The organism is Lysinibacillus xylanilyticus (assembly GCF_001708185.1).
Taxonomy (GTDB): domain Bacteria; phylum Bacillota; class Bacilli; order Bacillales_A; family Planococcaceae; genus Lysinibacillus; species Lysinibacillus xylanilyticus_A.
This window is the reverse complement of sequence record NZ_MDDN01000012.1, coordinates 1-115,343: the sequence shown is the minus strand read 5'-3', so window position 1 is coordinate 115,343 and position 115,343 is coordinate 1. Positions and strand designations below refer to the sequence as shown.

Annotated in this window: 118 protein-coding genes, 1 tRNA gene and 1 pseudogene (1 of these 120 running past the window's edge); 86 read left to right on the top strand and 34 right to left on the bottom strand. The window is 37.4% G+C overall.

Going from position 1 to position 115,343, the window contains the following annotated elements; translation table 11 throughout:
- From BFJ97_RS18100 to BFJ97_RS18090, 3 genes are all read left to right on the top strand, one after another.
- Window positions 1-400, top strand: the 3' portion of a protein-coding gene (locus tag BFJ97_RS18100) for an ABC transporter ATP-binding protein (protein WP_068986064.1). Its footprint begins 287 nt before the window's first position; 400 of the gene's 687 nt are visible here — the last part of the coding sequence; the start codon falls outside the window, past its left edge; it ends in the stop codon at window positions 398-400.
- Window positions 401-577: 177 nt separating this feature from the next.
- Entirely contained in the window at window positions 578-859 is a 282-nt protein-coding gene (locus BFJ97_RS18095; RefSeq protein WP_068986063.1) for a hypothetical protein, read from the top strand.
- A 467-nt stretch (window positions 860-1,326) separates the two neighbouring features.
- Window positions 1,327-1,560 carry a hypothetical protein gene (locus BFJ97_RS18090; protein ID WP_068986062.1) on the top strand — a complete coding sequence of 78 codons (234 nt, stop codon included), beginning with the start codon at window positions 1,327-1,329 and terminating at the stop codon, window positions 1,558-1,560.
- 63 nt (window positions 1,561-1,623) lie between these two features.
- On the opposite strand, the gene BFJ97_RS18085 is transcribed toward BFJ97_RS18090, so the two are convergent.
- On the bottom strand, window positions 1,624-2,370 hold the full coding sequence (locus BFJ97_RS18085) for an arylamine N-acetyltransferase family protein (RefSeq protein WP_068986061.1): 747 nt from the start codon (window positions 2,368-2,370) through the stop codon (window positions 1,624-1,626).
- 200 nt (window positions 2,371-2,570) lie between these two features.
- Here BFJ97_RS18085 and nagB point away from each other — a divergent pair, with 200 nt between their 5' ends.
- From nagB to BFJ97_RS18070, 3 genes are all read left to right on the top strand, one after another.
- On the top strand, window positions 2,571-3,284 hold the full coding sequence (gene nagB / locus BFJ97_RS18080) for a glucosamine-6-phosphate deaminase (RefSeq protein ID WP_083227094.1): 714 nt from the start codon (window positions 2,571-2,573) through the stop codon (window positions 3,282-3,284).
- Between the two features lie 184 nt (window positions 3,285-3,468).
- On the top strand, window positions 3,469-3,858 hold the full coding sequence (locus tag BFJ97_RS25850; protein ID WP_068986059.1) for a DUF3659 domain-containing protein: 390 nt from the start codon (window positions 3,469-3,471) through the stop codon (window positions 3,856-3,858).
- 24 nt (window positions 3,859-3,882) lie between these two features.
- Window positions 3,883-4,785 carry a S66 peptidase family protein gene (locus BFJ97_RS18070; protein WP_068986058.1) on the top strand — a complete coding sequence of 301 codons (903 nt, stop codon included), beginning with the start codon at window positions 3,883-3,885 and terminating at the stop codon, window positions 4,783-4,785.
- A gap of 48 nt (window positions 4,786-4,833) precedes the next feature.
- Here BFJ97_RS18070 and BFJ97_RS18065 read toward each other — a convergent pair.
- Window positions 4,834-6,421: pseudogene (locus BFJ97_RS18065) on the bottom strand (catalase).
- A 673-nt stretch (window positions 6,422-7,094) separates the two neighbouring features.
- Here BFJ97_RS18065 and BFJ97_RS18060 point away from each other — a divergent pair.
- Both BFJ97_RS18060 and BFJ97_RS18055 read left to right on the top strand, forming a co-directional pair.
- The gene (locus BFJ97_RS18060; protein ID WP_068986057.1) at window positions 7,095-7,433 is read left to right on the top strand and encodes a hypothetical protein; all 339 of its coding nucleotides are present in this window, start codon (window positions 7,095-7,097) and stop codon (window positions 7,431-7,433) included.
- A 421-nt stretch (window positions 7,434-7,854) separates the two neighbouring features.
- A complete protein-coding gene (locus BFJ97_RS18055; RefSeq protein ID WP_068986056.1) occupies window positions 7,855-8,487 on the top strand; it encodes a hypothetical protein in 633 nt (210 codons plus the stop codon).
- Window positions 8,488-8,588: 101 nt separating this feature from the next.
- Here BFJ97_RS18055 and BFJ97_RS18050 read toward each other — a convergent pair whose 3' ends face one another.
- Both BFJ97_RS18050 and BFJ97_RS18045 read right to left on the bottom strand, forming a co-directional pair.
- Window positions 8,589-9,098, bottom strand: coding sequence for a hypothetical protein (locus BFJ97_RS18050; RefSeq protein WP_068986055.1), 510 nt, complete (start codon window positions 9,096-9,098; stop codon window positions 8,589-8,591).
- Window positions 9,099-9,112: 14 nt separating this feature from the next.
- A complete protein-coding gene (locus BFJ97_RS18045) occupies window positions 9,113-9,802 on the bottom strand; it encodes a B3/B4 domain-containing protein (RefSeq protein WP_068986054.1) in 690 nt (229 codons plus the stop codon).
- 59 nt (window positions 9,803-9,861) lie between these two features.
- On the opposite strand from BFJ97_RS18045, the gene queG reads away from it, so the two are divergent.
- From queG to BFJ97_RS24315, 3 genes are all read left to right on the top strand, one after another.
- Window positions 9,862-10,992: a tRNA epoxyqueuosine(34) reductase QueG gene (gene queG, locus BFJ97_RS18040; RefSeq protein WP_068986053.1), complete on the top strand. Its 1,131-nt coding sequence runs from the start codon at window positions 9,862-9,864 to the stop codon at window positions 10,990-10,992.
- Between the two features lie 14 nt (window positions 10,993-11,006).
- Window positions 11,007-11,480, top strand: a complete 474-nt coding sequence (gene trmL / locus BFJ97_RS18035; protein WP_068986052.1) for a tRNA (uridine(34)/cytosine(34)/5-carboxymethylaminomethyluridine(34)-2'-O)-methyltransferase TrmL — start codon at window positions 11,007-11,009, stop codon at window positions 11,478-11,480.
- A gap of 456 nt (window positions 11,481-11,936) precedes the next feature.
- The gene (locus BFJ97_RS24315; protein ID WP_139114478.1) at window positions 11,937-12,125 is read left to right on the top strand and encodes a hypothetical protein; all 189 of its coding nucleotides are present in this window, start codon (window positions 11,937-11,939) and stop codon (window positions 12,123-12,125) included.
- A 24-nt stretch (window positions 12,126-12,149) separates the two neighbouring features.
- Here the strand turns inward: BFJ97_RS24315 and BFJ97_RS18025 are convergent, their stop codons facing one another.
- The gene (locus tag BFJ97_RS18025) at window positions 12,150-12,995 is read right to left on the bottom strand and encodes a VOC family protein (protein ID WP_068986050.1); all 846 of its coding nucleotides are present in this window, start codon (window positions 12,993-12,995) and stop codon (window positions 12,150-12,152) included.
- A 424-nt stretch (window positions 12,996-13,419) separates the two neighbouring features.
- Between BFJ97_RS18025 and BFJ97_RS24865 the strand changes: the two genes are divergently transcribed.
- Both BFJ97_RS24865 and BFJ97_RS18020 read left to right on the top strand, forming a co-directional pair.
- Complete coding sequence (locus tag BFJ97_RS24865; RefSeq protein ID WP_175401801.1) at window positions 13,420-13,596, top strand: hypothetical protein; 177 nt, start codon at window positions 13,420-13,422, stop codon at window positions 13,594-13,596.
- 84 nt (window positions 13,597-13,680) lie between these two features.
- Window positions 13,681-14,511: an aldo/keto reductase gene (locus BFJ97_RS18020; RefSeq protein ID WP_068986049.1), complete on the top strand. Its 831-nt coding sequence runs from the start codon at window positions 13,681-13,683 to the stop codon at window positions 14,509-14,511.
- A 45-nt stretch (window positions 14,512-14,556) separates the two neighbouring features.
- On the opposite strand, the gene BFJ97_RS18015 is transcribed toward BFJ97_RS18020, so the two are convergent.
- Entirely contained in the window at window positions 14,557-16,731 is a 2,175-nt protein-coding gene (locus BFJ97_RS18015; protein ID WP_254660200.1) for a 5'-nucleotidase C-terminal domain-containing protein, read from the bottom strand.
- A 236-nt stretch (window positions 16,732-16,967) separates the two neighbouring features.
- Between BFJ97_RS18015 and BFJ97_RS18010 the strand changes: the two genes are divergently transcribed.
- On the top strand, window positions 16,968-17,237 hold the full coding sequence (locus BFJ97_RS18010) for a hypothetical protein (RefSeq protein ID WP_068986047.1): 270 nt from the start codon (window positions 16,968-16,970) through the stop codon (window positions 17,235-17,237).
- 85 nt (window positions 17,238-17,322) lie between these two features.
- Here BFJ97_RS18010 and BFJ97_RS18005 read toward each other — a convergent pair whose 3' ends face one another.
- Window positions 17,323-18,162, bottom strand: coding sequence for an RluA family pseudouridine synthase (locus BFJ97_RS18005; RefSeq protein WP_068986046.1), 840 nt, complete (start codon window positions 18,160-18,162; stop codon window positions 17,323-17,325).
- A gap of 54 nt (window positions 18,163-18,216) precedes the next feature.
- A complete protein-coding gene (locus tag BFJ97_RS18000) occupies window positions 18,217-18,642 on the bottom strand; it encodes a disulfide oxidoreductase (RefSeq protein ID WP_068986045.1) in 426 nt (141 codons plus the stop codon).
- Window positions 18,643-18,837: 195 nt separating this feature from the next.
- Between BFJ97_RS18000 and BFJ97_RS17995 the strand changes: the two genes are divergently transcribed.
- The 4 genes from BFJ97_RS17995 to BFJ97_RS17980 all read left to right on the top strand — a co-directional run bounded on the left by BFJ97_RS17995 (window position 18,838) and on the right by BFJ97_RS17980 (window position 22,518).
- A complete protein-coding gene (locus BFJ97_RS17995) occupies window positions 18,838-19,953 on the top strand; it encodes a GAF domain-containing sensor histidine kinase (RefSeq protein ID WP_068986044.1) in 1,116 nt (371 codons plus the stop codon).
- Between the two features lie 12 nt (window positions 19,954-19,965).
- Window positions 19,966-20,613, top strand: coding sequence for a response regulator (locus BFJ97_RS17990; protein ID WP_068986043.1), 648 nt, complete (start codon window positions 19,966-19,968; stop codon window positions 20,611-20,613).
- A gap of 164 nt (window positions 20,614-20,777) precedes the next feature.
- Window positions 20,778-21,698, top strand: a complete 921-nt coding sequence (locus BFJ97_RS17985; RefSeq protein WP_068986042.1) for a helix-turn-helix transcriptional regulator — start codon at window positions 20,778-20,780, stop codon at window positions 21,696-21,698.
- A gap of 79 nt (window positions 21,699-21,777) precedes the next feature.
- Window positions 21,778-22,518 (top strand): effector binding domain-containing protein, encoded by a 741-nt coding sequence (locus tag BFJ97_RS17980; RefSeq protein WP_068986041.1) that lies wholly within the window; start codon window positions 21,778-21,780, stop codon window positions 22,516-22,518.
- 19 nt (window positions 22,519-22,537) lie between these two features.
- Here the strand turns inward: BFJ97_RS17980 and BFJ97_RS17975 are convergent, their stop codons facing one another.
- The 4 genes from BFJ97_RS17975 to BFJ97_RS17960 all read right to left on the bottom strand — a co-directional run bounded on the left by BFJ97_RS17975 (window position 22,538) and on the right by BFJ97_RS17960 (window position 26,347).
- Window positions 22,538-23,446 (bottom strand): cation diffusion facilitator family transporter, encoded by a 909-nt coding sequence (locus tag BFJ97_RS17975; RefSeq protein WP_068986040.1) that lies wholly within the window; start codon window positions 23,444-23,446, stop codon window positions 22,538-22,540.
- A gap of 198 nt (window positions 23,447-23,644) precedes the next feature.
- Window positions 23,645-24,982, bottom strand: a complete 1,338-nt coding sequence (locus BFJ97_RS17970; protein ID WP_263297450.1) for a hemolysin family protein — start codon at window positions 24,980-24,982, stop codon at window positions 23,645-23,647.
- Between the two features lie 579 nt (window positions 24,983-25,561).
- Entirely contained in the window at window positions 25,562-25,978 is a 417-nt protein-coding gene (locus BFJ97_RS17965) for a hypothetical protein (RefSeq protein ID WP_068986038.1), read from the bottom strand.
- Window positions 25,979-26,143: 165 nt separating this feature from the next.
- A complete protein-coding gene (locus BFJ97_RS17960; protein ID WP_068986037.1) occupies window positions 26,144-26,347 on the bottom strand; it encodes a YheE family protein in 204 nt (67 codons plus the stop codon).
- Window positions 26,348-26,567: 220 nt separating this feature from the next.
- On the opposite strand from BFJ97_RS17960, the gene BFJ97_RS17955 reads away from it, so the two are divergent.
- The 3 genes from BFJ97_RS17955 (at window position 26,568) to BFJ97_RS17945 (ending at window position 29,053) form a co-directional block, all read left to right on the top strand.
- Window positions 26,568-27,710: a DUF445 domain-containing protein gene (locus BFJ97_RS17955; protein ID WP_068986036.1), complete on the top strand. Its 1,143-nt coding sequence runs from the start codon at window positions 26,568-26,570 to the stop codon at window positions 27,708-27,710.
- A 17-nt stretch (window positions 27,711-27,727) separates the two neighbouring features.
- Window positions 27,728-28,072 carry a YlbF family regulator gene (locus tag BFJ97_RS17950; RefSeq protein WP_068986035.1) on the top strand — a complete coding sequence of 115 codons (345 nt, stop codon included), beginning with the start codon at window positions 27,728-27,730 and terminating at the stop codon, window positions 28,070-28,072.
- Window positions 28,073-28,390: 318 nt separating this feature from the next.
- Window positions 28,391-29,053: a ribonuclease H family protein gene (locus tag BFJ97_RS17945; RefSeq protein ID WP_068986034.1), complete on the top strand. Its 663-nt coding sequence runs from the start codon at window positions 28,391-28,393 to the stop codon at window positions 29,051-29,053.
- Between the two features lie 68 nt (window positions 29,054-29,121).
- Here BFJ97_RS17945 and BFJ97_RS17940 read toward each other — a convergent pair whose 3' ends face one another.
- Window positions 29,122-30,198 carry a hypothetical protein gene (locus tag BFJ97_RS17940; protein ID WP_139114477.1) on the bottom strand — a complete coding sequence of 359 codons (1,077 nt, stop codon included), beginning with the start codon at window positions 30,196-30,198 and terminating at the stop codon, window positions 29,122-29,124.
- A gap of 394 nt (window positions 30,199-30,592) precedes the next feature.
- Here BFJ97_RS17940 and BFJ97_RS17935 point away from each other — a divergent pair, with 394 nt between their 5' ends.
- The 5 genes from BFJ97_RS17935 (at window position 30,593) to BFJ97_RS17915 (ending at window position 35,897) form a co-directional block, all read left to right on the top strand.
- On the top strand, window positions 30,593-31,507 hold the full coding sequence (locus tag BFJ97_RS17935) for a copper amine oxidase N-terminal domain-containing protein (RefSeq protein ID WP_068986032.1): 915 nt from the start codon (window positions 30,593-30,595) through the stop codon (window positions 31,505-31,507).
- A 174-nt stretch (window positions 31,508-31,681) separates the two neighbouring features.
- Window positions 31,682-33,187: a coproporphyrinogen III oxidase gene (locus BFJ97_RS17930; RefSeq protein ID WP_068986031.1), complete on the top strand. Its 1,506-nt coding sequence runs from the start codon at window positions 31,682-31,684 to the stop codon at window positions 33,185-33,187.
- Window positions 33,188-33,400: 213 nt separating this feature from the next.
- The gene (locus BFJ97_RS17925) at window positions 33,401-34,540 is read left to right on the top strand and encodes a glycerate kinase (protein ID WP_068986030.1); all 1,140 of its coding nucleotides are present in this window, start codon (window positions 33,401-33,403) and stop codon (window positions 34,538-34,540) included.
- A 183-nt stretch (window positions 34,541-34,723) separates the two neighbouring features.
- Window positions 34,724-34,972 carry a DUF3006 domain-containing protein gene (locus tag BFJ97_RS17920; RefSeq protein ID WP_068986029.1) on the top strand — a complete coding sequence of 83 codons (249 nt, stop codon included), beginning with the start codon at window positions 34,724-34,726 and terminating at the stop codon, window positions 34,970-34,972.
- Between the two features lie 136 nt (window positions 34,973-35,108).
- Window positions 35,109-35,897, top strand: coding sequence for an HAD family hydrolase (locus tag BFJ97_RS17915; protein ID WP_068986028.1), 789 nt, complete (start codon window positions 35,109-35,111; stop codon window positions 35,895-35,897).
- A gap of 275 nt (window positions 35,898-36,172) precedes the next feature.
- On the opposite strand, the gene serA is transcribed toward BFJ97_RS17915, so the two are convergent.
- Complete coding sequence (serA, locus tag BFJ97_RS17910; protein ID WP_139114480.1) at window positions 36,173-37,780, bottom strand: phosphoglycerate dehydrogenase; 1,608 nt, start codon at window positions 37,778-37,780, stop codon at window positions 36,173-36,175.
- An 878-nt stretch (window positions 37,781-38,658) separates the two neighbouring features.
- Between serA and BFJ97_RS17905 the strand changes: the two genes are divergently transcribed.
- Window positions 38,659-40,407 carry an FAD-binding dehydrogenase gene (locus BFJ97_RS17905; RefSeq protein ID WP_083227092.1) on the top strand — a complete coding sequence of 583 codons (1,749 nt, stop codon included), beginning with the start codon at window positions 38,659-38,661 and terminating at the stop codon, window positions 40,405-40,407.
- 62 nt (window positions 40,408-40,469) lie between these two features.
- Here BFJ97_RS17905 and trhO read toward each other — a convergent pair whose 3' ends face one another.
- Window positions 40,470-41,441 (bottom strand): oxygen-dependent tRNA uridine(34) hydroxylase TrhO, encoded by a 972-nt coding sequence (trhO, locus tag BFJ97_RS17900; protein ID WP_068986026.1) that lies wholly within the window; start codon window positions 41,439-41,441, stop codon window positions 40,470-40,472.
- Between the two features lie 138 nt (window positions 41,442-41,579).
- On the opposite strand from trhO, the gene BFJ97_RS17895 reads away from it, so the two are divergent.
- Window positions 41,580-42,362: an enoyl-CoA hydratase gene (locus BFJ97_RS17895; protein WP_068986025.1), complete on the top strand. Its 783-nt coding sequence runs from the start codon at window positions 41,580-41,582 to the stop codon at window positions 42,360-42,362.
- 138 nt (window positions 42,363-42,500) lie between these two features.
- On the opposite strand, the gene BFJ97_RS17890 is transcribed toward BFJ97_RS17895, so the two are convergent.
- On the bottom strand, window positions 42,501-42,686 hold the full coding sequence (locus BFJ97_RS17890; protein WP_068986024.1) for a YhzD family protein: 186 nt from the start codon (window positions 42,684-42,686) through the stop codon (window positions 42,501-42,503).
- 375 nt (window positions 42,687-43,061) lie between these two features.
- Between BFJ97_RS17890 and BFJ97_RS17885 the strand changes: the two genes are divergently transcribed.
- The 3 genes from BFJ97_RS17885 to yhaM are packed head-to-tail and all read left to right on the top strand — an operon-like array spanning window position 43,062 to window position 48,108.
- Window positions 43,062-44,276, top strand: a complete 1,215-nt coding sequence (locus tag BFJ97_RS17885; protein ID WP_068986023.1) for a metallophosphoesterase family protein — start codon at window positions 43,062-43,064, stop codon at window positions 44,274-44,276.
- Window positions 44,277-44,281: 5 nt separating this feature from the next.
- The gene (locus BFJ97_RS17880) at window positions 44,282-47,173 is read left to right on the top strand and encodes an ATP-binding protein (RefSeq protein ID WP_068986022.1); all 2,892 of its coding nucleotides are present in this window, start codon (window positions 44,282-44,284) and stop codon (window positions 47,171-47,173) included.
- Window positions 47,170-48,108, top strand: a complete 939-nt coding sequence (gene yhaM, locus BFJ97_RS17875; protein WP_068986021.1) for a 3'-5' exoribonuclease YhaM — start codon at window positions 47,170-47,172, stop codon at window positions 48,106-48,108. Before BFJ97_RS17880 ends, yhaM begins: the two co-directional genes overlap by 4 nt.
- 212 nt (window positions 48,109-48,320) lie before the next feature.
- Here yhaM and BFJ97_RS17870 read toward each other — a convergent pair whose 3' ends face one another.
- Window positions 48,321-49,307: a peptidylprolyl isomerase gene (locus tag BFJ97_RS17870; protein WP_068986020.1), complete on the bottom strand. Its 987-nt coding sequence runs from the start codon at window positions 49,305-49,307 to the stop codon at window positions 48,321-48,323.
- A 144-nt stretch (window positions 49,308-49,451) separates the two neighbouring features.
- Between BFJ97_RS17870 and BFJ97_RS23825 the strand changes: the two genes are divergently transcribed.
- Window positions 49,452-49,571, top strand: coding sequence for a YjcZ family sporulation protein (locus BFJ97_RS23825; protein ID WP_083227091.1), 120 nt, complete (start codon window positions 49,452-49,454; stop codon window positions 49,569-49,571).
- Between the two features lie 391 nt (window positions 49,572-49,962).
- On the opposite strand, the gene BFJ97_RS17865 is transcribed toward BFJ97_RS23825, so the two are convergent.
- The 6 genes from BFJ97_RS17865 to BFJ97_RS17840 form a co-directional block, all read right to left on the bottom strand.
- A complete protein-coding gene (locus tag BFJ97_RS17865; protein ID WP_068986019.1) occupies window positions 49,963-50,148 on the bottom strand; it encodes a hypothetical protein in 186 nt (61 codons plus the stop codon).
- 70 nt (window positions 50,149-50,218) lie between these two features.
- Complete coding sequence (locus BFJ97_RS17860) at window positions 50,219-50,764, bottom strand: DUF3267 domain-containing protein (protein ID WP_068986018.1); 546 nt, start codon at window positions 50,762-50,764, stop codon at window positions 50,219-50,221.
- A gap of 186 nt (window positions 50,765-50,950) precedes the next feature.
- Complete coding sequence (locus BFJ97_RS17855; RefSeq protein WP_068986017.1) at window positions 50,951-51,511, bottom strand: HTH-type transcriptional regulator Hpr; 561 nt, start codon at window positions 51,509-51,511, stop codon at window positions 50,951-50,953.
- Window positions 51,512-51,667: 156 nt separating this feature from the next.
- Window positions 51,668-52,063: a YtxH domain-containing protein gene (locus BFJ97_RS17850; protein WP_068986016.1), complete on the bottom strand. Its 396-nt coding sequence runs from the start codon at window positions 52,061-52,063 to the stop codon at window positions 51,668-51,670.
- 161 nt (window positions 52,064-52,224) lie between these two features.
- On the bottom strand, window positions 52,225-52,755 hold the full coding sequence (locus BFJ97_RS17845; RefSeq protein WP_068986015.1) for a tryptophan transporter: 531 nt from the start codon (window positions 52,753-52,755) through the stop codon (window positions 52,225-52,227).
- Window positions 52,756-52,897: 142 nt separating this feature from the next.
- Window positions 52,898-53,311 (bottom strand): HIT family protein, encoded by a 414-nt coding sequence (locus BFJ97_RS17840; RefSeq protein ID WP_068986014.1) that lies wholly within the window; start codon window positions 53,309-53,311, stop codon window positions 52,898-52,900.
- 104 nt (window positions 53,312-53,415) lie between these two features.
- On the opposite strand from BFJ97_RS17840, the gene BFJ97_RS17835 reads away from it, so the two are divergent.
- From BFJ97_RS17835 to BFJ97_RS17825, 3 genes are all read left to right on the top strand, one after another.
- Window positions 53,416-54,165: an ABC transporter ATP-binding protein gene (locus tag BFJ97_RS17835; RefSeq protein WP_068986013.1), complete on the top strand. Its 750-nt coding sequence runs from the start codon at window positions 53,416-53,418 to the stop codon at window positions 54,163-54,165.
- Window positions 54,149-55,333, top strand: coding sequence for an ABC transporter permease (locus BFJ97_RS17830; protein ID WP_068986012.1), 1,185 nt, complete (start codon window positions 54,149-54,151; stop codon window positions 55,331-55,333). Before BFJ97_RS17835 ends, BFJ97_RS17830 begins: the two co-directional genes overlap by 17 nt.
- A 242-nt stretch (window positions 55,334-55,575) precedes the next feature.
- The gene (locus BFJ97_RS17825; protein WP_139114476.1) at window positions 55,576-55,764 is read left to right on the top strand and encodes a hypothetical protein; all 189 of its coding nucleotides are present in this window, start codon (window positions 55,576-55,578) and stop codon (window positions 55,762-55,764) included.
- On the opposite strand, the gene BFJ97_RS17820 is transcribed toward BFJ97_RS17825, so the two are convergent.
- Both BFJ97_RS17820 and BFJ97_RS17815 read right to left on the bottom strand, forming a co-directional pair.
- A complete protein-coding gene (locus BFJ97_RS17820; RefSeq protein ID WP_068986010.1) occupies window positions 55,749-56,909 on the bottom strand; it encodes an amidohydrolase in 1,161 nt (386 codons plus the stop codon). The two genes, BFJ97_RS17825 and BFJ97_RS17820, sit on opposite strands and share 16 nt — an antisense overlap.
- A 375-nt stretch (window positions 56,910-57,284) precedes the next feature.
- Complete coding sequence (locus BFJ97_RS17815; protein ID WP_068986009.1) at window positions 57,285-57,803, bottom strand: antibiotic biosynthesis monooxygenase family protein; 519 nt, start codon at window positions 57,801-57,803, stop codon at window positions 57,285-57,287.
- Between the two features lie 233 nt (window positions 57,804-58,036).
- Between BFJ97_RS17815 and hemE the strand changes: the two genes are divergently transcribed.
- From hemE to BFJ97_RS17760, 11 genes are all read left to right on the top strand, one after another.
- On the top strand, window positions 58,037-59,086 hold the full coding sequence (hemE, locus tag BFJ97_RS17810; RefSeq protein ID WP_068986072.1) for a uroporphyrinogen decarboxylase: 1,050 nt from the start codon (window positions 58,037-58,039) through the stop codon (window positions 59,084-59,086).
- Window positions 59,087-59,250: 164 nt separating this feature from the next.
- Window positions 59,251-60,171 (top strand): ferrochelatase, encoded by a 921-nt coding sequence (gene hemH / locus BFJ97_RS17805; protein WP_068986008.1) that lies wholly within the window; start codon window positions 59,251-59,253, stop codon window positions 60,169-60,171.
- 14 nt (window positions 60,172-60,185) lie between these two features.
- Window positions 60,186-61,613, top strand: a complete 1,428-nt coding sequence (gene hemY / locus BFJ97_RS17800) for a protoporphyrinogen oxidase (RefSeq protein WP_068986007.1) — start codon at window positions 60,186-60,188, stop codon at window positions 61,611-61,613.
- A 428-nt stretch (window positions 61,614-62,041) separates the two neighbouring features.
- Window positions 62,042-62,443 carry a hypothetical protein gene (locus tag BFJ97_RS17795; RefSeq protein WP_068986006.1) on the top strand — a complete coding sequence of 134 codons (402 nt, stop codon included), beginning with the start codon at window positions 62,042-62,044 and terminating at the stop codon, window positions 62,441-62,443.
- 168 nt (window positions 62,444-62,611) lie between these two features.
- Entirely contained in the window at window positions 62,612-62,899 is a 288-nt protein-coding gene (locus BFJ97_RS17790; protein WP_068986005.1) for a hypothetical protein, read from the top strand.
- A 526-nt stretch (window positions 62,900-63,425) separates the two neighbouring features.
- Window positions 63,426-64,385, top strand: a complete 960-nt coding sequence (locus BFJ97_RS17785; protein WP_254660199.1) for a YncE family protein — start codon at window positions 63,426-63,428, stop codon at window positions 64,383-64,385.
- A gap of 2 nt (window positions 64,386-64,387) precedes the next feature.
- A complete protein-coding gene (locus BFJ97_RS17780) occupies window positions 64,388-65,071 on the top strand; it encodes a response regulator transcription factor (protein ID WP_083227090.1) in 684 nt (227 codons plus the stop codon).
- Window positions 65,068-66,456, top strand: coding sequence for a sensor histidine kinase (locus BFJ97_RS17775; RefSeq protein ID WP_068986004.1), 1,389 nt, complete (start codon window positions 65,068-65,070; stop codon window positions 66,454-66,456). The genes BFJ97_RS17780 and BFJ97_RS17775 overlap by 4 nt, the downstream gene beginning before the upstream one ends.
- Window positions 66,457-66,459: 3 nt before the next feature.
- Window positions 66,460-66,990 (top strand): FixH family protein, encoded by a 531-nt coding sequence (locus BFJ97_RS17770; RefSeq protein ID WP_068986003.1) that lies wholly within the window; start codon window positions 66,460-66,462, stop codon window positions 66,988-66,990.
- Window positions 66,991-67,114: 124 nt separating this feature from the next.
- A complete protein-coding gene (locus tag BFJ97_RS17765) occupies window positions 67,115-67,687 on the top strand; it encodes a TetR/AcrR family transcriptional regulator (RefSeq protein WP_068986002.1) in 573 nt (190 codons plus the stop codon).
- Window positions 67,688-67,834: 147 nt separating this feature from the next.
- Window positions 67,835-70,024 carry a YhgE/Pip domain-containing protein gene (locus BFJ97_RS17760; protein WP_068986001.1) on the top strand — a complete coding sequence of 730 codons (2,190 nt, stop codon included), beginning with the start codon at window positions 67,835-67,837 and terminating at the stop codon, window positions 70,022-70,024.
- A gap of 266 nt (window positions 70,025-70,290) precedes the next feature.
- Here BFJ97_RS17760 and yhfH read toward each other — a convergent pair whose 3' ends face one another.
- On the bottom strand, window positions 70,291-70,416 hold the full coding sequence (gene yhfH / locus BFJ97_RS17755) for a protein YhfH (RefSeq protein ID WP_004230455.1): 126 nt from the start codon (window positions 70,414-70,416) through the stop codon (window positions 70,291-70,293).
- A 143-nt stretch (window positions 70,417-70,559) separates the two neighbouring features.
- On the opposite strand from yhfH, the gene BFJ97_RS17750 reads away from it, so the two are divergent.
- From BFJ97_RS17750 to BFJ97_RS17720, 7 genes are all read left to right on the top strand, one after another.
- Window positions 70,560-71,552 (top strand): lipoate--protein ligase, encoded by a 993-nt coding sequence (locus BFJ97_RS17750; protein ID WP_068986000.1) that lies wholly within the window; start codon window positions 70,560-70,562, stop codon window positions 71,550-71,552.
- Window positions 71,553-71,680: 128 nt separating this feature from the next.
- On the top strand, window positions 71,681-72,385 hold the full coding sequence (locus BFJ97_RS17745; protein ID WP_068985999.1) for a response regulator transcription factor: 705 nt from the start codon (window positions 71,681-71,683) through the stop codon (window positions 72,383-72,385).
- On the top strand, window positions 72,385-73,368 hold the full coding sequence (locus BFJ97_RS17740) for a sensor histidine kinase (RefSeq protein ID WP_068985998.1): 984 nt from the start codon (window positions 72,385-72,387) through the stop codon (window positions 73,366-73,368). Before BFJ97_RS17745 ends, BFJ97_RS17740 begins: the two co-directional genes overlap by 1 nt.
- An 11-nt stretch (window positions 73,369-73,379) precedes the next feature.
- The gene (locus BFJ97_RS17735) at window positions 73,380-73,814 is read left to right on the top strand and encodes a hypothetical protein (protein ID WP_068985997.1); all 435 of its coding nucleotides are present in this window, start codon (window positions 73,380-73,382) and stop codon (window positions 73,812-73,814) included.
- A gap of 12 nt (window positions 73,815-73,826) precedes the next feature.
- Window positions 73,827-74,603, top strand: coding sequence for an ABC transporter ATP-binding protein (locus BFJ97_RS17730; protein ID WP_068985996.1), 777 nt, complete (start codon window positions 73,827-73,829; stop codon window positions 74,601-74,603).
- On the top strand, window positions 74,575-76,509 hold the full coding sequence (locus tag BFJ97_RS17725; protein WP_068985995.1) for an FtsX-like permease family protein: 1,935 nt from the start codon (window positions 74,575-74,577) through the stop codon (window positions 76,507-76,509). Before BFJ97_RS17730 ends, BFJ97_RS17725 begins: the two co-directional genes overlap by 29 nt.
- A gap of 141 nt (window positions 76,510-76,650) precedes the next feature.
- Window positions 76,651-78,213: a fatty acid--CoA ligase family protein gene (locus tag BFJ97_RS17720; RefSeq protein WP_068985994.1), complete on the top strand. Its 1,563-nt coding sequence runs from the start codon at window positions 76,651-76,653 to the stop codon at window positions 78,211-78,213.
- Window positions 78,214-78,308: 95 nt separating this feature from the next.
- Here BFJ97_RS17720 and BFJ97_RS17715 read toward each other — a convergent pair whose 3' ends face one another.
- Window positions 78,309-78,560 (bottom strand): hypothetical protein, encoded by a 252-nt coding sequence (locus BFJ97_RS17715; protein WP_068985993.1) that lies wholly within the window; start codon window positions 78,558-78,560, stop codon window positions 78,309-78,311.
- Window positions 78,561-78,863: 303 nt separating this feature from the next.
- Between BFJ97_RS17715 and BFJ97_RS17710 the strand changes: the two genes are divergently transcribed.
- The gene (locus BFJ97_RS17710; protein ID WP_223553937.1) at window positions 78,864-79,511 is read left to right on the top strand and encodes a VTT domain-containing protein; all 648 of its coding nucleotides are present in this window, start codon (window positions 78,864-78,866) and stop codon (window positions 79,509-79,511) included.
- A gap of 56 nt (window positions 79,512-79,567) precedes the next feature.
- Here BFJ97_RS17710 and BFJ97_RS17705 read toward each other — a convergent pair whose 3' ends face one another.
- Genes BFJ97_RS17705 through BFJ97_RS17690 form a run of 4 tightly spaced genes read right to left on the bottom strand, consistent with a single transcriptional unit; the run spans window position 79,568 to window position 82,230 of the window.
- Window positions 79,568-80,275, bottom strand: coding sequence for a hypothetical protein (locus tag BFJ97_RS17705; RefSeq protein WP_068985991.1), 708 nt, complete (start codon window positions 80,273-80,275; stop codon window positions 79,568-79,570).
- Entirely contained in the window at window positions 80,272-80,982 is a 711-nt protein-coding gene (locus BFJ97_RS17700) for a hypothetical protein (RefSeq protein ID WP_068985990.1), read from the bottom strand. Before BFJ97_RS17700 ends, BFJ97_RS17705 begins: the two co-directional genes overlap by 4 nt.
- Window positions 80,966-81,859 (bottom strand): ATP-binding cassette domain-containing protein, encoded by an 894-nt coding sequence (locus BFJ97_RS17695; RefSeq protein ID WP_083227089.1) that lies wholly within the window; start codon window positions 81,857-81,859, stop codon window positions 80,966-80,968. Before BFJ97_RS17695 ends, BFJ97_RS17700 begins: the two co-directional genes overlap by 17 nt.
- Entirely contained in the window at window positions 81,856-82,230 is a 375-nt protein-coding gene (locus BFJ97_RS17690; RefSeq protein ID WP_068985989.1) for a GntR family transcriptional regulator, read from the bottom strand. The genes BFJ97_RS17695 and BFJ97_RS17690 overlap by 4 nt, the downstream gene beginning before the upstream one ends.
- A 503-nt stretch (window positions 82,231-82,733) precedes the next feature.
- Between BFJ97_RS17690 and BFJ97_RS17685 the strand changes: the two genes are divergently transcribed.
- From BFJ97_RS17685 to BFJ97_RS17655, 7 genes are all read left to right on the top strand, one after another.
- Window positions 82,734-83,963, top strand: a complete 1,230-nt coding sequence (locus tag BFJ97_RS17685; RefSeq protein WP_068985988.1) for an EAL and HDOD domain-containing protein — start codon at window positions 82,734-82,736, stop codon at window positions 83,961-83,963.
- A 345-nt stretch (window positions 83,964-84,308) separates the two neighbouring features.
- On the top strand, window positions 84,309-85,124 hold the full coding sequence (locus tag BFJ97_RS17680) for a YitT family protein (protein WP_254660198.1): 816 nt from the start codon (window positions 84,309-84,311) through the stop codon (window positions 85,122-85,124).
- A gap of 53 nt (window positions 85,125-85,177) precedes the next feature.
- Entirely contained in the window at window positions 85,178-85,501 is a 324-nt protein-coding gene (gene cccB / locus BFJ97_RS17675) for a cytochrome c551 (protein ID WP_068985986.1), read from the top strand.
- A gap of 200 nt (window positions 85,502-85,701) precedes the next feature.
- Window positions 85,702-86,637 (top strand): HPr(Ser) kinase/phosphatase, encoded by a 936-nt coding sequence (gene hprK, locus BFJ97_RS17670; protein WP_068985985.1) that lies wholly within the window; start codon window positions 85,702-85,704, stop codon window positions 86,635-86,637.
- A gap of 58 nt (window positions 86,638-86,695) precedes the next feature.
- A complete protein-coding gene (gene lgt / locus BFJ97_RS17665) occupies window positions 86,696-87,514 on the top strand; it encodes a prolipoprotein diacylglyceryl transferase (protein ID WP_068985984.1) in 819 nt (272 codons plus the stop codon).
- 16 nt (window positions 87,515-87,530) lie between these two features.
- Complete coding sequence (gene ppaX, locus BFJ97_RS17660; RefSeq protein WP_068985983.1) at window positions 87,531-88,172, top strand: pyrophosphatase PpaX; 642 nt, start codon at window positions 87,531-87,533, stop codon at window positions 88,170-88,172.
- A gap of 3 nt (window positions 88,173-88,175) precedes the next feature.
- On the top strand, window positions 88,176-88,718 hold the full coding sequence (locus BFJ97_RS17655; protein WP_068985982.1) for an acyltransferase: 543 nt from the start codon (window positions 88,176-88,178) through the stop codon (window positions 88,716-88,718).
- A gap of 22 nt (window positions 88,719-88,740) precedes the next feature.
- Here BFJ97_RS17655 and BFJ97_RS17650 read toward each other — a convergent pair whose 3' ends face one another.
- On the bottom strand, window positions 88,741-89,295 hold the full coding sequence (locus tag BFJ97_RS17650; protein ID WP_068985981.1) for a hypothetical protein: 555 nt from the start codon (window positions 89,293-89,295) through the stop codon (window positions 88,741-88,743).
- Window positions 89,296-89,980: 685 nt separating this feature from the next.
- Between BFJ97_RS17650 and BFJ97_RS17645 the strand changes: the two genes are divergently transcribed.
- From BFJ97_RS17645 to BFJ97_RS17570, 16 genes are all read left to right on the top strand, one after another.
- Window positions 89,981-91,153 (top strand): ATP phosphoribosyltransferase regulatory subunit, encoded by a 1,173-nt coding sequence (locus tag BFJ97_RS17645; RefSeq protein WP_068985980.1) that lies wholly within the window; start codon window positions 89,981-89,983, stop codon window positions 91,151-91,153.
- Entirely contained in the window at window positions 91,146-91,769 is a 624-nt protein-coding gene (gene hisG / locus BFJ97_RS17640; RefSeq protein ID WP_068985979.1) for an ATP phosphoribosyltransferase, read from the top strand. Before BFJ97_RS17645 ends, hisG begins: the two co-directional genes overlap by 8 nt.
- Before the next feature lie 66 nt (window positions 91,770-91,835).
- Window positions 91,836-93,110 carry a histidinol dehydrogenase gene (gene hisD / locus BFJ97_RS17635; RefSeq protein ID WP_068985978.1) on the top strand — a complete coding sequence of 425 codons (1,275 nt, stop codon included), beginning with the start codon at window positions 91,836-91,838 and terminating at the stop codon, window positions 93,108-93,110.
- Between the two features lie 4 nt (window positions 93,111-93,114).
- Complete coding sequence (gene hisB, locus BFJ97_RS17630) at window positions 93,115-93,714, top strand: imidazoleglycerol-phosphate dehydratase HisB (RefSeq protein ID WP_068985977.1); 600 nt, start codon at window positions 93,115-93,117, stop codon at window positions 93,712-93,714.
- Window positions 93,711-94,343 carry an imidazole glycerol phosphate synthase subunit HisH gene (gene hisH / locus BFJ97_RS17625; protein ID WP_068985976.1) on the top strand — a complete coding sequence of 211 codons (633 nt, stop codon included), beginning with the start codon at window positions 93,711-93,713 and terminating at the stop codon, window positions 94,341-94,343. Before hisB ends, hisH begins: the two co-directional genes overlap by 4 nt.
- Window positions 94,337-95,098: an imidazole glycerol phosphate synthase subunit HisF gene (hisF, locus tag BFJ97_RS17620; protein WP_068985975.1), complete on the top strand. Its 762-nt coding sequence runs from the start codon at window positions 94,337-94,339 to the stop codon at window positions 95,096-95,098. The genes hisH and hisF overlap by 7 nt, the downstream gene beginning before the upstream one ends.
- Complete coding sequence (gene hisIE, locus BFJ97_RS17615; RefSeq protein ID WP_068985974.1) at window positions 95,095-95,712, top strand: bifunctional phosphoribosyl-AMP cyclohydrolase/phosphoribosyl-ATP diphosphatase HisIE; 618 nt, start codon at window positions 95,095-95,097, stop codon at window positions 95,710-95,712. The genes hisF and hisIE overlap by 4 nt, the downstream gene beginning before the upstream one ends.
- A gap of 90 nt (window positions 95,713-95,802) precedes the next feature.
- Window positions 95,803-97,326: a tetratricopeptide repeat protein gene (locus BFJ97_RS17610; RefSeq protein ID WP_068985973.1), complete on the top strand. Its 1,524-nt coding sequence runs from the start codon at window positions 95,803-95,805 to the stop codon at window positions 97,324-97,326.
- An 87-nt stretch (window positions 97,327-97,413) separates the two neighbouring features.
- A complete protein-coding gene (trxB, locus tag BFJ97_RS17605; RefSeq protein ID WP_068985972.1) occupies window positions 97,414-98,358 on the top strand; it encodes a thioredoxin-disulfide reductase in 945 nt (314 codons plus the stop codon).
- 475 nt (window positions 98,359-98,833) lie between these two features.
- Entirely contained in the window at window positions 98,834-99,301 is a 468-nt protein-coding gene (locus BFJ97_RS17600) for an NUDIX domain-containing protein (RefSeq protein ID WP_068985971.1), read from the top strand.
- Window positions 99,302-99,310: 9 nt separating this feature from the next.
- Window positions 99,311-100,204: an RNase adapter RapZ gene (rapZ, locus tag BFJ97_RS17595; RefSeq protein ID WP_068985970.1), complete on the top strand. Its 894-nt coding sequence runs from the start codon at window positions 99,311-99,313 to the stop codon at window positions 100,202-100,204.
- A gap of 4 nt (window positions 100,205-100,208) precedes the next feature.
- Window positions 100,209-101,204, top strand: coding sequence for a gluconeogenesis factor YvcK family protein (locus BFJ97_RS17590; protein WP_068985969.1), 996 nt, complete (start codon window positions 100,209-100,211; stop codon window positions 101,202-101,204).
- A gap of 70 nt (window positions 101,205-101,274) precedes the next feature.
- Entirely contained in the window at window positions 101,275-102,222 is a 948-nt protein-coding gene (gene whiA / locus BFJ97_RS17585; protein ID WP_068985968.1) for a DNA-binding protein WhiA, read from the top strand.
- Between the two features lie 114 nt (window positions 102,223-102,336).
- Complete coding sequence (locus tag BFJ97_RS17580) at window positions 102,337-102,594, top strand: HPr family phosphocarrier protein (protein ID WP_068985967.1); 258 nt, start codon at window positions 102,337-102,339, stop codon at window positions 102,592-102,594.
- A gap of 91 nt (window positions 102,595-102,685) precedes the next feature.
- Window positions 102,686-102,886 (top strand): hypothetical protein, encoded by a 201-nt coding sequence (locus BFJ97_RS17575; protein WP_068985966.1) that lies wholly within the window; start codon window positions 102,686-102,688, stop codon window positions 102,884-102,886.
- Window positions 102,887-102,890: 4 nt separating this feature from the next.
- On the top strand, window positions 102,891-103,151 hold the full coding sequence (locus tag BFJ97_RS17570; RefSeq protein ID WP_068985965.1) for a hypothetical protein: 261 nt from the start codon (window positions 102,891-102,893) through the stop codon (window positions 103,149-103,151).
- A 181-nt stretch (window positions 103,152-103,332) separates the two neighbouring features.
- On the opposite strand, the gene clpP is transcribed toward BFJ97_RS17570, so the two are convergent.
- A complete protein-coding gene (gene clpP / locus BFJ97_RS17565; RefSeq protein WP_068985964.1) occupies window positions 103,333-103,914 on the bottom strand; it encodes an ATP-dependent Clp endopeptidase proteolytic subunit ClpP in 582 nt (193 codons plus the stop codon).
- A 459-nt stretch (window positions 103,915-104,373) separates the two neighbouring features.
- On the opposite strand from clpP, the gene BFJ97_RS17560 reads away from it, so the two are divergent.
- From BFJ97_RS17560 to BFJ97_RS17545, 4 genes are all read left to right on the top strand, one after another.
- Window positions 104,374-104,448: transfer RNA gene (locus BFJ97_RS17560), tRNA-Arg, on the top strand.
- 503 nt (window positions 104,449-104,951) lie between these two features.
- Entirely contained in the window at window positions 104,952-105,752 is an 801-nt protein-coding gene (locus BFJ97_RS17555) for a basic amino acid ABC transporter substrate-binding protein (protein WP_068985963.1), read from the top strand.
- 250 nt (window positions 105,753-106,002) lie between these two features.
- Window positions 106,003-106,707, top strand: a complete 705-nt coding sequence (locus BFJ97_RS17550) for an amino acid ABC transporter permease (protein ID WP_068985962.1) — start codon at window positions 106,003-106,005, stop codon at window positions 106,705-106,707.
- The gene (locus tag BFJ97_RS17545) at window positions 106,704-107,426 is read left to right on the top strand and encodes an amino acid ABC transporter ATP-binding protein (RefSeq protein WP_068985961.1); all 723 of its coding nucleotides are present in this window, start codon (window positions 106,704-106,706) and stop codon (window positions 107,424-107,426) included. Before BFJ97_RS17550 ends, BFJ97_RS17545 begins: the two co-directional genes overlap by 4 nt.
- Window positions 107,427-107,484: 58 nt before the next feature.
- Here the strand turns inward: BFJ97_RS17545 and BFJ97_RS17540 are convergent, their stop codons facing one another.
- Entirely contained in the window at window positions 107,485-108,099 is a 615-nt protein-coding gene (locus BFJ97_RS17540) for a spore coat protein (protein WP_068985960.1), read from the bottom strand.
- Window positions 108,100-108,315: 216 nt separating this feature from the next.
- Here BFJ97_RS17540 and BFJ97_RS17535 point away from each other — a divergent pair, with 216 nt between their 5' ends.
- The 5 genes from BFJ97_RS17535 to BFJ97_RS17520 all read left to right on the top strand — a co-directional run bounded on the left by BFJ97_RS17535 (window position 108,316) and on the right by BFJ97_RS17520 (window position 115,059).
- Window positions 108,316-110,589: a S9 family peptidase gene (locus BFJ97_RS17535; RefSeq protein ID WP_068985959.1), complete on the top strand. Its 2,274-nt coding sequence runs from the start codon at window positions 108,316-108,318 to the stop codon at window positions 110,587-110,589.
- A 561-nt stretch (window positions 110,590-111,150) separates the two neighbouring features.
- A complete protein-coding gene (locus BFJ97_RS17530; RefSeq protein ID WP_068985958.1) occupies window positions 111,151-113,424 on the top strand; it encodes a S9 family peptidase in 2,274 nt (757 codons plus the stop codon).
- Between the two features lie 170 nt (window positions 113,425-113,594).
- Window positions 113,595-113,831 carry a glutaredoxin family protein gene (locus BFJ97_RS17525; protein ID WP_068985957.1) on the top strand — a complete coding sequence of 79 codons (237 nt, stop codon included), beginning with the start codon at window positions 113,595-113,597 and terminating at the stop codon, window positions 113,829-113,831.
- Between the two features lie 451 nt (window positions 113,832-114,282).
- Window positions 114,283-114,405 (top strand): hypothetical protein, encoded by a 123-nt coding sequence (locus BFJ97_RS25525; protein WP_263297453.1) that lies wholly within the window; start codon window positions 114,283-114,285, stop codon window positions 114,403-114,405.
- 294 nt (window positions 114,406-114,699) lie between these two features.
- Window positions 114,700-115,059, top strand: a complete 360-nt coding sequence (locus BFJ97_RS17520; RefSeq protein WP_068985956.1) for a winged helix-turn-helix transcriptional regulator — start codon at window positions 114,700-114,702, stop codon at window positions 115,057-115,059.
- Window positions 115,060-115,343: the final 284 nt, after the last annotated feature.

Here is a 115,343-nt window from a genome sequence, read left to right as displayed (position 1 = left end):
TGTACCTTTTCTTACAGTTGAGGAACAATTACTGTTAATGCTAGATGTTTCTGAATCCAAGTTAAAGAAGTCTGAACAAAAAAATGAAGTCGATCGAATACTAAAATTAGTAGGGATGGACCATCGGAAAGATTCTTATCCTTCTTCATTATCAGGTGGAGAAAAGCAACGTGTAGCCATTGCCCGGGCAATTATTCATAAACCGAAAGTTCTGTTCGCAGATGAACCAACGGCAAGTTTGGATTCTAAAAGATCAAAAGAGGTTATGTTATTAATTAGAGAATTGACTAAAACCTTAAACATTACTACTTTAATGGTGACACATGATGAAGAGATGCTTGCATATACGGATCGTATTATTAAAATGAGCGATGGTGTCATTTTGCAAGATGCCCTTTAGTTCGGGAACATAAAATTTTAGAGAGCCACAACCATAATTATGATGGTTGTGGTATTTTTTTTGATTAAATAACGGCATTAGATGAATGACAGGGATATTTTTAAGAAGCTTAGTGTTAAAGTTACCAAACCATTTAACGAATACAGCATATTGTAGAAGAAAAGGGGATGTGATTTTATGGCGTTTGTCATTGCATTAATAATTGTATTAGTAGGATTAATAGCGGCATTCCAATTAAGCGAAGAAAAGACGGAGAAAGGCAAATATATTATTTGGGGTACCATCACGATGATTGCATTTGCCCCATCTTTATCTTTTTTAATTGGCGTAACGTATGCAATGACGGTTAGAAATGGTTGGGCAACATCGATTATGATGCTTTTATTCCCAATGATTTTTGTCATAGGGCTTATTATATTACTCTTAGGAATTTATAAGAAGCATGAAGAAGATCGCTAACTGTCACTTAAGGAGTTAATTAATTTTGTGTTTTAGTTATCTTTTATATAAAGGTAAAAAGCCGCGAGACTCCTGCGAATTGTATTTACGAGGAAGTGTATATGAAAAATGAAGGAAGGAGCAACACGCCTTGTTGGCTGACGCTTCGCTTTCGCACATAAAAACCCTTGTTGCTGACGCTTCGCTTTCGCACAAAACACATATATTGCCCTGATCGGGTAGAATGCATAGCGGTTTTTTACCACTTAGGAAGACGGCCTTTCTGAAATGTTATGTTAATCGAGCTTTTCGGCTTACTTTACAGTCCATTCTCATTAATGCCCTATGTAAAGAAGGAGATAACATCCATTGTTTTACGTATTGGCATTGAACAAAATAAGGCTTATTTTTGTATATGCCTGCAATAGTGATTTTTACATATAGGAGATGGCTCCAGCCTCGCCGTCGAGGAGTTTCAAAAACAGTCGGTGCTTACATTAATAAAAGGCGGGGTAATTTCAGGAGTCCAAAATACTGTTAAAGCAACAGATGGCACTGTCCAAGCAGGTGGTGTTAATTATAATAATGTTATTGTTTTAGCAGAAACGTCCGTTTACAGTGATGGAGTATGGACATATTACTTTGTAGATGGTATCGGTCTAGTTAAGGAGCTTTACAACGATGTTGTTATCTTTGAACTGGTTGATCGTACAGCCAATTAAATGTTAGCCATAGGAAAAGCAAGTCTCCTGTAACGAGGAGGCTTGCTTTTTGTCATGAAGTATCTAATCTAACGAAATATGAAAAAAACGCTGAAGTGCTTGTAGCCATTCCTTTTCGTTATGTGTTGTATAGGTTGTTAGGGAGTGTCCCTCGTATATTCGGAATTCGCCGTTAAGCATTGTATGTCGACCACGAGGGGTACGAATCATAGCGATTTTATTTTGTTGTTTAGAAAGTCTTGGAGCAAACTTTGCATCGTTAGCCTCATCAAAAAAACTATAGAGTAAACGCCAATTGTGTTGTGTTTGTTCGTACAGCATCCAGCCGTTCGCATCATCTCGTTCAATTTTATAAAGTTCATTGCCTTCACGGTGGAAATGCCCAGCAATGAGTGGAACTGGCTTACAAGGAGCTAATGCACCTACACCAACATCGGAAATATAGGATTGGTCAGCAAAATTAACAAGCAAGAGCTGATGCATTGGGACATCTTTGGTAGGAGTATCTGCTTCAATGTTGCGCCAAAACTGTGCGTAGCGATTGGTCACAGAAAATCCGAGTTCACGAAGTAGCCAGCTAAATAAAATATTTAGCTCAAAGCAATTGCCTCCACGTTTGTGAACAATTATTTTTTGAAAAATATCAGGAATTGAGAAGGAGATGTCTTGTTTCAAGGCAACATCCAAGTTTTCATACGGGATGGTGTATAAATGTCTTGTTTGTAATTGACCAAGTAGTTTAATAGACGGCTCAGTTAAAGGTCCTTGAAAAAGAAGGTGTTTCAAATATTGCTGTATTTGTGAATTCATTAAATCGCCTCACTTCCTTATTAAATAACATAACCGAAATGGCTTGGGAATACACGTATAATATTCAAAAAGAAAATAATAGAAAAATAGGTGGATAACTAGTAAAATTAAAGTGTTAGCTACTATTTAGTGAACTATTTACCAATTTAGTTAATAATAAAGATTACAAGGTAGGTATATATATGACTATGACAACTAAAATGACATGGATAGAAGTAAATTCTTACGATGAAATGAGCGAAGTAGCAGCGGATATTTTCACTAAGCAATTACAAGTGAAGTCGGCAAGTATTTTAGGATTAGCAACGGGTGGTTCTCCTGTTGGGATGTATAAGGAATTAGTGAAACGCCAACAAGCTGGAACTATATCTTTTAGCGACGTTATTACTTTTAACTTAGACGAATATGTTGGTCTCGATCAATCAAGTCCAGCAAGCTATTGGACATTCATGCATGAGAATTTATTCAATCATGTGGATATTAAGGAAGAAAATATACATTTACCAAATGGTAAGGCTGAGGAGTTAGATACTGAGTGTGTAGCATACGATGCTCGCATCAAGGAAGCGGGAGGAATTGATTTACAGCTTCTGGGTATTGGCGTAAACGGACATATTGGCTTTAATGAACCGGGCACACCTTTTGATTCACTAACTAATATTGTAGAGCTAACTGAATCTACACGCACTGAAAATGCAATTTATTTTGATGACTTTAAAGATGTACCAACACATGCTATTACAATGGGCATTCACTCTATTATGAATGCGAAAGAAATCGTGTTGATTGCATTTGGTGAGAAGAAACTAGAAGCTATCGAAAAATTAAAAAGTGGTATTGTGACGGAAGATTTCCCAGCAAGTCAATTATTAAACCATCCAAATGTAACAGTTATATACGGCGGAACAAAATAAAAAATAAGCGTAGACTTTATATTATTTAAAGTCTACGCTTATTTATTTTGTATTTGAAGAGGCGGATAGAGTGACGGATAGGGGGCGAAAGCGTCTAGTAGAAGAGCTCTAGTGATGGATTGAAGTCAGGGCGACGGATAGAAGTATCGGAGCGACGGATAGGACCAGCGAAGTGACGGATAGAATGGCCAAAGCGACGGAAGGAATCCTCAAAGCGACGGATAGGACAGTCAAAGTTGTGGATAGGACAGGCAAAATCGTGGATAGAACAGGCAAAATCATGGATAGGGCAGGCAAAGTCGTGGATAGGACAGGCAAAGTCGTGGATAGGACAGGCAAAGTCGTGGATAGGACAGGCAAAGTCGTGGATAGGACAGGCAAAGTCGTGGATAGGACAGGCAAAATCGTGGATAGGGCAGGCAAAGTCGTGGATAGGACAGGCAAAATCATGGATAGAGCAGCTAAAGTTGTGAATAGCCCGCCAAAGAAGGAGCATTCACCCAGGAATTTAGCTGTCATAGATATTAGCTTCGCCATTAATCAATGCTACAATAGTTTCTATATGCTAGAATAAGAAAAACTTATAGGAGGGGTTAAGGTGAAAAGCACCGTACCACATTTACAAAGGGGCGACACAGTAGGTCTTGTGGCTTTATCTAGTCCAGCACAGCCTGAAAAGCTAGGAGATGCTATAGCCTTTCTTGAAGAATTAGGGCTAAACTATATAATTGGGGATACCATTCAGGCAAAGCATGATTATCTAGCAGGTAGCGACGAAGAACGTCTAGCTGATTTTCATGAAATGGTGAGAAATCCAGAGGTGAAGGCAATTTTTTGTGTTAAGGGGGGCTATGGCTCTGCACGCATTGCGGAAAAGATTGACTACGGACTACTTGAGGAAAATCCAAAAGTCTTCTGGGGCTTTTCTGATCTTACATATTTACATTGCGCGATTAACGAATATGCTAATTTAGTGACGTTTCATGGACCGTTACTTATGTCTGTGGGAAGAATAGATGATTTATCAAAGAAAATGTTTTTACAGCTATTTTCTCCAATGGAATTACAGTATACGGAGGATATTTCCCCATTAACAACGATTGTACCTGGTGTAGCTCGCGGTGAGATTATTGGTGGAAATTTACGTCGCCTCCTTAACACATTAGGTACAAAATTTGAAGTTAGTACGGAAGGTCGAATTTTATTGATTGAGGAGCTTGGAGAAACTATTCCAACTATCGATGCGATGCTGCAGCAATTAAAGCAGGCGAGAAAGCTTGAGCAGTTAGCCGGTGTTGTTATTGGTTCCTTTACGCAAACAGGAGCGGATGAAGCGGCATTACTTGCTTTAATGAAGGATTATTTTACGGATTTAGGAGTTCCGGTTGTAGCTGGCTTTAAAATTGGCCATGATTCAACGAATATTGCAATTCCATTAGGCGTAGATGCAATTTTAGATGCACAGGAAAAGGTACTGAAGATTCTGCCGGGTGTGCATTAAAAGAAGCGCTCAGCACGTAATATTGTGCTGAGCGTTTTATTTTGAATATTAATACGGCTCTGCGCCATGGCCTTTATCTATAGCTTCTTTAGGGGCTTCATCACCATCAATATTACCAAGCGGCTTAGATGAAGATGAATCATTTCGGGCTTTTTGTACTCCTTCTTTTAACAAACGACCGTATTCTTCATCTGCTTCTTCCGCTAATGCAATCATTGCTTCTTGGATGGCTATATTACAAACTGATAAATCACGAATTAAATTTTCAAGCAACTCATCTCGCTCCCACTGTTCAAAATTGCGATATGTTTCTCCAGCTTGCTTCGTATTACTTTGACGATCAATGGATTCCCGAACGAGATTGCCTTCCACTAGTGGTGTATATTCCTTAGCTGTTTGAGTAGCTTCCTTTAAACCATTTAACATCGACGGCTCATAGTTAATATGAGGATTTTGCCCTGGAGCCAAATCACGCTTGTACATCATTTGACCACCGTTTTGATTGGTTGCTACTCGTTTTTTAGGAGCATTGATAGGAAGCTGTAAATAGTTCGCACCTACACGATGACGCTGTGTATCAGAGTAAGAGAAGGTACGACCCTGTAACATTTTATCATCCGAGAAATCCAATCCGTCCACAAGCACACCTGTACCGAAAGCAGCCTGTTCAACCTCAGCAAAATAATCTTCTGGATTTTTATTTAACACCATCTTACCAACTGGATACCATGGGAATTGATCATTAGGCCAAAGCTTCGTATCATCTAGTGGATCAAAATCGAGCTCGGGATGTGGCCCATCCTCCATAATTTGTACGTTTAATTCCCATTCAGGATAATCACCGTTTTTAATCGCGTCGTATAAATCCTGTGTGGCATGATTGAAGTTTTTCTTTTGGATTTCTTCCGCTTCTTTTTGTGTTAAGTTTTTAATGCCCTGTAGTGGCTCCCAATGGTATTTTACTAATACCGCTTTACCTTCACTATTAACCCATTTATACGTATTAACACCAGAACCTTGCATCATTCGATAGTTAGCTGGAATACCCCAAGGCGAATAAACGAATGTCACCATATGGAAGGTTTCTGGAGAGCTTGCACAGAAATCAAAAAAACGTTCGACGTCTTGAATATTTGTAATGGGATCAGGCTTAAAAGCGTGAATCATATCAGGGAATTTCATGGCATCACGGATAAAGAAGGTTTTTAAATTATTGCCGACTAAATCCCAGTTACCATCCTCAGTATAGAACTTTACAGCAAAGCCTCGTGGATCACGTAATGTTTCCGGTGAATGGCCGCCGTGAATAACTGTTGAGAAGCGCACAAAAACTGGCGTCTGCTTCCCCTTATCCTGAAATACTTTTGCTCTTGTATACTTAGAAATAGGCTCATCCCCAACAACACCGTATGTCTCAAAGTAGCCATGTGCCCCCTGCACCTCGGGCATGTACAACACGCTCAGGAACTCTTTCACGGTCAAAGTGACTTATTTTCTCTATAAAATCATAGTTTTCAAGTGTTGCAGGTCCACGATTACTGACAGTTCGTATATTCTGATTGTTAGTAATAGGGTGCCCTTGTCGATTTGTCAAAGTCATGTCATGCTCGTTTGTTGAATCATGTTGTTTTGTCATTGTTTAACCCCTTTCTTTACATATATCCATTGTGTACATGTTAGTGAACAAATAGACATGAAAAAACTCTCCTTCACATGAGGTGGAAGAGAGTTAAAGAATGCTTTTATTAGGGGTTTTCATACCATAAACAATGGTCTAATAAATTGATTTTATTTTAAATTTAGTCTTTCTACCGCACCTTTTAAAAAGCTCTCCTACACACAAGATGTAAGAGAGCTATTTGGATGGCGTTTTCAAATAATTGTAAGTTGTTTGAGTATGGCCATTGCTTATAGTTGGTTATTAGTCATTGGTCATACAGTAACAGGTAACTTGTCATTGGTTTAGTTAAGTTAGCACCAAAAGCTAGTTTTGAAAACAGCACATCCAATTCAATATGAAGTCTCATCGACCCCATAAATCTATTGTATACAGTTTCAAGTGATATGAAAAGCCTTCATTTACCCCGTATTAACGGGCAATAATTTATCTGTACCGAAAGCAAAGCGTCAAGTACAAGACTCCCACCTTAAAATTTCAGCAAAAGCAAATCTTGAATTTAAACGACTAGCAAAATATTTGCTGGAAATTTCAAAAAAGAACTGGCTAATTTAGTAAAAGATGGAACTTTGATTCAACTCGATCGTATACATAGTAAGGAACATTAAATCTGAAGAGTAGGAGGGATTATATGAGTAGGAAAAATATAACTGTGATGATAGTGACATTTATTCTAGAAGTTATTATTACGTATTTTATTGCCTCATTTTTCTCTGTAAGATTCATCGAAGTAATGTTTTTTACTGGTATGGCTTTTGCTGGAGGAACGTTTTACTTTTCAAGTAGTGGTGGAGCAATGTCTAGGTTATTTGCTTCACAAGTTAGTGGGAGAACAGGTATTATTCAGAAAAGAGAACGCTTCACTTATACAATAGGTCCAGTATTTACTGCTTCATTTATCTTCTTTTTAATTGGATTAGTATTCTTTGTTCTACTTGTTTGGGGAATAATTCCGCCAAGCGAAACTTAAATTATAAACTAAAACAGGAGCTTTAATTGAATAAATCCTATAGAGACCTCTTCGTGATGAACTACACCTCAATTGTTTGACACTAACTAATGATTGGAGATGCTGTTAATGATGGGGGGTTTTTGTCTATTTGTAAAAGTAATTTTTTTGTATTACTTCGATAGCATATAAATGCTAATTTAATTATAATAGCATTTGGACTTTTAAAAAATACCAGTGTTAGTTAGTTCAATAAGCAACATAAATCCCTTAATTTTATAAAATGACGAATGATTATGGTAGTAATAAACACCTTAATTTGTAAGAATTGTAATAAGGTTATACGAAATGTTAATTTAGGGATTTTCGCGCTATAATTCTGTTTCGTTAAATCTAATAACGTACAATTATAAAGGATATGCATTTGGAGGGAATTAAGGTAATGAAGAAAGTTTTATTATTACTACTAGCCGTTATGCTAGTTGGATGTTCTGGAGAAGGAACAGAGAAGAAAAAAGAAGAAAATGTAAAAAAAGAAGAGGTCGTAAAGGAAGAGAAAGTCGTTTCTGTAAAATTTGAAGAAGTTGATTCTGAAACAAAAGCTACAGTTGAAAAGTTTGCTAAAGAATACAATGCTAGCGTTGATGCATTTAAACAGGTTCAAGAAGTAGAATTAGTGAAGATTACAGAACCAATAACTAGTGAACTAAATAAAGAGAAAGATATTTTCTCACAAATCCTATTTGATGCTGATTTTAAAAAATATGAAGGCCATTACAAATTAGTTGCTAAATATAATAAGGATAAAAAAATAATTGGCTATAATGTTTCTGTAGAAGGACTTCCAGCAAAAGAAAGAAGCGAAGAGGGAAATCAATGGGAGGAAGGAATAACTTCTGCTGTATTAGTTACTCAAGTACTAGGATTAGATTTAGATAAATTCAGTGAATCAATTAATTTAGCTGAGCAGAAGAAAAGCACTCATTCATATACGGATTCTAATTATAAGGTAACTAGTCTATTTACTGATATCGATTCAGGAAAATTTGAATTTAATTATGATTTAACAAAGTAATACAAAAAGCATCACTAAATGAGCTACATCCCCAATTGTTAAACACAATTGGGGTACAGTTCAAAAAGGATGCTTTTTTATTGCAGTATTTTACGACCTGATTAGAAGTAACGTGAATCATCGAAATTGATTTCAACACTATAATTCTTTGCATTGATAAGATTCGATAATTTATGTGCATCTTTTTCAAGTGTAATCGCACGTTCACGGTACTCATCTGGTTCATACATAGCAATTTCATAAAGCATTGTATTTTCACCATAACCCATGCGTACACTCTCTTTTTCGTGCATACTAAAATGTTTGCAAAGTTCGGCATCTGCACGAAGTTGAGTTGCGAGCTCAATCGCTTCAACTAAAGCTAGTTTTCCGCCTTTAAAGTCTACTGAGTTTTTTATATTTGCTTCATATACTAAACGATCCAATGTACGAACATCGAGACGTACTTGAGCTAATTCAGCTTCAATTACGTTCATTGCACGATTACTTGTTTTGGGTGCTTGTCCTTTTTCAATAGTTACGAAAGCGCTACGATGTAATTCGCTAACAAGCTCCTGAACTTTTTTTGATAAAATACTTTTTAGCTTAACGGCTTCTGCAAGATTAATCATGAAAACACGTCCTTTTACAATGTAGTAGATGATGCTGCGTTTGATAATAAGGCTATTTTATAATCGCCGCCATGAATTTGGTTAAACATTTTGCCAGCAGATGCAAGAAGTTCTTCCGCATTTTCTTCTGACAGTGATGGGCGAAGGTAGAAAATATGTAGAGCCTCAGTCGTTTCTTCTGAAACAGACGTACGTTTAGAATCGACAAATGGTGACCCAAATGCTCCTTCAGCATCACCGCTATAGAGGATATTTTTTAATGAATTAAAACGCCCATTTAAGCCCTCATAGCCAGTTTCCTCGTTGCCAAGTGCAATGTCTATATTCCCTTTTAGTTTAGCTGTATCATATAAGCCTACCGGAATTTCATATTGCAAGGAGAAGAAGTTATTTAAATCAACACCAGAGTGAAGCGGTGTTAAATAATTTTGCTTACTAATTCTGCGCATTAAGCTTTCTGCTGAGTGACGATAACGATTAGGATCAGCGCCAAGTTTTTTCCATAATTGTCGCCATTCTGCGATACCGTCACGTTGTGTTACAGGATTATCTTGCATTTCTAAATAGAGATTTTCCTGATACAATTGCATGCGGCCTTTAATCATTTGAGGCGATTCTGCAACGACAATTTTGGTATAATGAATAATGCCGATTTTTAGCTCGGGATGTTGTGTCAATAGAGATTGATTAATTGAAATTTCCATAAAACATCACCTACTTTGTTTATTTCAATTATTGTACCATGTAAGGAGTTGGAAATAAAATGAACATACATGACCTACAACGTGAATTTGTGGCGTATGCAATGTCCATTGGTGTAGATAAAATTGGCTTTACAACAGCAGCTCCATTTACAGAATTAAAAAATCGACTGCGCCGCCAACAAGAGCTTGGCTATCAGTCGGGCTTTGAAGAAAGCGATATTGAAAAACGTACCGAACCCCTACAATTGTTGGAGGGAGCAGAAAGTATTGTGGCGATAGCTGTAGCCTATCCGTCGCGTATGCAAAATGCACCTGTTGGCAAGAAGGGAGCAAGGCGTGGGATTTTTTGCCGCGCTTCATGGGGTGTCGATTATCATACAGCATTACGTGAGCGACTAAAATTATTATCTGCTTGGCTTGAAGCGCGAATAGAAGGTGTACGCATTGAATCAATGGTGGATACAGGTGCACTTGTGGATAGGGCAGTAGCGGAACGCGCAGGAATAGGCTGGGGCGGGAAAAACTGCTCGATTATTACGCCTGAGTTTGGTTCCTATGTCTATTTGGGAGAGCTTATTACGAATATACCCTTCGCACCTGATAAGCCTATGGAGGATGAATGTGGAGATTGCCGTTTATGTTTAGATGTTTGTCCAACAGGTGCGTTAATCGAAGGGGGACAGCTAAATTCTCAACGTTGTATAGCCTTTTTAACGCAAACGAAAGGAACATTGCCTGATGAGTTTCGTAGTCATATTGGTAATCGTTTGTATGGCTGTGATACGTGCCAGACCGTATGTCCAAAAAATAAAGGAAAGATTAACTGGATACACGAGGAATTTAAGCCTGATCCAGAGCTAGCAAAGCCACTACTAGTGCCACTTTTAACGATTTCAAATCGTGACTTTAAAGAAAAGTTTGGACATGTCTCAGGTTCATGGCGGGGGAAGAAGCCTATTCAACGCAATGCTATTTTGGCACTTGCACATTTTAAAGAGGAAGCGGCTGTACCAGATTTAGTAGCACTTCTTAAAAAGGACGAACGACCTGTTATTCGAGGAACGGCAGCGTGGGCTTTAGGTAAAATCGGCGGGGAGCAGGCACAATCTGCATTACTTGAAGCAAAAGTAAAAGAACAAGACGAGGAAGTACTCGTTGAGATTAACAAAGGTTTACAATTTTTCAGTTAAGGAAGTGTATCGTTATGCCATTGCATATCGTTTTATATCAACCAGAAATTCCAGCGAATACAGGAAATATTGCACGCACATGTGCTGGAACAAATACCTCATTACATTTAATCCGCCCTCTAGGCTTTTCTACAGACGATAAAATGCTAAAGCGTGCGGGCTTGGATTATTGGCATAGTGTTAATGTCGTGTATCATGATTCACTAGAAGATTTTTTAGAGGCATCAAAAAATGGCGACGTTTATTTAATTGAGACATATAGTGAAGAGCCATTTACGACACATGATTTTAGTGATAAAGATCGTGATATTTACTTTATGTTTGGAAAAGAAACGACTGGCCTGCCAAAGGATTTTGCGTATGAGCGTCGAGAAATGTGCTTACGCATTCCACAGAGTGACCATGTACGTTCACTTAATTTATCGAATACAGCAGCAATTGTTATTTATGAAGCGTTGCGTCAACAGGGATACCCAGGGTTAAATTAAAAAGAGGCTGAGACATAACTGGTCAAAACCTCAAAAGCGCGGGAAATCAATTTAGAAACATTGATTTCTCGCGCTTTTCTGATGTGAAATTTTTAAATTTTATTTCTACATGCGACGGAAAGAACATCGCAAGCGACGGAAAGAACCCGTCAAGTGACGGAAAGCCCGTCAAGCGACGGAAAGCACGTCAAGCGACGGAAAGAACTCCGCAAGCGACAGAAAGAACCCGTCAAGCGACGGAAAGAACATCGCAAGTGACGGAAAGAACATCGCAAGTGACGGAAAGAACTCCGCAAGCGACGGAAAGCCCGTCAAGCGGCGGAAAGAACATCGCAAGCGACGGAAAGCCCGTCAAGCGACGGAAAGCCCGTCAAGCGACGGAAAGAACTTCGCAAGTGACGGAAAGAACATCGCAAGTGACGGAAAGCCCGTCAAGCGACGGAAAGAACATCGCAAGTGACGGAAAGAACTCCGCAAGCGACGGAAAGAACTCCGCAAGCGACGGAAACCCGTCAAGCAACGGAAAGAACCCGTCAAGCGACGGAAGGAAACCCGTCAAGCGACGGAAAGAACCCATCAAGTGACGGAAAGAACTCCGCAAGCGACGGAAAGCACGTCAAGCGACGGATACAATCCTCAAACTGACTGACGGAAAGACCCGCACCACTTTTAAAATTTCAATAAAACAACATTACCTGCTGGATCCTCTGTTGGGAATCCTCCATCTATATTAGTAACCGGTGCACCAATTGCACGAAGATTTTCTTTCATTGTTGCTGCTTGTTCTTCATTGTCTAGACGCAGTGAAAATGTTTTTAAGCCAACCATATTTTCACCAAGCTTTGATGCGTTTTCAGAGTGCCAAGTGTTTAAACCGATATGATGGTGATAGCGGCCAGTTGAGATAAATAATGCTTGTGCACCGTAGCGAGTGACAACCTCAAATCCTAATCCCTTTGTATAAAATTCCTCTGCGGCAGCTAAATTAGATACTGATAAATGAATATGCCCCATAACCGTATTAGTAGGCAGACCATTCCATCTACCATCACCTTCCTCTAATATAGAGTAAATTTTAAGAGGTTCAGTAACCATATGAACTTGGTCGAAATGCCAAGTCCATTCACTTTCAGGGCGATCAACATAAACCTCGATGCCGTTTTTATCAGGATCATTTAAATATAATGCTTCACTTACATCATGGTCGGATGCTCCGAAGTACACGCCGTTGTTATGGAAATGAGAAATGATATTGGCTAAATCACGACGAGTAGGCAATAAAATTGCAAAGTGATAGAGTCCAGTTGTTAAGCTCGTTTTTTCTTCCACTGTTTCGGGTTGGACGATTGTTAGTAAAGCCGTTTTGCCATCTGCTGTTAAAGTTGCTTTATGAGATTCCTGATGTAAAACTTTAAAGCCAATTACCTTCTGATAATAAGTTAATGAACGTTGTAAATCACTCACTTTAATTTCAACATTTGTAACATATGTGTTAGGTTTTTCATGAAAATGCATAGTAGATTACCTCCAAATATAAGTTGTATTTAATTATTAAGTTACTTTATGTAAGTAAGTTTATTTTATAAAGTGTTGAAAGTCAAGTAATTATATTGTTCCAAAAAAAGAGAAGTAACTGACGAGATCCTTCTCAAAAAAAAGAAAATCACTAAGCATATGCATGCTTAGTGATTTCTTGAGGTATTATTTGTCTGCTCTGTAGTCGCCTTCGTAACCAGCAGTGAAAATAGCAGCTAAGAACGCTACAGTTACACCAATAATTAATAGTAAACTCATGGAAGAACCCTCCTCATGTTTATAAAGACATCTCCACTTAGTATAGCCTATCTACTATAAAAATGAAACGACATAGCGGAATAAAATATGTCAGAAATGGTTCAGAAATAACTATTTCGGGAAAACTATAAGAGAGGTGATGATAATGGAAAAAAAGGTTCCGAATATCGAAAACGGTACAATGGCTAGAAACTTTCAAGATTTAAAGGATTTAGGAAAGCAAATGGAGCATTTACGTGATGGTCTGGAGCTTGCGGAAGACGATCGAATTCCAGATCCTATCCAAGTAGATGATCTTGAAGAGAAAGCAAAAAAACAATAAGAAATTGCCCCGAAAATTTTCCTTATATTTCTTAAAACCAATTTTTTGTATAATGGAACTAGGAAAAGAAAGGGGTTGTTATTTTTGAATTTACATTCAACAAAAACGTTAGCAAATGGTGTGGAAATGCCTCGCTTTGGCTTAGGTGTCTATAAAATGACAGAGCGTGATGAAACTTTGAATGCCATTGATATAGCTCTTAAATTTGGCTACCGAGCTATTGATACGGCTTCTCTTTATGGTAATGAGGCTGAGGTGGGCGAAGCTATTCGTCATTCAGGCGTTAAACGTGAGGATATTTTTGTGACGACAAAGGTCTGGAATAATGACCAAGGCTATGATGAAACATTACGAGCATTTGAAGTCTCATTGAAAAAGTTAAATATGGATTATTTAGATTTATATTTAACTCATTGGGCAGTACCAGAAACATTTGAAGAAACGTATAGAGCAATTGAACGTTTATATGATGAAAAATTAATTCGTGCAACAGGTGTCTCAAATCACCATGAGCATCATTTGCAAAAGTTATTAGCCAAAGCAAATATTGCACCAATGGTTAACCAAGTAGAGGTGCATCCATATCTACAGCAAGACGCATTAAGAGCATATTGTAGCGAGCATGGAATTGCTGTTACGGCATGGTCTCCATTAGGTCGTGGTGGTGTCCTTGATCATCCAACGATTATGGAAATTGGGCGCGAAATAGGGAAGACAGCTGCACAGGTAGTGCTTCGCTGGCATTTACAAAATGATACACTTGTTATTCCGAAATCTGTTACACCTAGTCGTATTGAGGAAAACGCACAGGTTTTCGATTTCGAATTAACAGTAGCGCAAATGGATAAAATGGCTGCGTTAAATCGCAATGAACGATTTGGGCAGGACCCAGATCATTTTAAATTTAATTTCTAATAGAAATCCCGCTCTCTAATTAGAGAAACGGGATTCTTAATAATATTATTTAGATTCTTTTACATAAGGAATGTAGTTAGAAAGCATTTTTGCCATATGTGCACGTGTAGCGTTGTTACCAGGCATAAATTTGCCGTTTGCGCCGCTAACAATCTTTAAGTCTTTCATAAGTGCGATAGCATTTTGTGTTTCAGCGTCGTATTTAGAAATATCACTGAAATCAGCTTTTAAACCAGTTTTTGCATCATGTTGTAGGTCGTATGCACGAGCAAACATTAATGCAAGTTGAGCACGAGTTACTTTTGCATCAGGATTGAATTTACCATTTACACCTTGTACAATTCCAGCCTCAGCAAGTGCTGTAATTTCTTTTTGTGTTGCAGGATTTAATTTAGCAATATCCGTGAATGTTGCTTGACCTTTAGCTTCAAGATGTAATGCACGTGAGATAAATGATGCAGCTTGAGCACGAGTTAAGTTTGCGTTTGGTGAATATGTTGTTGCAGAAGTACCTTTTGTTAAATCACGGTAATAAAGATCACGAACATAGCCTTCTGTTTCCGAGCCTTTTGCAATATCCGTAAATGGAATTGTGGCAATAATACGACCTTCTACTTTTGGATCAACTTTTTTCAGTGTATCTAAGTGTTGGATAAACATTTCATAGTCAATTGTACCAGGTTCACTTACACGACCATCAGCATATACTTTTGCAAGTGTTTCGTAGCCGTCTCCACCTTTAGCAGTAAATGTATTTGTTGCAGCTTTATAGTATGCTGCTTTATCTAGCTCTTTACCATTTAATTTAATAGATTTTACACGTTTACCAGCTGGTGCTTTGCCATCAAACTCTACTTGTAAACCTGAGAAGTGTAGGAAGCCACCGAATTCTTTCGGGAACTCTTTTACACTATGTTCTACAATTTCGTAGATTTCGGCACCCGTTAATTTTACGATACCAAGCGCATTACCGAATGGCATAACTGTCATGACTTCACCAACAGTGATATCTCCTGTGTCAATACTTGCACGGATACCACCGCCATTTTGGAATGCAAATTGTACTTCTGGATCAATTTTCTTTGCACCCGCAAGCATACCATCAGTAATTAAGTTACCAAGATTAGTTTCGCCAGCACGTACGCCCCAAAGACCACGTTTGCCATCTAGTGTCGACACAGCAGTATTGCCTGTTGATTGTTGTTTAACTGCAGTAATTTTTTCAGAATATGGAGCTAAAAGTTTAGCTGCCTCTGGATCTGCTGCTACTGGTTTTTCTTTATCATTTAAAGCATGTAATTGACCAAAATAGTCAACAACTGCACCGTTATCGTTGAATGTTAAATCTAGTTCACCTAAATTTTCGCTATATTGACCTGTTTGAACGATAATTGTAGGATCCTTGAATGATGTTTCTGCTTTCACAGGCTTGTCTAATTTTGTATGTGTATGACCACCTACGATTACATCAATACCTTCTACAGTTGAAGCTAGTAATTGATCGTTATCGAAATCTTTTGAATCATCAAAGCCTAAATGTGTTAGTGCGATAATTTTGTTCACACCTTGTTTTTCAAATTCTGCTACTGTTTTTTTCGCAGAGTCAATATAGTTTGCAAATTGAACATTAGCAACGCTTGAAATGGAAGGTGTTTCTTCAGTTGTTAAACCGAAAATACCTACTTTTTCACCATCGACTTCTTTAATAATACCGTTATAAATTTTACCTTTTTCAAAGTCTTTTGTAACTGTTTGGAATTGTAACCCGTCAAATAAAGAATCTTTTGAGAAATCTAAGTTAGCCCCTAGTAATGGGAAATCTGCTCCCTTAACAAATTTCGCAAGTGCAGCATGTCCTTCTGGGCTTGAGCCTAAATCGAACTCATGGTTACCAAATACCATTGCATCGTAGCCCATAGAGTTCATTAACTTCATATCAACTTCTCCAGAAAATTGATTGAAGTAGAGAGTACCAGAGAAAACATCACCAGCATCTAAAAGAAGTGAGTTTGGATTTGCAGCACGAAGTTCTTTTACTTTTGTTGCACGCTGTGGAGCAGCTTCAACGTGTGCATGCGTATCATTAGAGTGTAGAATTGTTAACTTGAAATCATCCTTCTTAGCTGTTGGTGTTGTTTCTGCAGCGTGTGCAGCAAAACCGGGTGTAGCTAGTAAACTCGCAGCTAGAGTTGTTGCAGCAATGCTTTTAACCCATTTCATCAATAAATTCCTCCTCATAATATGTCAGATGACTGACAATTTACTCTATTCTATCATGAAAGAAATCCATCGTCATTACCAATAATGGAAATGCATATTAAATTTACTGTAAAAAATAAACGAAGAAATGGTAAATGATATATTTATACTTTTATAGAATTATTAGGCTCTTTACCAAAAGTATTAAGATATATGCCTTGTATATAAGTTGATTGGAGTGGAGGCTGGGCGACTCCTTGGGGATCGAAAGCGAAGTGTCAGCGGCAAATATTTTATCTGTGCGAAAGCGAAGCGGCAGCGGCAAATGTTTTATCTGTGCGAAAGCGAAGCGACAGCAACAAATGTTTTATCTGCGCGAAAGCGAAGCGGCAGCAACAAATGTTTTATCTGCGCGAAAGCGAAGCGGTAGCGGCAAATGTTTTGTCTGTGCGAAAGCGAAGCGACAGCACCAAAGCGCCCAGTCGGAACGGAAATCAACCACACGTTATGTGATGAGCCGATTTTAAGTAAAAAGACTTTAACTAAAGGCATAAAAAAACTGCACGTCCCATTGTTAGCTAATGTCTAACAATGGGACGTGCAGTGCGGTAATTACTTCTGATCTTTTACAACGATTTGTTTATTTAAAAATGGATGCTCGAATTCCAATTGAATGGCATGGAGTTCATAGTCACCACTTGCAGTTTCTCTTGCGCCATACATCGTATCACCAATAATCGGATGACCGATATGTGCTAAATGTACACGGATTTGATGTGTTCTACCTGTTTCTAGAATTAAATGGACAACACAAGAATTTTTATAGCGAGCGACAACCTCATAGTGTGTTACTGCATGCTGTCCAGTTTTTGAAACAACACGTCTTGTTGCATGGTGTCGGTCTTTTCCGATTGATTCGGCGATTGTGCCTGATGAAGAACGTAGATTTCCTTGTACCTCTGCTGCGTAAGTTCGAATTATAGATTTTTCTTCGATCATACGATCAAAAATTGACTTAGCCAGTGGATGCTTTGCAACAAGTAACAAACCCTGTGTCCCTCTATCTAATCGATGCACATGCTCTGCATAAGTACCACCTTGCTCTTTAATGTGTGCCATAACATGATTCATACAAGTATGGGTATCACGTGCATCATTTGGATGGGTCGACATACCTTTTGGTTTAGAAACGATCAAGCAGTGATCATCCTCATAGACGACATCTATAGCACAAACCGGTGTCGGTTGATAATTAGATGGTGGAATAGGAAATGTAAATTTTATAATAGTTCCTGCCTGTAGTGGATCTTTCCATTGAATAGGCTCTCCGTCAACTGTTGTGATAGCCTTTGCCATTCGCAATTCATGGACCAGTTTTTTACCGAGTCGCCAATGATTGCGTAATAGGTCCTCGACTGTCAAATTATTAGTATTTATTTCATAATGAAACATATATCTTCCTCCGTAGAAAAGACCGTATTCCTAACTTAGAACACGGCCCCTTAATTAATTTGTTGTTTTACTAGCTTTCATTAAATAGAAGCTTGCCCCTGCAATTAAAATAAAAGCAGTTAACGCTAAAAATGGTATTGTAATAAAACCTAGCCAATTAATATATTGTCCTGTGCATGAAACAGCGCCACAAGCAGGTGCAGATTCAGCTAAGAAACTAAGCTTTTGAATTCCATAATGGTATAGTGATACACTGCCGCCCATAATGGCAAAAACAGCAGTTGTTACAGCAATACGTGCATTTTTTTGAATAAAGGCAATAGTAGTCATAATGACAATTGGATACATGAAAATCCGTTGGACCCAACACATTTTACAAGGTTCATAATGACGAATTTCAGAAAAGTATAAGGAACCTAGTGTAGCAACGACAGAGACAATCCAAATAAATAATAAGCCATTTTCCACTTTTTTAGACATATAAATTCTCCCCTTATTATAACCATGTACTTGTTCGATTATAGTTGTTCTAGTTTTAGAAGTAAATTACCTTAACAAAGATAAGCTAAATACTTTTCTTATGAATTTCAGACTAAAGTATGAATGGCTGAGGCAGACGTTCCAGACTTTGAAATGTTATCATAAAATTAGTAATGCCGAAGAAGAGGTGTTTTTGTGAGGGAAAATGAGCATTCCAATATTAGTATTTTAAAAGAAATTGCAGAGTTATTAAATGAAGAAACTGAAATAGTGACGATGTTAAAGGGAGCACTTGTGAAGTTTTTAAATGGCACAAATTTTGAAACAGGCTGGATTTTTTTTATCGATGAAAAAGGGCGGTCAGAGCTTGTTGTCCATGAAAATTTACCGGAGGCATTGGCGTATAAAGGTTGCCATTATTTAGAAAAAGGAGGCTGCTGGTGTGTTTCTCGTTATCGTAATGAGGAATTAAAAAAAGCTTCTAATATTATTGAGTGTCAACGAATTGAAAGCGCAATATCAGCAAATGTAGGTGATCACGAGGGCATTACACATCACGCAACAGTGCCACTTCAATCTGGACAAGAGCGTTTTGGTGTCTTAAATGTTGCAACAAAGGATACCGTGCGTTTTTCAGAGGAAGAGCTAGCATTACTTGAATCGGTTGCATTTCAGATGGGGTCAGCTATTAAGCGAATTTTACTGACAAAACAGGAGCAAGAGATGGCACTTGTAAAGGAGCGTAACCGTCTAGCTAGAGATTTACATGATTCTGTAAACCAGTTACTTTTCTCAGTTACTTTAACTGCGAGAGCTGGTATTGAGATGACAAATGATTGTGATGTTAAGGAAACATTTAAAGAAATTCAGCATTTAACACAGGATGCCTTAACAGAAATGCGTGCTCTTATTTGGCAGCTTCGTCCAAAAGGATTAGAAAATGGTTTGCTTGAAGCGATAAAAGTGTATGCTGAAATGCTTGGCTTGAAGCTTCATGTAACAGTCTCAGGTGTACTGCAATTTCCATCACGGATCGAAGAAACATTATTTCGAGTAGCTCAAGAAGCACTTAATAATGTTCGTCGTCATGCTGGTGTGCTGGAAGTGGCACTTTATATTACGGTCACTTCTACGGATATTTTACTTGTTATTCGTGATGAGGGACGAGGCTTCGTCATCGATAACAACACGAAGCTACTTTCAATGGGCTTGCAATCTATAAAGGATCGTGCAAAATCAGTTGGTGGTACAGCTGACTGGGTAAGTGAACTTGGAAGAGGAACAGAGCTGTTAATCCGCTTACCATATTAAGGGGGGGAAAGAATGATACGTGTATTAATCGCAGACGACCATCATGTTGTGCGTCGTGGATTATTATTTTTCTTAAAAACACAAAAAGATATTGAAGTTGTAGGAGAAGCGAAAAATGGACTGGAGGCAGTAGCTTTAGCAGAAAGTATACAGCCAGATATTATACTCATGGACTTAGTAATGCCTGAAATGGATGGTATTCAGGCAACGAAGCGCATTAAAGCTAAGTTTCCACAAATAGAAATTTTAATGCTTACAAGCTTTTCAGACCGTGATCATGTGGTGCCAGCTATGGAGGCTGGAGCAGCAGGGTATCAGTTAAAAGATATTGAGCCTGATGAATTGGTATTGTCTATTCGTCGTATTATGCGAGGTGAAAATACATTACATCCAGAAGCAACAACGACTCTTGAAATGGACCGTCAAGAATCTAAAAATGCGCCTCATGTGTTAAATCCACTAACGCCTCGTGAACAGGATGTACTTGCAGAGCTTACAAAAGGGAAAAGTAATCGAGAAATTGCGTCCTCCTTATTCGTTACAGAAAAAACAGTGAAAACCCATATTTCTAATATTTTCACGAAGCTACATGTACAGGATCGAACTCAGGCGGCTCTTTATGCTGTGAAGCACGGGCTGACGGAGGGTAGTGGTGTATAAAGGTTAATGAATAGTACGGATCTTGAAAAATATGTAAACGGCGAGTTCCTACACATTGTAGTAGCCCGTCGTTTTTTAATGAATAAAACTATAAAAATACTTAAAATAGATAGAGGATTAGTAATTAAAATGCGGTTAATATAGAAAAATAGAGGAGTACAAATATGAAATTAGAGCGTCTTTTAACGATGACGATGATTTTAATCAATCGAAAAAAGGTGAAGGCCCAGGAGCTAGCCGATTTATTTAACGTGTCAGTCCGTACTATTTACCGTGATATTGAAACGCTGAGCTGTGCTGGGGTTCCTGTTATGAGCCAACAGGGTGTTAATGGTGGTATAAGTTTAATTGATGGCTATCGTGTCGATAAGCAAGTGCTGACGAAGGAGGAGCTCGCGTCACTTTCTATTGCTATCAAAAGTGCACTAACAACATATGAAGATTCACATGCCGAAGCAGTGCTGGAAAAGTTAACAGGCATTGCTGATGAGAAAATGAAACAATCGATTGATCAACTATTTATTGACCTGAGCCCTTGGGGACCGAATGTCATTTTTAAGGATCAAATTACATTATTAAAAAAGGCAATTGAACACACGCATTGTGTAAGTTTCTCTTATTCTACTACACATGGTCGCATAACAAATCGCTTATTGGAGCCACACACGTTAGTCCAAAAAGGGAAGGTTTGGTATGTTTATGGTTATTGCACATGGAGAGAAGATTTTCGCTTCTTTAAAATTTCGAGAATGAAAAATTTAAAAGAAGAGGTGACGACCTTCCAGCGTAAAGAAGTCAACTTATCCGAACTCCCATGGGATAAAAAGTGGCATGACCCTCAAAATGTAGTAAACCTTAAGTTGTCCTTCGATGTGGCAATAACAACATTAGTAGAAGAATCATTTGGCGCTGAACATGTAGATCATGAGAGTTCAACTATTAATATTTCACTGCCTGAGGATGAATGGTTATATGGTTTTCTTCTTAGCTTTGGTCATCGCGTAAAAGTGTTAGAACCATCTCATATAAGTGAGATAGTGCAAAAACGAGCACTAGAAATTGTGCAGTTGTATAAAGAAAAATAATCCATGCAATTAATGACATACAGATGTCAGGTTTCCTTTGTTATAGTCATAACAAATAGAACGAAGGGTGGATTTAATTATGCAAAGTTATTGTCAAAGCTGTGGAATGCCATTAGTGGATGAGGCGTTACTTGGTACAGAAAAAGAAGGACACAAAAGTCAGGAATATTGCACATATTGTTATGAATTAGGAGCGTTTAAACAGCCAAATCTGACAGTTGAAGAAATGATCGAAATTAGTGTGCCACACTTAAAGGAAGATGGAATGGCGGAAGAAGAAGCACGCCAAATGTTGGCATCTTTTTTACCAAGCTTAAAAAGATGGCGAACACATGAAATAAAAGAACCGGTTGTGATGCATAAAGAATCATTTCAAATCGTAGGAATCTCAGCGCGAACAAGCAATGCGAATGAAATAACTTCTCAAGCAAAAATCCCACAATTATGGACAGACTTTTATCAGCAAGATGTAGTAGGGCAAATATCTAATCCAGTAAACCAAGTAACATACGGTCTATATTCTGATTATGAAACGGATGTTAATGGAGAGTATTCAAACACACTTGGAATGGAAGTATTAGCTGCAGATGAAGCTCCAGAAGGGATGGTTGTAAAAACAGTGCCAGCTGCCAACTATTTAGTATTTACTTCTGACAAAGGTCCATTTGTAGAAGTTGTCGTGAAAGCTTGGCAGGATGTCTGGGCTTGGTTCGCGAACTCAGGGGTAGAACGAACGTACACTGGTGACTTTGAACTGTACGATGAACGCTGTGCCAACCCACAAGAAGCGCAGGTCGATCTTTATATTGCGATTAAATAAAAAACAAGTCTCTTACCAATCATTTGGTAGGAGACTTGTTGTCATTTGCTGGGGGATTTACTTCAACATGAGGTTCAATATGCACAAGAACCTCACAGAAGGAACATTCTCTCATGACAGTTTTTTCAATTTCTTCAGTGATGCGGTGGCTTTCTAAAACATTTAAATAAGGATCAACTGAAACGGTCACGTCTATAAAATACATATTGCCATGTGAGCGGCCTTTAAAATCCAAAAGCTCGATTACATCGTCGACATTACGTATTAATACAGATAATGTTTCGACTTCTTCAATATCAAAGGCATCTGTGAGACTCTGAACAGCCTCCCAAAAAATTTCTACGGCTGTTTTAATAATAAGAAGAGCGACAAGCAGTGCTGTTAGTGTATCGATAATAGGAAAACCAAAAATTGCACCAAAAATCCCGATTGCTGTACCTATACTTACAAGGGCATCCGAACGATTATCGTAAGCTGCCGCTTTAACAGCAGCACTTTTTATTTTTTTGGATAATGCCAAATTATAGCGGTAGACAAGATACATCACTACCGCACTTCCGATTGCCACATAGGCCGTTAATAGCGATGGTTCTGTACCAGTTGGCTCCCAAAGGCTTTTGATCGAATTAACAAGTACCTGTAAGCCAACAACTAGCATAATAAACGATGCAACAAGCGACGCAACGGTTTCTGCACGTAAATGCCCGTATTGGTGATTAGAGTCAGGTGGTATTTGGGCAATTCGCAATCCAATGAGTACAGCAATAGAGGCGATAATATCAGTTGTATTGTTAAGTCCATCTGCTTTTAGTGCTTCCGATGTTCCGATATAGCCAATCGTTAGCTTAATCGAGCTCAGTATTATATATGTACCGATTGATAACCAAGCACCTTTTTCCCCTTGCCGTAAATTTGTATAGAGCTCCATTTTGTTTCCTCCTTGCAAAATTTTCGGGCATTATAAAACGACCCCCTTCTCGTGTAAGGGAGTCGTTTTTTACGTAAATATTAACTTTATATCAGTAGAAGCCCCCACCATTATAGGTTGTGAGCTAAAAACCATTTTTATAGCCTGAATCATACAAGCATGATTTTAATCGTACCACAGCAAATACGACAAGGCAATTTAATTATAGTCTTCATCGTTTTCATTTGATAAATCACGTTCAGGTAATTTCAGAACTTCTAAGTATAAAATATGGTGTGTATCTAATTCTTTTGCGATAAATTCATAACCTTGTTCTTCAATACTGTCTCCTTCGACCGCATCAAAGCGCTTTGTCATGAACCAACCACCAATTGTATCAATATCATCATCTTCTATGTCAGTACCTAGCATATCATTAACATTTTCTAGTAGCATCTTTGCATCTAAAATAAAATGATTTTCTGCAATTTCCTGAACCTCTGGAATTTCATCTTCATCGAATTCATCTTGAATGTCGCCGACAATTTCCTCGATAATATCTTCAATTGTAACTAGACCAGATGTTCCGCCATATTCATCCATTAAAATGGCCATATGAATACGTTCACGCTGTATTTTAAGTAGCAAATCATTAATTTGCGTGGTTTCCATAACGCGAATAATCGGCTGCATATAGTCAATCACTAGTTTATCGCCATTTGCTGGATCTTTAATGTACGCGGTTAACAAGTGCTTCATATTGACTAAGCCGATAATATGGTCCTTGTCACCATCGATAATTGGGTAACGCGTATATTGCTCAACACCCATTAGATCGAAAACTTCTTTAATCGTAAGTTCTTTTTCAATTCCGACGATTTCAGTACGTGGGACCATGATTTCTTTCGCAAGGCGATCAGAGAACTCAAAAATACTGTTAACATATTCATATTCTGCGTTATTAATTTCTCCACCCTTTAAACTATCCGACAAAATCATACGTAACTCTTCTTCAGTGTGGGCTACTTCTGACTCTGACATCATTTTTAAGCCGAAAAGACCAGTTAAAGCACGTGCAGATCCGTTCAACAGCTTAATGATTGGATAAGTAATATTGTGGAATAAAATTAATGGGCCAGAAAGATTTAATGTGACAAATTCTGCTTTTTGGATGGCTAATGTTTTTGGCGCCAATTCCCCCATAACTACATGCATAAACGTTACAATTGAGAATGCAAGAATAAATGAAAGGACAGATGTAAAACTATCACTCAGATTTAGAAATTCAAACACTGGATTCAAGATGATCTTAAATGTAGGCTCACCAAGCCAACCTAGAAATAAAGCAGTGATGGTAATACCTAACTGACATGCAGATAAGTATTCATCTAAATCTGAAACAACACGTTTTGCATTCTTTGCTTTTTTATTTCCTTCTGCAAGCAATTGATCAATTCGTGTAGTCCTTACTTTAACAATTGCAAATTCAGTTGCAACGAAAAATCCTGTCATTATTATTAGTAGGGCGAATGCCGCCAACCTTATGGTTATTTCCAATATGTCTCCGTCCAAATAATTCCTTTGCCCCCGCCCAAATGAGGGAAGTAAACAAAGTGTACACCTCCTATGATTTAAAAAATTGTTGGATGATTTAATCATAAAATATTTACAGGCAAAACACAAATATTGACATCAATTTTTTTACTTGAATTTCAATACGTAAATTGGAAAAAAATAATATTTTCAAGTATCAAATGATTGAAAATAAAAATCCGTTATGCTAACTTTAAATGGAGCAAAGAAGATAGTTTGTTTAGAGAAAGAAGCATATGCATCTCATATATAACGACACGTCAAAAATCTCAAGAGAGCTTTACTTGCAGATTTTTTTAAATGAATTATTTTAACTTCTTTCAGCAGAAGTCTCCTACCTCTATAGGTGGTGGGATGAATACGGTTTTAAATCATTTTTCAGCGGGTGTCCAAACACCCGCTGAAAGAAGTTAAAGCCTCCGGCGGATGTCATGGAATCGGCTTTGTACTTGCACAAAGCCGAATTATGCCGAGGCATAATTGATTAGCAACCAAAAAGGAGCCATCTCATTCATATGAGGTGGCTCCTTCTGTTTGAATTATTTATTCTTGTTGAAAACGTAATTTCAAGCACGCTTTTTCCACATCGTGCACCGTTTCTTTTAAAGGTATTTCACCTGAATAAAGTGAAATGGTAACAGGTGCTTTTTCTGTGATACCTTGCTGTGTAAAAATATAATTTTTGCCGTTATACGTTAAATAGATATTCTTAACAGGTCTTTTACCTAAAGTGCTAGAAGATGAATTGAACAAGGCTCTTAATTGACTACAGTATTCATTGTAAAAATCACTTTTAAAGCCAGAAAGAGCCTCAAATTTTTTACTATCAATAGTGTCAGCTTCATTCGCTAACTCGAAAATTTTAGCGGAAAATTCGGAAAAAACTTCTTTTACTTTTGCACGAATTAATGCTTTTGAATTATAACCGTTTAAGTCATCCAAAAGAGTGACTTTACTCATTGAAATTGCTCCTTCATAAAAAACATTTGATACTTAATAACATAAATGTATAAAAATAAAAAGGGAATTTCAATATACTTAAACAATTTTAAGATAATAGCAGTGTTTAAAATAGTAAAAAAGATGTGTATTAATACAGTGTGGGTACAGGAAAATATACTTTTGTTAGTCGTAAATATGGTACAACATGAGCTCATGAATCATTTTTTTTACATCCTCTTCGTTTGGAGGGATAGCTCCACTCCATTGGATAACGCCATCTTTTAAGTACTCCGCTGTATAACGTTCACGTTGATAAAAGAATGAAATAGACCATCCCGGGAGCTGAGAATTTTCAAATAAAGGCTTAAAGCTGAAATGCTGAATCATAACCAAACCCCATTTCTTATATATGTAGTTTTATTATTCAAGGATAGTGGTAATTTTGCAACTATCACATTAAAGAATTGGAATGTGTGTAGAGATGTGTATGATTAGATATAATTAAATAGAGATATTTCTTTCGTCGAAAATCATTGCTCTGCTATAATGAGTGCATTAGGCGACAAAATACGCCAATTGTGAATACAATTGAAATGAGAGGATACTAATGGATAATTTTCTAGTGACATTATTATTTATGGCAGTCATTGGAGCTGCAATCGGTGGTGTAACGAATCATCTAGCCATTAAAATGCTTTTTCGACCACATGAAGCTATTTATATTAAAAATTGGCGAGTACCATTTACACCTGGCCTTATTCCAAAGAGACGTGACGAATTAGCAAAACAACTTGGACTGACAGTTGTGAATTATTTATTAACACCTGAAACCTTTAGAAAGAAATTTTTCTCAAAAGATATTCAAGATAAGGTGGAACAATTTGTTCAAACAAAGGTAGAGGAAACGATTTTTACAAATGATAAAACGATTCAGGATTGGCTAACATTAGCTGGATTTTCCAATATGCCAGCAACAATTGAACAAAAGGTTGAAGCAATTGTTGAGGGACAATTTGAAGCAGTTAAGAATACACTATCAACGAAATCAATTCGTACACTACTATCAGCAGATATTCAAAATGCAATTGATGCAAAGATTCCAGTAGCGGTGGGTCATATTTTAGAAAAAGGTGAGGATTATTTTTTATCACCTGAGGGCGAGATGACGATTAAGGCGATGATTGATGACTTCTTATCGTCAAAAGGATCGCTTGGCGGAATGATTAATATGTTTTTAGGTGATTCTTCTTCGCTCGTAGCAAAGGTCCAGCGTGAGCTTGTGAAATTTATGCAAGCACCAGGAACATCAGCGTTATTAACGAAAATTTTTACGCAGGAATGGGAGAAATTAAAAGAGCGCCCAGCGATGGATTTCATGCAGGATATTCATTTTGAACCAATATTATCAAAATTACAAACTTATGTAAAAGAGCAATTAGCAGTTGAAGAGCGCTTAAATCATCCAATTTCGCATTACTGGCCAGAAGGTAATTCATGGATGAAGGAAACAATAATTCCACAAGTTATCGAAAAAGCTTTTGTAAAAGCTGAAGACAAATTAGAGGATGTTTTGGAACGTTTAAATCTACAAGAAGTAGTACGAGAGCAGGTTGATTCTTTCCCAGTATCGAAATTAGAGGAACTTGTACTAGGTATTTCAAAGCGTGAATTTAAAATGATTACAGTACTTGGTGCAGTTCTTGGTGGATTGATTGGGATTGTGCAAGGGTTAATAGTCTACTTTATTTAAAAAGGGGAAATGTGTTTATGATTAATATTTATAATGAAATTAATGCGTTAGAGGCGACTTTCCGTAAAACACCGGAATTTCAAGCGTTGAAAGAAGCAGTTACAGTTGTTAAGGAAGATGAAGAGGCATTTAATCTATTTAAAAATTTCCGTAAGATTCAAATGGACTTACAGCAAAAACAATTAGCTGGCGAGGATTTACTGGAAGATGAGCTGATCTATGCCCAAAAAACGGCACAGCTTGCCCAACAAAATGAAAAAATTACTAAAATGATTGAAGCAGAAATGCAGTTAAGTAAGCTAATTGAAGAGGTAAACCGCATTTTAGTAAAACCTATACAAGCATTGTATGAAGAATTTTAACAGTAGGATTCTAGCGGCTAAATAGCGAGTCCAAGCGACGGAAAAGCAGGATTTAGCGGCGCAATCGAGCATCCAAGCGGCGGAAAAGCAGGATTTAGCGGCGCAATCGAGCATTCAAGCGGCGGAAAAGCAGGATTTAGCGGCGCAACGAGCATCCAAGCAGCGCAAAAGCAGAATCTCCCAGCGCAAGTAATAGCTCTCTTAGGAATAAATATACTATTAGTTGCACATATAACAAGTAAGAAGAAAAACGTGTTTCCGCAAGTCGGAGCACGTTTTCACTTTATGCGCTCAATATCATTGGAGGTTATATATACGATGCATGTAATCATTGAATGGATTTATAAAACGCCAAAAGGTGCAGAAACAGTATTACGTTCAGAAGAAATGCCGGCAGCTCAAGCATTACTACTAGCAGAGGACATGGAGCGAACAGGGAGAGTAAAGTCACTGCAGTGTATCGATCGACAGGATACAAATTGGTCCCTAAAGGAACTAAAGGCATATTTAAAGGAAATTGACACTGAGCCACACAATATTACAGTCTATTTCGATGGCGGCTTCGATCGTGCAACAAAACAATCGGGGTTAGGTTGTGCCATTTATTATGAGCAAAATGGCAAGCCATATCGATTAAGAAGAAATGCCTTTTCGTCAGAGCTTAAATCGAATAATGAGGCCGAATACGCTGCACTTTATTTAGGGTTAGTGGAGCTTGAACTATTGAACGTTCACCATTTGCCTGTTTGTTTCACTGGTGATTCCCAAGTAGTTATCAATCAGTTGAGTGGGGAATGGCCAGCTCTAGAAAAGGATCTATCTAGCTGGGCTGATAAAATTGATGCAAAGCTAGAGGAGCTCAGTATCCAGCCGGAGTACAAGCTCATATCACGTAAAGAAAATACCGAAGCAGATCGCCTGGCAACTCAAGCATTAAACGGAATAGATATCACAGGATTAAAGGAAATTGTAAAGGACTAAGCATGAACAAGAGACAATCAACATGAAACCACCAGTTCATTTTTTTACTGGTGGTTTTAACTTCTAAACTATTCTGAAGCATTGATTCCCAATGTAAGACTAGTTAACTCAGCGTTACTTTGGTCATGATTAAATTCAGCTTGGAAATAAACATTCTCAAATTCAAAATTTGCATAGTAAACGATATCATCAGGATTTTCGTATCTCTCATAAGAAGAGATATGAATAGTTTGATTGATAACTTCCTCCAAAGATTCTTTTGTCACATTTTTGAAATTTGAAAGATAATAATGACTAACAGGTATCTCATCCTCGGCTAGACAGAAAAAGTAATCATTATAGAAAGAACAGAGCCCGCCCTCGTAATAATCTTCTGTTTTTGGCAAACCGTATTTTTCCTTAGCAACAGGATAAGTATCTCCAAAAATAATATTAGTTTTAAAGAAATCGTGGTTTAATAATTTTAGCAGTTTTGGATTTTGGATGATGGGTAACCCGGAATACAAGTTTGTAGTTCTATATTCACTAGTTACAGCATGGTCACGAAGTGTAAAATGCTCTAAATAATCTCCTGTTTGAATGGTAAAGACATTTTTAGAGGTATCTACTTTTAAATCACTATCGGCATAGAGTCTATAAGATTGACCACTAATAATGTCATTACCGTCGTCTGCTACTTTTAGTAAATGGAGAACTTCCAAATTGTCTGAAGCACCAGCAGTAAATTTCGTTATTAATGCAATATCTTTTTTGTCTTTTTCTTTGAAAAGACCTTTAAAACGGATATCTCCATGAATTGTCGTTTCATATTGTTGGAAAACCCATTGTTCCCAAGCTTTGCTTTCACTATTATATTGCCCGATTATATAACCGTAATTAGTTCCGTTATAACCAATGAAGAGCTCCGGTACTTCATCTCCTTCGAAGTCGATCATTTCTACATAAGATTCTTCACTTGGGATCGTTACATTTTGGTACCATGTACTTTCCAAGGCGTGCTGCTTCCACTCTTCCATCGTATAAGACAATTTGTCATCCTTTGTTGACTCGTTATGATCTAAAACATCAGTTGTATTTGCTTGTTGATCCTCACAAGCAAATAACAAACAACTTAGAAACAAGAGTGAGATTATCCGTTTGTTCAACTCTACATCTCCTTACTTCTCGATAAAATTTTTAGTACAGACTATATTATATAAAATCAAGTTATGAAATGTTATCCAATTATTCTGTTTGTTGTTAAGTTTGGATATACATTGATTGTTCAGAATTGCTCTTCCCCCCAGAAAGCTCTGCTCTGCGCGAAAGCGACAAATGTTTTATCTGTGTGAAAGCGAAGCGACAGCAACAAATGTTTTATCTGTGCGAAAGCGAAGCGTCAGCAACAAAACCCCCAGTCGGAACGGAAATCAACCACACGTTATGGTGATGAACCTTCAGAATGACTTTTATTATAAATTTTCCTATTTAGGATGAAACTTTTTCCATCCTAAAACTACTAATCCTATGAACCCAATAATAAGGAGAGATAATACGAATATGAAAAAATTCGCACCTGCAGCTATGACAGCATTATTATTTGGAAGTGTAGTAGTACCAGTCGCTTCAGCAAATGAAAAACCTACAGAGACGGAGCAACAAAGTTCACAAATTCAAATTGATCCTGTTCACATTTTCAACAATACACATGGAACAGTTGAGAAAGTCGATGCTGGTGAAAACATTACATATTTCACAGTAAAAGATGGCGAACAAACAAATATTTTAGAGATAACAAAAGATACACTTGTTTTCGATAACACAGGTAAAAAAGTGGAACTTAAAGAGGGCGATAAAGTAGTAGCTTATACATTTGCAAATAAGCCACAAAAACTAATTTATCCACCACAATTTAACCCTGATGTTGTCATTGTTGAAACGGAGGAAGTTGGCTTTGTTGAAGTTGACTACTTCTTTGAAAACTTAACAAACACTTATGATGTTTTAAAACTAAACATTGGTGAAAATACTGAGCTTTTAAATGAGAAGGGGGAGAAAGTTGAAGCTAAAGATTTAGCGGAGAAGCACTTAGTTGTTTTCTATACAGCTTCAACAAGAAGTATCCCAGCTCAAACAACACCTTCGAAAGTAATTGTCCTTGATAATGAGTCTGAAATTTCATCTGAAAATACTGTAGAAGAGGAAATAGCAGCAATAATCGCGAAGGATTCTTATGAGGTAGATGGAACAAAAATGGTTCCGTTACGTTTGATTGCGGAAAAACTCGGCTATACAGTAGAGTCAACGGGGAAAGGTGCAATTGTATCAAAAGGGAATGTATCTTACACACTTACTCGTGGGGAAAAAATGTTTGGTTTTAACAAAGCATTACGCCCACTTAATGCGGCACCCGCTTTGTTAGAAGCAAATAAAACATATGTACCAGTTGAGTTTGTAGAGGAATATTTAAAATAATTATAGAACTCGTCAATAGTATGCTAGAAGATTATTTCTGGCATACTATTTTTTTAAGATCTAGAAATAAACGGAATATTCCGTCATTGAAACTTCTACTTGTAGCTTTGCTTAAAGTTATAAAAATTTGTTAAACTATTGATACTGTAATTTTGAGAGAAGAGAGCGAAGAAAATGAAAATTATTCACATAGATCAAAAATATCCTGAGGATTGGATTCGCGTATTAAATCATATTGCGAATTTATTTTTTGAGGATTCCAAGTTAAAAGTAGAGCATGAAGGAACAGATATGTCAGTGTCTTTCGAATATAACGTTGGCGATGATTTCTCATTGTCGACAAAAGCGGTACTAGAGGTAGATGGTAAAAGTTATACGAATGATTACCGTATTCAGTATGATACTGGGGCTGAAGGTCGTGAGCTAAATATTCGTATGAAACGTGCCTTATCTCACGTTTTTTTAGATGTGCTCGAGCAGCATACTGGGATGCATCAACAATGGGGGATTTTAACGGGTGTACGTCCAACAAAGCTCTATCATAAATTCCGCAAGGCTGGTAAGAGCGAGGAAGAAATTGCAGATATTCTTATTCGTGATTTCCGTCTGTCAGAGGAAAAGGTGGCACTACTAAAAGAAATAGTTGCTCGTCAGTTAGTGACGATTCCTGATATTGATGATATCGGAAAAGAAATAAGTATTTATATCGGTATTCCTTTTTGTCCGACTAAATGTGCTTATTGCACATTCCCGGCCTATGCGATTGGAAGCAACCGAAAGCAAGGACGTGTCACTACATTTTTAGATGGGTTGCATATTGAATTACGTGAAATGGGGAAATGGCTGAAGGAAAATGACATGAAAATCACGTCCATTTATTGGGGTGGTGGTACGCCGACATCTATAGAAGCGGATGAAATGGATGCGTTGTATCAAACGATGTATGAGTCATTCCCTCATCCTGAAACAATCCGTGAAGTGACAGTTGAAGCAGGTCGACCGGATACGATTACTCCTGAAAAATTGGACGTGTTAAAAAAATGGGGCATTGATCGAATAAGTGTTAATCCGCAATCCTATACAGATGAAACGCTTAAAGCAATTGGTCGTCATCATACGGTACAGGAAACGATTGATAAGTTTTGGTTAGCACGTGAATCTGGTATGAATAATATTAATATGGATTTAATTATTGGCTTACCGAACGAAGGGATTGAGGAGTTCCAGCATTCCTTAGATGAATCTGCAAAAATGCAACCAGAATCGCTTACGGTACACACATTGTCATTTAAGCGTGCTTCGGAAATGACGCGTAACAAGGATAAATATAAGGTAGCGGACCGTGATACTGTTGCACAAATGATGCATATGGCACAAGTATGGACGAAGGAAAATGATTATGTACCTTACTATTTATATCGTCAAAAAAATATTTTAGGTAATTTAGAAAATGTTGGATACAGTAAAGCTGGCGAAGAAAGCATCTATAATATTGTTATAATGGAAGAAGTACAGACAATTTTAGGGATTGGTTGTGGAGCCTCTTCGAAATTTGTTCATCCCGAAACAGGGAAAATTACGCAGTTCCATAATCCTAAGGACCCTGCTGCTTATATCATGACATTTGAAGATGCAATCGGTAAAAAACTCGAGTTTTTAGATGAATTATATAAGTTGTAAAAATGAAGGCAATCTGACGTGATGTTCAGATTGCCTCTTTTATTCCGATAAATCGCGATAATGTTCCGATAAAACTGGAAAACATTCCGATAAAACCATAAAATGTTCCGATAAATTTAAAAAACATTCCGATAAAATCTCAGGAAATATTTTAAGCAGAATTTTATAATGAGTGTAAGCGCCTAACTTACATGAACTGAGTGGAGGTATAACATGAAAGTCATTATTAGTCCAGATTCCTATAAGGGGACTTTGTCGGCCATCGAGGTGGCTAATGCAATGCAGGCGGGAATCGTGGATGTTGATCCATCGATTGAAACAGTTATTTTACCAGTAGCAGATGGTGGAGAAGGTACACTAGAATCTCTTATTGCTTCAACAGATGGTCAATATATGTCGCAGCCTGTACTTGATCCAATGGGAAGAGCAATAGAAGCGAGATATGGTGTGCTTGGTGATAACGAAACATGTGTTATTGAAATGGCTCAGGCATCCGGTATTATGCTATTACAGGACAATGAAAAAAATCCTGAGCTTGCATCGTCGTATGGGACAGGACAGCTTATAAAAGCTGCTCTTGATAAAGGTTTTCGGAAGTTTATGATCGCAATTGGTGGGAGTGCTACGAATGATGCAGGGGTTGGCATGTTAAAAGCACTTGGACTGCAATTGAAAAAAGAAGACGGAACATTAATTGCTAATGGAGTGTCAGGACTGTTAGATTTAGCTTCAATTGATATTGGTCAGTTAGATCCTCGATTGTCTAAAGCACAATTTATTATTGCCTGTGATGTTGATAATCCATTAATTGGAGAGCAAGGGGCAACAGCCATTTTTGGGCCTCAAAAAGGTGTGAAGAAGCATCAAATTGCTTATTTTGATAGTTGTTTAAAGCACTTTGCCGATATTGTTGAAAAGCAATTTGGCATTCGACTACACGACTACAAAGGCGCAGGCGCTGCAGGTGGAATGGGAGGTGCCTTAATAGCTTTTTTAAACGGCAGTTTTCATGCAGGGATTGATATTGTGCTCGATGCCGTACAGCTAAAAAAGCATTTAGAAGGTGCTAGGTTTATTATTACAGGTGAAGGTAAATCAGATTGTCAAACATTACATGGGAAGGCGCCAATAGGGGTGGCGAAAGCTGCAAAATTAGCGAATGCACAGACCATCTTATTGTCTGGGATTATAGATGAAAATGATAAACCTGCATTGATAGACTATTTTACTGTTGTTGAATCATTAGTAGATGGGAATACTACTGTTCAGCAAGCGATGGAAAAGCCCTATGATTGTATTCGTCTGAAAACAAAAAGAATCTTTGAGTATTACGTACAAATGGAAGATGATTGATGCCGGAGTAATGACAGGTAGCAATAGATATAGAGAGCAGTCCGTGGTTAGCTCTCTTTTTTTGTATAATAGAGAACTAGAAAGGAAGTTAGTCGATAAAAAAATTAATAGTAGTACTCCTTTGTATTTTTTTATTAGCAGGCTGTAAGGAGCCATTACGTAATGCGAAAGGGGAAATGATTAGTGAGCTTGACTAAATACACCTTAGACCGTATTGAAGATGGCTATGCAGTTTTCTTAAAGTACCAAGAGGAAGAGGAGCAAATTATTATTTTACAGTCCGCCATGAATAAGCCGGTTCAGGTGGGCGATCGTGTACAAATTGAAGAAACTGACGGCATCTATCATATTGAAATTTTGAAAGAAGAAACAGAGCAGAAAAAGGCTGAAATACAAAGTTTAATGGATAGATTGCGTAGAAAAAATCAATAGTACTTTGCAAGCTGTGAGTAAATTACTTTTATTCACAGCTTGTTTAATATAGAAGGAATATGCATAAAATGCTATGCTAAATATTTTGAATATATGCTAAAATAATTATATTAATAGGAAGCTAGGAGCTGACACAATGTCAATTAACACAATTATTTTTGATTTAGATGATACGCTATTATGGGATAAAAAATCTGTTAAAACAGCATTTGAAAAAACATGTGAATATGCAGCGACAATACATAATGTGAATCCAGCTGAACTAGAGGAAGCTGTGCGTAAGGAAGCACGTGCGCTTTACGAAGGCTATGAAACATATGATTATACGGTGTTAATTGGTATTAATCCATTCGAAGGACTTTGGGGAACATTCGATGACCTAACAGATTCTTTCCAAAAAATGAAAAATATTGTGCCGGGCTATCGTACAGAAGCTTGGACAAAAGGTTTAGCAGCTCTTGGGATAAATGATACGAAGCTAGGAGCGGAACTAGGGGAGCGTTTTGTGGCGGAACGTAAAGTGTCTCCATTCTTATATGAAGATACTTTTGCTGTACTAGATAAGCTGAAAGGGAAGTATCAGCTTGTATTACTGACAAATGGTGCGCCGAGTCTCCAAAATTTAAAATTAGAAATTACACCAGAAATCGCGCCATATTTTGACCATATTATTATTTCTGGGGACTTTGGTAAAGGGAAACCAGATGCCTCTATTTTCGAGTATGTCATGGAGAAAGCGGGTATTACAGCGGATGATGCGATCATGGTTGGAGATAACTTAAATACTGATATCTTAGGCTCATCCCGTGTTGGTATGCGTAATGTATGGATAAATCGTGAAAACAATGTACCAAATGGTGTTGTGACGCCAACATATGAGGTCGACTCTTTAACAGCGTTATTCGAGTTAATTAATAAACTATAGGCAAATAGATGTACTGATTCATCAAAGGATCAGTACATTTTTTGTTTCTTGAAGTTTATTGAAACAGTTTGATGAAATATCGAAACTTTTTAGCGAAATATCGAAACAAATTGAAGCTTTATCGAAACTTTCACTAAAAATGCGCATTAAATGCAAGATATAGCTATGTAAAGGCAATTGCAATACATAGTTGAACAACGGCATTAACGAGGGTGATAATGAGCAATAAAAAAAGCAGAGAGTATTTGCACTCCCTGCTTAAGAAACCAATTATATTATAGGTTAATCGCTTTTACTTCATCAATATTTTCAAGCTGTGCAACAAATGTTAAATCTTCGTCTGTTACAACATTGTCGATTGTTAGCATCATGACAGCTGTACCACCAACTTGTGCACGACCAACTTGCATCGTTGCGATGTTGATATCTTTTTCTGCTAGCCTTGTTGCTACGCGGCCGATTGCTCCTGGTTTGTCAGTATTTTTAATGTAAAGAAGGTGACCTTGTGGAATAACGTCTACAACATAGTCTTCAACTTTGACAATACGGGCACCTAGACCATTTAATAATGTACCTGCTACTGTGTGTGTTTCATTGGCTGTTTTAATTTCAATCGTAATTAAGCTAGTGAAGCCTTTAGCAGTTGTTGTTTTATGTTCATTTATTTTCATGCCGATACGTTCAGATAAGTAACGAGCATTTACGTCATTAACATGGTTACCGTGGTTTTTAGATAATAAGCCTTTTAACGCGTTTGACGTTAATGGACGTACATCATAATTTGCTACTTCACCAGCATAAGATAAGTTGATTTCTTTTATAGGCTCAATTGTAATTTGAGATAAGAATGAACCAAGCTTTTCAGCTAATTCGAAGAAAGGTTCAACTTGTGCAAGTAGCTCTTTTGGAATAGATGGCATGTTTACTGGGTTAGTTACAGTACCTGTTTTATAGAACTTAATGATGTCATTTGATACGTCAACAGCTACAGACTCTTGTGCTTCAATTGTAGATGCACCTAAGTGAGGTGTTGCGATTACTTGTGGTAAAGTAAGTAGCTTGTGATCTGTTGCTGGCTCAGATACGAATACGTCAAGAGCAGCGCCCGCTACTTTACCTTCTACGATAGCATCATATAAATCATCCTCGTTGATAATACCGCCACGCGCACAGTTAATGATACGCACGCCATCTTTCATCATAGCGAATTTCTCTTTGTTAATAAGATTACGTGTTTCAGGAAGCAGTGGTGTGTGTACTGTAATGAAATCTGCTGCTGCACAAATTTCTTCAACTGTCGATTTTGTTACGCCTAACTCTTTAGCGCGTTCATCCGTTAGGAATGGATCGTATGCCATAACGTTCATGCGTTGACCTTTTGCACGATAAGCTACTTCCACACCGATACGACCAAAGCCAACGACACCTAACGTTTTATTTTTTAGCTCAACCCCAACATAAGATTTGCGATCCCATTTACCATTTTTAAGTGTATTGAATGCTTGTGGGATGTGACGAGCAAGAGAAGTCATCATCGCAATAGTGTGCTCAGCAGCTGAGTTAGTGTTACCGTCTGGTGCATTCACAACGATAATACCATGTTCAGTTGCAGCAGTTAGATCAATATTGTCCACACCTACACCAGCACGTCCGATAAGCTTTAAGTTTTTAGCCGCTTCAATTACTTCGCGTGTCACAGTTGTTTGAGAACGAACTAGTAAAACATCTACATCCGCAATTTTTGCGATTAATTCTTCTGGTGCAAGACCAGTGTCTACAATGATATTTAAGTCTAAATCTTGTTCTTGTCGAAGTGGGAAAATACCATCTTCACTTAGTGGGTCAGCGATAAATACGTTAATTACTTTTGTTGCAGTAGTCATTTGTAATGTAGTCATTTGTAATTAGCTCCTTTTAATTAAAAAATGTTAGTGTTCTTTATATACGAAACAGTCTGAATTTTGTAGAGATAGTACATCTTACAGCATACAAACAATCTCCTTTTCGCCTTGGCGTAAATCCGTGACATCCGCCAGAGGCTTTATCTTGATTTTGTAAGTGTTACAAAATCAAGATAAAAAAAGCCTTCCGCGCCTTACAAACACAGTTATTGTGTTGTAAGGGGCGAAAGGCTGAAAAAACATTGGTTCGCGGTACCACCCTTAATCACTGCTTGAAAGAAATCTTGCAGTCTTAGCTATATGCGTAACGTGCATGTGACGGATAGGCTTACTTTGGAGATGTTCGGCTTATCTATTCAGGAGTGGAACTATTATCGTAGAAATCACTGATTTACACCAACCATCAGCTCTCTTTAGATTTTCTTGCGACTAGCGTGTCTCCGTCGTTATATTTTCGTTGATTAAATTTGTTAACATCATAAACCTTATTGTTCACCTTTGTCAACGATATTTCTAAAAAAGATTAAAAAACTTCACTTTAAAAGTCTGAAAAATAACCAAAAGCGAACTTTATTTTGGTTTCGTCGCTTTAATGTTCGTCTTTTTAGAAAGGACAATGAAAGCGCTAACGTTATGTGTTAAGTCAGATTACATGGGCGTTTAGTAAATTTTAAAGGTCTAAAATTATATGGGAAATAATTGGGATTAAATAGTTTATTTGAGTAAAACTTTCATTGTTTTGAGGAGGAAAGCGAACATTTTTTCCTTGTCACATTTTTGTCAAAAATACGATGTGTAGAAGGTAAACTATTAATTGGAGAAGAATGTAAGTAATGTAAGATTGATTTTTGGGGGGGAGAATGATGTATGATGTAGCAATTGTCGGTGCAGGACTGGCAGGTTTAGTCGCTGCCTGTGAGTTAGCGGATGCAAAGAAAAAAATTTTATTAGTAGATCAAGAACCTGAAAATTCATTAGGGGGACAGGCATTTTGGTCTTTTGGCGGTATATTTTTAGTGAATTCACCCGAGCAAAGAAGGCTTGGTATTAAAGATAGTAAAGAGCTTGCATGGCAGGATTGGCAAGGAACGGCTGGCTTTGATCGCTTAGAAGATGAGGATTCGTGGGCGCATAAATGGGCCAGATCTTATGTAGATTTTGCAGCTGGTGAAAAATATGAATGGTTAAAGTCTGTAGGAATTAAGTTTTTTCCTGTCGTTGGTTGGGCAGAACGTGGGGGCTCATTAGCAGGTGGACACGGAAATTCGGTACCTAGATTTCATATTGTTTGGGGAACTGGGCCAGGCATCGTAAAGCCTTTTGCTGAAAAAGTGAAAAAGGCCATTAAGGATGGTTATATAGATTTTAAAGCAAGACATCGTGTAGATGAGTTTATTCAACACGATGGAGGAATAGCAGGGATTAGTGGAACTGTTTTGGCTCAAAGTTATGCAAATCGCGGTGAGAAAAGCTCTAGGCTTGGTATTGGCGAATTTTCTTATGAAGCGGATGCCGTTATTGTGGCTAGCGGTGGAATAGGTGCAAATTTTGATTTGGTCAGAAAAAATTGGCCAGCGCGACTTGGCACACCACCAGAAAACATGGTCAGTGGTGTACCTGCTTTTGTTGATGGCAGAATGCTAGAAATTACTGAGCATGCGGGAGGGCGTATCGTTAATCGAGACCGCATGTGGCATTACACGGAAGGCTTGAAAAATTGGGATCCTATTTGGCCAAATCACGGTATTCGAATTTTGCCTGGACCTTCATCATTATGGTTTGATGCGGAGGGCAATCGATTTGGCGCTCCGAATTTTCCAGGCTTTGATACGTTAAGTACGTTAGAAGCAATTCAAAAAACAGGCTATGATTACTCGTGGTTTATTTTAACTGAAAAAATTATTGAAAAAGAGTTTGCATTATCAGGCTCTGAGCAAAATCCTGATTTAACAAATAAAAGCATTAGTGATGTTTTAAAACGTGTTTTGCCAGGTCCACCTGCTCCGATTCAGGCATTTAAAAATCATGGTGAGGATTTTGTTATTGCGAATGATTTAAAGGAGCTAGTTGACGGGATGAACAAATTGGTGGGCAATGAGCTTCTTGATTTTATGAAAATAAAGGAGCAAATTTTAGCAAGGGATCGTGAAATGGACAATAAGTTTACAAAGGACTTACAGGTTAATGCTATTCACGGCGCAAGAAACTATATTGGTGATAAAATTGTGCGCGTTGCCAAGCCACATAAAATATTAGAACCAAAAAATTGGCCACTTATTGCGGTGCGATTAAACATTTTAACACGTAAAACATTAGGAGGCTTACAGACAAATTTGGATGGTGCTGTGTTGGGCATGGACGGTCAGCCTATACCGGGTTTATTTGCTGCTGGGGAAGTGAGTGGTTTCGGTGGTGGTGGTGTACATGGTTACCGTGCTTTAGAAGGGACATTTGTTGGTGGTTGTTTATTTAGTGGACGGCAAGTAGGGCGTTACTTGGCAAAGGGAAATTTAGAAAGCTCCGGTGAGAGAAGAAGCTGCTCTGATACATGGGAGAATTACTCGGGTGAAAAGAGTAACCCTCACATGCATGGAAGTGAAAAGCTGTAAAAGTGATACGAATTTTAGAATATGAAAGAGCATCTCCCACAAGTGGACGATGCTCTTTTTTATTATAATGAAGAATTTTGAACCTCAGCGATTTTAGCGATTTGTTCCTCAATCTGCTCTTTTGTCCAACCATTTTCTTCAACGAAGAAGTTACGTTCTGCGCGACGGCAATCGTCTGAACAGCTGCGCATATAAAAGGCCTCGTGCTTTTCCTCGCACAGCATTAATTTATGGCATTCTGGATTTGCGCAGTTTGTATAACGTTCTGTCGGTTCTCCAGTGAAGAAATCCTTGCCGACAATCACATGCTCAACCTGATTAATCGGTACACTACGACGTCTATCGAAGACAAACATTTGTCCATCCCATAGTTGACCTTTTACCTCAGGGTCTTTAGCATACGTGGCAATTCCACCGTGTAACTGACCAACACTTTCTCCATAGCCTTCACGTTTTAACCAACCAGAGAATTTTTCACAGCGAATACCGCCTGTACAGTAAGTTAAAATCTTTTTACCATCAAACTCTTCCTTATGAGCCTCCATCCAAGCAGGTAGGTCACGGAAATTTTCAATATCTGGACGTATGGCACCGCGGAAGTGTCCAAGGTCAAACTCATAATCATTACGTGCATCAATAATTACTGTATGATCTTCCTGCATACGTTCCATAAATTCTTTTGGTGATAAATAATCTCCAGTTATTTCTAAAGGATTAATATCATCGTTCAAACCAAGGTGTACAATCTCTCTACGAGGGCGCACATGCATTTTTTTAAAGGCATGCCCTTCAACTTCATCAATTTTCCACATAATATCGCTAAAACGAGGGTCTGCCTTCATATGATTCATGTAGGCATCAGTTTGCTCGACTGTACCTGAAACCGTTCCATTAATCCCCTCATATCCAACTAAAATACGACCAAGAAGCCCGATTTCTTTACAAACTGCTAAATGTTCTTCTGCAAATGCCACAGGGTCTTCAATAGCTATATATTTATAATAAAGTAATACACGATAGTCTTTCTGTGTCACAATTATTTACCACCTTTAAATCAATATTCCTCCTTAAATATAGCATATCAAGTACTATTTTGCGTAGGATAGAAGGAGTTTTCTAAAAAAACACGAATAGTACATAGTGAATGACTATTCATATTTGGGGGTGTTGGGATGGAATTTTCAACGATTACATTAGAGAAATTAGAACGACGTGCAACATTAACATTAAATCGACCACATGCCATGAACGCCATGGACGATGTGATGATGCGTGAACTAGCAGAATGCTTTGAAGCACTACAGCAAGAGCAAGAAATACAAGTTCTCGTTATTCGCGGGGAAGGAAAAGTCTTTTCAGCAGGTGGCGATATTAAAGCAATGCTAGATCCAAATAAGCCACTAAATATTAATGAGGCAATGGTTTATTTAACACGTATTGTCAAAGCATATTACCAGCTACCTATGATCGTCATTGCGGCAGTTCATGGAGCATCAGCTGGATTAGGCTTTAGTCTAGCGTTAGGGGCTGACATAGTTGTGGCATGTGAAAATAGTAAACTCGCTATGAATTTCATAGGTATAGGGCTCATACCTGATGGTGGCGGTCATTTCTTTATGAAGGAACGTGTGGGTACTGTCAAAGCTAAACAAATGATTTGGGAAGGCAAGGTATTGACTGCATCGGAAGCACAGGATGAAGGGTTAATTGACTACGTTGCACCAGATGGGACTGTTTTTGCGATTACGGACCAACTAGTTGGAAAAATGCTTGCGTCTCCAATTGCATCGATGATTACGACTAAAAAAATTCTACATGCTCAAAATTTACCTCAATTAGAGAGTATTTTATCGATGGAAGCAGTGGGACAAGCAGCAATGCGTAAAACGGCTGATCATTTAGAAGGAATTCATTCATTTGTAGAGAAAAGAGCGCCTGTTTTTGTAGGAAAATAAAGTGAAACTTTAATCAGTAGGGGGTTCTGCATCCGCACTGATTATTAGTCTTCGCCAATGGTGGCATTTACGGGCAGTCAATTCAAAGTAGTAAAAGGCGCGTAGTAAAGTTTACTACGTGCCTTTTACTAGCCACTATTAGACATGAAATAAGATTAATTTACCCGAGGCATTAACAAGACGATGAGTTTTGTCGGCAACACCTTTTTCCATGATTTGCTGTTGACCGTTAATTTTTGCAGCCTCATCGTTTTCGAATGTCCAAGTTTCATCAAATAATGTTTCCCCAGTTTGTTCGAAAGCCGTAAAACGATAATTCTTCATACAAACCCCACCTTTTACTTAAATATATTTCCATTATACATAGAAGGTTTATAAACTTCACGGTAAAACTAGCGAATATTTTGATAAATTACGAAAGTTGTGGAAAAAATAAGGCAATACTATTGATGTGATGAATATTCTATGAATACATTTCTCATCAAGCGAGAAGTGTGATAAAATAGAACAAATATTCGGTTTTGGCGTGATTCACGGATGTTTCAGCATAAAAAAGAGACAGAGAGCGATTGTAAAATGATTTAGTAGCAACTTTGATGTACTAAATACTACTTTGCGAATGATAAAAGATTGCACTAGTAAAAAAAGCTGGACATTGTGACGTCAAGGTATAAATTATCTATTACTTGAGGTGATTGGATGTCAGAAATTCGTTTTTTCCATATGGCAGATTTACATTTAGATAGTCCATTTAAGGGCTTATTTGGTTTACCTGATTATAATTTTAAAAAAATTCGAACAAGTACTTTTGAAGCCTTTGATAAAATTATTCAGAAAGCCATTCAGGAGAAACCTGATTTTTTACTGATTGTCGGTGATATATATGATGGTGAAAATCGTAGTTTACAGGCACAAAGAAGATTTCAAGAGGCGATGGAAAAACTCTTTCAGCATAATATTCCTGTCATTTTAAGCTATGGTAATCACGATCATTTAAATGGTGCTTGGACGCGCTTTGCCTTACCTAGCAATGTTTATGAGTTACCGGCTGAGACGAGTGTTGTACAGTTAAACATACGTGGTCAACAAGTCAATATTTATGGCTTCAGTTATGGTGAACGCCATATAAAGACAGCAAAGATTGATAGTTATCCTGTTGCGCAGGACCAGCATGTTATTCATATTGGTATGCTTCATGGTAGTGAGGCTAGCGATACTACACATGATGTTTATGCCCCTTTCACAAAAGATCAACTTCTTGAAAAAAACTATCATTACTGGGCTTTAGGACATATTCATAAACGACAACTTTTACACCAAAATCCACCGATTGTTTATCCTGGCAATATTCAAAGCCGACATCGGAAAGAGCAGGGAGTAAAAGGCTTCTATGATGTAACCTTGTCTCAAAACACTACTGACATGGAATTCGTTCCGACATCTGCTGTTGTTTATAACACGGTAGAGGTGGATTGTACGAATGTGTTTCATGCCAATGAACTACTAAGAAAATGTGAAGAAGCACTAACGAACAATCGTTTAGAGTATGGGGCATCTGTTGTTGAGCTCCACTTAAAAAATATAGATGAACAATCACAATCTTTATTTGAATATGCCACAGTAGATACATGGCTAGAAACTATTCGAGAAGCAGCGGATGGGATTGAACCGATGTGCTGGGTGCAAAAGCTCATGTTACATCAATCGTCAGCATCGTATGAGCATACTGCCGCAACTGAATCTGTAATGAACTTAATGGAGCAATGGGATCTTTCAGAATGGAAGGATATTTTAAAGGATCTGTATCAACATGCTGGTGGTGCAAGACTAATTGAGCCTTTAACAGAGCAGGATATAAAAAAATTAATGCACAACGCACAAGAGTTATTAGCAGAAGAAATTCAAAGGGTGTGAATAACATGCTAAAGATACAAAAGATCCGAATTTATGGCTTTGGTAAGCATGAAAACATCACAATCTCCTTACATGAAGGTGTTACCATTTTTTATGGTATGAATGAGGCGGGCAAAACCACTATTCAACAGTTTATTTTACAAATGCTTTTTGGTTTTCCTACGAGGCAACAGGTGCAACGTAAATATGAGCCAAAGACATCTACTAAATTTGGTGGTCAGCTTACGATTTGGCATCCGTCCTATGGGCAATGCACCATAGAACGTGTTAAAGGGAAGGCAGTGGGCGATGTTACAGTTTATCTCGAAGACGGGACAACAGGGCATGAAGAGCTTCTAGCAAAACTATTATATGGCTATTCAAGAGCATCCTTTGAGTCAATTTTTTCCTTCTCATTACATGAGCTACAGGGCATTGAAAAAATGTCAGAGGAAGAGTTGACGCATTTATTACTTGCTTCTGGGACAACAGGGATTCAGCAGTTATCGTCTCTAGAAAAGAAATTGGACAAAGATGCTAGTGAGCTTTTTAAAAAATCAGGTAAGGTGCCACTGATTAATCAAAAATTAGAACATTTAAAAAAGCTGGAACGCACAATTAAACAAGAACAAGACAATATTCAGACCTTTGAGGATAAATTATTGCAATTACAACAACTCGCTCAAAGGCTAGAAGGTTTATATAGTCAGCAAAAAACGCAGCAGCAAAATTGGCAACAGCTAACAATTCTCAAGCAGGCAATGCCACTTATGAAACAGCAAAAGGCTTTTGAGCAGATGCTGAAAAGCTATGAACATGTGCAATTTCCACCAGAAGGGATCCGGCGTTATGAGCAATTAAAGGATCGGCTTGTACATGAAACACTACAAATCGAACAATTGAAGGAGCAGTATCAGGCATTACAAAATAAACTGCAGTTAATAGTGGACGAGCAAACTATTTCTGAAATGTCTCGACTTCTGAATAAAGAAGCAACATGGAATCAGGTAGTTGTGAAGGAACAGAACTTAATGGACGAGCTGTATTTACTTGAACAAGAAATAGAAGCACAGTTTCGTTTATTAGGTGTACAGGAAAAAACAGCTCAGGATATTTTGCTTGAGGAAACCGTATCATTACAGCAAGAGGAACAATTTCAACGGCAGTTAAGCCTATTAGAAGAAGCGGAAGAAGAGCTAAAATTTCATCTGCGTTCGTTAGAACAAATACATGCAGAATTAGATACAATCGCTCAACAGCAACAACAGCTTAAACAGGAGTCATTATCCACTGAGGAAGAACATATTTTAGCACAGTGGCCCCAGCGTAAGCGAAAGCTCGAACAGTTGCGTTTGGGAAGGTCACAACGCTCGAAACAGCAACAACCAAGTGTTTTGATATTCATAATGTTAGCAATAAGTGTACTTGCGTTTATTTATGGTGTTTTGGAAAAAAATATGGCTGTAATTGTCATAGGTGTGGTTATGTCACTGTTCATTACCTTATATTTAAAATTTGCTAGACAAGCACATGAAACGCCGAGTAAACAACATAGTCAGCAAATACGTGAGTTAGAGCAGGAGGAGAATGTTGCTCAGACCATACTGCTAAAAAAACAAAGACTTGAGGATCGATGGTTACATGTAAATGAGCAACAGCAAGAAAAAGAACGACAATATGTAAAACTTGAATATAAAATTCAGCAGGCTGAGCTGGTAATTGAAGAAGCCACTCTGTCGCTTCAACAATTTTTAGGGCGCTATAAGCTAGAGGGGAATGTACCAAAAACACTATTACCAGAGCTGTTTATGCGCATACGTGGTGTTCAAGAGTTGGTAGCGAAGAAGAAGAGTACATGTACCCTTCTACAAATGATACAGGCAGAGAAAAATGAGCTAGTAGAACAAGCACAGCGAGTGTTAAAGGTGGAATATAGTGAGCAGGAAATCTTTATGCATTTACGCACCGCACTCCTTACTTTGCAACAGGAGCAGCAAGTGTCCCAACAAACAAAAGAGCAGTTGGCTAGCCTTCAAACAAAAATTCAAAGTGTACAATCTCATATAGAGAACTATGAGTCTGAAGTTACTCAGTTATTTAATGCTGCGAATGTTCAATCAGAGAAGGTTTATTATGAAATTCATGAACAATTTGAGCAACAGCAAAAAATAAAGACAGAACTTCAAGCAATTCAGAGTCAGCTAGTCTCACTGGATGTAGACAACAAACAATCATTAATCGACGAAGAACAGCTTCATGAACAACTCCTTGCTTTAGAGGAGGAACGAGGCGCAATGCAGTTAGCAATAGATCATTGCTTGGAACAACGAGCGACACTACAAATTCAGAAGGAGAATCTTCTGAATGACGAGAAATATGGTCAATTGCTTCAACAGTTTGAACAAGAGAAATCAGTGTTGCAGCAGCTGATTGGGCAATGGGCTGCAAAAAAAGCATTGACTACTGCCATACACGAAACATTATTCCGCTTAAGAGAAGAAAAATTACCTCATGTTTTGACAGAAGTTAATGCAATGTTTAATTTGTTAACAGGTGGACGTTACGATCAGCTTCTAATTAATGATGAAGGCTATTTTGTTGCACACGATGTTTCAGGATTACGTTATCAAATGGCAGAATTATCACAGGCAACGAAGGAGCAAGCTTATATTTCATTGCGCATGGCACTGGCCAAAACGCTTACAGCTTCTGCCCCATTTCCATTTATTATGGATGATCCTTTTGTCCATTTTGATCGAAACCGTACAGACAAAATGGTACAATTAATGAAAGAAGTAGGATATGAACGTCAAATTCTATATTTTACTTGCCATGACGCGATGCTCGAACATTGGCAGAAAGACCAAATTGTCGATGTAGGAGCACTAGCAAATGAAAGGGGAGTGGCGTCAACATGAAGGGTATTACGACGCTCCAGGTTGGAGAATCGGTTGATCAATTTTTATTAATTAAACAAGCGACAAAAGGGGTTACCACAGTTGGAAAGCCATTTATGTCACTGTTATTACAAGATAAAAGTGGAGATATTGAGGCGAAGCTATGGGATACAAATGAAGAGCACGAAAAAATGTACCAAGCTGAGGCAATTGTACGTGTGGGTGGAGAAATTCATGACTACCGTGGCAAAAGTCAATTGCGTATAAAAGCGATCCGTGTAGCAAAACCAGAGGAGGGAATTGCTATTAATGATTTAGTTCCTTCCTCAGCAACTCCAAAAGAACAATTATATGAAGAGTTGACACAATTTTTCTTTGATATTAAAAATCCGAATATATCACGAATTACCAGAGCAGCTATTAAAAAACATCAGGATGCTATTTTAGTTTATCCAGCTGCAACAAAGAATCATCATGATTATGCATCAGGCTTACTGGATCATATGGTATCAATGTTGAAACTCGGTAAAGCCATTGCTGATCTATATCCTACATTAAATCGAGATTTGTTATATGCAGGAATTATTTTGCACGATATTGGCAAAGTTGTTGAGTTATCAGGACCGGTTGCAACAGTGTACACGGTTGAGGGGAATTTACTTGGCCATATCACTATTATGGTTAATGAAATTGCCAAAATTGCTAGTGAACTAGAGATCGAGGGCGAAGAAGTAATGCTATTGCAACATATGGTGCTATCTCACCATGGTAAAGAAGAATGGGGCAGCCCGAAAAAACCAATGATTCAAGAAGCGGAAATCTTGCATTACATTGATAATATTGATGCAAAGATGAATATGCTAACACGAGCACTTGGCAAAACTGCGCCAGGTGAATTTACTGAGAGACTTTTCCCGCTAGATAATCGATCATTTTATAAGCCGGCTATTAAGTAATGTAGATTTGAGTCTCATCACAGTTGGGGAATGATTGTAAAAGAGATGTGATGCTTTATCTCTTCAATCAAAAAATGAAATAGCATTCACAATGAATCCTTTTCATATGCTTCAACAGATGTATTCACAAGAAAACTTATTTCAAAGAAACAGCATATAAAAAGGGTTACGCCTGTATCAGCGTAACCCTTTTTCATATAGTACAGTAATAACTATTTAGATTCTTTTTCAGTATCTTCAGCGTTATCTTTTTCTTCTTTACTTTCTTTAGCAGCTTTTTCTTCAGCTTTTTTAGCTTCTTCTTCAGCTTTTTTAGCTTGTTCTTCACTTGTTGTTGAAAGATCCTCTATAGCTGCTTTGAAATCTTTATCAGATGTTTTTACATCAGCTTCCTTAGCTAAATTTGCAACGATATCTTTAAGGATCTGCTTATCTTCACCTGAATTCGTTAATTTAGCTAGCATTTGTGAACTAATATTATCTTTTTCTTCTTTATATGAGCCAACACCTTTTACATCACGCTTGTCCGTAATTTCAATAACGTGGTAACCGAAGCTTGTTTTTACAGGCTTACTTAATGTATTTAACTCTAGGGCATAAGCAGCATCATTAAATTCATCTACCATTGTGCCAACAGAGAACCAGCCTAGCTCTCCGCCTTTTTGAGCAGAGCCAGTATCAGTTGAGTATTCCTTTGCTACATCCGCAAAAGCAGCGCCGCCTTTAATTTTGGCAATGACTTCGTTAGCTGTTTTTTCATCTGCCACTAAAATATGACGACCATTTAACTCAGTTTTCATTTGTTCATAATATTTTTTTACATCTTCTTCTTTAATAGCTTTATCTTTTAAAGCCTTTTCTTGAAGAAGTTGGAATCGTAAAGTTTCTTTAAAGCTTTCTTCAGTTAAGCCACTTTGTTGCAGAACTTGGTCAAAGTTACCTCCAAATTGTGTAGCCATATTGTCATAAGCCTTTTGGATTTCTTTATCTGTTACTTCATATTTATCAGCTAATAATTTCTCAGACACCATTTGTTGTATTACAATTGAGCCTGTTAAAGTTTTTGCTGTTTCATTAAAGTCAGCAACTGAAATGTCGCCTGCCTTTGAAGTAACAACTGTTTCTTTGTCTCCTCCGCTACAAGCACCAAGTGCTAATACCGAAGCAGCTAATGTTACAGATAAAACTGTCTTTTTCATAGTAGATATTCTCTCCTAACGTGGTTTCGTCCATTGCTTACTATAACATAAACGTATTAAAAACAAAATGGTTCCCCCCTTGAGTATAGCCTATATTTCAAATTTTGAAGCGCATAGGATATAGAAAAGAAAGGGGGTGAAGTTATGGGCAGCGGAGGATACGGCGGCGGTGGCGGCGGCGGCTATGGTTCAGGCTCAAGCTTTGCTTTAATAGTTGTGTTATTTATTTTATTAATTATTGTTGGTGCAGCGTTCCTATACTAATTGATAAAGTAAAACTTCATTCTGAGAGGGCTTCATTTCCCTCTCCCTAAAGGATAGAGGAACACAAGCGTTTTCACATCCTTTGAAAACGCTTGTGTGACCAACATCCTGGTGGCCCGAACCAATCGGGCATTTACTGGCAGTCGCTTCCCAACTTAACTAATCTCGTTTACCCCTATCAGTTTGAAGTCTCGTCTTACTGCCAGCTATATGTGGGGGAAAAAGAAAAAAAGCTAAGGGTATCTCCTTAGCTTTTTTTACATTATAAGACTTTCACGCCGTACGCTTGAGGTCACGTCCAGAAAATAAGATTGGTCAGAACGAGTTGCTATATGTGGTATCAAACTTACTCCATGCAAGCGGACGGGCGTAGATATACTTTTCTTTCTAACTATACTGCATATAAAATTTCAATATAGAATGAGACAAGTAAAATTGTAATAAGTATATTTATAGTTCGGAATATTTTTGGATGTTTCTCTTCGGGAATTTCACGTCGCATGCACAGTGCATATGTCATGCGGTTGATTTGAAATAAATAGAATACCGAGAATAGAACTACAATCATTAATAGCAAGTCTATTCCTCCCCTCTTTCAGTATTAATAGCATATCAAAAAACGTCAATAAAACACAAGTACAAGCAATTTAGTGAATAGTGGGTGGCACTAAAATTTCATAGCCCTTCGGTGTTTCTTCAATTTGGGAGTCTTTAGGTGAATTAAATAAATATTTCACATACAGAATATCAATTAAACATAAACTACAATGGTAAGCTAAAAGCAATGTACCATAATGGGTATACACAGGGAATAGCAGTGTCCCTATTAAAATGCCTGTATTTATAACAATAAATGGCGTGAGTAAAGCTAAAATATAACGATTTTTCGATAAAGGTTCCTGAATACGCATGTGTAGAACAGGAATAACATAAAATTGGGTACGCACACGCAATTTTAAATGCTGACGTAAATCATACAATGCTAGAAAGTGAAAGAATTTATGAATTGGATAGAGTGCTAATATAGCAATAACAAATAGCCAAAACAAATGATCTGTATAGTGCTCGTCATTAAATAAATTAAATGTTACATAGGAAAGAGCAAAGACGGTTAAAAAAACAAATACAGACATTATTATAATACGTGTTGCTCCGTAATGATGTTCTAGGTTTAAAATTTTCCAACAATGCATAGTTTATCAACTCCTAAATAGGAAGGGTCCTATTTAATGTAAATTGATTTATGTTAGAATGCAAGAAAAAGGAGGTATCTCAGAAATTTCTGAAATACCTCTTTTTACATGTATTTTAACTGCTTTCAACGGAAGTCAGTACATTTGACGAGTAACTGCCCGTAAAAGCACGCTTGGTTCTCACTTTCATCCCTTTACAGTTGAACGTTCTTCCATTGTGTCAAAGGAATCACGGAAGTGTTGGAAGGAACGCTCAAAGATGTCGATGAAGTCCTCTCCATATATATTACGAATAACAGCCATAACATCTAAAAATTCTGGGAAGCGACCATATAGGTCTTTTAAAGCTAACGAGCCTTCGAGCACAGAATGATAAGTATTATGATAATTACTGTTCATTTCAACAATAAGTTCTGTACCTGCTTCTGTTAACTCAACATACGTATTACGTTTGTCGTCATCCCGCTTTGAAAACTTTAGGAATCCACGCTCTTCTAACTTCTTTGAAAAATTAAATGCTGTCGAAACGTGCATAACCCCAAATTTTGCTACATCGGAAATTGAAGCCCCTTTTAAATGATACGAAATCCATAAAATGTGATGTTCGTTAATATTTAAATCGTAGGGTTTAATCCATTGCTGCCAATCTTTTTCAACCGCTTTCCATAAGGCTTTTGATAATTGCGCAATTCTTTGACTATAAAGCATCGCTTCTTTTTGAGTATATAATTCCTCTGACAAAGCCATCACCTACTGCTTTCTTTAACATTTTAAAAATATTATAGCAATAAAGAAAATAAGTTTAAAGTTAGAAAAATTAAAAAATTGAAAAGTGGTTAAAAAATGATATTATAGCAATTGTTTTTAATAAAAATATAGATTTTTTGGTTGTTAAGAAGGACTTTAGTCTACAACTTTTTCTTTTGATTTTTTCCCATTTTCTGTGATTTGTGCGACATTCTTCTCGATTTCGTTTAATGAATTCTGTAATGCTTCTATTTCTTGTTGTAAGTTATTCTTTGATGGTTCGATTTCTTCTGTAAATGTAGTAATTGTTTGTTTTAAATCGTTTACTATTTGTGGTATATTATTTTTCACTTCATTTGTTAGTGAATTAACGGATTGTTTCACTGTATCTACTTGCTGCTTTACATCTAAAAGTTTGTCCTTTGTACTTTCAGCATTTGCTCGCAAATTAGCACGTAATTGCTGTCCTGATTGAGGAGTTGAAAAAAGTACTGCGATTGTCCCGCCAACGATCCCAGCTGCTAGTCCAAATAAAAATGGTTTTGCTTTCATATCGAATACCTCATTTCTGTAATTGTCATGTGTTATCTACTATTAAACCATGAAATGCCCATATACAAAAAGAAAAAAGAAACTAAACGAGTGATTTTGTATCACGGTTTAGCTTCCTTTGTTAGATTAAAGTGCATTTTCTAGCCTTATGCATCTTTTTATTACACTGAAATAGCTGTATTGAATTTAGAACGTTTCACTAATTTTGTAACTATAGGATAAATAATCGTAAAAGCAATGACATTAAATGCCACAGCAGGTAATACAACACCTACAAATAGAACAGTGAATGTTGCACCAACATTTGCGTTGAACACAAAAAGTGCTACTGCTAAAAAGACAGTTCCAGATAAAATTGTTCCTAAACCAACTAAGCCAGCCGATACTATGAAATTGTTTACCAATTTTTTTAGGACAATTAAGGCAATTAAAAAGACAAAACCTGTAACTGCTTTATCGATAACATTGGGAACAAGACCGGCAGGAAACGTTGTAAACAATCCTGAAAGTACACCTGTTACTAAAGAAAGTAAAAACGTTTCTTTAACAGTAGGGAACAATAAAATGCCAATAAACATCATTGTTAGCATGAAATCAGGCTTCATGCCGTTTACCATACCTGGTGTAACTACATAAAGGGCAGCACCGACACCAACTAAAAGTGCCATTAAAACTAAATTCTTTGTATTCATTTCTAATCTCTCCTCGTCTAAGCTAATCTATTTGTCTCCTAACGTGTCCTCATGACCGTTAGCGAAACTTATTTGTGATTGTACGATAAATACATTTAAATTGCAATATACTATTCTGATAATTTAAGTATATGCCATTTAATTAAAGATTGGCTTTAATGCTTTCCGCAACGGCACTTAATTGCTCTGGTGTATATTTTTGTGTTTGCCAATTTAAGTCCAAGCCTTCTTTTTCATCGTAACGCGGAATAAAATGTAAATGGTAGTGGAAAACAGTTTGACCAGCTGCAGCACCATTATTATTAATTGTATTCAGTCCAATTGGATTAAAAGCAGCTTTAATAGCATTTGCAACTTTCGGTGCTACTGCATATAAATTGCTAGCCACAGCCTCAGGCATTTCGAATAGATCCTTGCAGTGATGTTTTGGAATTAATAGTGTATGACCTTTTGCTACAGGTGAAATGTCCGTAAATGCATAGACATGTTCGTCTTCATAAATTTTTGTACTTGGAATAGATCCATCAATGATTTTGCAAAATAGGCAATCGCTCATTCGAAAATTCCCCCTTATTTTATATGTAAATACATTCTATCACACTCATAACTGTATCATTTGCTAATTTTTGATAAAATATAAACAAGAAGAGGAGTGAGGGCATGACGGTATTAGAGGTACAACATGTGACAGGTGGTTATACAAGAAAGCCTGTAATTAAAGATTTATCATTTACGATTGAAAAAGGAGAGCTTGTTGGCTTAATTGGTTTGAACGGTGCTGGTAAAAGTACGACGATTAAGCATATTATCGGAACGATGCTTCCAAAAGAAGGAGACATTCGTTTAAATGGTGTGACGTTAAAGGAAAATACGGACAAGTATCGTACAGCATTTTCCTATATTCCTGAAACACCTGTATTATATGATGAGTTAACATTACGTGAACATTTAGAATTAACCGCAATGGCTTACGGGCTAGATGAAGCAACACTTGCAGCTCGTTCACAATTATTATTAAAGGAATTTCGAATGGAAAAACGACTGAATTGGTTCCCATCTCATTTCTCAAAAGGGATGCGTCAAAAGGTTATGATTATGTGCGCCTTTTTAGTCAATCCAAGTCTTTACATTATTGATGAGCCTTTTGTGGGACTCGACCCGCTAGGCATTCAATCATTGCTTGATCAAATGGATGAAAAGAAAAAAGAGGGCGCTTCTATATTAATGTCCACACATATTTTATCGACCGCTGAAAAGCATTGTGACCGCATAATTTTATTGCACGAAGGGCGTGTGCGAGCACAAGGGACAATGGAGGATCTACGTAAGGCATTTGCGATGCCACATGCGACATTAGATGACTTATATATTGCAATGACAAAGGAGCGCGACCATGAAGAACTTGCGTGATGTATGGTCCTCTCGCTTCATGCATTATATAGGTGAAGTGCAAAAATATATGCGATTTATTTTTACGGGGCATATAGCGATTGTAATAGTATTTCTTATTGGAGCAGGGGGCTATCAATATAGTGAATGGCTGAAAATTGTTCAGCCTGATTTTCCGGCAGAGGTAATAATTGCAGTGGTAGTTGGGATTTTGCTAGCATTTAGTCGTCCAACTTCACTTTTGAGAGAGCCTGACCAAGTGTATTTATTACCTTTAGAATCAAAAATGGCACAGTATTTTAAAAAGGCATTAGCGTGGACGTTTTGGTCACAGGTTTGGGTTGTGGCAATTGTTTATATCGTTAGTATTCCTTTATTAAAAGCTGTTACTGAATTAACAACATTTGAAGTTTGGGCAGTGTTCTTCCTTATTATTATATTGAAGTATTTGAGCGTTCAGGGTGAATATAGCTATCGTTATAGTGAACGTGGTCAAATGATTTGGGTGGACAGGCTAATTCGAGCTGTTATCTTTGGTGTTGCTGTTTACATGGGGCTTCATATGCAACTTCTTTTAGCGATTGTTGCAGTGGCTATTATGTGTGTGTATATTGTTATATTTAGAAAAAAATGTGCTGGCGAGCCTGTGCCGTACGAGCATTTTGTGAAGCTAGAACAAAATCGCATGATGAGTTTCTATCGTTTTGCTAATTATTTCACAGACGTTCCACATTTACGTGGCAGCATCCGTCGTCGTGGTTGGCTTGACTGGCTTTATAAATTTGTGCCATACAAGAAGGACAATGCTCAAAAGTACTTGGTGTTCCGGACATTTGTGCGTACAGACGATCATTTTTATTTATGGCTACGCTTAACAGTAATTTCAGCTGTTATTGCAGCTTTTGTAGATATTCCTGTAGTTACGTGGATTGTTGCAGGTGCATTGAGTTTTGCTACAACGATACAGCTAAAGCAGGCATTATTATCAAGTGGTGAATTCCGCATGGACATGCTTTATCCATTACCGGATGAAGCGCGAAAGGTTGCAGTCAAACAAATTGTACGTCTCGCAATGATTGTTCAAGCTATTATTGTCGGTCTATGTGGGGTTACACAGCCAATGTTTTATGTAACCTTCATTATCATTTTGGTTATAAGTGAATTGACTGCTAAGATCTCAAAACCTTAATAGGGTTAATTTCGGCTTATCACCAAAGGTAGAAGACATTTTGCTAAAACGTATGCCATGTGAATAAGTTGATTGGAATGAAGACTGGGCGACTCCTCGGGGATCAGCGATAGAGGAACGAAGGCTAAAACCATCACGTCCTGTGATAACGCCTTCGTGACCAACATCCTGCTGCTGTCGCTTCGCTTTCGCGCAAAAAACATCTGTTGCCCCGAGACCCTGCAGAGAAGCGGATGTTTCCTGTGCGAAAGCGTAGTGCTAACGTAGCGGCAGCAATGTTTTATATGTGCGAAAGTGCAACGACAGCAACAACAAAGCGCCCAGTCGGAACGGAAATCAACCCAAGTTATGGTGATCAGCAAATTATAAAAGCTCATTTCTCCAATTCTTTGATTGGAAAAATGAGTTTTATTTTTTATTCTACAAATTGATAGTCTAGTGCGGCTGTTAATAGTACTTTTGCCGCTACGAGCATACCTTTTTCATCTATATCGAATTTTGGATGATGATGTGGGGCATATTCAGCTGGTTCGGCTCCTGTAAAGAAGAATGTACCTGGCTTTTCTTCTAAGTAGTAAGCAAAATCTTCGGCCCCCATAGTTGCTTCAATCTCTGCCACATCGCATATATCCTGTGCAATATTACGCACGAATAGTGTTTCCTTTTCATGATTTACAACTGCAGGGTAGCCACGACGATAATCAACTTCAATTGTACAATCATGGGCAATTTCTGTACCTTGGATAACCCGTTTAAACTCACGCTCCATCGTTTCACGAACATCCTTATTAAACGTTCTAATTGTTCCATTTAAATAGGCTGTATCGGCAATAATATTGTCGGCATTAGATGCTACGAATGAACCAACTGATAAAACAGCCGATTCCGTCGGATCAACTCTACGGGCGACAAGTTGTTGTAAATTCATAACAAGTTGAGAGCCAATAACGATAGCATCCTTTGTTTGATGCGGATGAGCACCGTGACCACCCTTACCTTGAATTTTTATTTCAAAACTATCAACAGCGGCCATCGCCGGACCTACGCGGTAACCAATCATACCTGTTGGATGGCTGGAAGATAGATGTGTACCAAAAATAGCATCGACTCCGTCCAAAGCTCCAGCCTGTACCATACCAATCGCACCACCTGGATCAGCCTCTTCGGCATGCTGATGAATTAAAACATATTCTCCAGCTAATTCATCGCGCATTTCCCACAAAAGCTTACCGATAATTAATAAAGTAGCTGTATGACCATCATGCCCGCAAGCATGCATTACGCCAGGCACAGTTGATTTGTAAGGTACATCTTTTTCATCTTGTATAGGAAGTGCATCAAAGTCTGCTCGTAAAGCAATCGTTTTACCAGACTTGCTTCCTTTAATCCGTGCAATCAGACCATAACCACTGACATTAGCTTCCACCGGCACGCCTAACTGTTTATAAAATTGAATAATGTAGTTTGCAGTTTCTTGCTCCTGAAAGCTTAGCTCTGGATGCATATGTAGATGACGGCGAATAGCCACCATTTCATCAAAATGAGCATCAACCTTTTCACGTAGATGTTGGTTCATAGGAAACCTCCTTAAACAAAATGTATTAACTAGTATAGAAGTGAATATTCGCGCGTGCTGGGAGAATATCCGCGCTCTGTGAGAATATCCGCGGAAGAGAAGCAAATATCCGCGCTCTCCGTGAGAATACCCGCGGAAGAGAAGCGAATACCCGCGCTCTCCGTGAGAATATCTGCGGAAGAGAAGCAAATATCCGCGCTCCCCGTGAGAATATCCGCGGAAGAGAAGCAAATATCCGCGCTCCGTAAGAATATCCGCGGAAGAGAAGCAAATATCCGCGCTCTCCGTGAGAATACCCGCGGAAGAGAAGCGAATACCCGCGCTCTCCGTGAGAATATCCGCGGAAGAGAAGTGAATACCCTCAAGCTTAAAAAACTAAGCTTCGTCTTCTTCCTTCGGGGCAACATTATAGGTTGTGACATAGGAAGCTGCTGAGAAAATATTTTGCTGATTCACACCTGTTGGCTCTTTACGTTCTGCGTGCGCTGATGTAAAGGCCTTAGAGCTTTTCCATGCTTCGAACGAATGAGGACCGTTCCATTGTGTCATTACAATGTATGTTTCACTATTTATTGGACGTAGTAGTCGAAATGCTACAAAGCCTGGCTCATCTTCTATAGCACGTGCTCGATTTAAAAAGCGATGTTCAAAAACGGGTCGACCTTCATCGGTAACGGGAATATTGTTGAAGACAAAGAAGCCGCGTTCTTCTAAATTATTTACTGAATCTAGTACTTCAAACTTCCGTGGTGTCGTAAAGACAGATTTCCCTTCTGTTTCATGTATAAGCACAGAGTTTCCTTCTCCGTGTATTAAAATCATCTCCTCGTTTGGATATTTATTTTTTAACTGTTCTAAAAAATCACCTGTACCAGAAGTTAAATAAATATACATAAATTTGCCCTCCTTATGAATGTTCAAAATATAATGTGATTATCTCCATTTAAGTGTAAGTCTAAAGCTCTGTCAAAAAAGAATGCTCATAGAAAGAACAATTTTATGACATTTCACTAGGAAAACTATACAATAACAGAGGAAGCGTTTACTATTGAAAACGGATATCAATAATAACGGAATAAACAAGAGAATTTTACGATATGAATTTTATCGAGGGGAAGGAACTATTCATGACAACTTTTAATGATTCACTTCTACGTGCTGCACGAGGGGAAAGAACGGAACATACACCAGTTTGGTATATGCGACAAGCAGGACGCTCTCAGCCAGAATATCGTGCAATTAAAGAAAAGTACTCCTTAGAGGAAATTACACATCAACCTGAGCTTTGCGCGTATGTAACGCGTTTACCAGTTGAAAATTACAATGTTGATGCAGCAATTTTATACAAAGATATTGTAACGCCTCTTCCGGGTATTGGTGTAGATGTAGAAATCAAAGCAGGCGTAGGTCCTGTCATTTCAAACCCTATTCGATCAGTCGCTGATATAGAAAAATTAGGTGAATTCAATGCGAAAGAACATACACCATTCGTGTTAGAAACGATAAAATTGTTAACAGAAGAGCAGCTGAATGTACCACTAATTGGTTTTGCTGGGGCACCATTCACACTTGCAAGTTATATGATTGAAGGAGGTCCTTCAAGAAACTACAATAAAACAAAGTCATTTATGGTATCAGAGCCTCAAGCTTGGTTTGCATTAATGGACAAGTTAGCTGACATGATTATTTCTGATGTTTCTGCCCAAGTCGAAGCGGGAGCAAAAGCTATCCAAATATTTGACTCTTGGGTCGGTGCTTTAAATGTTGAAGACTATCGTGTATTCATTAAGCCGATTATGACACGTATTTTTGCTGAGCTGAAAAAAGAAAATGTACCACTTATTCAGTTTGGTGTCGGTGCAAGTCATTTAGCGAAAGAGTGGAATGATTTACCGATCGATGTTGTTGGCCTAGATTGGCGTTTACCAATTAAAGAAGCATGCATAAACGGGATTACAAAACCAGTTCAAGGTAACTTAGATCCATCGCTATTACTTGCTGATTGGTCTGTTATTGAGAAACGTACGAAAGATATTATCGATCAAGGTTTAGAAATGCCTGGACATATCTTTAACTTAGGTCATGGTGTATTCCCAGAGGTAGACCCAGCAGTGTTAAAACGTTTAACGGCACTTATTCATGAATATAGTGCTCAACAAATCCAAGCACGTTCTTAAATAATGTAGAAGTGACCAAGGTTTTATCCTTTTCTATGAATGATGTTCAGATTTCATCATAAGAAAGGGTGCTGTCCAATCTGATGAATTGGACAGCTTCTTTTTGTCACATTAATATATGAGAAAAAATTTAATTTTAACTATTTTTAGAGGTGAAAAAGTTAATGAAAGAAATTAAAGGCTTATTAGTAATGGCATACGGAACACCCTATAAAGAAGAAGACATTGAACCTTACTATACACATATCCGACACGGTCGCAAACCATCAGAAGAGCATTTAGAAGATTTACGTAGTCGTTATGAAGCAATCGGTGGTTTATCGCCACTTGCTGCGGCTACAAAAGCACAAGCTGAAGCTTTATGTGCACGCTTGAATGAAGTACAAGATGATGTGGAATACAAATTATTTATCGGTTTAAAGCATATCCACCCATTCATTGAGGATGCTGTCGAAGGAATGGTAGCAGAGGGGATTAAAGAAGCGGTTTCTATCGTATTAGCACCTCATTTCTCAACGTTCTCTATTAAATCATATAATGGCCGTGCAGCAGAAGCAGCTGGAGGTCGTTTAACAATTACGCCTGTGGAATCTTGGTATGATGAACCAAATTTCATTGAGTATTGGAAAATTAAAGTGAATGAAACATTTCATGCAATGTCTGAGGAAGAACGCGAAAAAGCATGTTTAATTGTGTCCGCACATTCACTTCCAGAAAAAATTAAAGAGTTAGGCGATCCATATGAAGATCAATTAATTGAGACAGCGCGACTAATCCAAGAAGCGACTGGTATAAAAAATGTAGAAGTTGGCTGGCAATCAGCAGGACAAACACCAGAACCTTGGATCGGTCCAGATGTTCAAGACTTAACGCGTGAACTTTACGAGCAGAAAGGCTTCCGTTCGTTCGTTTACACGCCAGTGGGCTTTGTAACGGAACATTTAGAAGTTTTATATGACAACGATTTTGAATGTAAAGTTGTTTGTGATGAACTTGGCGCGAACTATTATCGTCCAGCAATGCCAAATACACACCCATTATTTATTGATGCAATGGTTGATGCCATTCATAAAAAATTAAGCTAAGCGAAAAGAAAGTGATGATGTTGGTGACTCAGAAAAGACGTAAGGTAGTTGTGGTAGGCGGTGGCATTACTGGCCTCACAGCTGCATTCTATTTGCAAAAAGAAGCACGCGCAAAAGAATTGCCGTTAGATATCGTACTTGTCGAGTCGTCATTACGTCTTGGCGGAAAAATACAAACACTGCGAAAAGATGGCTTTATTATTGAGCGCGGGCCAGAATCTTTTTTTGATCGTGAGAACTATGTATATGCTCTAGCAAAAGATTTAGGAATTGAACAGGAATTGATTACAAGCAATGCAGGACCGAATTATATTGCTGTTGGTAGTAAATTATATCCAATTCCGAGTAATCTTTTGTCTGGGGCAACACCGCTTATCTCGTCATTTATTACATCAGGTTTGTTTTCACTCAGCGGTAAAGTCCGTGCAGCGGGTGATTTTTTCATCGCCCGTTCTGCACAAGATGATGATCAACCATTAGGGCAATTTTTTAGAAGAAGATTCGGTGCTGAAGTTGTGGAAAATCTAGTAGAACCATTACTTGCAGGAACATTTGCTGGTGATATTGAGCAGTTAAGTATGCGTTTAACATTCCCGCAGCTCTACGGATTAGAACAAAAATATCGTAGCCTACTGATTGGTATGAAAAAGTCTGGTACGAATTTTTTAAGTAACCATCGCATCTCGAAAGATAAGGGGATTTTTCAAACATTTAATAATGGTCTTGAGACACTTATCGAAAAGCTTGAAGAATCACTACTTCCTGGGACAGTTATGAAGGGTGTTAAAGTTGAAGAAATAGAACATGGTAAAGATGGTACTGTCCAAGTTGTGTTAAATAATTTTACACAATTAAAAGCAGATGCTGTTCTTATTGCTACACCATTTAATGTGGCAGAAAAAATGTTCAACAAACACCAGCTATTAAGTGAATTGAGTACGATGAAGGCTGCAACTATTGCAACTGTGACAATGGCCTTTAAAAAAGACCAGTTAGGTGATTTAGATGCATTATCATTTTTTGTCTCTCGAAATAGTGATTTTTCAATAACTTCTTGCACTTGGATTAATCGAAAGTGGCCTGGCACAACACCAAATGATTACGTGCTATTACGTAGTTATATTGGACGAGTGGGTGACGAGGCAATTGTAGCGTTATCTGATACTGAAATTGAAAAGACCGTCTTGCAGGATTTAACGAAAACAATTGGTGTAGATGGAGCACCGTTGATGACAGTAGTTTCTCGCTGGAAAAATGCTATGCCGCAGTATACGGTAGGTCATGAGGCGATGATAGAGCGTGTAAAGAAAGAATTGCAAGAACATTTTCCAACTGTTAAGCTCTCAGGAAGTTCCTTCGAAGGAATATCTATACCAGAGTGCGTTGAGCAAGGTAAGAACGTTGCTAATGAAATATTAATGGAAATGTTTAAGCAGCAATAAAGCTAAAGAGATGGATAGTCGCACAAAGAAGATGCGAAATATCACTGAACAACAAGCCAGGGAAGGTTAAATGAAACTTCCCTGGCTTGTTTCACTTTAAGTTACCTAGAATCTACTATTAGAAAATCCGATGACATGACCATAATATCCCGTCAGAATTAGCACCCCCTAGCATGAGTTCTATATCTAATCCATCAGCTTCATAGAATAAATCAATCGCATCAAAAAAATCCTTTTATCAGAAAAGGGAAATATAAAGGTGCCAAGAAGAAATATCATGTAGCTGCAAAGGAAAAGATAAAATCGTATATGATGGAGTGGTCAGGTTATTGGCTGCTGGTGAAAGCGTGATGAATATTTATTGATAACACGGTCTTTCCAGAAACACCATTACAAAAAACGAGTTTGAATGGGAAGGAAGAAAAAGTGTGTCCCCAAATACAATTTTTTTTATCGTACTTATTCTAATTATTTTTATGCTAAGGAAACATATTAAATTTATAACAGTTATTAAATGGGGCTATACTGATAATAATTTTGGCAAAACGTTAAACGTTTCCTATAAAAGGTTTGCCGGCTTGGATAATTATAATTTTTTTTTCAGAAAGGGAAATATCGTTACGATCTCATATGATGTAAAAGTGGAGGAAGGAGAGCTAACCTTAGAATGGACTGATCGCAAGAAAATAATCTGGCAAGAAACATTTAAAGAAGACAGCCAAGGTACTTTTACTACCCTTGCAGACCATCGCCTGCATTATGTCCATATTGAAGGAAAGAATACTAAAGGTGGATATCATATAAAATTCACAGAAAAGGGTAATGAATAAGGGATTTTCTGCCGTAAACTTATCCTTATAACTATGAAGATATTAAGCGACCATCTGATGCTGTCGGTTTGAAACAAAGATGCAGCCCACTGAAAGCAATTATGCCGAGGTATCATTAATTGATTTGGATATTTGTGGTGAAACAGCTGAAGAATAGGGGGGGGAAGTTTGGAAATTGGATTAGGTATTTTGGGGTTAGCATTGGCACTAGGCGTAGCTTTTATGATAAGTCATGGTAAATCGAACAAAGAGAAATATATAATTTGGGGAATAACTATGATGTTAGTAATTGCTCCTTTATTCTCATGGGTTGTTTCTATTCTGTATGGGGTATATGAAGGTGAGGGTTTTGCGGCAGTCGCACTAATGATGGTAATGTTTCCGCTTCTGTTTTTAATCGGGCTTGTCCTTCTTCTTATGGGAATTTTTAAAAAAGGGAAAGCAAAATCTATTTAGCCAGCGTGTGCGTAACATCCTGTATTGTTTTTTATCCGATTTTCACTTGTTATGAATTCCCTAATTATATAAAATAAAAAACCCGGAAATAATATCCGGGTTTGAATTCCACTTACATTTATTTCTCCATGACACACTGCCTCGCTTCCGCATAGAATCTTAAGATATCCCTAAGATACTGTACTTTAGCTTTATTCAGTAAGAGCTATCGATCAACCTTACTCATCGGGTTAACCCTCCTAGTCATTGGATTTGAAGTGAAATCTTTAATAGTATAGATCAATTATTATTTTTTATACGCATTATTTTTTATTAAATTAGCAGGTGTGTTGATTAACCATTTTTGGGCGACTCGCTTTGTTGTTATGTGCATTCGCTATCAATAATTTTTGGTTGGATAAATGCTTGTTGATGAAGCGTTACATAATAATAGCGAAAATTACTTTATTTGTTTGTCATAAATTTACCTCTCAAGTTTCACTTGGATTTCACAATTGTGAAGTATAGTTAAGAAACAGAGGTGATGATGTTGAAAAAATGGGCATTCTTCATTTTTTCTTTAGTACAGATTGTATGGTTAGCAGGATGTACGGAGAAGTCGCTTGAGTCTATTGAACGCGATCAGAACTTTATTGCGTCCTTAAATATACAAGAACCTTCATTAGATTTTATAGATGAACAAGGTAATGTCATAGCAACATGGTTATTTGACAAAGCTTACTCAGGGGCAATATTGCTCGGACAGGATCATGTATTATTGTATGGTCATCAATTGAATGAAATTGACGTCTATACATTATCAACCGGGAAGAAGCTCTACTCTAAAAAAGTACAGGTTGGTACAACGAATGCGTATTATGTTGAAAATAAAAAACAGTTTTTTATTACGAATAGCAAAACAAATACTGTGACAAGCTTTGATGAGAAAGGCAATGAGCTTGCAACACAGAAGCTTGGTAATTATCCTATGTCGATGGCTGCCAATAAAGATAAGCTATATGTAATAAATTATAAAGACACGAAATTATCGGTGTTAAACATTGATAATCTAAAGGTTGAGCAAGAGTGGCCGATTCAAAAATCATCTCATGGGATAGCAATTCTTGAAGAGACGAATGAACTTTGGATAGGTGGTCATGGAGAAGGAAGCAAACCGAATAGTACTGTGAAAAAATATGATCTTACGACAGGTGAGGAACATGGAGAGATAGAAATGCCTTTAATGCCTGTTGGATTAACCAAAACAAAGGATTCTGTCCTCGTTGTTAGTCATGGCCATAATAAATTATATGTGGCTGACTTTGATGGAAATGTGAAATGGCAGCTAGAGGTAGGCGCTAATCCATTTGTCGTAAATCAGTTTAAAGATTATATTGTTGTCGCTGGCTATGATGACCATACTTTGTATTTTATAAAAGAAGGTCAGGTGAAGAAAACAGTTGATGTGGGGAACGGTGCATTTCAACTGTTAGTGAGGGAGGAATAAATGTGACAACTGTATTAATTGTTGATGATGAACAAGATATGCGTAATTTAATAGAAATGATGCTCAATAATTCAAAAATTGAGACCTTTACAGCAGCGAGTGGTACAGAAGCATATGATATTATTATGCGCGAAAAAATTGATTTAGTTTTACTCGATGTAATGATGCCACATGAAGATGGCTTTGTAGTTTGTCAAAGCATACGTGTGATGTCGAATGTACCAATTATCTTCCTAACAGCACGTGATGCAAATGAGGATAAAGTAAAAGGCCTAACACTTGGCGGAGATGATTATCTTGTAAAACCTTTTACAAACGATGAACTAGTTGCGCGAATCCATGCTGTATTAAGAAGAAGCGGTACTAATATTGTAGATTTGCAGCAAAAATATGTGATGATTGGACCTATTAAGTTAGATGAGATTGCACGTAAGGTATCTGTAGATGGAAAAAGTGTTCCGCTAACTTTAAAGGAATTTGAACTATTGCATTTATTTATGAATAATCCTGGGAATGCATATACAAGGGAGCAACTACTAGAACGCATTTGGGACATTGATTATGTAGGGGGAACAAGAACGGTTGACACGCATATAAAAACCTTGCGTATAAAGCTTGGAAAGGAAGCCGCGGGGCATATTCAAACCGTCTGGGGAGTGGGCTACCGTTTTGATCCTGGCGAATGAGAAAGATTTCAACACGCATTTTGTTATTAATCTTTGCATTTTTAATGATTACCGTTTTCTTTATGTATGTCCTGACGGATTATTTATATGAACGACTTTATGTAGAAGACACGAGAGAGATGATGGTAGAGGTTGGAACAAAGCTCCAAACTATGTATACCAGTGGTAAGGTAACGGATGAATTTATTGCAGATATTGAACATTATGCCAATTATTCGAATTTGAATATTTTTGCAGTAAGAAATCCACGTGAACTAAGTGCTTGTGTACCCTTTGATATTGATTACGAAACATTAATTGGCCCTGAGGAGCGACAGCAATTACTTGCAGGTGAATATGTGCAAAAAATCGGCTATGAGCCCCGATTTGATAGAAAGCTAATTTCTGTAGTACTTCCACTAGTAGATCAAAATAGGCTTGAAGGGATTATTTATATTTACTTTCCTCTAGTAAAAATTAGTGAGTTAGCAAATAATGAGGTCATTTTCTTATTTGTCAGTGCCTTTATATTTTTAATTGTAATCAGCTTTTTAATTTATAAAGGGATTCGTCATATTATGCGACCATTAAGCAATTTGCAAAGGGCTGTCGAGCAAATGTCATATGGAAACTACGGAACACGTGTACCAGTTCATTCAAAAGATGAAGTTGGGAAATTATCCAGCACCTTTAACAAAATGGCAGAGGCTATACAACAAGAGGATGAGGCTCAGAAAACGTTTTTAGCAACAGTTTCACATGAGTTACGGACGCCCATTAGCTATGTGAAGGGGTATAGTGAAGCAATACAGAAAAACATTATTCCGGAAAATCAAAAAGAGGAAACGATCCAGCTTATTGTACGTGAGGCGAATCGTATGGAACGTTTGACAAATGAACTACTTCAACTCGCCCGTATGGAAAATGAACAAGCAGAAATAACTTTATATCCAATTCCTCTTGCCGAAACATTACGTGAGGTTCAAAAAATATTAACTCATCAGGCGAAAAAGAAAAGCATTACACTTCATCTAGATGTTGATGATGCGTTAATCATCAAAGCTGAGGAAGTAAAGCTGAAACAAATTATTATTAATATTATTGAAAATGCTATTAATTATTCGTATGAGCAGTCAAAAGTTGAAATCACTGCTATTGAAAATAATGGTCATGCGCAAATTACTATCAAGGATTACGGGATCGGTATTCCACAGGAGGATTTATCGCATGTAACAGAACGTTTTTATCGTGTTAACAAAGCACGAGGTCGAGCTGATGGTGGCAGTGGACTAGGCTTGTCGATTGTTGAACAATTGTTGAAGCAGTTAGATGGTAAAATTGACATTACAAGTGAAGTTGAAAAAGGCACAGTTGTAAAAATTATGTTGCCGTTAATGGAGGAGTAACACATGAAAAAATGGTTATTGGCATTAGTCGCAGTACCTGCATTGTTAGTAGGGTGCGGAGACAAGAAAGAGTCAGCAGATTTGAAAGAGCCAGAAATGCCTCAAATTCCAGAGGTTGAAATTTTAACACCGAAAGAAGTAGCGATTAATGAAACGATTGAACTTGCAGCGCACGTCGAACAAGGTGGGGAAAACGTGGATGATGCAATTGTACAATTTGAAGTATGGGAATCGGGTAAACGCGATGAAAGCAAAATGATGGACGGTAAATTAGAGAAAGATGGCGTTTATAAAGCAACGACTACATTTGACCACGATGGTGTTTATTATATGTTTGCTCACACAACTGCTAATGGTGTTCATAATATGCCGAAGCAACAAATTACAGCTGGGAAACCTGATATGACAAAAGTTTTACCAGAGGATGAAAAAGCAAGTAATAGCATGGATGATAACATGATGAATCACGGTAATGATACATCAGATGACGCTGAGCATGGTGATCACGAAAAAAATGAAGAAAATCATCATTAAATGCTTGCATTATTTTTCAATTAGGAATATGATAATGACCAGATGACCGAAATGGTTTTCTGGTCATCGTCGTTTTCGGTGTACAAAACAAGTACATAACTTTAACAAAGAAAGGATGTTACTAATGGATCGTAGGCAGGAGATTCTTGAAGCAGCTGCAAAATCTTTTACATTGTTCGGTTACAAGGCGACAACGATGGAGCAAGTGGCGAAAATCGCTAATGTTGGTAAAGGAACGATTTACACATTCTTTGCAAATAAAGAAATTTTATTTCAAGAGATAGCCATGTCACTAGTACGAGACATGAAGGCTGAGGCGGATGCAGTGTTGGATGCATCAGCTGGCTTTATGGAAAATGCACACAATGCTTTAATGAGAATGCTACAGTTCCGTGAAAAACATCTTTTATTTGCGAAGTTATTAGAAGAGGAAAAAGAATTGCGAACGCCGGCAGTCAAACAAGTTTTAATTCGCATTGAGACTGAAATTTTATCGTATGTTGCTGAGTTAATTCAAAGACGTATTGATAAAGGTGAAATCAAAGACTGTGATGCAGAATTAGTAAGCTATCTGTTGCTAAAGGCGTATCTAGCATTTATTGTTGATTGGCATGAGCTACATGGCGACATTATTCCAGAAGAAAAGATACTGAATCTTTTCAAGGAAACAATCTTCCGTGGGCTAATTTTAACTTGATTCGGTTGGGATAATAGGGAAATAAAAATACTGAATCAAGTGAAAGCCTAGGAGCAAATTTAGCCCATAAGAGGGTTTAGATTTTTTTTTGAATAAAAATGACCAACTGACGTTTTCGGTCAAAAAGTTTAGGAGTGAAGAAAACTTATGATTAAAGCTGAGTGGCTAAAAATCTTTAAAACCAAAAAAATGCTTGTTTCAATAATCGCTGTATTATTTATACCGGTTATGTATGCAGGTATGTTTTTATGGGCGTTCTGGGATCCATATAAAAGCCTACCTGAATTACCAGTAGCTGTTGTCAATGAAGATAAAGGTGCTGAAATGGCAGGAGTTAAATTAGATGTAGGGAAAGACTTAGTCGATAATCTCGTCAAAAGTGAGCAGTTTAAATTTATTGAAGTAACCAAAGAAGAAGCTAAAAAAGGCTTAAATGGTCGAGATTACTATATGATTTTAGAAATTCCAGCAAATTTCTCTGAGCATGCCACTACGTTATTAGATGACAAACCTTCTAAATTAGTTATGAACTATATTCCAAATGAAGGATTAAACTTCCTAAGTGCACAAATTGGCGATTCAGCAATGGAAATGATACGTGCGGAAGTAAATACACAAATTTCAACTACTTATGCAGAAAATTTATTTGATACAATTACAACAATGGGAGATGGCTTTACGGAGGCTGCTGATGGCTCTAGTAAGCTAGATGAAGGTGCCAAATCTTTAGCCAATGGTGCGAAAGATTTAAAAGGTTATCTTGAGCAATTAGCATCAAGTACAGTTGAATTGTCAAATGGTACAGATAAAATTACTAAAGGTGCTGGAGAGGCTGCAAAAGGCGCTAATGATTTATCTTCTGGCTTAGTAAAATTAGAAGACGGAACTGGACAGTTGCAAAAAGGTGCACAGCAAGCAGCAACTGGAGCAACAACCCTTCAGCAAGGTTTATCGCAATATACTCAAGGTGTAGCGAAGGTGCAAGCAGGTTTATCTACAATTAATGAGAAACAACAACAAATTAGTTCAGGTGCAGCTTCAATTGCTGACAATGCAGGCGCATTAAATGGTGCAGCAAACCAATTAACTGCTGGTTCTGCAAAAGTAGAAGAAGGTATCACTGCTTTATCCAATCAATTACAAGGCATGATGGCTTCACTACCTGAAGAGGAAGCTGCAGCATTAAAGCAAACTTTAGCAGAGCTACAAGCAGGAAGTGCCAGCGTGCATAATGGCTTAAATTCTTTATCTGCTGGTACAGAAAAATTACAAGCAGGTGCTAGTCAAGTAAGTTCTGGTGCAACTCAAATTGCAGCAGGTCAAGGAGAAGTGTTAGCAGGTGCTAATGCATTAACAGCAAAAAGCGGTGCATTAGTCGAAGGAGCAAAAGGTCTCCAAGCTGGTAATGCAACGCTTGCACAAAAATTAGGTGAATTAAATGCTGGTGTGAATACAGCCGTAACAGGTTCTAAAGCATTAGCTTCAGGTTTAAATGAACTAGCAAGTGGTTCAACAGCATTGAATCAAGGTACTTCAACACTTGCATCAAAATCAGGTGAGTTAGCACAAGGTTCTGCAGAGCTTGCAGATGGTTCATCTGAACTTGCAAATGGTACATCAACTTTATCTAGCGAATTAGGTGAAGCAGGTGAAAAAGCAGGCGAAGTTCATGTAAATAAAGACACATATGAGATGGTAGGTAAACCAGTTGAGATTGAAAAAGAATCTGTTAACCATGTACCTAACTATGGAACAGGTTTCTCACCATACTTTATTTCTCTTGGTTTATTTGTTGGTGCATTAATGATCTCTATCGTTTTCCCACTTGTAGAACCAGCAATTCGTCCAAAAAATGGTGCAGCTTGGTTTACAAGTAAAGTCTCAGTTTTAGCAACAGTCGGCTTAATTCAATCTATAGGAACAGTAGTTATTGTAAAATGGGGTTTAGGCCTTGAAGTATACAGTTTAGGACACTTTTTCCTAACAGCATTATTAACAAGCTATGTTTTCTTAGCTTTAATCCAAATGTTAGTGTCCATTTTCGGTGATCCAGGACGCTTCATGGCGATTGTTATATTAATTTTACAACTTACAACAAGTGCGGGTACATTCCCACTTGAGTTAATTCCAGAACCATTACAAGTATTTAATACACTATTGCCAATGACATATACTGTTCAAGCATTTAAAACATGTATCTCTACTGGTGATATGTCATTCTTAATGCAAAACTACGGAATTCTTTTAGGTTTCCTAGTAGTATTCTTAGCTATTACATTCGGTTATTTCATGTTACTACATGCAAAACGTTACTCAAAAGTAGCCGAAGAAAACTAAAAATAACACTTTTGACACCCACCCATGTGGGTGTCTTTTTTTTGTTGGACAAGTGCTTTAAATAAGTGACAGGGAGAACTGCTCAGCTCAAAGGAAGAGCTTCATAGGTAAAAAAATATAAAAAAACAACAGCTGATATGAGCGTATCAGCTGTTGTTTTTTGTAAGTGTAAGAGATTTAATTAAGGGTTCATCAAAAAGTGATGAGTGGTGTCATTATTAGTACGTGTGGGGCACGTATATGACTATTACAGAATAGGCAAATGCTTATAGGTGGTTACATTTTTCACAAGTGTTGCTGTAGCATTCGCTTTGTTCTTCCATTTTTTCACCGCATTCTGTGCATTGTTTTGCAGGTAGGTTCTTGAAAAATTCAACTACGTTTTCTAACATTGTGGACTCCTCCTTTAAGTTTATCTGTACTATTACTGTTTTGTTATTTCCTAGTGTATTATAACAGATGCTTTTCGTCAACACTAAATGCCTAATTTACGTTAAAATAAATATGGATATTTTGTGAAGGAGGAGATGTAATTATGATATTCGTTGATAATAAAGGGATTCATGATCCACGCATTAATCTTGCTATTGAGGAGTATTTATTGAAAACGATGGATGTTGAGAAGGAGCCAGTGCTGCTTTTTTACATAAATCAACCTTCAATCATCATTGGCAAAAATCAAAATACAATCGAAGAGATTAATACAGATTATGTGGAGGATAATGGCATAATCGTTGTACGACGTCTTTCAGGTGGAGGCGCAGTATATCATGATTTAGGGAACCTTAACTACAGTTTTATCACTACAGATGATGGCGAAAGCTTTATGAATTATAGAAAGTTCACACAGCCTGTTGTAGATGCACTTGCAAAAATGGGCGTTCACGCTGAACTTTCAGGTCGCAACGACATTTTAGCGGAAGGACGTAAAGTTTCTGGCAACGCACAATTTTCTACAAAGGGCCGTATGTATAGCCACGGTACTTTAATGTTTGATACAGAAATTGATGCTGTTGTATCTGCTTTAAAGGTGAAGAAAGATAAAATTGAATCAAAGGGCATTAAATCGATTCGTTCGCGAGTAGCTAATATTTCTGAGTTTTTAAAGGATCAGATGACGGTTGAAGAATTCCGTCTAGAAATTTTAAAATCGATTTTCGGTGGCGAAGAGAATATTCGCTACTATGAGCTAACGGAAGAAGATTGGACAAATATACACAAGCTATCTGCTGAGCGTTATCAAACATGGGAGTGGAACTATGGCAAATCACCACGCTTCAATATTCAAAAAACACATCGTTTCCCAACTGGAGGTATTGATATTCGCTTAGAAGTGAATCATGGAATTATCGAAGAAGCACATATTTTTGGTGATTTCTTTGGTGTGGGCGATATGGCAGATGTTGAACAACGTTTAGTTGGGACAAACTATGATCGAACTGCAATCGCTGAAGCGTTAGCAGATATTGATATTCCAACATACTTTGGTGGAATTACGACAGAAGAGTTTCTACAATTAGTATATTAAGAAAAGCTTGTGTAGAAGTTGTTAAATGTCCTTACTGATTCGTATTAACTTTTGCTACAAAAAGGTTCGTTGACAATTATGTCGTCGGACCTTTTTTTGATACAATATAAATAGAAAGGAGTTTTTGTATGGAGAAGCATCGAATATTTATTGTCGAAGATGATGTTAAGATTGCGTCATTGCTCGCAGAAACGCTTAGAAAATATCAATACGAAGTTGAAACGATCAAAGAATTTGATCATCTCATTGAAGAATTTACAGCATTTAATCCACATATGGTGTTGCTTGATATAAATTTACCTTCATATGATGGCTACTATTGGTGTCGCCAACTACGTCAACATACAACTTGTCCCATTATTTTCATTTCCGCTCGTTCTGGGGAGATGGATCAAATTTTCGCGCTTGAAAATGGGGGCGACGATTTTATTACGAAGCCATTTAATTATGAGATTGTACTGGCTAAAATCCGTAGTCACTTGCGTCGTACATATGGTGAATATGCAGCAAGGCAAGAGGAACGGACAATTAAACAAGGACAGCTTGTTCTTCATTTAGAAAGAATGGAGCTTCATAAAAATGATTTGGAAATTCCTCTTCAGAAAAAAGAATGTATCATTTTAGAACTGTTAATGGGCAATGCCCCAAAAGTAGTGACGCGTGAGCAACTATTAGAAGAACTTTGGGACGATCAGGCATTTGTTGATGAAAATACATTGAACGTCAATATGACACGAGTACGTAAAAAGCTAGCGGATTATCATATTACGTCATCTATCGAAACGGTACGCGGGGCAGGATATCGTTTTATATTAAGTGCAGGTGAGTTATAGTGGGCTGGAAATTATTTTTGCGTGATTACGCATCGTTCATCGTATTCCAGTTCTTTTTAGTCGGCTTCATCATGGTCTTATATTGGCTGGATGGCTTTCGAAATGTCGATACGGCTATTTATTCTTTCTGTATTAGTTTAGTGTTGTTAGCCTCATTTTTACTGATCCGCTATTTAATGCGCCAACGTTATTTGTTGAAAATATCGCAACTTCCTAAAACCATGGAGGATGTGTTACAAAAAAACGCTAAATCACCTGAGGCGATACAGGTAGAGAAATATATGCATGAACTATATCGACTGTACCAGCATGAGCTCCAATCGTTATATGCTGGCCACAAACGACATGATCAGTTTATTAATCAATGGGTACATCAGATGAAAACGCCAATCTCTGTTATTGAACTGTTATTACAAGATGAGCGTCCTCTCGATAAAAAGAATGTGCAGGAGGAAATTGATCGCCTGCGCAGAGGCTTGGATATGGTACTTGTAAATGCTCGGTTAGAAAATTTTGAAGAGGATATGCAAGTAGAACAGGTTGCTTTAAAGACGATTGTAACTGCAACTGTTAATGAAAATAAACGTTTATTTATTACAAAGCGAGTTTTCCCAGAAATTCATATTGAGGATGACATAATCGTAGCGAGTGATTCAAAATGGCTTCGTTTTATTATCGGCCAATTTGTAACCAATGCAGTTAAATATACATTTGAAGCAAATAAAAAAATAGTGATTTCGGCCATTAAAAAGGATGACTGCGTACAGTTAGCCATTTGTGATGAAGGTATTGGTATTCCAACTTCCGATCTTTCTCGCGTCACTAAAGCCTTTTTTACTGGTGAGAATGGACGTAAAACCGGGGAATCTACAGGGATGGGCTTATATTTAGCTAAAGAAATCTGTGAAAAACTCGGTCATGAATTAATCATTACATCAGAGGTAGGAAAAGGAACAATTGTTACAGTGACATTTACGAATTAGGGGGAGCAGAGATGAAAGAAGTACGCTTTGGTAAGTGGGTATTAAATGTCAAAACTGATAAAACAGAGGCATTATATGAATCGCATAACGATGTTTGTCTATGTTTATCCTGCAAAAATTTCCGAAAAGCTAGTCTTTTGCGTAATGAAGAAGTCATGCATTTTTCAGATAAGCTAGGGCTAGACTTACATAAACCAACTTTACTGAACGCTTTTCCTGTAGAAGGTGAACAAGTGATGTATAGTGGGCATTATACGATTTATGGAGAAATAATCGAAGGTGAAATTGATGCATGGGATGTAATTGTTGGGGATCATTGCTTAAGTCTAGTGGAGGAGGATGGCAATGAGTCCGCAATATCATTAACAGAGCCACATTTTCAAATTGGCTTTGAGGTAGTATTGCAATGGCTTTTACCAGAATCTATGGAATTAATGAAGAAATAAGGTGAATAAAGTATGCCTATTTTACAAATAAAAGACGTGACGAAGGTATATGAAGGTAAAGTAACTCATCGTGCGCTAAATCAGCTAAGCTTTGATGTGGAGGAAGGTGAGTTTTTAGCAGTCATGGGTCCATCGGGAAGTGGAAAAACAACATTATTAAATATCATTTCTACGATTGATGAACCAACCAGTGGAGAAATTATTGTAGATGGCATGAATCCTCATATGCTGAATGCAACAGAGCTTGCCTACTTTAGAAGAAGACAACTTGGTTTCGTTTTTCAGGATTTTAATCTTTTGCATATGCTGACAGTGGAAGAGAATATTGTGCTGCCACTAACATTAGATCAACAGCCATTAGAAGTAATAGAGGAGCGTCTTGCAAGCATTGTGGAAAAGCTGGATTTAAACTCTTTCTTGCATAAACGTCCAAATGAAATATCAGGTGGACAGGCACAGAGAACAGCTATTGGTCGAGCACTTATTCATAACCCAAGTCTCATTTTAGCAGATGAGCCGACCGGCAATTTGGATTCCAATTCTTCGCGTGATGTACTTGAACTTTTAACAAAAGTCAATCAAGATAAACAAACGACGATCGTCATGGTAACACATGATCCAATCGCAGCTAGCTACTGTGATCGCGTGTTATTTATTAAAGATGGGGAATTTTTCAATGAAATTTACAAAGATGATCGCCGTCAAATGTTTTTCCAGCGAATATTAAATGTTTTGAGCTTACTAGGAGGAGGACAAGTAGGTGACCTTTCGACAATTCGCTTACCGTAATGTCGTACGGAACAGCCGCATATATGGTGCCTTTTTCATGGCTAGCTTTTTTTCTGTGGCAGTGTTTTTTATCTATTCAATGCTCATGTTTCATCCGGATATTGAACGAGGAATTTTAGGAGAGGTATCGTTAATTGGGATGGTCGGTGCAGAAGTCGTGCTCGTCCTTTTTACATTATTCTTTTTATATTATTCGATGAGTGCCTTTTTAGAGGCTAGATCCCATGAGTTTGCTATTTTATTACATCTAGGAATGGAAAGACGCCAGATGAATAAGCTTGTCTTTTTGGAGACAATGATTATTGGTTCTGCCTCTATTATTGTTGGAATAATATTTGGTTTCTCGTTCTCGAAATTCTTTTTCATGATTGTCCGAGAAATTTTACATTTAGATAAATTGCCTTTGTATGTATCGTGGCAGCCATTTTTACTAACAATAGGTGTCTTTACAAGTGCTTTTGTAGTGATTTCCTTTATCAGTGTGTATTTTACACGTGAAAGAAAATTACGCGACCTTATTAAGGAAAGTGCTTATTTAAATAGTGATTCAACCTATTCGAAAATACGTGCAGTATACGGGATTGCTCTTATTTTATCAACATATGTGCTAGCATTTGTTGTGTCGAATACATCATTAATTGGTTTAACACTATTAATCCCGTTTTCAGCAGCCTTTGGAACATATTATTTTTTTAGTGATACAGTACCTTGCTTTTTAGATAAAGCTCGAGGCAAACGTGAATACCATTGGCAACGCTATCGTCTCCTTTCGTTAGCTGAGCAAACACATATTATGAAGGATAATGTGAAAATGTTTTTTGTTGTAACGATGGTGTCCACAATGGCATTTTTATCTGTCGGTGTTTTAGCAACGATGTCTTCTTATACGACACAGTATGATCGCTTAAATCCTCTAGGGCTTGTCTATAAGGGAGATGTCGACAACCCGTACGAACGAAATCATATCAACTCTTTACGAATTCAATTAGAGGAGAAAGGTTTGTCCTACCATTTATCTCGCTTTGTTGTTGTAAAGCAAACGTCTTCTTTTACTAATAATGAGGTTGAAGTCTTTAGAGAATCTGATATGAATGTATTGCTGTCGTCCTTTAGTTATCCATTACTTGACTTGTCTTCAGGACAGGCAGTGTTTATACCTTATTCAGAAGAATCCTTGAAAAAATTAAAAAATAAAGTTGTGCATACTGTGTTAGAAGAAAACGCTATCCCGTTAACTATTGATAGTGTATATCCAAAAATAGTATTCCCAGGCTCTATTGTTAGCGTCAATTCAATTGTGATAAGCGACGAGGATTTTGCAAGGCTCATCAAACCGATTGCCGATCAAGATGTTTTGCAGCCAACCTATCACTTATTTACTTTCTATATTCCTCAGTGGATAGAATCGAAAGATATCGGCCAAGACATAGACGAGTTAACAGCATCTCAATTTATTGAAAAGAAGGGTAAATTTAGCCCGTATTACTTTGAAAATGCAGGATTAAATTATTCTTATATACTAGCTACCTATTCATTATTTACATTAGTAGGTGTCTTAGTAGCATCTGTATTTTTATTAGCAGCAGGTAGCTTTGTTTACTTTAAATTGCATGCCTCTCTTGAAAGAGAAAAGCGTAAATTCGATGTCTTAAAGCGAATGGGCTTAACAGATACAGAGCTCAAAAAGCTAGTGAATCGCCATTTATTCCCACAGTTTTTCTTGCCTTGGGGTGTTGCAATGATGCATAGTGCCTTTGCTTTTATTATGGTTCAAGGCATCTTAAAGGATATTGCTAATATTTCGATTGTAAAAGAAGTTTTCTTTGCTTTTGGCTTTTTTGTTTTAATACAAGTAATTTATTTTTATTTGATTCGTTGGCGATACATCTCGCATATTCGTTCATGACGAAAGTGCGTGAAAGAGAAAAAAATGAGTTATTTGACGTAATTTTTGACATGAAATAAAAGTTTCATTGTCTTTTAGATATATTTCTTATATAATATTACTGAATAACGATTCATTTTATACGATAAGGGGATGGTGTAATTGAATTTAGTTACATGTGTTCGTCAACAAGCAGTAGAGCAGCCGGATAAAATTGCGTTTCATTTTATGGGGAAAGATACGACATACGGTGAGTTTGAACACTCTGTTGGTCGCTTTGCTAAGGGGTTACAACAATTAGGGATTGAAAAAGGGGACCATGTGGCGTTTTTACTCGGCAATACACCACATTATTTAATTGCGTTATATGCAACAATGCGTATAGGTGCAACCGCAATTCCGATTAATCCAATTTATACACCGGATGAAATTTCATATATTTTGCATAATGGTGATGTAAAAGCTGTTATTGCTCTTGATGCACTTCTTCCGTTAGTAGAAATGGGTGTACAAGCTTTTCCACAAGTAAAAACATTTGTTGTTTGTGAAACAACAGCAGATGTTGCTGAAAAAGTAGCTACTTTATCTGAAGAGGCACAGGCAAAAACGCATTTGTTTTCACAAGTTATAGCCAGTGCATCGGGCACTTGCCAACCAATAGATGTAGCTGACGATGATAATGCAATTATTTTATATACTTCAGGTACAACAGGTACTCCAAAGGGCGCAATGCTGACTCATGAAAATGTCTATTCAAATGCTCGAGATGTGGCACATTATTTAGGCTATAGAGCAAATGATCGTATTATTGCTACATTACCAGTTTTCCATGTATTTGCGTTAACTGTTGTCGTCAATGCACCTTTATTGAGTGGAGCAACAGTTTTACTTGTACCACGTTTTAGTCCAGCTGAAGTCTTTAATTTAACAAAGGAACAAAAAGCGACAGTCTTTGCAGGTGTACCAACTATGTATAACTTCTTGTATCAATTACCAGAAGGCAACCCTGAAGATTTCTCAACAATACGCCTAGCGATCTCAGGTGGCGCGTCTTTACCTGTAGCACTATTACATAATTTCGAGAAGAAATTTAATGTGCGTGTTTCGGAAGGCTATGGCTTATCAGAAGCTTCACCGGTGACGTGCTTTAACCCATTGGATCGTGATCGTAAAGCAGGTTCTATTGGGACAAACATTTCCAATGTTGAAAATAAGGTAGTGGATGCGAATGGCCAAGAAGTGCCTGTTGGCGAAGTAGGGGAACTAATTGTTCGAGGACCTAATGTTATGAAGGGCTATTATAAATTGCCTGAAGAAACAGCGATGGCTATACGTGATGGCTGGTTATATACAGGGGATTTAGCTAAAGTTGACGAAGAAGGATACTTCTACATCGTTGACCGTAAGAAAGATATGATTATTGTAGGCGGATTTAATGTATATCCAAGAGAGGTTGAAGAAGTACTCTTTGCTCATAATAATATCGTAGAAGCGGCAGTTGTAGGCTTCCCAGACCCTAATTTAGGAGAGGCAGTTCATGCATATGTTGTCTTGAAAGATGCAGATGCAACTTCAACAGACGACCTTTTTGCATACTGTGCAAAACATATGGTGAAATATAAGGTTCCTAAAGTAATTGAAATTATGGATGAATTACCGAAAAACACGACAGGAAAAATTTTGCGTCGTTCATTAAAAGATAATAAAGTAGGGGCGAGGACGTAACTACTCAAAACCTGAAAAAGCGCGAGAAATCAATTTTAGAAACGTTGATTTCTCGCGCTTTTCTGTGGAGAGCGTCGAGTAGCCTGCCACTCCAATCAGCGATAACGTAAAGATTTATAAATTTTATGTATCACAAAAGTGAACGCCGTTCGGCAAAACAAGGAGTTGATTTCCGTTCCGGCTAGGCGCTTTGTTGTTGCTGTCGTTGCACTTTCGCACAGATAAAACAATGTTGCTGTCGTTGCACTTTCGCACAGATAAAACAATGTTGCTGTCGTTACACTTTCGCACAGACAAAACCCAGCTGCTGACGCTACGTTAGCACTACGCTTTCGCACAGAAGACATCCGCTTGGCTCCAGGATCTCGGGCCAACACGATGTTGGTCACGTCGCGTCACGGTTATAAGTCTTTTCCGTTCGATTATGGTGAATAGCCATAGCTCTTAGGTATGGTCTCTAAATTAAATAAGTTGAGTGTAGAAGTCTGTAAGTGATAAAATCAAACTTGTGAAAACTACATACTTTTTAAAGGCTTGTCATATAGTGAGGGAGTAACATCTCAGACTGTAAACATAAATGGAACCCTTAGGTGTTTAGCTACGTCAAAGCTTTTAGAAAATTTAATTGAAAGAGAGTATACAAAAAAATGATAGAACTCATCAAGGAATTAATTAGTTTTATTATGCATATCGATGTGCATTTAGAGGAAATCATTCGTGATTTTGGTAATTGGAGTTATCTAATTTTATTTGCAATTGTTTTTGTTGAAACAGGTGTCGTAATTTTCCCGTTCCTACCAGGTGATTCATTGCTTTTTGCAAGTGGTACGTTTGCAGCAGCAATGGGTGCATTTGATATGTGGATTCTAATCCCAGTATTTTTAGCAGCAGCAATTTTGGGAGATACGATGAACTATCATATTGGTCATAAAGTAGGAACATCCATTCCACCAAAGAGCTTCCTTGGTAGAGTCGTAAAAAAAGAACGTATGGAGGCTGCAGAAAGATTCTTTAATACACATGGTGGTAAAACAATTGTTATCGCGCGTTTTATGCCATTCATCCGCACATTCATACCGTTTATTGCCGGAGCAAGTAAAATGAAGTATAGCTACTTCATAATGTATAACGTTGTAGGTGCAGTGCTATGGGTATTTAGCTGTACATTCCTAGGTTATTTCTTTGGTAATATTCCGATTATTAAAGAAAACTTCTCAACGGTTCTTATTTTAATTATCTTTATTTCAGTTGTACCAGCAGTTATTGGTGCTATTAAATCAAAAGCAAGTGGGAAATAACAAAAGGACAGTCCAAATGTGATAAAAAATCACTTAGGACTGTCTTTATTTTTTTCCTATCTTATATATTGTACGAGACCTTGAGAATCTTCAAGAACCGTGCTACGTGGTATGTCGATAATTAAGACATTTGAATAGGGATAGTCCATTGCGTAAGGTTCTTGCTCTACATCGCGATTAAAATCTAAAATACTTAATGTAGGTTTTATACGATCATAATTTACTTGTTGTTCAGATAAAGATTCAATAAAGAGCTCGTTATGTTCCATGTATACATTAGGTAAAGGTATTTTGTCAGAAAGGTCAATACCGTCTATTATGACAGGCAATTGATAATATGTAACAATTGCTTGTCCCGAATCAATATTGTCTTTATAACGCATTCGAATGATATAGTTTGAACCACTGTCATCTCCATTTACAATAACAGGTAATGTATCTCCTTCATATTTCAGTGCCCATGTTTTCTTTTTGTAGTCCTCTGTTAAATAAGAAGAATCGTTTTCTAAATCGTACTTTTGTATTTGCTCTAATTTTTTCTCAAGTTGTTTCATTTCAGAAGGAGAGAGTGCTTGTATTTTTGATTCTGCAAAAAAGCTAATATAAAGAAATGCAGTTAGTCCAAGTACTAAATAACTAGTAATACCAATCATAATACGCTCAGGTGTCCAAATTTTAATTTTTTTACTTAGTTTACTAAGTAGTAGAAAAATAGCAGCTACCAATAGTAGTGGCATAAAAAATAAGAAAAATGTCGCCTTCATTTGCGAGACACCTCCGATTTATCAGCAATCCAAATAGTGAGACAAAAGCATAGTACAGACACAAATAAATAAATTACACTAATTATAAGATTTGGTAACATCATTAGCGAGTTAAGGTTAATAGACACTAATGAAATGAAAATTAATAGCAATAATATAATTGGTACTTTAATAAGTGTCGGTCCCTTGAAGCTAGTGCCCAATAGTAAGCCGATTGCGCCAAATAAACAGATGCTGCTGAAACATAATAGTAATATTGATGGTGATATGAATAGATTTTCTATTATAAAAGATTGCTTTTCCGCTAATAAAATCTCTAATACTTTTAAATAGAAAGTAGAAATCATAATTATAACTGCAATAAAACTGTAAATAATCATGACAAATATATTTGCAATAGCGCTAGATGTTCGACTTGAAATAACGGATAAATCATCAATACGATACGCTTTTGTTGTAAAGAGTATCGCTACAATAAATGCCCAAAAAGCTGAAACGATCAGAAACATATCGAGTGAATAAATAGAGAACTTTACAGATAAATTCCCCCGCCCATAACCAGATGTACTCCCAGAGCTAGATAGTAAAATTCCAAAAATGATTTGTAAAATAACTAAGGAACTAAGGGCAGAAATATATAATTTTGCTTTCCATTTTACCTGTTTTTTCACAATCGTTTTAAGTGAAATATTAGTCAAAGATTGCATCAATATCACTTCCTTCTTTACTTGTTAAATACTTGCAGACTTCACTTGCGGTAAGGTGGGATATATTGATGCCTTTTGATCGAAGTAGGTCCTCTGAGACGAATAGCTTACTAGTATCTACTATTGCAGAAGTCATTCCTGCCATTATCGTTTGAGCATAAACTTCCGTCTCAGAAAGAAGATCCGCAAGAGCATCACTTGGTCCGCTAAGTGATATGAGCTGTTCTTTAAATTCATCTAATGGAGCATGGGCAATTACCGAGCCCTTATCTATTAATAAAATTTCTTCTAAAATGGATTCCATCTCTTGTAAATGGTGACTAGTAATTAAAATTGTCCGTGGGAAGGCTAAGTATTCCTTTAAAATCGCTCTGTAAAAATCTGTACGAATGGCTTCGTCCATGCCATTCATCGGTTCGTCTAAAATAGTTAGTGCACAGCGGCTTACTAATCCATAGACAAGGTTAAAGGTTGCCAATTGTCCCTTAGATAGTTGCTGATGCTTTGCTGTAAGATCTAGACCTGCATAATCGAGCATTCGATAAGCTAATTCACTTTGCCAATTAGGATAAAAATCAGCCCCGAACTTTAGAATATCTTCTAGCGATAAGTAATCAGAGAAACTTAATCGATCATCGATAAAAATCATATTAGCGGCTGTTTGAATGTTATTAAATGGATTTTCATTAAATACTTTGCATGAACCACTAGTGGGCTTTATATAGCCTGCAATAATATTAAGTATTGTCGACTTACCAGCACCATTGCGACCAATAATACCAATAATTTTTTCTGCATCAATTGCACAGGTTACATGCTGTAGTGCATTACGACGTCCAAAGCTTTTAGATAAATCCTCACATTGAATAATATTCATTTCAATCCCTCCTGTGTTTTTCGAATAAGCACTAGCAGTTCATCATCAGATACAAGTAAACGTTTTGCCTCTAATACGAGCTCTTGTGCCATTTTCGTCAAAATTTCGTTTTTACGTTTCGTTAAAATTCGTTCCTTTGCATCCGTAGCGACAAACATACCTAGCCCCCGTTTCTTATATAGAAGTTGCTCGTCAAGTAAAATTGTCAGTCCTTTACCAGCTGTAGCAGGATTTATATTGAACAACTCAGCTAGCTGATATTGTGAATAGACTTTCTCGTTAGCTTGTAGTCGATCGGCGATGATTTCATGCTGTAGCCATTCAGCAATTTGAATATAAATCGGAGTTGTACTATCTAGATGAACATGCATCAAAAAACCTCCCTTCATAAATGGTATAGTACATTAGTGTTGTAATGTACTATAAATTATATTTTGAGAAATGTCTATAGGTGTGTGATTAGGAAAAAATAGGTTTATTATTGAGCAATAAAAAGATTTTTTGTTGATAGTTTGAAATATGTTCCCATTTTCAACTGATTGTAGCGTAGGGCTACTCGACTCCCGCAGGAAAGCAAGTAGCCGTAGTGGAAATTAGAGCCTTTTATTTAATACGGATGGATAAAAATGGTTAAATGGCACGCCTGAAATGTCTATATAAAATGAAATATTCTGATGGAATTTCTTGAGGAAGTATTTAAGAAGGATTGAGCGGAGTTGAAAAAGGTCACTCTGGAAAATGAGTAAAAAATTTATGTGACAACAGTGTAGGTGTTAGTTATTGTAAGGAGACTTTTAGACAATTCCTTGAATGATAAGCAGACAGGAATGAAAAATGTTATAATATTGATTACTAGAAAATGGAGGGCGACGAAATGGAAGTATTTATCGGAAGACAGCCTATTTTTAACCTTCATGAACAAATCGTTGCGTATGAATTATTATATCGTAGCAAAAACGTGAATACTTTTCCGAAGGTAGATCCAGATGCTGCAACAATTGACGTACTAGTAAACTCATTTCTTTCAATTGGTATTGAAGAGGTAACAAAAGGTAAGCCTAGTTTTGTTAACTTTACAGAAAACTTGCTGATGAGTCAGATAGATGAATACTTGAATCCATCACAAGTTGTTATTGAGATTTTAGAGGACGTCCCTCTTACGCCTCAGTTAGTAGAGAGAGTCATTGAATTGAAATCATATGGGTTTACTATTGCATTAGATGATTTTATTTTGAATGATGAAGTACAAGTTTATGATGAGTTATTTGCTTATATTGATTATATAAAAGTTGATTTTTTATTGTCACCATTACTGGAGCGAATGGAAATTGAAAATAAAGTGAAAGAAAATTTCCCTCACATAAAATTGCTCGCTGAAAAGGTCGAGACACGTAATCAATTTGAAGTTGCAAAGCATTCTGGCTATGAATTATTTCAAGGCTATTTTTTTGAGCAGCCCGAAATAATTACAGCAACCGATATACCAGCTAATACTATTCAATATTTATATATTCTTACCCTATTAAAAGAAGAGGAACCTAATGTTCAGTTATTAGCTGAAAATATTGAGCGTGATATTTCATTGACGTATAAATTACTGCAAATGATTAATAATTCAGAGAAGCGCTCTAAATCCAAGGTTCGTTCGATCAAACAAGCGATTGTATTACTTGGAGTATCAAATTTACGAAAGTGGATTTATTTATTGGCGATGCGAGAAATTGATATGAATGCTGATAATGATATTTTTAAAGAAGTCATGCGTACATCGTTATTTAGAGCAAAAGTATGTGAGAAATTAGCTAAGCTTTCCTATAAGAAGAACTTTTCTGAATATTTTTTAATTGGGATGTTTTCATTAATAGATACTTTATTGCAAAGACCGATGAATGTTATTTTGCAACAGTTACCTTTTTCAGAAGCTATATCAGAAACGATTTTAGGTAATCCAACTGAAATGACACCTTATCTTGAATTTAGTATTGCGTTAGATAAATTAGATTGGTCAAGCTTAGAAGTATTAGCTCCTCAACTCAATTTTGATTTAACAAACATTGATCTTTTATACCAAGAAGCAATGGAATGGGCAGAAAAATCTTTCTAATTGGACCAAAAAATCTGTTCTTGATTAAAAAGTATAAATCTATATGGAGCTTTGAGAGGTTCAGTCCAATACTCGTGAAAAAAGCACCCTGTTGAAACAAAATATAAAGTCAAGTACATATTTTGGTGAAGAGCCAAAAAATAGAAATAAGTTACCTTAAAACTCTCTTTAAAGGTAGCTTATTTTTTTGTTTTTATAAGAGGAAAAATTATTTCATCTTTCCTTCATCAAAATGAAGTTCTCAATGTGAAAGCTATTTGCTATAATCATCTCGTCTTAAAAAATTCTGAAAGTTGAAGTGGACGTGGGGAAATGAATCATGCACAGAGTGCAAGAGATAGCATTATGGAATATGTATACGTCGTTGTTGGAGCGGCAGTCATTGCTATTGGCTTCAATGTATTTTTACTGCCAAATCAAATAGCCTCAGGCGGTGTAAGTGGGATTAGTACAATTTTACACGGTTTATTTGGCTGGAATCCTGGTTATGTACAGTATGCATTTAATATTCCATTATTTATAGCAGGTGTATTATTACTTGGAAAAAAGTTTGGGATAAAATCATTTATTGGAACAGTGACATTACCGTTAATTGTATTACTAACACATAGTTGGGAGCCTTGGACCGATAATCCTTTACTTGGTGCGTTGTTTGGGGGAATTGTTGTCGGTTTAGGAATAGGACTTGTCTTTAAAGGGAATGCTTCTACAGGTGGCACTGATTTACTAGCGCAAATTATTACAAAGTTTACCGGAATTACTCTTGGTACAAGTGTACTATTGATTGATGGAATGATCGCGATTAGTGCAGCAATTGTTTTTGACTTAGAGAAAGGTTTGTATGCACTTATTGGACTATATGTCACTACTAAAACAATCGATATTATTCAGCTCGGCTTTAGTCAATCCAAAATGGTTTATATTATTACGATGAAACAAGATGAGATACGTGATGCTATTTATGCCGAGATTAATCGTGGCGTGACAAAGTTACCAGCAATTGGAGGGTATACAGGGGAAGCACGACCAGTACTGATGGTTGTTGTTTACCAAACAGAGTTCACAAAGCTGAAACAACTCATTAAAAGCGTTGACCCATCAGCGTTTGTTATTGTTTCCGATGCTTATGAGGTATTAGGCAAAGGTTTCAAACGTGCATAATTTTGGTATAATGTCGAGGAAAGATATTTTTTAACTAATGAGGAGGGGTACTAATGAAAAAGGCAATGTTAACATTAGTGTTCGGATCAGCAATCTTCCTAGCTGCTTGTGGTGGTGGAGATAAAACTGCAACTAAAGATGAAGGGAAAACTGCCGCTCCAGACGGTGAAACAATTGCTATGAAATCTTGTATTTCTTGCCACGGTGGCGAACTACAAGGTCAAGGTAATGCACCTGCACTTAAAGATGTAGGCTCTCGTTTATCAGAAAAAGAAATTTTAAATGTTATTGAAAATGGTAAAAATGGTATGCCTCCAAATGTTGTTAAAGGTGAGGATGCAGAAGCAGTTGCCAAATGGTTAGCTACTCAAAAATAAAACATAAAAAACTAGCGGATTTGGAGAACCGCTAGTTTTTTATGTTTTGTGGTGTAATTTTCAGCTAACAGACAAGAGAGTAAATACATTTCTTTTATTCCTAGACATGCTAAAATAAAGTGATACTGCAATCAGTGAAGCTGATTGCTAGTTGAACCAATCGGGCTAGTTAATCGCCAGATGAATGGGGGCTACTAATATTGGTCGTAGTATTAACAAGAGACGTAATGGAGAAATTTAAGTTAGAGCTATTAGCTGGTGAGGAAGGAATAGGAAGAACGATTGTCACGAGTGATATTTCAAGACCAGGACTTGAAATGGCCGGGTATTTTACACATTATCCTGCGAATCGAGTACAATTGCTTGGGAAAACAGAACTTTCATTTTTTGAAATGTTACCTGCAGATGTGAAATTGGAGCGTATGCGTTTACTGTGTTCGCAGGATACGCCAGCTATAATTATTTCTCGTGATTTAGAGATACCTGAGGAGCTTTTACAGGCTTCTAATGAAAAGCACGTACCTGTATTTAAAACACATATGACAACAACAAAGTTTTCAAGTAGGCTGACTAACTATTTAGAAGGTTGTTTAGCACCAATGACTGCTGCTCATGGAGTTTTAGTCGATGTCTATGGCATTGGTGTACTGATAATCGGGAAAAGTGGTGTAGGGAAAAGTGAAACAGCACTTGAACTTGTAAAGAAAGGGCACCGATTAGTAGCTGATGATTGCGTGGAAATTCGGCAGGAATCAGAGAATTTCTTAATCGGAAGTCCACCACCTCTTTTAGAACACTTACTTGAAATTAGAGGTATTGGCATAATTGATATTATGACGCTGTTTGGAGCAAGCGCAGTGCGACCTTACAAACGTATTACGTTAATCATCGAACTGGAAATTTGGGATCCAGAAAAGGTATATGATCGTTTAGGTCTAGAGGAAGAGAAAATGAAAATCATCGATACGGAATTAACAAAGTTAACAATTCCTGTAAGACCTGGGCGCAATGTATCTGTTATTATTGAAGTAGCTGCCATGAATTACCGTTTGAAAAAAATGGGCGTTAATGCAGCGGAGGAGTTTTCTAGACGTTTAGATGAGGTTATTACTTCAACAGATGAATTAGATGATTAATGGTTTATTAATAAGATACAATGACTTAGTAATAGAAGAATGTTGAGAGGAGCATAAGATGGACTTATTACTATTACAAATTGATCCGATTGCTTTCAATTTAGGACCTATCCCTGTTCATTGGTATGGGTTGCTAATCGTATCGGGTATTATTTTAGCTTATTTTGTAGGACAAAGAGAAGCTATGAAGAGGGGATTACCGGAGGAGTTTCTGGCGGATTTATTACTATGGGCTGTTCCTATATCCATAGTTTGCGCACGCATTTACTATGTAACGATGCGTTGGGATTATTATGGTCAGAACCCAGAGAAAATTATTGAGATTTGGAATGGTGGTATTGCGATCCACGGAGCTCTTATTGGGGCATTTATAACAGCTTACATATTCACTCGTAAAAGAAATATAAGCTTTTTAAAAGTAGCGGATATTGCGGCACCAAGTATTTTGATTGGCCAAATAATTGGCCGATGGGGAAATTTTATGAACCAAGAGGCTTATGGTGGTCCGGTGTCACGTGAATTTTTAGAAAATCTGAGGCTGCCTGATTGGATTATTAATCAAATGTATGTTGAAGAATTAGGAACATATGTACATCCTACGTTCTTATATGAATCCGTATGGAATTTCATTGGGCTAATCATTTTACTAGTATTACGCAAAGTAAATTTAAATCGTGGGGAAATATTCTTTGGCTATATCATTTGGTATTCATTCGGTCGATTCTATATAGAAGGTATGCGTACAGATAGCCTATATTTAGTAGGAGATTTACGCTCGGCTCAGGTTGTTTCAATAATTGGTATTGTAGTGGGTCTTGTGGCGATTATTTACCGACGTATAACAGTAAAACCTGCAGTGAAGTATTTAGATGATTAATAAGGGGTGCAAGGACATGGCTGTAAAGGCATTACTTTTTGACTTTGATGGTACATTACTCAATACAAATGATTTAATCATTAAAACATTTATGCATGTTTTAAACGAGCGATTTCCCGGGCAATATTCGCCAAAAGATTGCCTAAAATTCCTTGGGCCGTCCTTGAAACAGACAATGAGTGACATTGCTCCTGGTGAAGAGGATGAAATGATTGCTAAATATCGCGAATATAATGAATTACATCATGATGTGCTTGTCACTCAATATCCTGATGTTGTATCAACTTTAGAGCAATTAAAGGCTATGGGTATCAAGTTAGCGATTGTGTCTACAAAGCGTAATGGGATGATTGACCGTGGACTTAAGGTGCTCGGTGCAAGTCATTTATTTGATATCCGTATTGGTACGGATGATGTGAAAAATGTAAAGCCTGATCCAGAACCAGTTTTGCTTGCCCTTGAACGCCTTGGTGTAAAAAAGGAAGAAGCCATTATGATTGGTGACAATTCTCATGATATTGAGGCAGGACACAATGCTGGAATTAGAGCAGCTGGTGTCGCATGGGCTTTTAAAGGTGAGGAATACTTACAGCAGTTCAAGCCGGAATATATGTTGCATCATATGACGGATTTATTTGAAATTGTGAAAGAGGGTTAGTAAATGGCACGTAAAACAGAACGCTACCGTGTCGAAGGAGCAAACTCGCTTTGGAATATTTATGATACGGTGTCCTTTTGGAAGGTGATGAAGTGTTTTATTGTCATTCAAATTGGACGCTTCACACCATTTTTACGTGTGAAAAACTGGTTGTATCGAACTTTTTTAAAGATGGAGATTGGTGAAAAAACTTCATTAGCTTTAATGGTGATGCCAGATACAATGTTTCCAGAACGAATTCACATCGGTGACAATACCGTTATAGGCTTCAGTACAACTATTTTGGCGCATGAGTATTTAATAGAGGAGTATCGTCTGGGGGATGTTTATATTGGCAATGAAGTAATGGTTGGTGCCAATTCAACGATACTACCAGGTGTTACGATAGGTGACGGTGCGATTGTCTCGGCTGCAACCCTTGTCCATAAGGATGTGCCAGCTGGCTGTCTTGCAGGCGGTAACCCTATGCAAATTATTTATACAGCTGAACAAATGGCGGAGCGCAAACGCAATGAAGTAGTACAATGGTGCACGCCAAAAAAATAATAAGATCTACACTGTGCATGCTTTACTGTGCACAGTGTTTTTTTGTGTTGAAAATACTATTGTAACAAGGGGGGATTTCCGTTCCGACTGGGCGCTTTGTTGCCGCTGACGCTTCGCTGTCGCACAGATAAAACATTGTCGCTGACGCTTTGCTTTCGCGCAGATAAAACATTGTCGCTGACGCTTTGCTTTCGCGCAGATAAAACATTGTCGCTGACGCTTCGCTTTCGCGCAGATAAAACATTGTCGCTGACGCTTTGCTTTCGCGCAGATAAAACATTGTCGCTGACGCTTCGCTTTCGCGCAGATAAAACATTGTCGCTGACGCTTCGCTTTCGCGCAGATAAAACATTGTCGCTGACGCTTCGCTTTCGCGCAGATAAAACATTGTTGCTGACGCTTCGCTTTCGCACAGAGCAAAGCTTCCTGGGGGCGTCCGATGAGCCGCTTCGCTGTGCTCCAGGGTCTCGGGGCAACAAATGTTTTCTGTGCGAAAGCGTAGTGCAAACGCAGCGTCAGGATGTTGGTCTATCGCTAATCCCCAAGGAGTCGCCCAGTCTTCACTCCAATCAACCACTACTTAGCATGTATTTTTTTAGATGTCACTCTAATTTATAGTGATAAAACAACACGTTAGCAACAATGAGTTGTCTGTGCGAAAGCGGATTGACAACAACAATAGTTTTATAGTGAAAACATAGTAGCAGTACCAATAGAACAATCGCGTCACTGTTGTAAGTCTAATGATGAGTAGTCATAGTGTTCACTTTTGAAATGTATAAAATTTATAAAAGATCTACGCTATCATTGATTGGAGTGGAAGGCTACTCGACTCCCGTGGGAAAGTGAGACAGGCGAGACCCTGCACGGAGCGGATGTTTTCTGTGCGAAAGCGTGAGTGCTAACGTAGCGGCAGCAAAACTAGCGGAGGAAGCGGCTCGACGCTCACCCACAGGAAAGCGAGTAGCCTGGAACGGAAATCACCTCATTTAAAATGCCACAACATTCACAAAGATTTCCTAGGCCATTTTTGTTTACGATTTTAAAGTTTAACTAATTTAAGAAGGATAAAGCTTACTATGCCGAATAAAGTTTTAATTTATTTGTTTTCAAGTATAATTAACAGAATAATCAGTAATGAAATTATTCGATAATTCATAGAGAGTTGCATTGACGGAAAGGGAGAAATAAGTTAGAATTCTTTCATAATCTAATTCTCTAACACTCTAGTGAATTGAAGTGAAACGTGAGGAAGTGTCAAAATGTCGTCGATTAAAATGTTTGAGAAACCACTTGGAATGCGCGATACATTTCCGCAAATATACGAAAAGATAGAGGCTGTAAGAAATACGGGACGAGACTTTTTATGCAGCAGGGGCTATGAATTTATTAAGACACCTGCAGTAGAGTATTTTGATACAGTCGGTAAAGCATCAGCAATAGCCGATGCGCATTTATTTAAATTAGTAGATAGCCAAGGAAACACGTTAGTACTACGACCTGATATGACTACACCGATTGCTCGTGTAGCAACATCAAAATTATTAAAAGAGATGATTCCATTACGTCTTGCTTATTTTGCTAGCGTTTTTCGTGCACAAGAGGCAGAAGGTGGGCGTCCAGCAGAATTTGATCAGATGGGGATCGAGTTAATTGGAGATAATTCTGTGTTTGCTGATGCTGAGGTTATTGTGGCGGCAATGGAGCTATTACAGCAATTTGGATTAGCACAATTTAAAGTTACTATCGGCCATGCAGGGATATTAAATTGTATTTTACAAGACTATACAGAGAGCATTGAACAACAAAATATACTTCGAACACTTCTAGTACAACGCAATTATGTAGGGTTTGAAGAAGCAGTGGAATCATTTGATTTACCTAAAACAAAATCAGATGCATTACTACAATTTATTGAAGAAGCTATGAATTTAAAAGAAATCCAAGATATTGAAAAATATGTGCGGAAAAATGACGCATTAGAATATATGCAACAACTCGCTAAACTACTTGAAATTGCAGGTTTAGCGGATTATGTAGCCTTTGATTTTACACTTTCTAGTCATATGAGTTATTACACAGGAATGCTATTTGAAGTGTTTGCAACAGGCAGTGGTTTTCCATTAGGTAATGGCGGACGTTATGACGGATTGCTTGAGGTGTTTGGCTCAAAAGTAGGTGCTACAGGATTTAGTATTCGCGTTGATCGCCTACTAGAAACGCTGGATGAGCAATCTGATAAACGACAAGCGGCGACAGTAGTGCTATTTGAGGAACAACAATTTGAAGCGGCTCTTGCACAAGTACAGACGCTTCGAGCTGCTGGAAAACAGGCTACCTTACAGTTAAGAAATAGCCTAGTTGATGAAGAAGCTTTTTTAGCACAATTTAAAGAAGTAGTTGTTGTGGGACAGGAGGACGTTGGCAGTGAATGAATTAACGATTGCTATGCCGAAGGGGCGCATTTTCGATGAGGCCTACCAAATGCTGTTAGAAGCTGGCTTTAATTTACCAGAGGAAGTCGAAATGTCCCGTAAATTAATGCTTGAAATTCCAGAAGAGAAAATTCGTTTTATATTAGCAAAGCCGATGGATGTTCCTGTTTATGTAGAGCACGGTGTAGCGGATATTGGTATTGCTGGAAAGGATGTTTTGTTAGAACAGCAACGACAAGTACATGAATTACTGGATTTAAAAATAAGTACATGTTATATCGCATCGGCAGGTTTACCTAACACTACGATGAATGAAATTGCCCCAAGAATAGCGACTAAATATCCTAATATCGCGATGAAATATTATAAGGGCATTGGGGAGCAAGTTGAAATTATTGAGCTAAATGGATCGATTGAATTGGCACCAATGATTGGCTTAGCAGATCGCATTGTCGATATTGTTTCAACAGGACGGACGCTGAAGGAAAATGGTTTAGTGGAGTATGAATTTATTACGGATGTGTCTTCGAGGTTAATTGCTAATCCAGTAAGCTATCGTATGAAGGGGGACCGCATTATTGACCTTGTGAAACGTTTAAAGAAATGTGTGAAATAAATCATGCTCACAGTCATCGATAATAGATAATTACATGTATACCTAGAATTAAAGGAGATTAATCCTATGAAGATAACAAGGCTAGCAAAAGGTATTTCCTTAAAACGACCACTTGAAGGTGGTAATGAAGAACAGTTGAAGGTTGTACGTCAAGTATTAGCAGATGTTCGTGCACAAGGTGACACAGCCATACGTTTTTATACAGAAAAATGGGATGGTTTTGCACCTGATCATTTACGGGTAACGAAGGATGAAATAGAAGAGGGCGTAAATTCTCTTGATCAACAGCTTTATGCTGATTTAACAGAAGCTGCACAAAATATTCGCTTTTATCATGAGCAGCAGAAGCGTTCAGGTTATCGCTTAGAGTTAGAAGATGGGTCGTGGCTTGGGCAACGAATTACTGCTCTCGATGCTGTAGGACTTTATGTTCCTGGCGGTACAGCAGCGTATCCATCGTCAGTTTTGATGAACGTTATTCCTGCACAAGTTGCTGGTGTCAAACGCATTGTTATTACGTCTCCAGCAGGTCGCGATGGAAAATTACCTCCAGGTGTACTTGCTGCGGCGCATATTTTAGGGGTAGAGGAAATATATAAAATCGGTGGAGCTCAGGCGATTGCAGCTCTTGCTTATGGTACAGAAACGATTTCTCCTGTTGATAAAATTACAGGTCCAGGAAATATTTTTGTAGCATTAGCAAAACGTGAGGTATTTGGTGAGGTAGCGATTGATATGATTGCAGGTCCAAGTGAAATTGCCGTGTTAGCAGACGACACAGCATTTGCTGATGAAATTGCAGCTGATCTTTTATCACAGGCTGAGCATGATAAATTGGCTTGTGCCATATTGGTGACGACTTCTGAGCAGTTGGCTAAAAAAGTGGCTGAAGAAGTAGAGAAGCAGCTAATCACCTTACCGCGTGAAGAGGTAGCGCGTGCATCTATTGAAAACTTTGGTGTCATTTATGTGGCTGAAACGTTGGCAGATGCCGTAGATGCAATTAATTCGCTAGCCCCTGAGCATTTAGAAGTTGTGACAAAAAATGCTGAGGCTGTAGCGGAACAAGTACGACATGCAGGTGGTATTTTCATCGGCCGTTATAGCTCTGAACCAGTTGGTGATTACTTTGCAGGGACAAATCATGTGCTACCAACGAATAGCACTGCACGCTTTGCAAGTGGATTAAACGTCGATGATTTTGTGAAAAAATCGAGCGTCGTCTTTTATAGTGAAAAAACTTGGGCAGAAAATGCACCGAAAATTGCACGTCTAGCACGTATGGAAGGCTTAGAGGGCCATGCTCGTGCAGTCGAATCACGTGGGTGGGAAAAGGAGTAGCACAATGACTGAAAAGAAACGATATGCAAAAGTTGAACGTACAACAAATGAAACGCAAATTTCAGTAGCTATCGAGTTAGATGGTGAAGGAAAGGCGGATATTAAAACGGGTGTTGGCTTTATGGATCACATGCTAGACCTATTCATTAAACATGGTCTTTTTAATGGGACGATACAAGCAAATGGTGATACATATATAGACGATCATCATACAACAGAAGACCTCGGAATTGTATTAGGTCAAGCGATTCGTGAAGCACTCGGTGATAAAAAAGGAATCAAGCGCTACGGTACAGCATTTGTGCCAATGGATGATGCACTTGCACAAGTAGTTGTAGATTGCTCAAATCGTCCGCATTTAGAATATCGTGTACCACAGTTAAAGGAGAAAGTTGGTAACTTCGATACTGAATTAGTACATGAATTTTTGTGGAAGTTTGCGCTTGAGGCTAGGATGAATGTTCATGTCATTGTACCTTATGGACATAATACACATCATATCATTGAAGCTATTTTTAAGGCGTTAGCACGTGCTATTGACGCAGCAGTAGAAATTGATCCGCGTGTTAAAGGTGTACCGTCGACTAAGGGGCTGTTAACGTGAAAATAGGTGTTATTGATTATGGAATGGGGAATTTATTTAGTGTTGAGCAGGCATTAAAACGACTTGGTTGTGAGGTTGTTGTCACGGCTGATGAAAAAATGCTAGACGAAACAGATGCATTGTTGCTTCCTGGTGTTGGGGCATTTCCAGATGCCATCAAACGTTTAACTGAAACGAATTTAGATCGATATTTGCACAAGGTGAAAGCTGAAAATCGACCACTTCTCGGAATTTGTTTAGGTATGCAACTATTATTTGAGCAAAGTGAAGAGGTGTCACCGACGAAAGGTCTGGGCTTTTTTAAAGGAAGCATTAAACGATTTAGTGGTGACAATGCTGGACAGGCGTATCGCGTACCACATATGGGTTGGAATGAGCTCGTAATGACAAAGCGTCCTTCATGGTTAAAAGGTGAAGTATCGGCAAAGCATGTGTATTTTGTTCACTCATTTTATGCAGCAAATCTAGATGAAACAGAGCTTGTTGCTTATGCGGATTATCATGGTATTAAGGTTCCAGGTATAGTTGTAAATGGTTCTATTACTGGAATGCAGTTTCATCCCGAAAAATCAGGTGAACTAGGAGTATATTTATTAGAGCAATGGTTGAAGGGGGTGGCTTCATGTTAACGAAGCGCATTATTCCATGTCTTGATGTGAAAGAGGGGCGAGTTGTAAAAGGTGTACAGTTTGTGTCATTACGTGATGCAGGTGATCCAGTAGAGCTGGCCAAGTTTTACGATGAGCAAGGGGCAGATGAGCTTGTGTTTCTTGATATTTCGGCATCACATGAAGGACGTGAAACAATGGTTGATGTAGTGCGGCAAACTGCGGCGACATTAGCAATTCCATTTACAGTAGGTGGTGGAATTCGTACATTAGACGATATGAAACGCATTTTACGTGCAGGTGCCGATAAAGTATCAGTGAATACTTCTGCTTTAGAGCGACCAGAGCTTATAAAAGAAGGTTCTGATTTTTTTGGCGCACAGTGTATTGTTGTAGCTATTGACGCGCGCTATAGTGAGGAAGACGGCACATGGATGGTTTATACGCATGGTGGCCGGAACAAGACAAATTGGCAGGCAACGGAATGGGCTAAAGAAGCGGTTCGATTAGGTGCTGGGGAAATATTATTAACGAGTATGAATCAGGACGGTGAAAAATCAGGTTTTGATTTAGCATTAACAAAAGCCGTGAGAGAGGCTGTGACAGTTCCTGTTATCGCAAGTGGCGGTGCAGGGAATGCCGAACATTTTTACGAGGTATTAGCTGAAGAAATCGATGCAGATGCAGCACTTGCCGCATCCATCTTCCATTATAAAGAAACGAGCGTAGCGCAAGTAAAAGAATACTTACGTGAAAAAGGAGTGGCAGTAAGATGATTGACAGCGTTAAATTTGATGATAAGGGTCTTGTCACTGCGGTTGTACAAGATGCGAATACAAAAGAAGTTTTAACTGTAGCGTATATGAATAAAGAATCATTGGAGAAAACACTTGATTCGGGAGAAACATGGTTCTTCTCACGTTCACGTCAAGAGCTTTGGCATAAAGGAGCAACAAGTGGTCATACACAAAAAGTCGTGTCGATCAAAGCGGACTGTGACGGTGACGCATTAGTCGTAGAAGTAATTCCTGCTGGTCCGGCTTGCCATAACGGAACAACTTCTTGTTTTACAGAGATTATTCAGCAAAATGCCAAGGTCGGATCTGTTGAGATTATTTCTAAACTTGTAAATGTCATTGAAAAGCGTGAGCAAGAAATGCCTGAAGGCGCGTATACTACATATTTATTCGATAAAGGAATCGATAAAATTTGTAAAAAAGTCGGTGAAGAAGCAACAGAGGTTGTAATCGGTGCGAAAAATCGTGATACAGAAGAGGTAAAATGGGAGGCTGCTGATTTAATTTACCATCTATTAGTGTTGCTACAAGAGCAAAAAGTAAGTGTTTACGACGTGTTACAAGTGTTAGAAAAACGTCATGAAGAGAAATAACGGCATATCGCTTATTGTATGCTATAATAGAAGTTACTGTGTAAAGGAACGTGTGATACGTTCCTTATTTCTTGTTTCGGAGGAAATATTTTGGAAAAGAAACGTCAAAAAGAGAATCAAACGAATATAGTGTCGTTCATTCCAACAGGCGACTATTATTATAAAAAATCCGTTCAAGCAATGAATAGCGGACAAATGAATAAAGCGTATAAATATTTACAGCGAGCCGTTGATTTAAGTCCTGATGATCCAATGATTTTATTGCAATTAGCGATTATTGAGTTAGAGGGTCAACGTTTCGAGGAAGCGTATGATCTTCTTCGTCACGCTTATCAGCTAGATCCAGATAATCCAGAAATTATTTTTTACATGGCAGAGGTATCTGGATGCGTTGGCATTATACAAGATGCTAAACGCTTTGCAGAGCAATATTTACAAATAGAGCCAGAGGGAGCCTATGCAGTTGAAGCGGCAGAAATATTAGAGTTTGTTGCTTTTGAGCAAGATGATTTTGAGGAGCTTGAAGGTTCTGGTGAAGATTTATATCGTCAGGAACAGGCGAGACGCTGTATGGAAAAGGGAGACTTCCCTGAAGCTATTACTATTCTTGAAGACTTAATTGAAAATAGCCCAGATTTTTGGTCGGCCTATAATAACTTAGCTCTTGCCTATTTTTATGTAGGGGAATCAGAACAGGCGAAGGCTCTTCTAAACAAGGTATTACGTGAAAATAAGGGGAATTTACATGCACTTTGTAATTTAACTGTTATTGCGTATTATGAAAAAAATGAAGAGGATTTAAAAGATCTTTTAGAAGTACTTGTGAAAATTCAGCCATACACATGGGAACATCGTTACAAACTGGGTGCAACATTAGCGCTTGTTGGACAGTATGATTTAGCATTTAAATGGTTACGCAGCATGCAAAAACGAGGCTATGTTGGAGATGCTGGCTTTTACTTTTGGTTATCACACGCAGCGTATTTTTCTAAACATGAAGAAATTTCAAAGAGTGCATGGGAGCAGCTACTTGAGCTAGATCCAGATAAAGAAGGCTTTGAACCTTGGCGCCAAGAGGAAAATGTATATGCGCTTGATGCATTAGAACATGACCGAGACTACATTGTGGATAAACTAGAGAGCAATTATGTAAGTGAGCGTATTTTTGGTTTATTTTTACTTAGCTGTACAGCACATAAACAAGAAATTATTGCGCATCCAAAATGGATAGACGTTGAAAAATTCGATACGTTTGAAAAATTATTCTTGGCGTACTCTCTTGGCCATGAGTTTGATATGAAAAATAAAGTGGAGGCTAGCTTTTTACGCGCAGTAAGTGTGCCAGAAATTTTACTAGAACAGTATGGCAAACTGACGACACTTATCGCACCAATGTTCCAAATGTGGTTTGTGCTGTGTGAACAAGCACTGATTAATAATTATCGTTTTACCAATCCAGCAGCGATTGCAGGAGCAAATGATTATTTATTTCGTTCTTCCCGAATGCTCAAGGTTACAAAAAAAGAGATTGCTGAGCAATACGGGGTATCCGTGTCAACTTTATCGAAGTACATTGATGAAATTTTAAAATTTTTACCAGACACGCATAATTAGACTGTGAGCAACATAGTTGAATAACTTTTTACTTTCACATACGATGAAGTTATCATAAAAAAACATTTGTTTTAGGGGGAAGTATTTATGTCGGAAGAAAAAATCTATGATGTTGTAATAATTGGTGCAGGTCCTGCTGGTATGACTGCAGCTGTTTATACGTCGCGTGCCAACCTTTCAACTTTAATGATTGAACGTGGTATCCCTGGTGGACAAATGGCGAATACAGAAGAAGTGGAAAACTATCCAGGGTTTGATACAATTTTAGGGCCTGAACTTTCTACAAAAATGTTCGACCATGCAAAGAAATTCGGTGCTGAGTATGTGTATGGCGATGTGACTGAAATTATTGATGGTGAGGAATATAAAACAATAAAATCAGGTGCTAAAGAATACAAAACACGAGCAATTATTCTTTCTACAGGTGCGGAGTATAAAAAAATGGGCGTGCCGGGCGAAAAAGAACTTGGAGGCCGTGGTGTCAGCTATTGTGCAGTATGTGATGGTGCATTCTTCAAGCAAAAAAATCTTGTTGTCGTAGGTGGCGGGGATTCTGCTGTTGAAGAAGGGGTTTACTTAACTCGCTTCGCAGACAAAGTAACAATTGTGCACCGTCGTGATAAATTACGTGCGCAAAAAATTCTTCAAGACCGTGCCTTTGCAAACGAAAAAATTGATTTCATTTGGAATGCAACAGTCAAAGAAATTAATGAGGCTGAAGGTAAAGTTGGAAGTGTAACACTACAATCAACTGTAGATGGTACAGAATCTAATTTTGTTGCGGATGGCGTATTTGTATACATTGGTATGCTACCGTTAACTAAACCATTTGAGTCTCTAGGGATTTTAAATGAAGCTGGTTATATTTTGACAAATGATAATATGGAAACTACCGTACCTGGTATATTCGCTGCGGGAGATGTGCGTGAAAAGTCACTTCGTCAAATCGTTACAGCGACAGGTGATGGAAGTATTGCAGCACAAGCAGTACAGCATTATGTGGAAAAATTATTAGAAAAAATTAATGCTTAAAGTGGATCAAGACTAAAATCTGTTTTGATTGACTCAACACCAAAAGTTGTGGATGACATTTGTTAAAACTTATGCCAATATAAGTTGGAACGGAAATCAACCACACGATATGGTGATGATTCTCTTGATGAAATTTTAAGGAAAAATATACAATTTTAATACGGTTTTAATATTGTTGTAACTTGAATGACATATAAAAGGTGTAATATATAAAGTGTAATTAGCAATCCCCCTTTTAATTTGTTTAGTAGGTTGTTTCCACCAAATTAGGTGGAGCAACCTATTTTTGTTGTGATTAAAAATTTTGATTTTTTATTGCACCGTTTCATATGTTTAAGTAGCGGTTAAAACATAGTTCCCGTAGATAGTAGTGAAGCTAAAATTGCTATGCACCTAAAGTTCTGAATGGAGGACAAACCTTGTTTGGTCTTGTTATAATAAAAGGTAGAATGCAAAAGTGATTAGAGGTGTGCCTATGCAAAGAATTGCAAATTTAATAGCCGTAAAAGACGGTCAAATATTATTACTTCAGAAGCCGAGACGCGGCTGGTACGTAGCTCCTGGCGGTAAAATGGAGTGTGGTGAGTCAATCTATGAGGCTGCTGTACGTGAGTTTCAAGAAGAAACAAATGTCACACCATTAAATGCTCATTTAAAGGGTGTTTATACGATGATTATTAAAGAAAATAATGAGATAGTGGATGAATGGATGCTTTATACATTTGTTGCCAAGGATGTAGAAGGTGTACCGTTTGTTGAAACTAGAGAGGGCAAACTTGCATGGCACCCAGTAGAGGATTTAAAACATTTGCCTATGGCTGAAGGTGATCGAACAAATTTACAATTTGCCATCTCACAATCAGGCATTCAGTACGGTACGTTTGAATATACGACTGATTTTGAATTACTTCATGAGAAAATACAAATATCAATAGAACAATAAAGGAGCTGCATGACAGTGGTGGTTGAAGACCGAAAAAATACACATGAATTGGTTATTATTACAGGAATGTCTGGCGCTGGAAAAACAGTAGCGATTCAAAGCTTTGAGGATTTAGGGTATTACTGTATTGATAATTTACCACCAGCGTTGCTCACAACATTTTTAACCCTGCTCAGGGATTCGGGTAAAAATATTACACGTATTGCAGCTGTCATGGATATGCGTGGTGGCGACTTTTTTGATTCTCTTATTGGCGCACTCGACCATATTCTTAAAGAAGGCGATATTGTTGCACGAATTTTATTTTTAGATGCGGATGATGCAACTTTAGTTAGACGTTATAAGGAAACAAGACGTGCACATCCATTGGCTGTAAATGGGTTACCGTTAGATGGCATTAAACAAGAACGGAAGCTTTTATCGGAAGTAAAGGGTCGCGCTAAATTTATCTATAATACATCTAACATGAAGCCAAAAGCGCTACGCGAAAAAATTGTTAAAGAATTTGCCAGTGATGCCGATAATATTTTCTCAGTAAATATCATGTCTTTTGGATTTAAACATGGTATGCCGATAGATGCAGACTTAGTGTTTGATGTTCGTTTTTTAAAAAATCCATACTATGTAGAAGAGTTACGCCATAAAACGGGTTTACAAACTGAGGTATCTTCTTATGTTCTGGCACTTGAAGATACGCAAACACTCATTCAAAAATTAACGGATCTGTTTGAATTTATGATTCCTCTTTATAGACAAGAGGGCAAATCACAACTTGTCATTGCTTTTGGTTGTACTGGTGGACAGCATCGTTCGGTGACATTAGCTGAATATTTCGGGGCGTTTTTAGCCAATAAAGAAAATGCTGTTATTACACATCGTGACATCAATCGTAGAAAGGATTGAGTGAATGGGAAAGAAGCGAACTAAGCTTGTTGTAATAGGTGGTGGTACAGGGCTCTCTACTTTACTACGAGGGCTCAAGCACCACCCATTTGAAATTACTGCAATTGTGACAGTAGCTGATGACGGTGGTTCTTCAGGACGCTTACGGGATGACTATGATATTCCACCACCTGGTGATGTTCGTAATGTTATTGCTGCGTTATCGGATGTTGAGCCACTTGTAGAGCAAATGTTTCAATATCGATTTTCAGCATCAGAAGATTTACGTGGACATTCATTAGGGAATTTAATGTTGACTGCTTTGACGGAAATTACCGGAGATTTTAACCATGCTATTAGTGAAATGGGAAAGGTTTTAAAGGTCCATGGTCGCGTCATACCAGCAGCCAACAAAAAGATAAATTTACATGCAGAGCTAGAGGACGGTTCAATAATTGAAGGTGAATCGAAAATTCCAATGGCTAAAAAACGATTGAGTCGTGTTTTTTTAGTGCCTGAAAACGTGCAACCGCTACCAGAGGCTATTCGAGCAATCAATCGTGCTGACTATATTTTAATTGGTCCGGGAAGTTTATATACAAGTATTATTCCAAACCTTCTTGTAAAAGGAATTGGTGAAGCCATTATAAGGGCTAAAGGAAGAAAAATATACGTTTGTAATTTAATGACTCAAAAAGGTGAAACGATTTCCTATACAGCAGGTGACCATGTGCAAGCTTTATACAAACATGTTGGAGATTCCTTTGTTGATTCTATTTTAGTAAATGATGTAAAACTACCGCATCCTGTAGAAGAGCTTTATAAGGAAGAATGTGCTGAGCCAGTAACTTTTGACGTTGCGAAGCTTGAAAGTATGGGATTAGAGGTTATTAAACGAGATATTGCTACGATTCGCTCAGATGGGACGGTTCGTCATAATGCAGCAAACGTTGCAAAATGGCTTGTAGATTACGCAAATATCTATAAACAAAATATAAGTGAACCAATTATAGAATCATAAAGCGCTATTTGTATATGATAAGATGGACATATACATAGAACTAAAGGTTGGTTGGAAAGGGGGGCTTGATATGTCTTTTGCTTCTGAAACTAAAAAGGAATTGACCCAAATAGAAGCAGACAATCATTGTATGAAAGCAGAAGTATCTGCCCTAATTCGTATGAATGGTTCATTATCGTTTGCTAATAAACAGTTAAGCTTAGACGTACAAACGGAAAATGCTGCAATCGCAAGAAGGCTTTATACGATTATGAAAAAGCTGTATCCATATAATGTAGAGTTACTTGTTCGAAAAAAAATGCGTTTGAAAAAAAATAACGTATACATTTGCCGTGTAAGAGAAGGTGCGCGAGAGCTACTAATCGATTTAGAAATCATCTCAGACGATTTTCAATTTAATCATACTATATCTCGAGAGCTCATAAAAAAGGGTGGTCAAAAAAGAGCGTATTTACGAGGCGCATTTTTAGCAGGTGGTTCTGTCAATAATCCAGAAACATCAGCATACCATTTAGAAATTTATTCATTATATAAAGAGCATGGCGAGGCTTTAATGGATTTGATGAATGAATTTGAGCTAAATGCAAAGACAATTGAACGAAAAAAAGGCTTTGTAACCTATTTAAAAGAAGCGGAAAAAATTTCTGATTTTCTTAATATTGTAGGCGCTCATCAAGCAATGATGAAATTTGAAGACGTTCGCATATTGCGAGACATGCGGAATAGTGTTAATCGAATTGTTAACTGTGAAACAGCAAATTTAAATAAAACAATAGGTGCAGCATTACGACAGGTAGAGAATATTCGTTTTATTGAAAATTCAATAGGCCTAGATCAATTGCCTGAAAAGCTTCGTGAAATTGCACGATTACGAGTAGAATATCAAGATGTAACCCTAAAAGAACTTGGTGAGATGGTATCAAGTGGAACGGTTAGTAAATCAGGAGTCAATCATCGATTAAGGAAAATCGATGAAATTGCCGATGCATTAAGAAGTGGTGAAAAAATTGATGGTTAAATTTTCATACTTTTCAGGTATGAATGTCATGTGTAATCGCGTATTGTTCTTTTGCTAGTAAGTGAGGTAAGATAAAACTAATAAAATGAACGGTAGTAAAGGGGAGTTTTGAGAATGACCGAGAGAAGAGTCCATGTAAAATTAAAATTAGGACTACAAGCTAGACAAGCGGCGCTATTCGTACAAGAGGCAAATCGTTTTAGCGCAGATATCTTTCTTGAGAAAGAAGAGAAAAAAGTAAATGCTAAATCCATTATGGGTGTAATGAGTTTAGCTATTGCAAAAGGAACAGAAGTTGTCCTTAGTAGTGATGGGAACGATGCTGAGCAAGCGGTAACAGCATTGGCAGCACTAATCGAAGAAGAAGATTAAACAACCTATAATGCAAAAACTGTCCAAGCTGTAAAACTTACATGCTGGGCAGTTTTTTTGCGTCTTTGCAACGCAGAACAAAAGAGCCTGAATGACGGAAGGAAAGGTCGAAGAGACGGAAAAAAAACCGCGACGGAATGAAAGGTTGAAGCGACGGAAAGAAAGGCTGAAGAGACGGAAAGAAAAAACCGCGACGGAAAGAAAGGCTGAAGCGACGGAAAGAAGAGCTGGAGCGACGGAAGGGAAGGTCGAAGAGACGGAAAGAAAAAACCGCGACGGAAAGAAAGGCTGAAGCGATGGAAAGAAGAGCCGGAGCGACGGAAGGAAAGGTCGAAGAGACGGAGCGAAGGAAGGAAAGGTCGAAGAGACGGAAAAAAAACCGCGACGGAAAGAAGAGCCGAAGCGACGGAAAGAAGAGCCTGAGCGACGGAAGGAAAGGTCGAAGCGACGGAAAGAAAAGACCGCGACGGAAAGAAGAGCCGAAGCGACGGAAAGAAGAGCCTGAGCGACGGAAAGAAAGGCCGAAACTACGAAAAGAAAAGTCAAATATAGGGTAGAACCATTAGGTAATGGATAGAATGACCAAAGTGATGGATAGAAGAGCCAAAGTCGTGGATAGAACCGCCAAAATCATGGATAGAACAACCAAAGTGATGGATCACCCCATCAAATCATACATACATGGATGTCGAATAAAAAAAGACATCTCAGAAATAATCTGGGATGCCTTTAACTTTTTTATTTGCGTTCCATAATTTGATCGATTAAGCCGTATTCTTTGGCACGCTCAGCAGTCATGAAGTTATCGCGATCTGTATCTCTTGAAATTACTTCAAGCGGTTGACCAGTGCGTTCTGATAAAATGCCATTTAATTTTTCGCGTAAGAATAAAATACGTTTTGCAGCGATTTCAATCTCAGTTGCTTGACCTTGTGCACCGCCAAGAGGTTGGTGAATCATTACTTCGGCATTTGGTAATGCGAAGCGTTTACCAGGTTCACCAGCAGCAAGTAGGAAAGCACCCATAGATGCTGCCATACCAATACAAATTGTTTGTACTTGTGGCTTAATGATTTGCATTGTGTCATAAATTGCCATACCAGCAGTGATTGATCCGCCTGGTGAGTTGATGTAAAGAAAGATATCTTTATCTGGATCTTCTGCTTGTAGGAATAGAAGCTGAGCAACAATGGAGTTAGCTACATTGTCGTCAATCGCGCTTCCTAATAAAATAATACGGTCTTTTAGTAGTCGTGAATAGATGTCATAAGCACGTTCACCACGACTTGTTTGTTCAATAACTGTAGGAATTAAATTCATGTTAAATCCTCCTTAAAAAACTAAATTCGAATACTTTTGCTGATAACATCCATTATGTATCAGCTGTATCCTTATCATACACATTATAGTCAGGGAAGGTCAAATATTATCCCTGCTAAAGTGAAATTAAATAAATAGCCAATACTGAAAACTGTTCATGACTAAAACAGTATGGTTGATGTAACGAAGTGTAAGCGCCAAGAAGGCTTAGTTCACACTACGGGAAGCGTCCTTCTGTCGTGAAATGGATAGTCAAGTACATATTTTGATGAAGAGTCTAAAAAAAATTAAAATCTTTTTGCATTCTATAGTTGAATTATGAGCAATACGTTTGTATAATTGGTAAGGTCATAAGTTAAAGTACAGTACACTATTTTGCAGGTATGCTTCAAATGAGGATTATCTACATCATGCTTTTTGGAAAGCCTTTGAGTGAGTACTTTTTTTTTGTGTCTAATTGCCCTCGTGGTGTAATGGATAACACGTAAGATTCCGGTTCTTGCACTGGGGGTTCGATTCCCTCCGAGGGCGCCATTTTACTGATTATTTGATTTACTTTTATAGCAATTCTCCTAATAAGTAGTTTAGCAGCCTGCTTAGTGGAGAATGAAGGGAAAATAGTGGGAATTCTGCTTAGTTAGCATTATTCCCTTATGTGTTTCTTTCAAACCTTCAAAAAAGCAATAACTCCAAATTATTTTTTAGTGAACATACTGTACGTGAAGACTAGTATACTAGTCGGAAAAAAGAATCCTTTCTGAGGGGATTCTTTTTTTTTTGCCAAAATATATCTATCTTCGGCATAGTTCGAATTTGTATAAATATACAATTTAGGTTAGATTTTCGTTCATTCATACCGTTTTTTGCTAAAAAAACCAACTAAAATTAATTTTTATGAAAAAACAATTACTTTTATGCGAATTGTTGTTGTCTAAAGTGAATATTGTCACTATAATTGACCTAATAGTCTAACATTTCCGAATTAACAAACAATAAAATGCGTTTCGGGAAGATAATGGAATAAGGGGGAAAATACTATGAAAAGAAGTTTATCGATGCTATTGATGATCGTGGCAGTATTTGCATTAGTTCTAGCTGGCTGTGGTGCTAAAGAAAAGACATCATCTGGTAGCGAGCCATCTGAGGGTGAAGATGGTAAAAAAGTTTATAAGGTAGGAACAGAAGCTACCTTTGCGCCATTTGAATCACTTGACGATAAAGGAAATGTTGTAGGAATTGATGTCGATATTTTACAAGCAATTGCTGATGAGATGGGCTTTGAAGTGGAATGGCAAAACATTGGTTGGGAGCCTGTATTCCAAACGATTAAAAATGGTGAAACAGATATCGGTGCATCTGGCATAACAATCAATAAAAAGCGTAAAGAGTCATTTGACTTTACTGAGCCATATTATGAATCTCAATTATTAATCGTTGTAAAGGAAGATTCAAAGATTAAATCATTAGCTGAATTAAAAGATAAAAAGATTTCAGTACAAATTAATGCTACTGGACATGAAGCTGCTAAAAAGCTGCAAGGAGAATCAAGTACAAATATTTTGGCGTTTGAAAATCAACCAGTCGCTATTCAAGAGATGCTAAACGGAAACGTAGACGCAGCAATTGGTGATAATGCGGTAGTGTATGAATATATTAAGGCACATCCAAACGAAAAACTTAAAATAATAGAAGATGATGCATTTGAAAAAGAATATTATGGGTTTATGGTTCAAAAAGGGAACACAGAGTTGTTAAACCTACTAAATGAAGGTCTGAAAAAAATTAAAGAAAACGGTAAATTAAAAGAAATTACAGGCACAGAATTTAAAGAAAAATAATGAATGCGTGATGCCACTAGTATAGTTATAGTTAGCGGCCCATTAATTTTCATTCAGCAAATGTCTTCTGTAGTGAAAGCAACGCGTCAGCTACAGAAGACTCCTATCTCTAAAGGTGGCGGGATGAATGAGTATGAGGTTCTTGTGTCGGCCTTCGTGTAGGTCTAGGCACAATTCAAAATCTGCACGCAACTATACCAAGGCGAAATGATTTTTTGGATTAACTCTAAAGGGGAAGTGGGGTTTTCGGATGGACATCTTTGACTTACGCTGGGACACAGTCTGGAACTACCGTGATATGTTTATACGTGGTATTGGCGTGACGCTTGTTTTAACACTTAGTGGTTATTTTGGAGGAATTCTTTTAGGGTTATTTTTAGGTCTTGGAAAATTATCAGATAAAAAATGGATTTATTGGCCATGTAAGTTATATGTAGATTTATTCCGTGGGACTCCGATGCTTGTGCAAATCTTATTAATTCACTTAGCGGTGATACCGTCAATTTTTGGGCATTCACTAGGTTATATGGTTTCAGGGATTACGGCACTTATTTTAAATTGTGCGGCATACAATGCAGAAATTTTCCGTGCGGGCATTCAAAGTATTGCTAAAGGGCAAATGGAGGCAGCTCGTTCTCTGGGCTTAACGCATAACCAAGCGATGCGTAAAGTTATTTTACCCCAAGCTTTTAGACGTATGATTCCGCCGCTAGGCAATGAATTTATCGCCTTATTAAAGGATTCATCTTTAGTAACCGTTATTGCGGCTCCAGATATTTTATATGCAAGTAAAGTAGTGGCAGGTGCTAGCTTCCGTTTCTGGGAACCATATATTGTTGCAGCCTTATTATATTTAATTTTAACGTATGGTGTAACAAAGATTGTAGCATTTATTGAAAAACGATTTAGTAATAGCTATGTCCCTCGTAAGGCAGAAGGGCGGGAAGCACGATGATTAAGATTGAAAATTTACACAAATATTTTGGTAAGCTGGAAGTATTAAAGGGTATTGATTATGAAATACAAGAAAAGCAAGTTGTTTGTGTTATTGGTCCTTCAGGCTCAGGGAAAAGTACATTTTTACGTTGCATCAATATGTTAGAAGAAGTAACAGATGGTGCAATTTATATTGAGAATGTCAAAATTAATGATCCAAAAACAAATATTAATGCGATTCGAGCTGAAGTGGGGATGGTGTTTCAGCAATTTAATTTATTCCCACATATGACTGTTATTGATAATGTGACGATGGCGCCAATGCAAATCCGTAAGATGGGAAGGCCGGAAGCGGAAGCACTCGGACATGAGCTCTTGAAAAAGGTCGGTCTTGATAGTAAGGCTTATAACTATCCTGAACAGCTTTCAGGAGGTCAGCAGCAACGTGTTGCCATTGCTCGTGCTTTAGCAATGAAGCCAAAAGCTATTTTATTTGATGAACCTACTTCGGCACTTGACCCTGAAATGGTCAAAGAGGTGCTAGACGTTATGAAAAATCTAGCCGCTGAAGGAATGACGATGATTGTTGTTACTCATGAAATGGGCTTTGCTCGTGAAGTTGGCGATCGTGTTGTCTTTATGGATGGTGGCTATATTGTTGAAGAGGGAACACCTAAAGAAATTTTCAGTAACCCACAAAATGAACGAACAAAAGCCTTTTTAGGAAAAGTACTTTAATAAGGAAAGAGCAATCCCTAGTGATTTTTCATCACAATAGGGACTGCTCTTTTTGTATTTAATGAAGAGGATTTTTTGTAGTGTCAAATGAATTAAGCATCGTTTGCATATCTTGTTGAGAATATTGAGGTACTTGATAATAGCCATGCTTATTTTGGTAAATAGATAATTCGTATGCCATTTCGATGCAGTTGGGAATACTATCTGCAACAACACGACGAACGACAGGGTTTGTCGTTTCTGTTGCAGCCGCAGTCATACATTTTGCCGCGCCTTTTTGAGCACCAAGTAAGAAGCCAGAAATTGCTTCATCATTGATCTCACTTGCATTTTGCATAGGCTTTTTTGGCTGTCCAGGGTTTAAGCCGAATTTAAAATCATGCCCTGTTTCCATTTGATAACGACCTGTAGGAACAGATGGATCATGACCAGTTTTAAATGACTCCACAATGGTATTATACATGCCTAGTGTGAAATTATATTGGCGATCCAAAATGCTAAGTAACTCAGTGTCCTTAACCTGAGGTCGTAAAAGAATAGATTGATTCATACCAGCAATGATTTCGCCAAGTGTTTCATGCATGTCCATTACTTCATGTCCACCATGATTTAGGCTGTGCTGTTGGTTGAATGATGTTTGGTTAGATGGTTCATTGTAAAACGATTGTGACAAAAAAAACGCCTCCTTAATGACATAGTTTATTGCAGTATTTAGTATGTCGTTTTAAATAAATTTCATACGGTATATGTGCAATTCCCTTTTTTATTGGTCTAAAAGGAAATTTTTCTTTAAATATTTTCAATTATTGACAAAAAGACTAAAATTGTTATAATTTTCATTGTATCGACAAGTGATATAACGAGAACTGATATAAGGGAGGAAGAAATTTTGAATAAAAGATTTTTAACAGCATCATTAGCAGTTATTTTAACAACATCTACTGTCATTCCCGTTTCTATGCAGGAAGTGCGCGCTGCCAATGAAACTAGCGGTCAAGTAGAAGTAAAAGAGGAACAGTTATCTGCTAAGCAATTTCTAGATTTAGCTGTAACTTCTCTAACATTCCAACATGGATCAGAGACAATGCGTCAGCAAATCATAAGTCAGTGGGTAAAAGGTGAAGAATTAAAAGATTTAAGTGTGAAAATTAAACGTGATGAAGCAGCACGTATTTTAGTAAGAGCCTTAGATAAAGAGGAAAAAGAAACAACACTTGCTGAGTATCAAGAAAAAGCCAATAAGCTTGGTTTATTCAACGGTCTTTCAACTAGTGAAACAATTTCTAAACAAGACGCAGTTAAGATTCTGAATAATGCAAAAAAAGTACAAAACGGTGTAAATAATGAAGGCGTGAAAGAAATTTCCGTTGAAGATTTTATGAAAAATCCGGGAAGCTTTGGTCATTCACTTTCACCAGACGGTAACTACATAACGTATAACGCTGAATGGGAAAATCGTTCAAATGTTTTCGTGAAAAAAATGAATGATGATAGCGAGCCAGTACGTGTATCTAGTTCAACAGATCGTGATATCGCTGGATCCTTCTGGAAAGGTGATAATCTACTATATGTAAAGGATAAAGGTGGAGATGAAAACTTCCACATTTATTCAACATCATTTAATGGTAATGAGGAAAAGGATTTAACACCATATCCAAATGTAACAGTTGGATTATTAAACGGTTTAAAGGGCGTTAAAGACGAAATCCTTATTATGATGAATAAAGAAGATGCCAAAGTCTTTGATGTGTACAAGCTGAATGTAAAGACTGGTAAAACTACACATGTTGCTAAAAACCCAGGGAATATTATTAGCTGGTTAGCGGATCGTGATGGCAATGTGCGTATGGCAGTTGCATCAGATGGTGTAGAAGGAACTGTGCTTTATCGTGATTCAGAAAAAGATGAATTCAAGCCATTTATAGAGTTCGAAGCAGGGGAACAAGTAATGCCACTTACTTTCTCTAAAGACAATAAACATATTTATGCAACTTCTAATAAAGGAAGAGACAAAGTAGAAGTAGTGAAATATGATTTAGAAGGTAAAGAAGAAGTAGTTATGTCCAACCCAGAAGTGGATGTAACAGGCGTATTATATAGTGCTGATAAAGATAAATTATTATACGGTACTTATGTAACAGATAAGGTACATTATCAATTCTTTGATGAGGACTTTGAAAAATTATTCCGTAAAATTCAAAACAAATTAGGTGTGCCTGAAAGTGAATTAGGTATCAATGATTACAATAAAGATATGACAAAGTTCATTGTTAGCGTTGCTAGTGACACTGTTTACGGAAAATATTATTACTACGATTCAACAACGGATGAATTGACAGAATTGGCAACATTAAGTCCTTGGTTAAACCCAGAAGAGCTTGCAGAAATGCATCCAATCTCTTATAAGAGTCGAGATGGCTTAACAATTAACGGTTATTTAACTTTACCGAAAAACAAAGAGGCTAAAAATCTGCCACTTATCGTCAATCCGCATGGTGGACCATGGTTCCGTGATATGTGGGGCTTTAATCCAGAAGTGCAATTATTAGCAAACCGTGGTTATGCGGTACTACAAGTGAATTTCCGTTCTTCAACTGGTTACGGAAAAGAATTCCTTGAAGCTGGTAATAAGCAATGGGGTCTAAAAATCCAAGATGATATTACAGATGGTGTACAATGGGCAATTGACCAAGGTATTGCAGACCCAGAACGCATCGGAATTTACGGTGCATCATTTGGTGGTTATGCAACGTTAGCTGGTATCACGACTACACCAGATCTATATGCAGCAGCAGTTGATTATGTAGGCGTATCGAATATCTTTACATTATTAAATACAATTCCTCCGTATTGGGAAACAGTGCGCAACATGTGGTATGAACGTGTAGGTCATCCAGAAAAGGATAAAGAGCTATTAACAGCTGCTTCACCTATCTTCCATGTGGATAAAATTAAAACGCCATTATTTGTAGCTCAAGGTGCAAATGATCCACGTGTCAATAAAGCTGAATCTGATCAAATCGTTGAAGCATTACGTGCAAGAGGCGTAGATGTGGAGTACATGCTGAAAGATAATGAAGGCCATGGCTTCCAAAATGAAGAAAATAAAATTGAATTCTATAATGCAATGCTAAAATTCTTAGATAGTCATTTAAAAAAATAATACAAAAGAAAGACTGTGCAGGAAGTCAGCTTCTTACACAGTCTTTTTCTAGTTGTTAAGGAAACTATAGATTTTTAAGTTGTGGGTAACCAATGGCGTAGTTTTCGTCTAGGCTAAAGCGCTATGTCGCTTCGATCCATCAGGCAAAAGTGGTGGAGCGTTTACTTTTTTTCGGGTTCTTGAGTAACAACGGTTGTCTAAATACAATAATAGATTATCAAAACATGTTCTAAAATAAACAAATATTGATTTTATTCATTTTAAAATTAATGCTATATTTTGAGTGTTAAAGAGGAAGATGGAAGTGTAAATCTGATGATCACAAAGATGAACATTTTGCATTAAGTAAAAATGAAATAAAATATGGTTATTGAATACACAGATCATGGAAATCTAAAATAATATCCAAAAGCAAGGGGTTCAGGATATCTCTTGTTCTTAATCGCTTTGATTTCTTTCTTTTAATTATCGAAACCATTAATTGACAAAAATGCTAAAGTTGTTATAATTTCATTGTGTTGACAAATGATATAACGCGGACTGATATAAGGAGGAATCATTTTGAAAAAAAGATTTTTATCAGCATCATTAGCAGTTATTTTAACAACATCTGTTGTCATTCCTGTATCTATGCAGGAAGTGCGCGCTGCCAATGAAACTAGCAGTCAAGTAGAAGTAAAAGAGGAAAGTTTATCTGCTAAGGAGTTTCTAGATTTAACTGTAACAGCACTAACATACCAACATGGATCACAAACAATGCGCCAGCAAATTATTGATCAGTGGGTAAAAGGTGAAGAATTAAAAGATTTAAGTGCGAAAATTAAACGTGATGAAGCAGCACGTATTTTAGTAAGAGCCTTAGATAAAGAGGAAAAAGAAGCAACCCTTGCTGAGTATCAGGAAAAAGCCAATAAGCTTGGTTTATTTAACGGTCTTTCAAATAGTGAAACGATTTCTAAACAAGATGCAGTTAAGATTCTGAATAATACGAAAAAAGTGCAAAACGGTGTAAATAATGAAGGTGTGAAAGAAATTTCCGTTGAAGATTTCGTGAAAAATCCAGGAAACTTTGGCTATTCACTTTCACCAGATGGTAATTACATTACGTATAATGCTGAATGGGAAAATCGTTCAAATGTTTTCGTGAAAAAAATGAATGACGATAGCGAGCCAGTACGTGTATCTAGCTCAACGGATCGCGATATCGGTGGATCTTTCTGGAAAGATGATAATTTACTATATGTAAAGGATAAAGGTGGAGATGAAAACTTCCACATTTATTCAACATCATTTAATGGTAATGAGGAAAAGGATTTAACACCTTATCCAAATGTAACAGTTGGGTTACTAAGCGGTTTAGAGGGCGTTAAAGACGAAATCCTTATTATGATGAATAAAGAAGATGCCAAAGTCTTTGATGTGTACAAGCTGAATGTGAAGACTGGTAAAACAACACACGTTGCTAAAAATCCAGGTAATGTTAGTAGCTGGTTAGCAGATCGTGATGGCAATGTTCGAGTGGCAGTAGTTTCAGACGGTGTAGAAGGAACGGTCCTTTATCGTGATTCAGAAAAAGATGAATTCAAGCCATTAATTGAAATAGAAGCCGGGGATGATGTAAGTCCTTTTAGTTTCTCCAAAGACAATAAATATATTTACGCTACTTCTAATAAAGGAAGAGATAAAGTAGAAGTGGTTAAATATGATTTAGAAGGTAAAGAAGAAGTAATTATGTCCAACTCAGAAGTGGATGTATCAAGTGTATTATATAATGCTGAGAAAGATAAAGTATTGTATGGGGCATATGTAACAGATAAGCTACATTATCAATTCTTTGACGAGGAATTTGAAAAACTATTCCGTAAAATCCAAAACAAATTAGGTGTGCCTGAAAGTGAATTAGGCATCAATGATTACAACAAAGAGATGACAAAATTCATTGTTAGCGTTTCTAGTGACACTGTTTACGGGAAATATTATTACTATGATTCAACAACAGATGAATTAACAGAAATGGCAACATTAAGCCCTTGGTTAAACCCAGAGGAGCTTGCAGAAATGCATCCAATCTCTTATAAGAGTCGAGATGGCTTAACGATTAACGGTTATTTAACTTTACCGAAAAACAAAGAGGCTAAAAACTTACCACTGATCGTCAATCCACATGGTGGTCCGTGGGCACGCGATATGTGGGGCTTTAATCCAGAAGTGCAATTACTAGCAAACCGTGGTTATGCCGTGCTACAAGTGAATTTCCGTTCTTCTGCGGGTTACGGAAAAGAGTTTTTAGATGCGGGTAATAAGCAATGGGGTCTAAAAATTCAAGATGATATTACAGATGGTGTACAATGGGCAATTGACCAAGGTATTGCAGACCCAGAACGCATCGGGATTTACGGTGCATCATTTGGAGGGTATGCAACGTTAGCTGGTATTACGTTTACACCAGATTTATATGCAGCAGCAGTTGACTATGTAGGTGTATCAAATATCTTTACATTATTAAATACAATCCCTCCATATTGGGAAACAATGCGTAACCAACTTTATGAGCGCGTAGGGCATCCGGAGAAGGATAAAGAGCTATTAACAGCAGCTTCACCTGTCTTCCATGTGGATAAAATTAAAACGCCATTATTTGTAGCACAAGGCGCAAATGACCCACGTGTAAATAAGGCTGAATCTGATCAAATCGTTGAGGCATTACGTGCAAGAGGCGTTGATGTCGAATATATGCTGAAGGACAATGAAGGTCATGGCTTCAGAAATGAAGAAAACCGTATTGAATTCTATAATGCAATGATTAAATTCTTAGATAGTCATTTAAAAAAATAATATGAGAGAAGACTGTGCAGGAAGTAAGTTTCTTGCACAGTTTTTTTCTAGTTAGAGGCCTGATCATAAGGGATTAATACTAATAAGAGAGTTGGCAAGTAAGGGGGATTACAGTATCTTACTTATAGAGAATTGTTTCGATTTATAATTACTTTATGGAGGTGCTGTAAGTGAACGTGAAATTTTTTAGTCGAGCTAATTGTGGATTATGTGTAGAGGGACTGCATACATTAAAGCTTGTACAGGAGGATATAGATTTCGATATTGAAATCATTGACATTGAAGAAGACGAGGACATACATGAAAAATATATGTTAATGATTCCAGTAGTAGAAAAGGATGGGCAAGTTATACAATACGGCAATTTGGATTATGCAACACTCATGGAGCATTTGTGTAGCGAATAACAAAGGGGGATTTGCTAATGTACATACCAGTGGCTTTTAGAATCATTCAAATAAAAGGCAGCAATTAGTTATACAAAAGTTAGAAGAAATCAAACATACAAATGAGCAGCAAATCGCTCATTTAATGAAGCAAAACATAAAGTGAATGAAACCTTCCTAAAAATTTCGCATCTCTTCTGCTACATATGTGGCGTGAAGAGGGAGCGGAATTTTTTTGGTTGCAGTACCCAAATCTTAAGGGGGAAAAACCACAATTCACAAATTGTTCAATGAAAGCGTTATGAATTTGAACAGTTTGTGAAGACCTTCACATTAGGCTTTATTTTTAAAAAAATCGGAGTAGAATAGGAATCAAGTAAGAGGTTGTTATAAAACAGTTTTTAAAAGTATCACGATTTTTAGTGGTTGTTATATTACAAAAACATAAACATATTTGAAGGGAGATTTTACAATGTGGGTTATTACAGTATTTGAGAAAAAGGACGTTCGTATTTTTGAATACACAAATAAAAATGAAGCAACAAAAGCTTTAGGCGGATTTAAGAAAAACGCAATATTATCTTTCACAAAATAAGCTAACTAAAAACTCGTAGCCATGTCTAATTGGTTACGAGTTTTTTATTGTGTTGAAAAACAAAATGGTCAAGGATTTTAACTAATAAGAGGTATCCATTTCATATCAGATTAAATTTTATTACAAAGTCCGATTTTTTGTAATAAAGATTGGTCATTTATATTAAAGTGTGCACTAAATTAGATATTTAATGATAATGTCCATTTTATATATAATAAGGTAATAATGTATAATTATCTATAGTATAGTATTTATTTTTTTTATCATATACTTGCCAAAAGGAGAGTGAAATTTATGCGTGAAACCTGTGTTCCGACTGGCGTGGAATTAAAAGACACTAGCTTTGGATATACGTTGTCCGTAATTGGTGGTAAATATAAAATGATTATTATGTATTGGCTGTCTGAAAATAAGGTTATGAGGTTTAATGAGTTGAAGCGATGTATCGGTACTATTCCCTTTAAAACGCTAAGCATGATGTTAAAAGACTTGGAGACAGATGGCCTTATCATACGCAAGGAATTTCCCCAAATACCTCCAAAAGTTGAATATTCATTATCTGAACGGGGTCTTTCAATTATTCCCGTGTTAAATATGATGTGCGAATGGGGGGAGCAAAACCGTTTGTCAGCTCAGGAGGCTTTACAGAGGTAGGCACAGAGCTATGTTGTTTCAATCAAAGAGGCTGGGACATAACTGGTCAAAACCTTAAAAAGCGTGAGAAATCAATTTTAGAAACGTTGATTTCTCGCGCTTTTCTGATGCGAAGGTTTTTAATTTTGCTTAGAATATATAATTATGTCACAGCCTCTTTCTTACCTCCAGTCAAGTGTAATTCTTTAATTTCTTTTGTTTTTTGATTTAGTTGTAGTTGGGAGGGGTACCCCTCCCAACTACAACTAAATTTTCGCACGACTAAAAGACCTTACGATTTTCTT

What these genes read in the sequence shown, in the direction of transcription:
- BFJ97_RS18095 (WP_068986063.1), top strand. Translation starts at nt 578, where the DNA reads ATGGCGTTTGTCATTGCATTAATAATTGTATTAGTAGGATTAATAGCG.
- BFJ97_RS18085 (WP_068986061.1), bottom strand. Translation starts at nt 2,370, where the DNA reads ATGAATTCACAAATACAGCAATATTTGAAACACCTTCTTTTTCAAGGA.
- nagB (WP_083227094.1), top strand. Translation starts at nt 2,571, where the DNA reads ATGACATGGATAGAAGTAAATTCTTACGATGAAATGAGCGAAGTAGCA.
- BFJ97_RS25850 (WP_068986059.1), top strand. Translation starts at nt 3,469, where the DNA reads ATGGCCAAAGCGACGGAAGGAATCCTCAAAGCGACGGATAGGACAGTC.
- BFJ97_RS18060 (WP_068986057.1), top strand. Translation starts at nt 7,095, where the DNA reads ATGAGTAGGAAAAATATAACTGTGATGATAGTGACATTTATTCTAGAA.
- BFJ97_RS18055 (WP_068986056.1), top strand. Translation starts at nt 7,855, where the DNA reads ATGAAGAAAGTTTTATTATTACTACTAGCCGTTATGCTAGTTGGATGT.
- BFJ97_RS18050 (WP_068986055.1), bottom strand. Translation starts at nt 9,098, where the DNA reads ATGATTAATCTTGCAGAAGCCGTTAAGCTAAAAAGTATTTTATCAAAA.
- BFJ97_RS18045 (WP_068986054.1), bottom strand. Translation starts at nt 9,802, where the DNA reads ATGGAAATTTCAATTAATCAATCTCTATTGACACAACATCCCGAGCTA.
- queG (WP_068986053.1), top strand. Translation starts at nt 9,862, where the DNA reads ATGAACATACATGACCTACAACGTGAATTTGTGGCGTATGCAATGTCC.
- trmL (WP_068986052.1), top strand. Translation starts at nt 11,007, where the DNA reads ATGCCATTGCATATCGTTTTATATCAACCAGAAATTCCAGCGAATACA.
- BFJ97_RS18025 (WP_068986050.1), bottom strand. Translation starts at nt 12,995, where the DNA reads ATGCATTTTCATGAAAAACCTAACACATATGTTACAAATGTTGAAATT.
- BFJ97_RS24865 (WP_175401801.1), top strand. Translation starts at nt 13,420, where the DNA reads ATGGAAAAAAAGGTTCCGAATATCGAAAACGGTACAATGGCTAGAAAC.
- BFJ97_RS18015 (WP_254660200.1), bottom strand. Translation starts at nt 16,731, where the DNA reads ATGAAATGGGTTAAAAGCATTGCTGCAACAACTCTAGCTGCGAGTTTA.
- BFJ97_RS18005 (WP_068986046.1), bottom strand. Translation starts at nt 18,162, where the DNA reads ATGTTTCATTATGAAATAAATACTAATAATTTGACAGTCGAGGACCTA.
- BFJ97_RS18000 (WP_068986045.1), bottom strand. Translation starts at nt 18,642, where the DNA reads ATGTCTAAAAAAGTGGAAAATGGCTTATTATTTATTTGGATTGTCTCT.
- BFJ97_RS17990 (WP_068986043.1), top strand. Translation starts at nt 19,966, where the DNA reads ATGATACGTGTATTAATCGCAGACGACCATCATGTTGTGCGTCGTGGA.
- BFJ97_RS17985 (WP_068986042.1), top strand. Translation starts at nt 20,778, where the DNA reads ATGAAATTAGAGCGTCTTTTAACGATGACGATGATTTTAATCAATCGA.
- BFJ97_RS17980 (WP_068986041.1), top strand. Translation starts at nt 21,778, where the DNA reads ATGCAAAGTTATTGTCAAAGCTGTGGAATGCCATTAGTGGATGAGGCG.
- BFJ97_RS17975 (WP_068986040.1), bottom strand. Translation starts at nt 23,446, where the DNA reads ATGGAGCTCTATACAAATTTACGGCAAGGGGAAAAAGGTGCTTGGTTA.
- BFJ97_RS17965 (WP_068986038.1), bottom strand. Translation starts at nt 25,978, where the DNA reads ATGAGTAAAGTCACTCTTTTGGATGACTTAAACGGTTATAATTCAAAA.
- BFJ97_RS17960 (WP_068986037.1), bottom strand. Translation starts at nt 26,347, where the DNA reads ATGATTCAGCATTTCAGCTTTAAGCCTTTATTTGAAAATTCTCAGCTC.
- BFJ97_RS17955 (WP_068986036.1), top strand. Translation starts at nt 26,568, where the DNA reads ATGGATAATTTTCTAGTGACATTATTATTTATGGCAGTCATTGGAGCT.
- BFJ97_RS17950 (WP_068986035.1), top strand. Translation starts at nt 27,728, where the DNA reads ATGATTAATATTTATAATGAAATTAATGCGTTAGAGGCGACTTTCCGT.
- BFJ97_RS17945 (WP_068986034.1), top strand. Translation starts at nt 28,391, where the DNA reads ATGCATGTAATCATTGAATGGATTTATAAAACGCCAAAAGGTGCAGAA.
- BFJ97_RS17935 (WP_068986032.1), top strand. Translation starts at nt 30,593, where the DNA reads ATGAAAAAATTCGCACCTGCAGCTATGACAGCATTATTATTTGGAAGT.
- BFJ97_RS17930 (WP_068986031.1), top strand. Translation starts at nt 31,682, where the DNA reads ATGAAAATTATTCACATAGATCAAAAATATCCTGAGGATTGGATTCGC.
- BFJ97_RS17925 (WP_068986030.1), top strand. Translation starts at nt 33,401, where the DNA reads ATGAAAGTCATTATTAGTCCAGATTCCTATAAGGGGACTTTGTCGGCC.
- BFJ97_RS17915 (WP_068986028.1), top strand. Translation starts at nt 35,109, where the DNA reads ATGTCAATTAACACAATTATTTTTGATTTAGATGATACGCTATTATGG.
- serA (WP_139114480.1), bottom strand. Translation starts at nt 37,780, where the DNA reads ATGACTACTGCAACAAAAGTAATTAACGTATTTATCGCTGACCCACTA.
- BFJ97_RS17905 (WP_083227092.1), top strand. Translation starts at nt 38,659, where the DNA reads ATGATGTATGATGTAGCAATTGTCGGTGCAGGACTGGCAGGTTTAGTC.
- BFJ97_RS17895 (WP_068986025.1), top strand. Translation starts at nt 41,580, where the DNA reads ATGGAATTTTCAACGATTACATTAGAGAAATTAGAACGACGTGCAACA.
- BFJ97_RS17890 (WP_068986024.1), bottom strand. Translation starts at nt 42,686, where the DNA reads ATGAAGAATTATCGTTTTACGGCTTTCGAACAAACTGGGGAAACATTA.
- BFJ97_RS17885 (WP_068986023.1), top strand. Translation starts at nt 43,062, where the DNA reads ATGTCAGAAATTCGTTTTTTCCATATGGCAGATTTACATTTAGATAGT.
- BFJ97_RS17880 (WP_068986022.1), top strand. Translation starts at nt 44,282, where the DNA reads ATGCTAAAGATACAAAAGATCCGAATTTATGGCTTTGGTAAGCATGAA.
- yhaM (WP_068986021.1), top strand. Translation starts at nt 47,170, where the DNA reads ATGAAGGGTATTACGACGCTCCAGGTTGGAGAATCGGTTGATCAATTT.
- BFJ97_RS17870 (WP_068986020.1), bottom strand. Translation starts at nt 49,307, where the DNA reads ATGAAAAAGACAGTTTTATCTGTAACATTAGCTGCTTCGGTATTAGCA.
- BFJ97_RS23825 (WP_083227091.1), top strand. Translation starts at nt 49,452, where the DNA reads ATGGGCAGCGGAGGATACGGCGGCGGTGGCGGCGGCGGCTATGGTTCA.
- BFJ97_RS17860 (WP_068986018.1), bottom strand. Translation starts at nt 50,764, where the DNA reads ATGCATTGTTGGAAAATTTTAAACCTAGAACATCATTACGGAGCAACA.
- BFJ97_RS17855 (WP_068986017.1), bottom strand. Translation starts at nt 51,511, where the DNA reads ATGGCTTTGTCAGAGGAATTATATACTCAAAAAGAAGCGATGCTTTAT.
- BFJ97_RS17850 (WP_068986016.1), bottom strand. Translation starts at nt 52,063, where the DNA reads ATGAAAGCAAAACCATTTTTATTTGGACTAGCAGCTGGGATCGTTGGC.
- BFJ97_RS17845 (WP_068986015.1), bottom strand. Translation starts at nt 52,755, where the DNA reads ATGAATACAAAGAATTTAGTTTTAATGGCACTTTTAGTTGGTGTCGGT.
- BFJ97_RS17840 (WP_068986014.1), bottom strand. Translation starts at nt 53,311, where the DNA reads ATGAGCGATTGCCTATTTTGCAAAATCATTGATGGATCTATTCCAAGT.
- BFJ97_RS17835 (WP_068986013.1), top strand. Translation starts at nt 53,416, where the DNA reads ATGACGGTATTAGAGGTACAACATGTGACAGGTGGTTATACAAGAAAG.
- BFJ97_RS17830 (WP_068986012.1), top strand. Translation starts at nt 54,149, where the DNA reads ATGAAGAACTTGCGTGATGTATGGTCCTCTCGCTTCATGCATTATATA.
- BFJ97_RS17820 (WP_068986010.1), bottom strand. Translation starts at nt 56,909, where the DNA reads ATGAACCAACATCTACGTGAAAAGGTTGATGCTCATTTTGATGAAATG.
- BFJ97_RS17815 (WP_068986009.1), bottom strand. Translation starts at nt 57,803, where the DNA reads ATGTATATTTATTTAACTTCTGGTACAGGTGATTTTTTAGAACAGTTA.
- hemE (WP_068986072.1), top strand. Translation starts at nt 58,037, where the DNA reads ATGACAACTTTTAATGATTCACTTCTACGTGCTGCACGAGGGGAAAGA.
- hemH (WP_068986008.1), top strand. Translation starts at nt 59,251, where the DNA reads ATGAAAGAAATTAAAGGCTTATTAGTAATGGCATACGGAACACCCTAT.
- hemY (WP_068986007.1), top strand. Translation starts at nt 60,186, where the DNA reads ATGATGTTGGTGACTCAGAAAAGACGTAAGGTAGTTGTGGTAGGCGGT.
- BFJ97_RS17785 (WP_254660199.1), top strand. Translation starts at nt 63,426, where the DNA reads ATGTTGAAAAAATGGGCATTCTTCATTTTTTCTTTAGTACAGATTGTA.
- BFJ97_RS17775 (WP_068986004.1), top strand. Translation starts at nt 65,068, where the DNA reads ATGAGAAAGATTTCAACACGCATTTTGTTATTAATCTTTGCATTTTTA.
- BFJ97_RS17770 (WP_068986003.1), top strand. Translation starts at nt 66,460, where the DNA reads ATGAAAAAATGGTTATTGGCATTAGTCGCAGTACCTGCATTGTTAGTA.
- BFJ97_RS17765 (WP_068986002.1), top strand. Translation starts at nt 67,115, where the DNA reads ATGGATCGTAGGCAGGAGATTCTTGAAGCAGCTGCAAAATCTTTTACA.
- BFJ97_RS17760 (WP_068986001.1), top strand. Translation starts at nt 67,835, where the DNA reads ATGATTAAAGCTGAGTGGCTAAAAATCTTTAAAACCAAAAAAATGCTT.
- yhfH (WP_004230455.1), bottom strand. Translation starts at nt 70,416, where the DNA reads ATGTTAGAAAACGTAGTTGAATTTTTCAAGAACCTACCTGCAAAACAA.
- BFJ97_RS17750 (WP_068986000.1), top strand. Translation starts at nt 70,560, where the DNA reads ATGATATTCGTTGATAATAAAGGGATTCATGATCCACGCATTAATCTT.
- BFJ97_RS17745 (WP_068985999.1), top strand. Translation starts at nt 71,681, where the DNA reads ATGGAGAAGCATCGAATATTTATTGTCGAAGATGATGTTAAGATTGCG.
- BFJ97_RS17735 (WP_068985997.1), top strand. Translation starts at nt 73,380, where the DNA reads ATGAAAGAAGTACGCTTTGGTAAGTGGGTATTAAATGTCAAAACTGAT.
- BFJ97_RS17730 (WP_068985996.1), top strand. Translation starts at nt 73,827, where the DNA reads ATGCCTATTTTACAAATAAAAGACGTGACGAAGGTATATGAAGGTAAA.
- BFJ97_RS17715 (WP_068985993.1), bottom strand. Translation starts at nt 78,560, where the DNA reads ATGTCTTCTGTGCGAAAGCGTAGTGCTAACGTAGCGTCAGCAGCTGGG.
- BFJ97_RS17705 (WP_068985991.1), bottom strand. Translation starts at nt 80,275, where the DNA reads ATGAAGGCGACATTTTTCTTATTTTTTATGCCACTACTATTGGTAGCT.
- BFJ97_RS17700 (WP_068985990.1), bottom strand. Translation starts at nt 80,982, where the DNA reads ATGCAATCTTTGACTAATATTTCACTTAAAACGATTGTGAAAAAACAG.
- BFJ97_RS17695 (WP_083227089.1), bottom strand. Translation starts at nt 81,859, where the DNA reads ATGAATATTATTCAATGTGAGGATTTATCTAAAAGCTTTGGACGTCGT.
- BFJ97_RS17690 (WP_068985989.1), bottom strand. Translation starts at nt 82,230, where the DNA reads ATGCATGTTCATCTAGATAGTACAACTCCGATTTATATTCAAATTGCT.
- BFJ97_RS17685 (WP_068985988.1), top strand. Translation starts at nt 82,734, where the DNA reads ATGGAAGTATTTATCGGAAGACAGCCTATTTTTAACCTTCATGAACAA.
- BFJ97_RS17680 (WP_254660198.1), top strand. Translation starts at nt 84,309, where the DNA reads ATGGAATATGTATACGTCGTTGTTGGAGCGGCAGTCATTGCTATTGGC.
- cccB (WP_068985986.1), top strand. Translation starts at nt 85,178, where the DNA reads ATGAAAAAGGCAATGTTAACATTAGTGTTCGGATCAGCAATCTTCCTA.
- lgt (WP_068985984.1), top strand. Translation starts at nt 86,696, where the DNA reads ATGGACTTATTACTATTACAAATTGATCCGATTGCTTTCAATTTAGGA.
- ppaX (WP_068985983.1), top strand. Translation starts at nt 87,531, where the DNA reads ATGGCTGTAAAGGCATTACTTTTTGACTTTGATGGTACATTACTCAAT.
- BFJ97_RS17655 (WP_068985982.1), top strand. Translation starts at nt 88,176, where the DNA reads ATGGCACGTAAAACAGAACGCTACCGTGTCGAAGGAGCAAACTCGCTT.
- BFJ97_RS17645 (WP_068985980.1), top strand. Translation starts at nt 89,981, where the DNA reads ATGTCGTCGATTAAAATGTTTGAGAAACCACTTGGAATGCGCGATACA.
- hisD (WP_068985978.1), top strand. Translation starts at nt 91,836, where the DNA reads ATGAAGATAACAAGGCTAGCAAAAGGTATTTCCTTAAAACGACCACTT.
- hisB (WP_068985977.1), top strand. Translation starts at nt 93,115, where the DNA reads ATGACTGAAAAGAAACGATATGCAAAAGTTGAACGTACAACAAATGAA.
- hisF (WP_068985975.1), top strand. Translation starts at nt 94,337, where the DNA reads ATGTTAACGAAGCGCATTATTCCATGTCTTGATGTGAAAGAGGGGCGA.
- hisIE (WP_068985974.1), top strand. Translation starts at nt 95,095, where the DNA reads ATGATTGACAGCGTTAAATTTGATGATAAGGGTCTTGTCACTGCGGTT.
- trxB (WP_068985972.1), top strand. Translation starts at nt 97,414, where the DNA reads ATGTCGGAAGAAAAAATCTATGATGTTGTAATAATTGGTGCAGGTCCT.
- BFJ97_RS17600 (WP_068985971.1), top strand. Translation starts at nt 98,834, where the DNA reads ATGCAAAGAATTGCAAATTTAATAGCCGTAAAAGACGGTCAAATATTA.
- rapZ (WP_068985970.1), top strand. Translation starts at nt 99,311, where the DNA reads ATGACAGTGGTGGTTGAAGACCGAAAAAATACACATGAATTGGTTATT.
- BFJ97_RS17590 (WP_068985969.1), top strand. Translation starts at nt 100,209, where the DNA reads ATGGGAAAGAAGCGAACTAAGCTTGTTGTAATAGGTGGTGGTACAGGG.
- whiA (WP_068985968.1), top strand. Translation starts at nt 101,275, where the DNA reads ATGTCTTTTGCTTCTGAAACTAAAAAGGAATTGACCCAAATAGAAGCA.
- BFJ97_RS17580 (WP_068985967.1), top strand. Translation starts at nt 102,337, where the DNA reads ATGACCGAGAGAAGAGTCCATGTAAAATTAAAATTAGGACTACAAGCT.
- BFJ97_RS17575 (WP_068985966.1), top strand. Translation starts at nt 102,686, where the DNA reads ATGACGGAAGGAAAGGTCGAAGAGACGGAAAAAAAACCGCGACGGAAT.
- BFJ97_RS17570 (WP_068985965.1), top strand. Translation starts at nt 102,891, where the DNA reads ATGGAAAGAAGAGCCGGAGCGACGGAAGGAAAGGTCGAAGAGACGGAG.
- clpP (WP_068985964.1), bottom strand. Translation starts at nt 103,914, where the DNA reads ATGAATTTAATTCCTACAGTTATTGAACAAACAAGTCGTGGTGAACGT.
- BFJ97_RS17555 (WP_068985963.1), top strand. Translation starts at nt 104,952, where the DNA reads ATGAAAAGAAGTTTATCGATGCTATTGATGATCGTGGCAGTATTTGCA.
- BFJ97_RS17550 (WP_068985962.1), top strand. Translation starts at nt 106,003, where the DNA reads ATGGACATCTTTGACTTACGCTGGGACACAGTCTGGAACTACCGTGAT.
- BFJ97_RS17545 (WP_068985961.1), top strand. Translation starts at nt 106,704, where the DNA reads ATGATTAAGATTGAAAATTTACACAAATATTTTGGTAAGCTGGAAGTA.
- BFJ97_RS25525 (WP_263297453.1), top strand. Translation starts at nt 114,283, where the DNA reads ATGTGGGTTATTACAGTATTTGAGAAAAAGGACGTTCGTATTTTTGAA.
- BFJ97_RS17520 (WP_068985956.1), top strand. Translation starts at nt 114,700, where the DNA reads ATGCGTGAAACCTGTGTTCCGACTGGCGTGGAATTAAAAGACACTAGC.